Consider the following 112,674-nt stretch of genomic DNA (forward strand, 5'->3'; position numbering starts at 1 on the left):
CGTATCCATCGCCGGAATGAACAGGGCGGCTGGCTCATGATCCGGGGCCGGCACCCGGCTGAAGGGGCGCGTGCGCAGAGACAGCCACAGGCCTGAGGCGAGCAGATTCTCTTTGACCTGCGCCGCGTTCAGCCCCGCCAACTCCTCGCGCTTGTAACTGTTGAAGGTCTCGTGCTCGTCGCCTTCGAGCCGGATCACGACCGACTCCAGCAGCCGGCGCGGACCGCGATGCACGGCCTCGATCACCCCGGCACCGGGAGACGCACACAGTACCTGCGGATAGGCCTTGCCGCGCGAAATGGGCTGCCCGAGCTTGACCCGGTCACCCGGTTGTACCAACACCTCCGGCATGCGTCGCGGGCGCAACACATCATAGCCGCTGATGGCAACATGACTGACCACCGGGGCCGGCGCGATCTGGCGTTGATCGGGAGTGCCAGCAACGGGCAGGGACAGGCCGCGCTTGATGCGAATCTGCTTAACGCTCATGGTCTCGGCCATCCCGGAGGATGAATCTCTGTGATTCGGCTAACGCTCATGGTCCCAGCCATCCCGGAGGATGAATCCCTGTGATTCGGCTAACGCACATGGTCCCAGCCACCCCTGAGGATCGAGTCCTTTGGTTAGGCTACTGTTGCCGTTGCTAATGTCGCCGTTCGGCATGATTTCGAGAATACTCCAGCTCGCTTAAGTGGCGTTTGCGGTTAGTATCGCGGAATCACGACCCGAGTCGCAAATGGTCTTGGCCAAATGGCCGGCATTTTCGTTACCTTAATCCCTCCGAGACTCGGGGCCAGGGCGTCTCCGCCGGGCTCGACGCACATCCGATTCTGGCCTCGGCATTTCGGTGCTCGCCCGATTCAAGCCATAATGGGGCGGTCATATCGCCATCACCCTCTGCCACGAGCCAAAACCCATGTCCGTGCCTTTTCGCGATCATCCGCTGCGCTATGCGCTGACCGAGGAGCTGCACGCGCGCACCTTCGAGCCGTTGCGCGCCCCAGCGCGGGTGGCCCATTTGGCGGTGGTCTGCGGCGAGCGCGGCAGCGGGCGCAATGATCGGCATCTCAAACGCCTGCTCGAGCATTTCGACGCCCCGGTGCCGGAGCGGCCCGGACAATATCATTACGCCCGGCTGTGCAATCTGCAGCTGCGCTGGGAGCGGCACACGGAATTTGTCACCTACAGCTTCGCCAGCGAGGAAGACGTCAGCGACCCCTTCGCGCGCAACCCGCTTGAGGACCTGCCGCCAGACTGGCTGCGTGAGTTGCCAGGGGAGGTGATCAGCTCGGTGCTGCTGGTGCTCGAGCCGCGCGACGCGCCCGAGCGCGACAACCAGGGGCTGGTGGCCCTGTTCGGCGGCAATCCGGTGATGGGCTCCCAGGTCGTGGGTGGTGCAGGGCTCGCGTATTCTGACATGCGCATCCACGATGACGGCCATGGACGCATCCTGCTGCGCGACATCGCCTTGTCTGAGGACCAGGCCGGGCGCCTGGTCAAGCGGGTGATGGAGATCAACGCCTACCGCGCGATGGCGCTGCTCGGCCTGCCACTGGCGCGTCGGGCCACGGCCCTGCTAAGCGATGCCGATCAGCGCCTGACCGAGGTCGCCAAGACCATCGCCCGATCCAGCGCTCAGCGCGATGCGGGCGCGCGCTCATCCGATGCCGTGGCGGCCAAGGTGCCGCTCGAGCGCGAGCTGTTGGCCGATTTGACCGCGCTGGCCACCGAGATCGAATCGGTCGCGGCCCAGACCACCTATCGCTTTGAGGCCTCGAGTGCCTACTACCGCATTGTCGAGCAGCGTCTGGTGCAGCTGCGCCAGCAGCGCATCGAGGGGCTGCAGACTTTGAATGAGTTTCTCGAAGCGCGCCTGGCTCCTGCGGTCGCCACCTGTGTCTCCACCGGCGAACGCCAGCAACGCCTGGCCGAACGTGCCGGGCGTCTGATCGGGCTGCTGCGCGCGCGGGTGGAAGTCAGCCTGCAGGAACAAAATCGCGGCCTGCTCGACTCCATGGACAGGCGCGCGCGCATTCAGCTGCGCTTGCAGGAAACGGTCGAAGGGCTGTCGGTCATCGCCATCAGCTACTACGGTGCGGGGCTGGTGGGCTATTTGCTCAAAGGGCTGGCTGAGACCGGATATCCGGTTAACGCCACGCTGGGCTTGGCCGCGGCGGTGCCGATTATTGCGCTGCTAACCTGGTTCGCGCTGCATCGCACCAAGCGTCATCTGCGGCGCCAGTCCGAGTCTGGCATGGACGGGGACAGTGGCAAGCCGGGCTGACCGCAGCCTGCTTGCTCTGATCACGACCCGATAGACCGATGCACTGGCGCGCAATCTTCCGGCTGTTTGGCATTTTGCTCATGCTCTATAGCTTGAGTTTTCTGCCCTCGCTTGGCGTTTCCTTCCTCTACGCGGACGGTCAGTGGCGGGTGTTTGCGCTGTCAATTTTAATCAGCACGGTCGTCGGTGCTTTGCTGTGGTTGCCCAATTTCAGTGTCAAAAGCGGGCTGTCGGTGCGTGAGGGGTTTTTGATCGTCACCCTGTTCTGGGTGGTGTTGGGTCTGGTGGGGGCGCTGCCGTTTCTGTTCGGGTTGCATCTCAGCTGGACTGACGCGGTGTTTGAGTCCATCTCCGGCTTTACCACCACCGGGGCGACGGTGATTATTGGCCTCGATGAGCTGCCCCAGTCGATTCTCTATCACCGCCAGCAGATCCAGTGGCTCGGCGGCATGGGCGTCATAGTCCTGGCCGTGGCCATTTTGCCCCTGATTGGCGTTGGCGGCATGCAGCTCTATCGCGCCGAGGCCTCGGGCGTGGCCAAGTACGAAAAACCCACGCCGCGCATGGCAGCGACCGCGCGAGCGCTGTGGCTGCTCTATGTGGGGCTGACCTTGATGTGCGCCTTCCTTTACTGGCTGGCTGGCATGAGCCAGTTTGATGCCATCGGCCATGCCTTCACCACGGTCGCCACGGGCGGGTTTTCTACCCATGACGCCAGCTACAGTTATTTCGATAGCGTCACGATCGAGCTCATCGCCACTGTGTTTATGCTGGCAGGTGGTGTGAACTTTGTCGTTCACTTTATCGCCTGGCGCAAGCATGATCCGGGAATTTACCTGAGCGACCCGGAAGTACGAGCGTACGGACTGATCTTTCTTGGTGGTGCTGGCCTGGTGGCGCTCAGTCTGTGGTGGACCGGGGAGTATAGCGACGTGTGGGAGGCGCTGCGGTTCTCCGCCTTTCAGTCCGCCTCGGTGCTGACCGGGACGGGCTACAGCACGGCTACCTTCGCAGCTTGGCCGCTGCATGTACCAATGATTCTGGTCATTCTGGCGTTTGTGGGCGGCTGTGGCGGCTCGACGGCCGGGGGATTGAAGGTGCTGCGGGTGATGTTGCTGGCCAAGCTCGGCCTGCGCCAGTTGTTCCAACTCGCGCACCCGCAGGCGATGGCGACGGTCAAGATTGGCAAACGCCCGGTGCGTGACGATGTGCTGTTTTCCGTCTGGGGATTTTATGTGCTCTACATCGTGACCGCGCTCTTGCTCACGGTGGCGATGATGGCAGCGGGGCTCGACCTGGAAACGGCTTTCGGTGCCGTGGTCTCCACCATCAATCTGCTCGGGCCTGGTCTCGGCGAGGTGGCCTCGACCTTTACCACCATGGACCCGGTGGTGAAATGGCTGGGCGTTTTCGGCATGCTCGCCGGGCGCCTGGAAATCTTCACACTGCTGATTCTGTTCCTGCCGGCCTACTGGCGGCACTGATGCTGCGCAGTGGCCAGTTTTGACCGTTCTGGGGTTTGACGGTTCTGGGGTTTAGCCGTCCTAGGGTTTTTGCGGGTCCTGTTCGGAGTCGAATAGATCGGCGAGTTCCTCGATTTCTTCCTGGGCATCCAGGAAGGTTACCTGCTCCTCGCCCCCATCTTCTCCCTCGTCTGCGTCGTCGGCATCGTCCGGTAGCGGGTCGATGGCGTCCAGGTTTTCTTCGGCCTCCGGAGGCTCAGAGGAGACGATGTCGAGGATCTGGTTTTCGAGACTTTCCTCTTCTTCCGGTTCCTGGGTTGCGTCTTCGCCCGCGGTGCCGTCTTCATCGTTGTGCTGAAACCTGTTGAAGGTCGCGTCGTATTCCTCGAGCAGGCGCTCAATGATTTCCTTGTTGTGCTGGAGCTGTTCGCTGAGCTCGGCATTCTCGGCGCGCAGATCGCCCAGGGCGGAAATGTCCTCGTTGGCGCTTTCCTGCAGCTCGGTCCAGGGGATGAGCACCTTGCGCAGCTCATCGGGGACGTCCGCCAGGGACTTGCCGTCCTTGTTGAGATAGATGTTTAGCATGGCGTCGTAGAACGCCTGCTCACGCGCGAGGAACAGATTGACTGTGGTGGTCAATTTGCGGCCCTTGAGCTGCGCGTTGGCTTGAAACAGCTTGGTCAGACTCTCGCGGCGTGATGGCAGCGCACCCTGCACCGAGCTGTGCAATTCCGCGCTTTGGCTATCCTGACTCTGCGCGACTTTGTGCTGGCGCCGACGCATGATAAACAGCATCACCACCGCGACGAGCGCGAACTCGGCGGACATGATCAAACTGGCAATCTCAAGCGTCGTCATTCCATGGCATCCTTGTTGATGTTGGCGGGTCGATCCGTTGCAGGATTATTCAGCGTCTTCTGCCGTGGCTTTGCCCGATTGCCGCGGCTTGGACTTATCTGGCTTTGATTTATCGGGCTTCGATTTTTTTGGTTTCTTGGTTTTTTTTGCGGCTTTGTCGGCTGGGTTGCGCGTTATCAGCAGCACCAGGGCGATGAGCACCGCGAAGATGGTTGTTCCGCCGCCGACCACGCTGGTGAGCAGGGTCCAGGAGATGGTGGTGTCTTTTTCCTCGGGCTCGCTTTGCTCCAGGCCGTCGTCGAAATCGAAAACAAAGGTTTCTTCCGGTGGCTCGAGCAGCAAGGGCTCGCCGGCCACCGTCTCTGCCTTCAGGCGTGCGGTGGCGGTGTAGGTGCCGGCGCGGGTAATCGGAATATCGTAGCTTGCGGAACTGTTTCTGAGTGCGTTGAACTCAAGCACGGCGTCTGCGCCCTGGGGGCCACTGAGGCGCAGGTAGCCGAACAGACTGCCTAGGCGGATCAGGTTGGATTCGAAATCCAGATGCACGTCCAGGCGCGCCTCGCCGGTCTCACCCGGTGGGGGCATGAGGGTTTCGTAGCTGAGCTTGAGCGGTGTCCCGGTCACGCGCAGGCGGCGTTTGAGCTGACGCTTGAAGGTGGCACTCTCAAGCAGAATCTGCACGCTGTAGGTGCCGGGCGGGAGGGTTCCGGCCTGGACCTCCATGCTATAGGTCATGGTGTCAGGCTTCAGCGGCAAAATCAGCGAGAGCGCGGGTATCGGAGCCGGCGGAAGAGGCTCGAGATCGCTGGCGCTCAGGGCCGCGGAGTCCTGCTCTTCCTCGCCGTCCTCCGGGGCGAGATCGAACACCACCTTGGCAGTGGCCAGCTCAAGGAAATCCTTGAGTTGCACGGGTTGGCCTTTTTCTGTAGGCCATACATCCAGAAGGAAGCTCGCCTGGGAAGGGATGGCGTTTGGCAGTGGCGCCATGTCCAGGTTGAGGTCGGTCAGCACGGCAACCCGGTTGTCCTGGTCCAGGCTGCCGAGTAGCTCCCAGTCACCGGGCTCCGGGGTGGTGATAGTGACAAGATCGTAGTCGCGCGCGGCGTTCCAGGAGACCTTTGTCTTGTCCCCGCTTGGCATGCGCCCGGAGGTAATGGTCTCGCCTGCGGGCGTAATCAGGGATATTGGCGTGTCGGGTGCATGAAAGGCCAGCAGAGTGAATTCACGCACGCCCGCGTCGATGCTGAAGCGGTTGCCCTCAATCGGGACCGTTGTCGGCGGGGCGGATTGCTCGAGCATGCGCAGAAAGGCGCGCTGGAGGTCCGCGGCGTTGTTGGCCACCTCGAGCCAGCCACCGGTTTGCTGGGTTAGCGCATCGACCAATGCGGCATCCACCTGATCAGACAGGGCCACGACGTGGGTTTTGACCTTCAGCTCCTGCAGGCGGGGGATGGATGAGTCCAAAATGCGCCGGCGTGAGGCGGCATCGCTGTCCTCGCCAGCGGCGTTTGGCTCGGCATCGGGCACGTCGACCAGGCCGTCGGTCAGCAGGACCAGATGGCGCTGCTCATCGGGCGCGGGTGGTTCGCTCCAATCCTTTAGCGCGGCATTAATGGCTGCTTCGATATCGGTGAAATTGCCATTGGAGTGAATGCGACCGAGGCGCTTGCGGATTTGCGTCTTCCAGGCATCGTCAACGATGCCGGGAGCGATCAGCGCCTCGGGAGCATCCGCGAACAGCCACACGCCAGACTGGTTGCCCCCAGGCAGCAGCTCGCTGACCAGGCGCATCGCGGGTACGCGCAGGTTTTGTGGGTCGTTTTCGCGCATGCTGCCCGAGACGTCGATCAGGATGCGCAGATCGCTGCTAGCGCGGGCGGGCAAGGAGCCGGTCAGCAGCGCGAGGCCGAGGAGAAGTAATAGAACGGCGGGGTTAGTGAAACGCGGAGCGGACATAGGGTTAACGAAGGCTTTTGCTCAGGGTTGACCCGGACACTGGATCAATCGGGCGCACCTCAGGGCAGCCAAAGCTCGAAGCAACCACCGGGTAGACTGCAGCCATTCTTGACCTCAATGTGGCCCTTACGTTCACCGGAACGGTGCAGGCCGCTGATTTTCTCGGCGAACAGCAGGCCAAGGCGGGTGCGGCCCGAGGCGCGTGGATTGGTGACCTGGAGCTGGTCGTTGGTATCACTGCGCAGGAGTAGCTCGGGCGGGAAGCCCTGGCCGTCGTCCTCAATGCGAATGACGAGATAGCCGTCCTCCTCAAGCGCGGAGAGCTGTATGCGCTTGTCGGCGTAGCGGCGGGCATTGCCGATGGTGCTGTCAACCACGCTGCGAACCATTTCCAGGTCGAAATAACCGCACAGCATCGGGTCGCAGTCGTAGCTGAGATCGACGCCAAGCGCCTGGCAGACGGTCTGGTTGTTGGCTAGGCATTCGATGAAGAGATCCTCGATATTGTGCTCATCGATATCGACGGTCAGGCCTTCATCGCCGAGTTTGTACAGCGAGAGTAACTGTACCAGATTGTGATTGACGCGCTGAACCTCGTGCTGCAGCAGATTGGCCTGGCGTGGATCGGCAAAGGTATTCTCAGCGCTGCCAATCATCTCGGCGAGCGTGGTCGAGATAAGGCTCAAGGAATTTTTGATGTCATGAATGGACGACGCCAGCATGTCAGAGAAATCCATCGCCATGATCAGGCCTCTTTTTGTTTTGTCACGAGCCGTTGCAGGCGAGCCGAGATGTCGGCTAGGCGCCAGTCCTCCGGGGCGGCCGAGCGGACATGCTCGACATAGCCGCGCACCAGTTGCACCTCTTCCTTGGTTGATCCTTTCTGCTCCATTTTCATGATGATTGCCTTGGCGGCATTGAGGTTCACCGTTTTGTTGCCGGGCATTTCATCGGCAGCTTTGCGCAGCAGCTTGATCGCGGCGTCGAACTCGCCCTGTTTGATCAGACGCACGCCCGCATTATTGACCTTAATGATCTCCTGCTGAACTCTCTGGATTTTCTTGTCGCCTTCATCTCCCATGCCGGCGCTTTGGCACACTTGCTTGACCTCGGCGATAAAGGCGTCGTCATCATGATTGTTGGCGATGGCCTGGCGCAGCATGGCCTCGGCCTTGTCATGCTGGCCAAGCTTGGCATACGCCTTGACCATCTCCAGCCCGAGCTCCGCCGCCTGGTCGCCACTGGACTCTCCCAGGGCATGCTCGGCGATGGCCAGCGCGGCGGCGGCCTCCTTCAGGTTGCCCTGGTTGGCCTTGATCATCGCATCGGCCGTGGCCTTGTGAAACTCGACCTCCTCATGACCGGAGAAGGCGCGCCCCAGCTCGCTGACAACCTTGGTGGCTTCGGTATGCTTGCCGTTGGCGGTCAGCGACTTGGCCAGGCTGCTGTGGATCGATGGGTGGTTGTAGCGGGAGTACTTGGCTAAGTTGACCGCGCGGCCGAATGCCTTCTCCGCGGTTTGCGTGTTGCCGCTGTTCAAGGCCACCCGGCCCAGCTCAATCTGGCGCTTCAGGCCGCGGGGGGAGAGCTCGGCGGCCTGCTGCAGCACTTTCTCGGCGTCCTCAGTGCGCCCCTGTGCCATGAGTGTCTTGGCCAGCACGTCGTAGGCCTGGATCATGTAGCGGTCGGCACTGATCAGCGCCTTGAGCGTCTCTTCCGCCTGAGTGTAATCTTTCCTGAGCAGCTGGACTTTTCCCGCGCCCAATCGTGCCCAGCGAACATCCCGGTCCTTGAGAATGCTCTGGTAGACCTTTTGCGCCGCATCGAGCTGGTTGCTGCTGATCAGCGCCTCGGCCTTGATCTTCAGCAATTCGAGCGGATTTTTCGGGCCGCTGGTCAGCAGGGTGTTGAGCTCGGTGATGGCGCCAGCGTAGTCCTTTGCCACCAAAGCCTCGTTGACGCCTGACAGCTGCGCCTTCTGTTGGACCAGCTTTTCGAGCCGCGTCTTTAGCAACTCGGCGGTGAAGGGCTTGGTCAGGTAGCTGTCAGGCACATACTCGACCGCGGCCATGACCATTTCGCGGGTATTTTCCGCCGTCAGCATCACATAGATGGTATCTACCCCAATTAACTGGCGCTCGCGCGCCTCTTCCAGCACCTGCTGGCCGTCCTTGCCTTCACCCAGGTTGTAGTCGCACAAAACAATGTCAGGCCGGCGTTTCTGCAGGATGGCGAGCGCCTCGCTTGCGGTTGCGGCGAGGTCAAAGTTGTTAATCGACAGGGAGCGCAAGATGCCGCGAAGCACCGAGCGCATGTCGGCGAAATCATCGACGACGAGAACCTGCTTTTTCGAGAGGATGGATGCCATGTTCACTTTTGTTCGATGCCCGGGGGGCTTTCATGCCCCAGTGCTCTAAAGACAAGTGCTCCAAATACCAGTGTGCCGCAAGACAGGAACTCAACTGGTTGGCGTGAAACCAAGCGATGGAAGTTCGATCAAACTCTCGCCCTCGTTATCCGTTTTGCGCGGTCAATATGACTCCTTTAAGAATAAACCCTAAGTTATCGCAGCGCGAGCCAGAATCCGCACTAATGACGATGCCTGGGGTAAGGGTTTCTACTCGAGTTTGCGATACCAATGAAAACTGCGGGGTTGTTGCCGGGAGTCATTTGCCACAATCCTAGGTCCGCTGATCAGGTGTTGTGCCTTGCGCGCTGGACCAAGATCGCCAAAGGCACCAAATCGCTGCCGCTAGGAGCTGTCGAAACGCGCCGAATGTCCTAATTTTGATCGATTTATGTCATTTTAACCGCAGGAGTGAAAGCCGCACCATGAACACTTGCTCGCACGGGGAGGCAGTCACATGTCGCACAAGATCCGCTTTGTTGGCTTGGATCGGGTCTCGATTCGGGTGGGGGTGCCTGGGTGCCCTGTTGTTTGCTTCAGCGCCGCTGGCGATGAGTGCCACGCAGCCGGAATCGGTTGGGGCAGATGCCACGGACCAGATCGTTCTCGGCATGGGCTGCTTTTGGGGGGCGGAAAAGCGCATGTCGGAGCTGCCAGGGGTGCTGGATGTGGTCAGCGGCTATGCTGGCGGTGAGCGTGCCGATCCGAGCTACCGCAAGGTACTCGCCGACGAGCGAACCGGGCGCCTGAAGAACCATGCGGAAGTCGTTCAAGTGACGTTCGATCCGCAGCAGATCAGTCTGGAGCAGGTGCTGGCGGGTTTTTGGGAAAATCATGATCCGACCCAGGGCGACCGGCAGGGCAACGATGTCGGCTCCAATTACCGTAGCGCGATCTACTACCAGAATGATGCCCAGGCAGCCGTCGCGCGGCGCACCAAAGAACGCTATCAGCAAGCGCTCAGCGACGCAGGCTACGGCGCCATTACCACGGAAATCGCGCCCTTGGAGGCGTTCTATCCGGCAGAGAGTGATCACCAGGATTATCTGAAGAAGAATCCGAACGGTTACTGCGGCCTTGGCGGCACCGGGGTCGATTACCCCGGTAGCGGTGAGCGGGCGCAATCCCCGGCGAAGCAGTCGCCGGCGCAGCCGCCCCTGGTAGGCAGTGAACTATCCCCGGAGCGCCAGTTGGTCGTCTTCGAGGCGGAAGGCTGCGGCTATTGCGCGCTGTTTGAGGATCAGGTGCTGAGTGACTGGGCCTCTCCGGTGCCAGTGCGAGCGACCCTGTCCTCCCAGCCGCCGAGCGGCTGGACTCTGGCGGAGCCGCTGTGGGCGACGCCGACCATTGTGCTGTTTGAGCAGGGGCGCGAGAGCGCCCGCCACACCGGCTACAACGGCGACCCCGCCGCCTTCTGGCGCTGGCTCGCGCAACAGACGCTGAGCCCGGAAGCGTTCGAGATTGCCTACGGGAAAGGCACGGAGGCGCCATTTAGCGGATCGCTACTCGACAATCGACGCCCTGGCACCTATGTCGATCCGGTAACGGGTGCGCCCTTGTTTCGCAGTGATTCCAAGTTCAAGAGCGGTACGGGCTGGCCGAGCTTTTTTCAGCCGATCGAAGGGGCCGTGAGCATGCACGATGACCGCAGCCATGGCATGCGTCGCACCGAAGTGCGCAGCGCAAGCTCTGGTATCCACTTAGGCCATGTCTTCAATGACGGCCCGCCGCCAACTGGCAAGCGCTTCTGCATCAACAGTGGCGTACTCAGGTTCGTCCCCGACCAGCCGCTGTGAGCCTGGTTCGCCAGCGCGCGCTAAAGCCCTGATCCCGTCGCTGGGCCGAATCTGCTATCGTCTTGTATAAGGCGCCAGTTGGTGCAGCGCCAACGCAGCAGAGAGGTTTCCACAGTGCCCAAACACCGCATAGGCTGCAAGAGCATGCAAGACGCCGTCGTGGTCGGTAGCGTCTTCATGGCCGCCGGCGTCATCATGATGGTCATCGGCAAAACATTGGTTCCGCCGGTGGCCTTCCTCAATCTTATCGTCCAGGCCCTCGGTGGGCTTTTGTTGCTGTTCGTGCCCTTTATCCTGATCGCGACCTTTTTGCGGCAGTCGGCCGAGCAGGACGAGCAAGACAAGCAGCGCTCCTCCGAGTGAGCCGACCCTGACCGTGATCACACGGATTTTATTCTCAGGGGTGGTCGGGACGATGCGCCTCAGGCCGCCGCTCCCTGGCGGCCAGATCGACTTGCAGCGGCTTAGAAGTAGTAGCCGAAGTTGATGTTGAAGCGATAGTTCCAGTCGTTGTTGGCGTCAGCACCAAAGTCGCCCGCGCCAAGCGTGGGTGAATAGATATTGCTGAAGCCTTCGGCGGTGCCGTCCTTCGTCTCGTTACCGACGAAGTAATTGCCGTCGGAGAAGGCCAAATCGGTGTAGATGTACCAGCCGCCGCTCGCCCAGGCGGCACCCAGAGTAACCAGTTGGCTGTCGTTGAAGGCGTTGTCTTCCTTCACGATGCTGCTGTATTCGATGTAAGGGCGCACAGAGTCGAGCCAGGGGATGTTGCCCGTGGTGTGCTTGTAGCTCAGTGAGACTGCCGGAATCCAGGCGTCGGTCGCCGCCGGCCAGGCGAAGTTATAGGCGCCCATGGGGACGAGTTGGTCGGTACCGAGCAGATTATTGTCATCGATGCTGATCTTATAGCGGGTGATCTGGGTGGCCAGCAGCCAGTTGTCCCAGGCGTTGGTCATGTGCGCCGAGACCGCCCAGTGGTGGCCGTCGTCGGCACGGCGGCCCTTGAGCTGGCCGTATTGGAGCGAGACGCCGACGTGGGTATCGACCGCGCCCTCAATGCCATAGATGGCGCGGATGTTGAACTGGTTGCGCTCTGTATAACCATTGGTGGCGGCGGCGATGACGTCGCCGTTGGCAGCGATGCCCGAGTCCCAGGTCACGATGTCGTAGCTATAGCGCGCGCTGTCCTGACTGGTGCCATTGCCGTTCCACTCGCTGCGCGCGTAGTAGGCGAAGTCCAGATCCCAGTTATCGATGCTGGTGCTGTACTTGATGCCTAAGTCCATGTCATCGGACAGGCCAACATAGTAGTGCTGATCGAAGAACCAGCTCTGTGAGACGCCGTAGGCGCCCGGGCCAAAGGGCACGCGATTGACGCCAACCTGGAGCTGGCTGCCGTCGTCGAAGTCCCAGCCCAACCAACCGGTGTGAAGGAAGTTGTAGCCGTCGTACCAGCGGTATTCGAACTTGCCGACCAGCTGGTTGTATTTCAGGTCCATGTTAAGGCGGAAGGTATCGAGCGCGAAATTTCCCCCATTGCCGCCGCGCGACGGCCCATCGCCGCCACCGGGATAGCTACCAAGGATGTAGTTGGCGCGGATGGCGCCGCCAATGGTCACTGGACCCAGAGTGATTTTCTGCTTGGGTGCAGGCTCGCTGATGGTGGTGAGTTTGGCTTCGGCCGCAGCGGCCTTGGCATTGGCGGTTTCGGCCTCGGTCTGCGCGGCCTGAAGGGCTTGTTCGGCCTCGGCGAGCTGCCGCTGTAGTTCGGCAACCCGGCGTTCGAGGTCGGCGGTGGACGCACTGGCGAGGGCGCCAGTGGTAAAAAGCAGCAGCGCCATGCCGGCACTGACCAATGCCAGACGCTGCCCGGAGCGGCGAGATGCCGAAGGGACAGGAGGATGTAGGGAAGAAGTCATAAGCAAACAAGGAGTGTTGATGGTGGGCCATTATCGTCGCAGAAGTGCAACGAGATTGACCAAACTACTACGCCTTGTTGCTTGTATGCAACTGGTCAGCGCTGATCTAATTCGCATTTTCGCGTAAAATCTTCACCTGAAACAGTGTGTTGCGTTCTTCTTCTTCAAGAGTGGATTGAATGAAATGCAAGGTGCGCCGGTACAGTGGAATGATGTTGTACTTAAGTGCGTTAACCCGCTTTTGTGCTTTTCGCTGCTCTTCCATCAGGCGATAAAGCGCGATTTCTACTTCGGCCAGATTGGCTAGCACCGCAGCAGCCTCGGCGAGTTGGCGGCAAGTGGCGTCGAAGCTGGCATCCGTGCCGAGCAAGCCGGCCGGCTTCGGCGGCAGGGGCTCGGCATGCACCGAGGGGTACTCCACCCCCAGGCTGCGCCGCGGCAGGATATTAATGTCTAATGCCGGGCTGGCACCGAGCGCAGCCTGATGCATGGCGCGGTTGCCCATGCGCAGGTGGGTGATACCGAGCGAACGATAGGCCTCCTTGAGCTTGGCCTCCGCCTGTTCGCGCAATTGGCGATACTCACCGATGCGCTCATAGACCAGGCGGGTCAGCAGCTCGCGCTTGCGCTCGAGCAGGTCATGGCCGTCTTCCAGAAATTTCGTCTGCTTCTTGAGCGACAGCAGCGTATTTTTGGTCGGCGGAACCCTGAGGATTTGTTGAGCCATTGATTGACAACTAAGCTCAGGCTGAGCCCTGGTAGTACTTGGCGACCTCGGTCTCGGACATACGCGTGAGCATGTCGCGCGGGAATTTGCTCATCAGCTCCCAGGCCAGGTTGAGCGTGGCCTCGATCGAACGGTCTTCGGATTCACCCTGACCGACGAATTGCTTGTCGAAGTCATCGGCGAATTTCAAATAGCGCCGGTCGCGTTCGGACAGCTCATCGGCACCGATAATGGAGGCCAGGTTGCGCGTCTCCAGCGCCCGGGCATAGAGGGCATAGAGCTGGGCGGCGACATGCGGGTGATCCTCGCGGGTGTCGTCCTTGCCGATGCCGTCTTTCATCAGGCGCGACAGGCTCGGCGAAATATGCACCGGTGGATAGACGCCCTGGTTGTGCAACTCGCGCGAGAGCACGATCTGGCCCTCGGTGATGTAGCCGGTCAGGTCAGGGATCGGGTGGGTGATGTCATCCGAGGGCATGGACACCACAGGCACCATGGTGATGGAGCCGTGGCGGTTATGGATACGCCCGCAGCGCTCGTAGATCTCGGCCAGGTCGGAATACAGATAACCCGGATAGCCTTTACGTGCCGGTACGTCGCCCTTGGCGGTTGCGACCTCGCGCAGTGCCTCGGCGTAGTAGGTCATGTCGGTCATCACCACCAGCACATGGCGGTCGAGTTCGTAGGCCAGATACTCAGCCGCGGTCAGCGCGGTGCGCGGCAGGGTCAGGCGCTCAACCGGTGGATCATCGGCGAGGTTGACGAACATCACCACATTGCGCAGCACGCCGGAGCTGGCGAATTCGTCGCGAAAGAACTTGGCATCGGCATAGGACACGCCCATGGCCGCAAAGACGATTGAGAAGCTGGAGTCCTGATCCTTCAGCTTGGCCTGGCGCACGATCTGGGCAGCGAGCCGGTTATGCGGCAGGCCAGAGCCGGAGAAGATCGGCAGCTTCTGACCGCGCACCAGGGAGTTCAGCCCGTCGATGGTGGAAATGCCGGTCTGGATGAATTCACGTGGATAGGTGCGCGCTGCCGGGTTGATGGCCGAGCCACCGACCGCGCGGCGCAGGTTCGACAGCACTGGCGGGCGCCCGTCGCGCGGCTCGCCTAGGCCGTTAAACTCGCGCCCGAGCAGCTCCGGCGACAGGGCGATCTCCACCGGCTGGTCGAGAAAGCGCACCCAGATGCCAGACAGGTCCAGATCATCGGTGCCCTCGAACACCAGAATCAACACTTCGTCATCCGCCGCGCGAATCACCTGGCCGTCGCGCGTCTCGCCGCGCTCGTCGGTGATGCGCACACGATCACCAAAGGCAATCCCAGGGGTCTCGCGCACAACGATCAGGCCGCCGCTCGCTTGGCTGGCAGTGCGGTATTCCTTGATACTCATGAGTGTTCCGCCTGTTTGGCGTATTCCAGTCGGATGGTTTCAAACGCCTGCTCGGCCTCACGCCCAAGGGCGCGAATGCTATCGACCTGGTCGCTGTTGTACATGGATTTGCAGCGGCGCACCTTGGCCAGTTGTGGCATGTTCTGCAACTCACTGACCGGAACGCCGAGCGCGATCAAGTCAGCGCCCTTGTCATAAATCGACAGCACCAGATCAAGCAGGGCAAATTGCTTTTGTGGTGAGCAGAAGGTATCAATCTCATCGAGCGCACTCTGCTGCAGGACGCCTTCCTTCACCAGGGAGGCGCCTTCGAGCTCCCAGCGCTGGGTGTCGGACAAGGCCTCGGGGCCGACCAGGTTGACGATGCGCGAGAGCTCGGCATCGCGGGCCAATAACCCCAATGCTTGCGCGCGGCGCTGTTCCCAGGCTGGATCGACTTCTTTGTGCCACCACTCGGCGGCGGTATGCACATGGGCCGAGAAGCTGGTCACCCAATCGATGCTCGGATAGTGGCGCGCGTCGGCCAGTTCCTTTGACAATGCCCAGAAGGTTTCGATGATGTCCTTGGTATGGCTGGTGACCGGCTCGGAGAAGTCGCCGCCCGGCGGCGAGACGGCGCCGATCAGCGTGACCGACCCGGAGCCGGCGTCATAGGTCTCGACCCGTCCGGCGCGCTCATACACCGCCGCCAGGCGCGAGGCCAGATAGGCCGGGTAGCCTTCCTCAACCGGCATCTGCCCCAGGCGCCCGGACACTTCGCGCAGCGCCTCGGCCCAGCGGCTGGTGGAGTCGGCGAGCATGACCACGTCATAGCCCATGTCACGATAGTACTCGGCCATGGTCAGGCCGATGTAGATGGACGCCTCGCGCGCCACCACCGGCATGTTGGAGGTGTTGGCGACCAGCAGGGTCTTTTCCATCAGCTTGCGACCGGTGTAGGGGTCCTCAAGCTGAGGGAAGGTTTCGAGCACATCGACCAGCTCATTGCCGCGCTCGCCGCAGCCGACATAAACCACGATGTCGGCATTCGACCAGCGCGCCACCTGCTGCTGCACCACCGTCTTGCCGGCGCCGAAGGGCCCGGGCACCGCACCCTTGCCACCTTTAAGCTGCGGGAAGAAGCTGTCGATGACGCGTTGACCGGTGATCAGCGGGGAGATGCCATCGTCGCGTTTGCTGTAGGGGCGCGGGCGGCGCACTGGCCAGCGGTGATAGAGGCTCAGGCGATGGCTGCGTCCGGGCTGGCCTGGCCCGACCCCGGACCCGCGCACCTGCGCAACCGTGGATTCGATGTCATAGGCGCCTGCCGGGGCCAGCTCGGTCAGCTCGCCGTGAATGCCGGGTGGCACCAGTATCTTGTGGGTGATGGTCTCGGTTTCCTGGACCGTGCCGAGCACGGTGCCGGGGCCGATCTGGCTGCCAAGCTCCAGAGTGGTGTTGGGCTCGAACTCCCAAAGTTTCGCGCGATCTAGCGCCGGCAGCGCCAGGCCGCGGCGGATGTAGTCGCCAGATTCCAGCGCGATCTTCTCAAGCGGGCGCTGCACGCCGTCGAAGATGCCGCCGAGCAGCCCGGGCCCCAGCTCCGCCGACAGCGGCCAGCCAAGGCCAGTGGCTGGCTCGCCGGGGCGCACGCCATCGGTGCTTTCGTAAGTCTGCACCACGGCTTGCTGGCCACTTAAGGAAATGACCTCGCCGATCAGGCCCAGCTCGCCGATCTTGACCTGCTCGCCGCTGCGCACGCCCGGCAGGTCGATGGTGACAATGGGGCCGTTGATTTCGCGCACCGTGCCGGTGCGTTGGGTGTCAGTCATGGTATCAGCCACCGAAGATGTTGCCGGTATCGAAGCCGCTCGGGAGCAGGCGCTCGAGAATGGTCTGCTGAATGCGGGAGCCGAGCCGGGCGAGGCGGCCCTCGAAGGTGTTGTCGACCCGAATGCGCCCGTCGGCGCTGACCACCAGCACGCCAAACAGCGTGTCGATCGGATCGTTCGCCAGCTCCAGCCGGGTGCCGGCAGGGGCGGCGGCGGTAATTTGCTCCCAGTTGGACTCCAGCAGCTTGTGGTCGCGGGCATTGGCATGCACCCGCAACTCGCTTTTCTCGATGGTCTCGGCTGCCGCGGCGATGAAGCCGCTGAGAGTCGTCAGGCAGGCGTTGCTGTCCTCGGCATGCGCGAGCATGCGCTCGTTCAGCTGAGCCTCCACGTTGCGCACCAGGTTCCAGCGCGTGCGGTCGAGGTCGCTCTGCATTTTGAGCTCCTGCGCCTGCACCCGCTGGCGGAAGCTGCGCTCACCAAGCGCCTTGGCGATGCTGTCCTCGCGCTCCTCGCGCAGCCGCAGCTTATCGGCGGCTTCGCGCAGAATGGTATCGCGGCTGCGTTGACCGCGGTTGTGGTATTCCTGCGCCAGGCGCTCGGCCCGGGCGAGAATGGCCTGTTCCAGATCTTGTGCTTGGGTCACGGTCGAGCCTGTATGAGTCGGGGGCCTGGTTGTGCGGACTGAGTCATGCGTGCTGAGTCAAATGAAGGCTAATGAAGCTGGGAGCTGCCAAACATCGCGCTCAAGCGCTCAGCGACATCGCTTTGCAGCCGCGGGTCGGCTTGCAGCCGCGGCACCGCAATGACCACGATCCGCCCGCCCTCGCGGCGGACCTGACGCAGAGCCGGAATCTCCGCCTGCATCAGGTCCTCATCGACGATCACAAATGCCCGGGCGCGCTCGCGTTGAAGCGCGCGCAGGCGCTGATCGACCTCGTCCGGAGAGGGATCGGGATGGGTCTCGAATCCGATCAGCCGAAAACCATCGGCCAGCGCTTGCTCGCCGAGAAACAGCATCTGGGTTTGTGGACTGACCGATGGAGCTTCGCTCATGGGCGCATGGTTCCGGGTGCTGATGGCTCTTGGGCGCTGAGGGGCAGAGCGGCTGATGATCGCGGTCGCGAACGCCTTTGCTGGTTGGCAGTATCAGATGCGGTTCAGCAACAGGATACTCATGACCAGACCATAGATGGCAATACCCTCGGCCAGGCCGAGAAAGATCAGGCTGCGCCCGAGTGCTTCCGGGCGCTCCATCACCGCGGCCAGGGAGGCGGCGCCAATCGGGCCGACGGCGATTCCCGCGCCAATGGTGGACAGGCCGGTCGGGATGCCGACACCGAGAATAGCCAGACCCATGCCGGTGGAAATCTCAACCGCGGCGGTGGTAGCCCCTGCCGTCTCCGCCATGGCGTCCCCGATACCCAGTACCAGAATGCCGATCAGGGCGCCGAAGAAGCTTAACAGTTGGGTGCTCAGCGCCGGCTTGAACCATGTGCGCATGCGAGCCGCCTGTGCCGGTCGGAATTCCAGATACAAACCGCTGGCCACCAACGAGAAGATGGCAAGCGACATGAGAACAACGAGCCAATACATGAGGACGACTCCTGTAGGATAGAGAGAAAAAGTAAAAACAAAGCAGAAGCTAAGAAGGAACCATCAGGTAAGGAACCATCAGGCCCCATTACGCACGTCGGCTAGCCGGTCGCCGCTGGGGAGATTGTACCTGTTCCCGTCCGCGCCTCCGCGCCAATGCGGTCTTGCATTATGACTTTCCCGGAGTTCCGCCGAGCCTCAGCCGCAGGGGCGCGAACTCATGGCCATCGCCAGAGAAGTAGCGCGAGAAGCCTTCGTAATACTGCAAACGCATCACCTGAATCATCACAATGCCGCCTTCGAGCACCAGGATGAACAGGTTGCCGAGAATTAACGTGAGTATGGTACCAAAGGTGCCGAGCATGTCAGCCAGCGTGAAGATGGCAATCGCCAGCGCGGCATGGTTGAGGCTGAAGGCCGAGACACGCAGGAACGAGAGGGTATTGGACAGATAGACGATGACGGTGTCGAGCGTCTCGATGGCGACGACCAGGATCTTCTCGCCGGTCGGACCGCTGAGATGCCGCCATTGGTGCACCGCCAGGGTCGCGAGCGAGCCGAGCACGATCAGCCCGGGCCAGAGACCGAAGCCGCCGGCGGTCGCGAGATTCCAGCCGCCGGCCAGAAAGCCGAGGTAGAACAATAAATTGACCAGCCCATGTGGTGCGAGTAGCGCGCCCTCAAGGTTGCCGACCGCGAAACGGTTGTAAATGCCGAGCGAACAGGCGGCGATGATGAACACAATACCCCAGACTAGCGCGACCTCAAGCATGACGATCGGGTCCTCAAGCGGCGCCATCCACAGCGCCGGCAGCCAGTGCTCGACGCCGAAGATGCTGCCGAAAACAAAGCCGAACAGCATTGAGGACACGCCGGCCGCGATGCCGAATGCGGCGAAGTTTTTGAGCTTGTCGCGCGCCAGGTAGGCAGCCAGCGCGATCACTGCGCCATGGCCGACATCGCCGAACATCATGCCGAACATCAGCAGGAAGGTCAGCGCAAACAGTGGCGTGGGGTCGATCTCACCGTACTGCGGCACGCCGTATTGTTTGACCAGGGTCGAGAAGGGCGCGAGCACGCGGTTGTGGGTCGGCACCGTTGGCACCAGCGGGCGCTCCTTGGCGGTCGGGTTGCGCTCCTCGAGGGCAAAGGGCAGTTGCAGATGATGTTGCAGGCCATCGCGCAGCGCCTCAAGCGCGCGCGCCGGTACCCAGCCGCATAGCACCGCGAGACTTTTCACCCCATGGATGGACGGATCGAGTGTCACCAGGGGCTCGGCCAGCAGCAGTGCCCGCTGCGCGTCCAGCAACGGCGTGCGATGGGCGGTGCGCCAGTCGGCCAGTTCTTGTTGCAGCTTGGCTCGCTGCTCCTCCAGGCTGAGGTGGCGGGTACGGAAGTCGGCCTCCAACTCCTCCGGGGCCTTGTCGGTGATGCCCTCCGGAATTGGCAGCGCCTGAAAGCCAGCCGAGCCCAGCACCGAGCCCAGCTGGTTCTCGCGCTCGCCGCTGGGGCCGATGATGATCACATGGGCGTGGTTGTCGCGCTGCATGTAATTGAGCAGCAGGTGCCCGGCCAGGGCGACCGAGCCTTCGAGCCGGCTCACATTCACCCGCGGGACCAGGCCGATGTAGAAATCGAGAAAGCGCGTCTTGCGCTTGAGCGCGCCGAGATCGACCTGGAGGTTGGCGAAGTTGGCGAGCGCGGCTTCCTGCTCGCGCAGCACCCGCTCCTGCTCATCGATGCCGCGGAAGGATTCTTCGAAATGCGACGCCTCTTCCCACAGCGCGCCGAGCTTTTGGTTGAGTGCCTCGAGCTCGTCATGGTCGATGACGCGCAGGTTCTCAAGCGCCGGGTTTTCGTTAAGCTCCACCACGCGGGCGATCTTGTCCAGGCGCGAGCGCGCCTGGGCAAAGGTTTCGCGGTAGTCGCGCCCAGGCAGGTTGGCCAGCGCCTGCTCCTCGGGCGGGCGGCTGTCGGGATGGAACTGCTCGGTCTGCGCCAGTGCCAGCGAGGCGCGCGGCAGATCTTCCGTCATCAGCATCAGGCGCACATGCTTCATCGGCAGTGGCAGCAGGCGCGGGCGGGTGTCATCCTCGACCCGGCCTTTGATGAGTTGCCACAGCCAGGACAGCCCCGTGCGCAGCTGGGTCGCAGATGTGCGGGCGGCGCGGGTGATGGATTGGGACTTGATCATAGGGTTAATGACTGGGATGGGCGCTCACGCGGCTGCCGCCAGGGGGCTACTGCCGGTCGCGGCATTGGCCGCGGCGCCGAAGGCATGGGGGTCGACCGCGCTTTTGATGACATCCCGCGGCAATCCGAGTAGCCCGCCTTGCAGCAGCGCGAAGAGTAACATGAGGTCCATTTCACGCAGCATCAGGTAGGCCAGGGCGCGCGCTACGCCGGAGGCGCTCTGGGTCAGGATATGGCGCGTCTCCTCGGCCTGATGAGCAACAACGCGGCGCTGGACCTCAATCAGATCCTCTGCGTCAGCCATGCGCGTTGCCAGCGGCTCGGGCAGCGCATCAAGCAGCTGGCGCAGATTCTCGCGGTTGACCAGATCGAGCAGGCGTTCGCGATGGAGCAGACGCGGCGAGGGCACCAGCTGATAGAAGGTCTCGCTCGGGGAGAAGCTATAGGCAAAGCGAAAGCGCAGCATCCACAAAAGATCCACGCGGTCGAGTAGCGCGCCGATCAGCCGTCGTAGCGGCTGCAGGCTGTCGCCCTGAAAGCGCATGGTCTGGCGCGCCAGGTCGCTGTAGTACTGCTGGTCGATCGCGGCCTCAAGCGCGAAGGGCTCGCGCTTTTGCTCATAGACCTCGCGCGCCTGGCGGGCCAAAAGGCTGAAGGGGCCTTGCTCGAGCACGCGCAACAGCTCCAGCACGTTCTCGGTGCGGAACAGCTCATCGCGGCGCAAGCGCAATCCAGGCGGCAGGTCGTAGAGATCGCGGCGAATGGCCTCGGGGTCAAGGTCATAGAGCTTGCCGCGGATCAATGTCTTGAGGTTGAACAACGCATAACGCCGCGCCCAACTCAGCACCAGGGCGCGTTCGGCCGGGTTCATCGGGCGGATCAGCACAGAGACGTCGGCAAGCAGGGTCTGGATCAGTGCCTGCTCGAGCGCGCGCACCTTGGCATGCGCGGAGAGCTGGTCCTCGATCACCGCTTGCAACTCCAGGCGCTCGGTCAGCTCCGGCAGTTCAAGCCCAAGCAGATTGTTGGCCCGCTCGGGAGTGAGCAGTCGGGTGCTCATGACCGAGACTCGGGTATTGAGGTAAGCGTGCGCGGCAGCGCTCATGATGCTCCCAGCGGGTGATCCAACAGCGGGTGATCCAATTTCTGGGCGGCTAGAGCCGGGTGTCGGTCAGCAGCGCGAATGCAGCATCCAGCGCCTCGGCCTCGCGCTGCTCGGCCATGTCGCGCAGCTGAATGTGGCGCTCGTCGTAGCGGCGGTGCAGCTCAGCAATCGTCTGCTCGGCGCGCTCGTCAGCCTTGTCGATTTGGCCCCGGTGCAGCTCAGGAATGGACGCGCGGAAGCGTTCCTCGGTGGCGCGCGCGTCCTGCATGGCCTGCTGGATCACACGCTCCTGCTCGCGCTCGGCATCCTGGGCGATCTGCTCGGCGCGGACCTCGGCGTCAAGCAGGCGTTTTAGGGTGTCATCCATTGCGTTGTCGCTCTCAGTGGGTTCAGCAACACTAGCCTACGCGAAGCCGCGAAAATTGGCGAGAACCAGATGTGCGCCGCGGCAGGTCATCACTCAACGACACCAAGATCCCAAATATCCTGGTCGATCGCGTCATCGCTCGGATCGCCATCCTTCACCTCGTTGGCGCGTTGCTGCAGGTAAGCATCACGCACGAAGCTGTAGCGATCGATCGCCGCTTGATCGAATATCTCGCTCGCGGTCAGCAAGCCGGCACGTTTGTCGATGACCCGTAATCCGACAAAGCCCCAGTAAATTTCTTCTTTGTTGACGCTGAAGAAGGGGTCGATGACCACATCGCCGGCAAAGCCGAAGGTGTCGCGCACCGTGCTGGGGCCGATGATGGGCATGATGAAGTAAGGGCCGTTGGCAAAGCCCCAGTAGCCGAGCGTTTGACCGAAATCCTCCTTGTAGCTCGGGATGCCCATGTTGGTGGCCACATCGAAGAGCCCGAGTACGCCGACGGTGGTGTTCACCAGCACCCGCCCGACATCGCTGCCGGTGCGTGAGAGCTTGAACTGCAGCAGGTTGTTCACTGCTGAGGTCGCATCGGCAACATTGTCGAAGAAGTTGGTGACGCTGCGGTTCACCGGCTCCGGCATGATCAGTTGGTATGCCTGGGCCGTGGGCTTGATAAAGGCGTTGTCGAAGTCGGTGTTGAACTTGAACATGGCCCGATTGTAGGGCTGCCAGGGGTCGCGCGGGTCGCGGTACTCCTCTGGCACGGACGCGCAGCCGATGGTGATCGATACAATCAAGAGGAGGCCGGGCAGCAGGCTCAGCCTTGCCCAGGTCAGTTGGAATTTGGATTGCCTCATGCCCTTACTCCCGGGTCCATCGCGCGCGACCGGGGGTGTCGCGGCGAGCATTATGCGTTCGCCATGTTAGCACAGCGTGGGCTCGCGCCAAGGAGATCACCCAATGCGGTGCTCGCGCCGGCTTGAGTGGCAGGTCACCAGCTCACAGCCTGTTCGGAAATGTTCTTGAGCATGGCCGCCACCTCGCCCATCACCTCGCTGCCTGATACCTCGTCGGCACCGAAGCGGCGGTGTGCAACAAAGGTCTTGTCCGGCTCATCCGGCAGGGTGTAGACCGCAATGATGAACGGGCAGTTGACCACGCGCGACGGGTCTTCGGCAATCATGCGTCGCGACAGAACCGCACTGCAGAACTCTACCGAATGCGCTTGCCCGAAGAGCGGGCGATCAGCACCAAGATCGGCCCCGGTGCGCTCGAGCATCTCGCTCATGTGCATGATGTTGTTGATGAACAGTCCGCGCTCTTCGATGGCGAGGCGCAGTCCGTCCATCACGTCGTCAAAACTGCTGTCACTCTCATAGACCGCGGCCGAGCCGCCCTCCGCTGCCGCGACCGGCATCGCGCAAAGCGCTAGCAGTGAGACCGGGAGCAGCCAGGCGGGGAACCAGGTTCGTAGCCGGACCAAAACCCGAAAGCGCAGCCCGATCAGGGATAGCAGCGGGAGCTGGGTTTTGGAAGCTGCACCGACACCCGTAGCGGAACCGGAAGCAAACCCGGAACCCGAACCAGAACCCGAGTGAGAACCCGAACAGAGAGAAATGGTATCAATCATGGTGAGAGTGGCCATGTGCATGATGAGGACCATGATGGTGCGCATGATGATGGGTGTGCTGGTGGCCATGCCCGTGATCATGGTGGTGAGCGTGCGGAACATGCTGCGCTTGGAGCTCCATGTCGGCCCGTGCTGCGGACAGCTGTGCGCGCAGCCAGTCCAGCCAGGGCGCGATGTCCGGCGCTTTGCCGCGTGACGCGACCTGCAAAAAGGGCACCTCGGTGGCGAGCTGGCGCAGATAGGTCTCCGCGCGATCCGGGGAGAAATCCTCCAGCACCGGCAGCAGATCGGTTTTGGTCAGCAGGACCAGGTCGGCGGTGCGGAACATCACCGGATATTTGGCCGGCTTGTCATCGCCCTCCGGCACCGACAGCAATGCCACATGACGATGCTGGCCGAGATCGAAGCTGGCCGGGCAGACCAGATTGCCGACATTCTCAATGAACAGCAGGTCGATCTGCTCCAGATCGAGATGATGCAGCGCGTCATGCACAAGATGCGCATCAAGATGGCAGGCGCTGCCGGTGGCGATCTGAATGGCCGGAACGCCGCGGGCACGAATGCGCTCGGCGTCATTTTCGGTCTCAAGATCGCCCTCAATGACCGCGATGCGCGTCTCCCCGGCCAGGGCATCGATCGTGGCCTCAAGCAGGCTAGTCTTACCCGCTCCTGGTGAGGACATCAGATTGATCGCCAACACACCATGCGCCGCAAAATGCTGGCGGTTATGCGCGGCTTGATGATTGTTCTCACCAAGCAAATTGCTCAGCACCTCGACGCTGGCCTGACCATCCGCGGTGCGCGCATGGCGGCCGTCGCCGGTCACCAGATGCGCGTTGCCGGGCGTGACATTACAACCGCAGGTATCGCACATTGCTTAGATTCTCCCTGATCGATAAATAGCCGAGCGTAAACACCACCAAGACTAGCTGGATCGACCGGCATGGACAACCCCAGCGTGGCTGAATTCGTGGCCAAAAAAATCACGTCAGCCAGTTAAACCCCCAGCCGACCAGGGTGAAAGACAGCGCCAGCACCCCGGCATAGAGCGCCAGTGCCGGCCAGCGGATGACTTTGCGCAGGATGATCAGCTCCGGCAGCGAAAGCGCGGCGATGCTCATCATCAGCGCCAGCACGGTGCCGATGGCTACGCCCTTGCCGAGCAGCGCCTCGGCGACTGGGATCACGCCAGTGGCATTGGAGTAGAGCGGTACGCCGAGAATGACGGCGGCTGGCACGCTGTACCAGGCCGATTCATTCAGATGGGCCGCCACCCAGTCCTCGGGCACATAGCCGTGAAAGAGTGCGCCGAGGCCAATGCCAATCAGCACCCATTTCCACAGCCGGCGCAGAATCTCGCGCACCTCGCCCACGGCGTAACGGTGGCGACCGGCGAGCGAGGTGTCCGGTGTTTGCGTCTGCGCCTCGCCGACCTGAATTTTCCACACATAATCCTCCACCCAGCGCTCGGGGCGGAAGCGCTCCATTGCCAGGCCGCCAAACCAGGCGACCAGCAATCCGGCGCCGACATAGAGCAGGGTCAGCTTCCAGCCGAGCAGGCCGATCAGGATGACCACCGCGACCTCGTTGATCATGGGGCTGGCGATCAGGAAGGAAAAAGTCACGCCGAGCGGAATCCCTGCCTCAACAAAGCCGATGAACAACGGCACCGAGGAGCAGGAGCAGAAAGGCGTGATGGCGCCGAGACCAATGGCACTCGCACGCGCCGCCCACACCGGCTTGCCGCGCACATAGGCGCGCACCTTCTCCGGCGACATGAGCGCACGCAGCAGGCCCATCAGATAGATCACCAGCACCAGCATGGCGAAGATCTTGGCGGTGTCCATGACGAAAAACTGCACCGCCGCGCCCAAGTGAGACTCGGGCGCCAAGCCAAGGAGGTCATAGGCGATGACATTGCCCAGGGTGACGAAAGGTCCTTCAGCCATCTGTGTGGGCCTCTGCTGTTGATGTGGCTCCAGTCACGGCGGGCAAAGGCAAGGAGAGCGCAAAGGCCGCGAGCACAAAACTCGCCGACCACCACAGGCAGCCCGTCAACCCCTGTGTTTGATAGATGAGTCCCGAGAGTACTGTCCCGATCAGCCGTCCGCCGGCATTGGCCATGTAGTAGAAACCGACATTCATCGAGACTTTTTGGAAATCCGAGTAGGCCAGAATCAGATAGGAGTGCAGTGCCGAGTTGATGGCGAAGACAATACCAAAAAGCACCAGGCCGACAATCAGGATATCCCCCTGAAGTTGACCCGTGGTGAGTGTTGCGAACCAGCTCAAATCCAGCCCCGAACGCGCGGCGAACGACTCAGCCAGCTTGGGGAATCTGTCCGGCCCATGGATCATCGCCAATGCCATGGCGGCCGGGATCAGCGCCAGCACCAGCGCCCAGCCGCGCGCCGAGGCGCCACCCGGCCCCGCGCGCGACACTTGGCCTTCGGCATCCGTCAACGCCCGCCCGCGCAGCAGCACCGGCGCGCCGGCCTGCACAAAGCCATAGCCGATCACCCAGAGCGCCAGAAAGGCACCGACCTGGGTGGAGGACCAGCCGAGCACTTCATACAGAAATACCGGCAAGGCCACCACAAACCAGACATCGCGCGCGCCGAACAGAAAAAAGCGCGCGGCCGACAGCCAGTTGACCGCCGGGGTGTTGGAGAAAACCTGGGTGAATTTGGCCTTCTCCTTGAGCTTGCCGATGCCCGAGGGCAGTAACAGCGCGGTAATCACCAGCACCAGAAACAGCAGGCCCGCCAGCACCAAGAGCGCGCCACGAAAGCCAATCCATTGCAGCAACGCTGCGCCGACGAAAAAGCCCGCGCCTTTGAGCGCATTCTTTGAGCCGGTCAGCACCGCAACATAGTTAAACAGCTTGGACTCGGCTCCCGCGCCCTGTCCGGTCAGGCTCTTGACCGAGGCTTTGGCCGACATCTTGTTCAGATCCTTCGCAATGCCAGAGAGCGCCTGAGCGGCCATCACATAGACCACCGCCAGCCAGGCATCTGGCACTGTCAGCATCAGTAGCGCCGCCACCTGCAACGCCATGCCGATGTGCATGGTCAGATTCAGCCCGATGCGCGCCCCCAGCCAACCGCCGACCAGGTTGGTGAGGATGCCGAAGACCTCATAGAAGAGGAACAGCATCGCGACCTCGAAAGGCGAATAGCCGAGCTGATGAAAATACAGCACCACCAGCATGCGGATGGCGCCATCGGTGATGGTGAAGGCCCAGTACCCGGCCGTCACCGTCAGATAATTGCGGGTGGCGCTGTTCATGGGTTAGAGCGCGCGGGCGATAAGATGCGCAATATCGACCATCCGATTCGCATAGCCCCATTCGTTGTCGTACCAGGCATAGATCTTCACCTGGGTGTCGTTCACCACCAGGGTGGATAATGCATCGACGATGGAGGAGCGCGGGTCGTTCAGGTAATCGACCGACACCAGCGGGCGTTCTTCATAGCCCAAAATGCCGGCCAGCTCGCCTTCGGCGGCGGTTTTGAGAAGCGCATTGATCTCCTCGGCCGTGACGGAACGCTCGGCCTCGAAGACAAAATCGGTCAGCGAGGCATTGAGCAGCGGCACCCGCACCGCATGGCCATTCAGCTTGCCGGTCAGCTCCGGGAAGATCTTGGTGATTGCCCGCGCGCTGCCGGTGGTGGTCGGGATGAGCGACTGACCGCAAGCGCGTGCTCGGCGCAGATCCTTATGGCCCAGATCGACGATGCGCTGGGTGTTGGTGATGTTATGCAGGGTGGTCATGCTGCCGTGACGGATGCCAACCTGCTCGTGCATGACCTTGACCACAGGCGCCAGGCAATTGGTGGTGCAGGAAGCGGCGGTGACCAACGGATGCCGCTCTGGATCATAGCGGTCGTGATTCACACCATAGACGATATCCAGCGCGCCTTTGGTCGGCGCCGCGACCAGCACTTTCTTCACCCCTTGGGCGAAGTAACCGTCGAGCAATTCCGGCTGCTTGTGATGCTTGCCGGTGGCCTCAATGACGATGTCGCAGTTCGACCAGTCGCCCTCGGCGATGGTCTTGGCCGAGCTGTAGTGCAAAGACTGGTCGTCGATGGTCAGTCGGTCGTCTTCTCCCGCGCAGGGATAAGGCCAGCGCCCATGAACCGAGTCGAATTCCAGCAGATGGGCGCTGCCAGCCGCATCGCAGGCGATCTCGTTGATGCGGGTGATACCCTGCGCCCGTTCTCCCTCACTCAGCCGCCCCCAGGCCGCGCGCAACGCGAGCCGCCCCATGCGACCGAAACCGTTGATGCCAATGCTGACGGTCATGTGTTTTCCCCCTGATTCGCAGAACACTGGTCGCGATAATATACGACATTTGTTATATTGCAAAAAACAGATTTAACGGAGCCGAAAAAAGCCGGCCTACCGGACCGGGGAGCCCTCGGTGATAGCCGGCCCCTCGTCAACTAAGGAGCTTGCTGATCCAAAACCCCGCCACAACGCGGCGCGCCGGGTCGATTGGCCATGGCCGCCAGCGCCTTGGCATCCTCGCGAAAAGGTGTGGCATCTGCGAGACCTGCGGCTGTTTCGCGCAGGACAGCGCACGCCCAAGCCGGCAGATCGGGGTGAATTCGATAGTAAATCCAGGTGCCAGCGCGCCGATCGGCCACCAGCGACAACTCGCGCAGTTGCGCCAGATGGCGCGAGACATGGGGTTGGGAAACGCCAATCGCCTGCGTCAGCTCGCAGACGCACAGCTCGCCCTCGCGCAGCAGCAGCATCAGCATGCGCAAACGGGTATCGTTGGCCAGCGCGGAGAAGAAAGCGGTGGGGGCGATGGACACGGATGTCTTATTGGAGTGTGAAGGTTGAAGTGGGAAGTCTGAAGCTCGCAGCGGACCCAGGGTTAGCCGTGAAACCACGATCTGCGAGAGTGCCGCCACCCCAGCGGCCTGTCAACCGCAAGCGCAGCAGACCTGATGATGCCAGCGCTCGCCCAATCCGCCGTGGTGGCGATACGCATCCCCTGCGCAAATCGTGCCGCAGTGCAATCACTGATCTATTCGGTCATGCCGATAGCTTTTTTAAGCGCAGCCGGACAGTCAGGCTGCCAGATGAAGACCTTTTCTCTCTGCTTGGAAAAGAATCTGAGCCTGGACGTTTTTCTCACTCGATTGCGCTATGCTTCGGTCGTGCAAATATTGAGGAGAACGCGACCCTGTCCTGGCTGATTCGTCCCGCTGAAATCGCCGATCTCGATGCCCTGCTGGCGCTTGAACAGGCCGCCTTTTCCGGTGACCGCCTGACGCGCCGACAATTGCGTCATCTGATCACTCGGGCGCAGGCGGAGTTTTTGGTCGCGCTCAGGGATGATTCGGAGACGCCGCCAACCCTGCTTGGTGACGTGCTGGTGCTCTTTAACCGCGCGACTTCGGTGGCGCGGCTGTATTCCATTGCCGTCGCCGAAGCCGCGCGCGGGCAAGGCGTTGGCCGTGCTCTGGTCGAGGCGGCCGAGCGCGCGACCTGGGTCCGCCAGCGCGCCTATCTGCGCCTTGAAATCCGCCGTGACAACCTCGCCTCGCAACGCCTATTTGAGCGTCTGGGCTACCGCCGTTTCGGCATGCGCCCCGCCTATTACCAGGACAAGATGGAGGCGCTGCGCTACGAAAAGGCGCTGATGCCCGCGCTGGGGCCGGTCGCGACCGGGCCAGGCGTGCCCTTCTACGAGCAGACGCTGGACTTCACCTGCGGTGCCTCCTGTCTGATGATGGCGCTCAAAGCGCTAGATGGGCGCATTAGCCTCGACCGCACCCTGGAACTTCGCATCTGGCGCGAGGCGACCACCATTTTCATGACCTCCGGCCACGGCGGCTGCGGTCCCTTTGGGTTGGCACTTGCGGCGCATCGACGGGGATTTCTGGCGGAGGTGTTCGTCAACGATCGCGGCGTGCCGCTGATCGACTCTGTCCGTAGCCCGGAGAAGAAAGAAGTCATGCGCCTGGTGCACGAGGACATGCTGTCTGAGATCGAACGCCTCGGCATCCCTGTGACCTACGCCAATTTGGATGTGGAAACCATGCAGGCGCGCTTTGTTGCGGGAGCGGTGCCTCTGGTGCTGATCAGCTCCTACCGCATCTATGCGGAGAAGTTTCCCCACTGGGTGGTGGTGACCGGCTGCGATGACAGCTTCATCTATGTCCATGATCCCTATGTCGATATCAACAATGGCGAGACTGCGCTCGATTCGATGAACATGCCAATTCAACCCAGTGAATTCCGCCGCATGGCCCGTTATGGGCGCGCCGGGCTTCAGGCCGTGGTGTTGATTTCCCGTCCAGAGCCGAGCGCCCATGGCTGAGCATCTGTTGCTGGTCGAGCAGGCGGGCGACTGGAAGACCCATTTTCCAACACTTCCGGTGGTAACGGCGCGCGAGTATCTGAGTCAGGGTGTTTCTCATGGTCCAGCGGCGCGGCGACGGGTGCGCATCATTAATCTCTGTCGGAGCTATCGGTATCTGAGCCTGGGGTACTATTGTTCCCTGCTTGCCGAGGCGCGCGGTCACAAGGCGATTCCAGCGGTCGGCACCATGCAGGAGGTGTCCAGCCGCGATCTTTATGGGCTGATGACCGACGGACTCAATGCCAGCGTGCCGCGGGCACTCACAGCGGCGACCGCTAATGGGGCCACCGCAAGCCGCACCCTGACGCTCATGTTCGGTCAGTGTGCCGAGCCGGAGCTGCAACCCTTCGCGCGCCGAGTGTTCGAGACCTTCCGCTGTCCCATCCTGCGGGTCGAACTCAAAGCGCAACCGCAATGGCGCATCAGCAGCTTGCGCGCGCTGTCGCTGCACAGCCTGGATGCCGAACAAGAGAGCGCTTTTTTTGCCGCGCTTGAACACTACCTGTCGCGCCCCTGGCGGCAGCCGCGCGCGCGTCCCGAATACCGCTACGATCTGGCCTTGCTGCACGATCCGCAGGAAGATCTGCCACCTTCGAATCCCAGAGCCTTGCAAAAATTCCAGCGCGTCGGGCGCCAGCTCGGTCTGAATGTCGAGCTGATCCAGCCGCGCGACTTTGCGCGCCTAGCGGAATACGACGCCCTGTTGATTCGCGAGACCACCCGCATCGGCCACCACAGCTTTCGCTTCGCCAAGAAGGCGGCCAGCGAGGGTATGGTGGTGATTGATGATCCGGACTCCATTCTGCGCTGCACCAACAAGGTATTTCTGGCTGAACTGCTGGAGGCCAACCGGGTGCCGCGCCCGCGCACGCTGATTCTGCGCCGGGAGACGCTGCTCGATGTGGAAGCCGCCATCGGCTACCCCGTGGTGCTGAAAATTCCCGAGGGGTCTTTTTCGCGCGGCGTATTTAAGGCCAGCAACCGCAACGAATTGCTCGACATGGCAGCGCGGTTGTTGCGCGAGTCCGATCTCATTTTAGCGCAGGAATTTCTTTACACCGAGTTTGACTGGCGCATTGGCTTGCTCGCCCGGCGTCCACTTTATGCCTGCAAATATTTTATGAGTAAGGCCCACTGGCAGATTGTCCATCACCACAGCGACGGTCGCCACAACGAGGGCCGCTTTGAGACCATGGCCGTCGAGGATGTACCAGCCGATGTGGTTGACGTCGCGCTCAAGGCCGCCAATCTGATCGGCGACGGTCTCTACGGCGTCGATGTCAAAGCGACCCCGCATGGCGCGGTGATTATTGAGGTCAACGACAACCCTAATCTTGATAGCGGCATTGAAGACCGGGTGCTCGGCGATGACCTCTATCGCCGCATTCTGGGGGAAATGATCACGCGGCTTGAACGCCGGCGTGGTGCCCTGCCATGAGTGTCAGGTATTGTTCGCCAAGCTTCTAGTAAGCACGTTTCTGCATCGGGCGCATACCAAATTTTTCCTGGTTCGACGGATGCGCTCCCTCAATCACGTCGGTCTGCGCGAGAGTGCTTGCCCGATTCTCCAGCTGAAGCAACTTGCCATATATTACGACAAGCTGATGGCCGAGATCTGATGTATGTCCAATGATGCGATCCTGATCCTGGGTGAAACCGAATATCGATTTCCTGTCATCGAAGGGGCTGAGGGCGAGCGCGCCATCGATATCCAAAATCTACGAGCGCGTACCGGGCACATTACGCTCGATCCGGGTTACGGCAATACCGGGAGCTGCGAGAGCGCCATCACCTTCATCGATGGCGAGCGGGGGATTCTCCGCTATCGCGGCATTCCCATCGAGCAGTTCGAGCAGGCGCCGAATTTCGTCGAGGTCGCCTGGCTGCTCATCTTTGGACGCCTGCCGAGCGCGGACGAGTACAAGGCCTTCTCTGACAACCTGACGGCCAGTGCCAACCTCGATGAGAGCATGAAGCACCACTTCGAGGGCTTCCCGCGCTCGGCGCCGCCCATGGCCATCCTGTCGGCCATGATCAACGCCTTGTCCTGCTTCCACCCCGAGCTCTTCGAGTTGGAGGATGCCGATCGCTTCCGGGTCGCGGCGGCCGGGCTCATCAGCAAGATCCGCACAATCGCGGCCTATGCCTATCGCCACTCAGTGGGCCAGCCCTACATCTATCCCAACCCAGAATTGCGCTATGTGCCGAACTTCCTGCACATGATGTTCTCGCAGCCCTATGCGGAGCACCTGTGCGATCCGATCGTGCGTGATGCCATCAACCTGGTCCTGCTGCTGCACGCGGACCACGAGCAAAACTGCTCGACCTCGACGGTTCGGATGGTCGGATCGAGTCAAGCGAATCTCTTCGCCTCCTGCGCCGCAGGTGTCTGTGCCCTCTGGGGGCCGCTGCATGGCGGCGCCAATGCCGCAGTGCTGGACATGCTTGAGCAGATCCATCAGGGCCAGCTCAGCCCGGAAGCGTACGTGCGACTCGCGAAGGACAAGGACAGCAAGGTGCGGCTGATGGGCTTCGGGCATCGGGTCTACAAGAACTTCGACCCCCGCGCCAAGATGCTGGGCAAGGTGGCCGAGCGGCTTCTGCCCACGCTCGGGTACAAGGATCCCCTGCTCGACATCGCGCGCAAGCTCGAAGAGATCGCGCTGGAGGATCCTTACTTCGTCGAGCGCAAGCTCTACCCGAATGTCGATTTCTATAGCGGCATCATCATGCGCGCCATCGGCATCCCGACCAATATGTTCACCGTCATGTTTGCCATCGGTCGACTGCCGGGCTGGATCGCCCATTGGTGGGAGCAGGCTCAAACGCCGGGAAGCCGGATCGCGCGTCCGCGCCAGGTCTACGTCGGGCCTGGCGTGACCGATCACGTTCCGAGGGACGCTCGATCCTGAAGACGAGCGTCTTGATGTCGAATCCTACGCCCGTACCACGCTTTCGACTGGATTCTACGTCGATCAGCTGGATGGGCTGGCCGTTGAACCGCACCGCCATGTCCAGCCGATCCTTGTTGCTGGCAACTTCCACGGTCACGCTCAGGCCCAGCGCCGCAGAGTAGGCGAAGAAAACGCTGGTTTAATCGCCTTCGATGGCGCGATGGTGTTATTGCGGATCGAGCTGGCTTGGGTATTTGGCCTACAGAACAACAGCTCGGCAGCGATCAACCAACTGCGACGTATGGATTCGAGACGTGATGAGATTAGACTGAAAACGTGGCGTATCGAGAAACGACTCGGCGCCTTGTTCGAGTCCCGTGGCAGGGAGTCATCAGTCAACCTTCGCCAGTTCGGCCTCAGCCGCGAGCCAGTCTTCCATCTCGTGGCCGGCCTCGAATCCTCGCCCTTGGGCCTTGAGGTAGGCGAGCTCGGCGATTTTTTCGTCTTGCGCAGGGCGGTCGTCGCCTGGCGGGTCGAAGTTGTCGGCCCATGCGTTGGCCGTTGCTTGCATGCTTTTGCGCTTTCTCGGAGTGGTCGTTGTCGTCGTCATATAAGTTACCTCTGTCGGATGGATTTGCGGGCGCACATTACCTCACTCGAAAGTGTCCCAGCACTCCGACCCGCGCCAGGCGGCCCCTAACACGAGATGTACAGTGGGTGAGATAGATCGGTTTTTTTAGATGGCTGGCGTGCAGGTTGAGCAGCAGCAACAGGCCCAGGCCGGAGTCGAAGTTTTTTGGGTGGCCTTCATGTCCACGACCAGCGTCTCCATGGCGGCGCTGCGCAGGTAGTCGATGGCATGCTGAACTTGCTCGATCATGGTCAAGTCCAAGTGCGCAGCGGCGCGCAGAACCAGTGTGCTGGACTTTCCGTTCCATGACAGGCTGGCTGCTCGCGGGACGAGCGCGCTTCGCAGCAGGCCGGTTGGGTGGCGCGCCGTCTCGGTGGGCTTGATACTCATGACCCCTTCTATGAGGGCTGCAGGAACCAACGACCGCTCTACGAACAACTGGAGGTCTTACCAGAAGGCTTAACCGGCGAGATTCTCAATGGGCAGTTGCATACTCAGCCCAGGCCCTCAGGACCCCATGCCTACACGGAGAGCATGCTGGCCGGCGATCTGATCCCAGCCTACGGTCAAGGTGGGCGTGATGGCTCCGGCGGTTGGTGGATTTTGATTGAACCGGAGATCCACTTCGTCCGCGACCGAGAGGTTGCGGTGCCGGACCTGGCCGGTTGGCGGCGCAAGCGAATGCCCAAGATTCCGGACGGCCATTGTTTCGGAGTGGTGCCGGACTGGATTTGCGAGATTCTCTCACCGTCCACCGCCAGCAAGGACCGCGAGATCAAGCTGCCGCTTTATGCCCATTACGGCGTTGCCTGCTGGTGGACCCGAAACTCCGCACCCTAGAGGCCTATGGGCTAGAGCAGGGCCGCTGGGCTTGCTGCTCAAGGCCGCTGCCGATGCGGTCGTTCATGCGCCGGCCTTCAGCGAATTGGAGCTGAGACTCGCCACGCTCTGGGTCTAGGTGATGTTGTCAGGAACCTGCCGTACCTGTTTGCTTGTCGCGAAAAGGCTTATAGAACGGGTGTTGAGCGATCTCCAGCATCTCCCGGTCACCGTCCGAATCGCCGTAAGCGTAAATTTCCAGTTCGGATAAGTCCCCAAGCAGCCCTTCTAAACGTTTGACTTTCTCCGGACCGCGACAATTGCCGCCTGCCATGCGCCCGTCGAAACAAGCGCCCTCCTCCCCCAGTTGCGTGCAGAGAAGGTCATCGAACCTCAGATACGCGGCAACATAGCGAAGATAAAGCTCCAAAGAAGCACTGACCATCACCAGCCGATGCCCTTGCGCGCGATGCCATTCGATGCGTTCAAGCGCCTGAGGCCGCAGTATCCGCCGGACCGCCTCGGCATGGCCTTGTCCATAGGGAGTGATCGCGCTAACGGGCGCGCCGGTAAAGAGTCGCTCAATCAGCCGCGCCTTGAAGGCATCGCGACTGGCGCGCCCGAGAAGAACCCGCAACCCATCGCCCGCTAGCGGAATCAGGACACGCAGCACCCGACTCCAGCCAAAGGCGCGGAACAAAAAGGGAAGGAAGGTATCGCGAGTGGAAATGGTTCCGTCGAAATCAAAAGCGGCGACGATTTTTCGGACTCTAGGATGCGTCAATCGAATAAACCCCTGCGCGGCATGTTACTTGGAATTCTGATTTGCTCCCCTGAGACGGGTGGCTAAAATCTTTGCCTATCGGCCTTCTGGGAGCGTCTTGTGCAGAGTGGCCAACGACTGAAATTTTATCATGAGCTGGAGCGGTGCTCGAATGATGCGCCGATATTCGGGCACGAAAAGGCTGAGCGCAAACGGGATGGGAAACCTTTACCAATCAGGACGAGGCTCGACTCGTGTCTTTTCCGGATGAGACCCACGTTTTCAAACGTCTTAATCTATACTAACCGCCGCCGTGCGCTGGCGTTAGGCGCATCCTCCTATTGGCCCTTGGTATGACGTGCACCGAGGGCGGATAGGTCGAACCTTATGTCATCGCTGCACTGGACAGGAAAGGACAAGGCGGTTGTCGCCGCCCGAGAAGTCTCCTATCGCCCACTCTTTGCTGTTCCAACGCTGGACTACGGCGACCCCGTTAGCAGCCCCGACCTAATTTTTTCAGGGAATTGGGCAATTTCAACAATTGAATGGCAACTACTCAACACCAAGAAGCTGGTCTTTAACTGCCCAAGCGTCTCTGATGGTCGGAGACGATGATCGGAACCCAACCGGAAGGCGGGTATCGGCCACTATGTGTGGCTTCGAACTATGTGAAGTTCGGTGAAATTTTTTACCCAGCCATTGCGCCGTTGCTGGCTTTGAGGCGCGGCGTGCGACACGAGAACTTCACATAGTCTGCCGGTTTTCTGAAGTGTTGTGAGTAACTTCAACGACATTGCACTCTACCTCGGGCATGAAACACCGACCACGACGGATCAGTATGTTGAGGCGAATATCGCCATGAAGGAACAAGCGCTCGCGCGCCTGCAAGAGCCAACCGCCGTCGTTCCTTCCCGTTTCCAGCCAACTGACGCGCTACGCCAGTTCCTGGAGAACCTGTAACTATGCGAAGAACGGGCTGGCTCCAACGCAGGTCAGCCCAGCAATCAGCATCCGAACGTCACATAGTTTGTAGCTCCTGTAGATGGCGCTCAAAAAGCGCTTATAGCCGGTGAATAGCGCAGTCAACCGCCAACGAGGCTGGTGACAAACCCCAGTCTCAGGTTGGTGTGGAAAGGCAGATCCAGGGGCCGAGGAGCGCACACCGGGAAGGAGCCCGGAGGGCGACTGGACGGTGTGCGCTCCTCGGCGCAGCGCCCGCGCGCGGCGGCTTGGTGTTGCGGGAGGGTCGCGTCATCGCCCTCGTCGGGGGTGACAACCGCGGAAAAAGCAGGTAGAGGCTTGGGGCCGTTGAGACAGGCGCGACCGCGGCTTCGACCACCACAGTCTCTCCGCGACCGCGCCCCCAACCGTGCATGGCACGGCCCGCCGGCAGTATCGGCCTGGCGGGAGAATACATCCACCCTCATCGGCGGGAGCCGCCGATGTGCGCCCATTGCGCCCCATGCCTCAGTGCCCGTCTGTTCCTCTGTGCCCGTTGCCGTCAGCAGGTCGTACTCTGCAGTCGCTGTGATCGCGGCAACCGCTATTGCGGCCCCACCTGCGCACAACGTGCCCGGCACGACGCCCAGCGTGCCGCCGCCCGACGCTACCAATCCAGCCGTCGCGGGCGCCATACCCATGCCGCCCGCCAAGCGCGCTACCGCCGTCGCCAGCGCGAAAAAGTGACGCATCAGGGTTCACCCCCGCGCCCATCCGATCAATGCTCCTGTGAGAACACCCCCACGCCGATTGCCGTGGCAGAGCCGGTCGCCGTTCTCAATCCCGCGGCGGTTGCCGATGATGCCCAGGTCCCCGAGGTGCCCTGTCATCGCTGCGGGTGTGAGTGCTCGCCTCTTCTGCGCCAAGGTTTTCTCCGCCGCCCGCAGTCAGGCGTTGCTGGCCGCGACCCCTGAAGCCAACAGGAGCCATCATGACCATCCCTTCCGAGCTCGAAGCCAAGATCCTGCGCTACTTCCTTGCTGAGCACTGGCGCGTCGGCACCATCGCCCAGCAGCTCGGCGTGCATCACGCCACCGTCGATCGGGTGCTGTCCCAGTCCGGACTGCCCAAAGTCGAGCGCGCCGCGCGTCCCTCGCTCATCGACCCCTATCTGCCCTTTGTCGTGGAGACGCTCAAGACCTATCCGCGTCTCACCGCCAGCCGGCTCTATGCCATGGTGCGCGAGCGCGGCTATCGCGGCGGGCCGGATCATTTCCGCCATTTGATTGCCCATGTGCGCCCACGCCCGCAGCCCGAGGCCTTTCTGCGCTTAAAGACCCTGCCCGGTGAGCAGGCCCAAGTCGACTGGGGCCACTTTGGCAAGCTCACCATTGGCCGGGCCACCCGCACCCTGATGGCCTTTGTGATGGTGCTGAGCTTCTCGCGGGCGGTGTTTCTGCGCTTCTTTCTCGATGCCCAGATGGCCAACTTCCTGCGCGGGCATGTCGGCGCCTTCGCGGCCTGGGGCGGCGTGCCGCGGGTGCTGCTGTATGACAACCTCAAAAGCGCGGTGCTTGAGCGCCAGGGCGAGGCAATACGCTTTCATCCAACGCTGTTGGAACTGGCCGGTCATTATCGCTTCGAGCCACGTCCGGTCGCGGTGGCGCGAGGGAATGAAAAAGGCCGCGTGGAGCGGGCGATTCGCTACATTCGCGACAGTTTCTTTGCTGCGCGCACCTTCAGTGATCTGGCGGATTTGAATGCCCAGGCTGATACCTGGTGTCAGGGCCAGGCGGCGGATCGGCCGTGCCCGGAGGACCGCGCGCAGTCAGTGCGCGCGGTTTTTGAACAAGAACGCCCGCATCTGCTGGCCTTGCCGCCGGTTCCCTTTCCTACCGAAGAGCAGGTGGCGGTGTCGGTCGGGAAGACGCCCTATGTGCGCTTTGACCGCAACGACTATTCCATTCCCCACACTCATGTGCGCCGCACGCTCACGGTGGTGGCGTCGCTCGGGCAGGTGCGGGTGCTCGATGGGGCCGCGGTGATCGCCACTCATGCGCGCTCCTTCGATGCCGGGGCGCAGGTGGAGGACCCGGCGCATGTGGCCGAGCTGGTGGCGCGCAAGCGCGCCGCGCGTCAGCACCGGGGGCAGGATCGGTTGATCCAGGCGGTACCGATCAGTCAGACCCTGCTGACCCAGGCCGCTGAACGCGGGGAGCCCTTGGGCAGCATGACGGCGGCTTTGCTGCGCCTGCTCGATTCCTATGGGGCGGCGGAGCTGACAGCGGCAATCGAGGAGGCGCTGGCGCGCGAGGTGCCGCATCCCAATGCGGTGCGCCTGGCGCTGGAGCGCCGCCGCGAGGCGCGCGGACAGCCGCCGCCGATTCCGGTCACCCTGCCGGCGGATGCGCGGGTGCGCGAGGTGGTGGTGCGCACCCCGGCGCTGGGGGATTACGACCAGTTGCATGATGAACCGCCACGGGAGGACTGAGCATGAGTGAACAGGATCCGCAGATGCTGAAACAACGCGCCCAGGCGCTGAAGCTCTATGGGGTGCTGGCGCATTGGGCGGAGGTGGTGGACGCGCCTTGGCTGGTGAGCGTGTTGCAGTGGGAGGAAGAGGCCCGGGCGCAGCGCTCGCTGGAGCGACGCATGAAGCAGGCGCACTTGGGGCGGTTCACACCACTGGCGGATTTCGATTGGAATTGGCCCAAGCGCTGTGATCGCGCGGCGATTGAGGAGTTGATGGGCCTTGGCTTTGTCGCCGAGGCGCTGAATGTGGTGCTGATCGGCCCCAACGGGGTGGGCAAGACGACGATTGCGCGCAATCTGGCGCGGCAGGCGGTGCTGGCCGGGCGCACGGTGCTGTGCACGTCGGCGGCGGCGATGCTCAATGCGCTGCTGGAAGCCGACGGGGAGCGGGCGCTGCGCGCGCGCCTGAATGCCTATGCCCGCGTGCAGCTGTTGCTGATCGATGAGATCGGGTATCTGTCGTATTCCAACCGCCACGCGGATTTGCTCTTTGAGGTGGTGTCACGCCGCTATGAGAGGCATCCGACCCTGGTGACAACGAACCGCCCCTTTGCCGAGTGGGGGGAGGTGTTTCCCAATGCCGCCTGTGTGGTGTCGCTGATCGATCGCTTGGTCCATCACGCGGAGATCATTCAGATCGATGGGGAGTCCTATCGGCTCAAGGAGGCGAAGGAGTCCGCGACGCGGCGGCGTGAGCAGCGCGCGGCACGGACCAAGCCGGCGTCAAAGACGCCTCCAGCACAGCCAGGAGAGGAGCATGTATCCACCCCCGATGATTCCCTATGATTGGTCGCCCGAGCAGGCGCTGGCGGTCGTTGACTGGTTGGAGATGCTCTGCGAGGGAATTTATGAGATCCATGGCCTCGCTATCGCCGAGGCCCGCGAACAGGCCTATCAGGAGCAACTGCGCGATGAACGTCAGCTGCCCTTGCCGTTGTTTCCTTCCTACAACGATGATCCGTTCTGAGTGACCTTCACCGGCCACCGGGCGCGGCTCGCTGTTCGGTGGCTCACCCTTCGCCTTCAGCGAGGGCGTCGCTTTGTCGGGCGGCTGGACTTCACCGTTTATCCGCAGGTTTGTTCAGCCGCTAACAGCTCCACATAGTGGCCGTTAGATATTTTCTTCACGACACGTATAACAGTCCGGATTCTGCTTAGCCCAGTTAGGATAGATCCCGACTTAATGGTCAGAACCCGACTGTCCTGCGGCTGCGGCGGGCTTTCCAAGCCCCTGTCTTGGCACCAGCTATCCGATCCAACGCCGAATATTTTAGGCTGGATACAATTCCACGCTCGGCTATGTCAGGCGCGCGCATATTGAGTATACTTCAAGGGCATTCTACGGGGAAACTCTTACACGATTCTCGGAAGAGCGCGCTGTTTTGCGCGATTCTGAGGCGATCAGATCTTGTGCTGCAGTCTTCAGGTCGATCTCATGGGTGCAGTACCGCTCTTTAAGTCAAGCTGCGCAACTGCCACTCCGTGTTACGCTCCTTTTCGAGCAAACCACGCCGCATCCTCGAACGGATAAAACAACGGAAAAGCGCGCAGCCACTCGGTACAATGACCGCTTTCTGGCCGCGGGCTTCTACACAGGGCCGCACGGCTGCTCAGCAACGGACATTGTGATCACATGACGGAAGAAACCAGTTTCGCGGCAATGCTCGAGGAGAGCGAGCCTCAGACCAAAGCCTCCCGCAAGGAGCCAAAGATCGGCGATCGGGTGACGGGCGAAATCGTCGCCATCGACGCCGACCAGGTGTTCGTCGCCATTGGCGGCAAAACCGAGGCGCTGATGGACATCGCTAACCTCACCGCCGAGGACGGCAGCCTGAAGGCGCAGGTCGGCGACACCATCTCGAATCAGGTCACCGGCATCGACGCCGACTCCGGCGCGCTGCGGCTCGGCCAGCGCCATGGCCACGCCCTGCATGGCGTGGAGGAGCTCGAAGCCGCCTACCGCGATGGCCAGCCGGTCGAAGGGCAAATCACCGCCGCGGTCAAGGGCGGCGTGGAGGTGCAGGTCTCCGGACATCGCGCCTTCTGCCCCGCCTCGCAGGTCGATCTGCGCTTTATCGAAGACCTCTCGACCCTGATCGGGGAGCGCTATGCGTTTCGCATCACCAAATTCTCCGGTGGACGGCGGCTCGATCTGGTGGTCTCGCGCCGCGCGCTGCTCGAAGAAGCCCAGGCCGCCACGGCGGCAGAGACCCGCGCCAAGCTCGACGTCGGCAGCGTGCTAAACGGCACCGTCACCCAGCTCAAGGATTTCGGCGCTTTCGTCGACCTCGGCGGCATCGAAGGCATGGTGCATATCAGCGAGCTCGCCTACGGCCATGTGCGTCATCCGGAAGAAATGCTGCAACCGGGCCAGCAGATCGAGGTGCAGGTGCTGCGCATCGAGCAGACCAATAATCCCAAACGCCCGGAAAAAATCGCGCTGTCGATTCGCGCGCTCGCCAAAGACCCCTGGTCCGATGCCGCCAGCCGTTTTCCTGTCGGCACCTTGCTCGCCGGCAAGGTAACTCGCCTGCAACCCTTCGGCGCCTTCGTCGATCTTGGACAAGGCCTTGAGGGCCTGATTCACATCAGCGAGCTCGGCGCCGGGCGGCGTATCGCTCATCCGCAGGAAGTGATTGCGAGCGACCAGGCTGTTGAAGTGCGGGTGCTCGGTGTCGATCCAGAGCGGCGGCGTATCTCGCTTGCACTGGCAAGCGCGGATGGCGAGGTATCCAGCGCGGCCAGCACAGACGCATCATCCAGCGCAATGAGCGCTGGTGCATCGCCGGGCAAGGCCGGCGAGAACGCCGCAGCAAAGACCGGCCAGAGCTCGGGGATCGGCACCCTAGGCGAGCTGCTGCGCGAGCAACTCGACAACAAGTAAACCCTTAGCCACCCTTCAGCGCTGCTATTTGCGGCTCGGCATCTTGCCGCGCGCTGCACACATGCTGGGCAAAACCGGACCCGGCTTCGGCGTAAAGATTGAACACCTGCCCGACGCCCGCCGCGCGCAGCGCGGGCTCGTCGTCCGGGAACTTGGCGATAGCACCGATCAGCCCGGTGTAGCCCTCCTTGCGCAGATGCTCGGCAGCGAAAATGTTCTCGGACACCCGCGGCATGGCCAGCAGCACCAGCTTCACATGGCCGTCATCAAGATGCAGCCGGTGCCAGAAGTCAGCGTCTGTCGCACTTCCCTGCACCACATTGCGGCCGCCGGCAGCATGGCGCGCGACCGAATCGGGGTCGGCATCAATGCCCACGGGGAGCATGCCACGATCCTGCGCCAGACTATCATAAGCGCCGGTACCGACTCGACCCATGCCGATAATCATGGCGTTGGCATTGCCCGGATCGATCTCCCGCTCCACCGGCAGACGCCGGGTGCGTTCCTGACGGCGCAAGCGCGCGCTGAACAATTCATACAGGTTGTGTGAGCGCGCATTGAGTACCGAGGCAATGATCAGCGAGGCGCCCAAGGTAATGGCGATAATGGCCAGCCAGTCATCGGACAGCCACCCGTTTTTTGCCGCCACCGCAGCGACGATCAAGCCGAACTCGCTGTAGCTCGACAGCGACAGCCCGCACAGCAGGGCGGTGCGCGCGCGCAGGCGAAAGGCAAGCAGCAGCTGCTCGAACAAAAACCCCTTGGCCACCAGCAACCCGAGCAGCACCAGCACCAGCGGTAGCATATCGGCACTGGGCGTGGCACTGAGCCCAATACTGAGAAAGAAACCCACCAGAAACAGATCCTTGAGACCCAGCAGCGCCTTGGCCAACTCGGTCGCTTTCGGGTGCGAGGCGATCAGTATCCCGAGCAGCAACGCACCGAGATCACCCTTCACATGCGTCAGCTCGAATACCTGCGCGCCGCCAAGCGCCAGACTGATGCCGAACAGCAGCAACAGTTCGCCATGACCGGCACGCTCAAGCAGCCAGAGCAGCGCCGGGCGCAGGGGCAACAGCAGAAATAGCGCCAGCGCCCAGACCGTCGGCGTCTTACCGAGCGATGCCGCGAGAAAGAGCACCGCCGCCAAGTCCTGTACCACCAGAATGCCAATGGCGATGGTGCCGTAGAGCGCGCCCATCTCGCCTTTGTCTTCCAGCACCTTGACGGTAAAGACGGTACTCGAAAAACTGAGCGCGAAAGCCACCAACAAAGCACCGGCGGGCGTGGTGCCTCCGACATGCGGCCATCCGAGCCAACCCAGCAAGAACAACAGCGGCAAAGCCAAAGCCATAAACACCAGCATGTGCACTGCCGCAACACCCCAGACATGCGGCGACACCAGGCTGCTCAAACGCAGCTTGAGACCAATGGTGAACAGCAGCAGCGTCACGCCAAGATCGGAGAAACGCCCGATCATGTCGGTGGATTCGGCCCCGGAGGCCTGCAGCCCGAAGCCGGCCAGCAAATAACCCACCAAGGGCGGCAAACCGACCTGCCGCGCGATCAGGCCAAACAAAAAAGCACTCGCCAACCAGGCCATGGTTCCCGTCATATCGCCCCCAACTTCACCGCTGCTAGTCGTTATCTGGTGGTCGCCTGCGCTGCTGCTTGCGCCGGCTCTGAACCTGCTTGGCCTGGAGCCGGCGTTCGCGCGCAGCCCGGGTTGGCTTGGTGGCGATGCGGCGCTTGGGACGATGGAGCGCCTGGCGGATCAAGCCGGCTAGACGCTCGCGCGCGTCCTCGCGATTGCGCTCGCGGGTGCGGAAGCGATGCGCCTCAATGGTGATCACGCCATTCTGATCCGCGCGCCTGCCCGCCAGTTGCAACAGACGGCGCCGAACATCCTCGGGCAACGCCGAGGAGTGCGCAGCATCGAAGCGCAACTGCACAGCGCTCTCGAGTTTGTTGACGTTCTGCCCGCCCGGACCTGGCGCGCGCAGAAAGCGCTCGGACAACTCGCCATCGGGGATCAACAGTCTGGACGTGATTTCAAGCATCAATCAGGACACCCTTGGGGCTGACAACGCCCCTTTGCATCGCGACAGTATCGGAGGCCGCGCAAAGACTCAAGACGCGAGCAGCGCTGCCACCAGACAAAAATTGTTAGCACTCCCCTTGACAGAGTGCTAAATCGGTACTAGTTTACATAACGCAGTCGCCGAATAGGGGCTGCGGCGTCCCAGATACTGAATCAGGTTGCTGAATCAAACAGCGCGCCTAGGGGCGTCAAGACGGCGGTTCCTTGCGAACGCCACCTTTGTAACGTATTGCTCATTTGGAGAATATGTCATGACTACGATTGATTTCTCACCTCTGTTCCGCTCCATGATCGGCTTCGATCGGCTGGCTTCGTCGCTTGAGAACGCCTACCGCAGCGAGCCGGGTGGCTACCCCCCCTACAATGTGGAGCTCGAGAGCGAGAACAACTACCGCATCACCCTGGCCGTCGCCGGCTTCGGCGAGGACGAACTGGGGCTTGAGGTAAAAGAGAACGTGCTGAGCGTAACCGGTCAGCGCCGTGAGGAGACTAAGGACCGTCAGTTCCTCTATCGCGGCATCGCCAATCGCAGCTTCGAGCGCAAGTTCCAGCTCGCCGACTACGTGAAAGTGGTCGATGCTCGTCTGGAGAACGGCCTGCTGCACGTCGACCTCGAGCGCGAGGTGCCTGAAGCCATGAAGACCCGCAAGATCGAGATCCGTCGCGATCAACCCGCTCAGCAGGGCTTCATCGAAAGCGAGCACGCGAAGGCAGCTTGAGCGAAGCGGTACATCGCCGCAAAGCGAATCGGCTCAGCGCTTCATAGGCTGAGCTAAACGATAGACCGGGGCCAAAGCCCCGGTCTTTTCATGTGCGTGGGAAATGGAACCCCGGCCCCGGGTCACAAGGCCCGACTCACCAGCCAGCGCTGAATGGTCTCTCGGAGCGAGGCAATCTCGATTGGCTTGGTCAGGAAGTCATCCATGCCCGCCTCAAGCGCCGACTCGCGCTCGCCCGTCACTGCCTCGGCTGTCAGTGCAATGATGGGCACACGCGGATTGAGCGCGGTGGAATCCGCCGCGCGAATGGCTTGCGTGGCCTGATGGCCGTTCATTTCCGGCATGCGCACATCCATCAGCACCAGATCGCAGGGCTGTTGCGCCAGCAGCTCGATCGCCTCGCGTCCATTGGAGGCCAGGATCACGCGATGGCCGAGCTTTTCAAGCACCTTCCTGAGCACGACCTGATTAGTCGGCTCGTCATCGGCAACCAGAATGCAGGCGTTGTTCATAGGCGCGTCCTCGTTGCTGGTCCTGTTCTCTGTTGTGTCTCTGCCAGCGACTGTCGCCTTAGTGTGCTCCACACCAAGCTCAAAGACCTCGGCAAGCGCCCGTTGCAATGTATCGCGGCGCACCGGCTTGCTGGTCACCACTCTAGCCAAGCCAGACACGCTCAGCCTAACGGCTTGACCATAGAGGCTACCCGGCGCGATCACAAGGGTGCGCGGAAACGCCGGCCCACACTGCTCGCGCAGTCTTGCGATGGTCTCGGCGGTAGCAGACTGCACCACGCTGTAGTCGATCACCATGAGTTCCGGGGGGCTTTCGCCTGCCAGCAGCGCGCGAGCGCCGGCAACATCTACCGCCACCTCCACCTGCATGCCGAGCGCCACCAGCTGCCGAGACAGCAGCTCAGCGAGCTTTTCGTGCTCGACCAGAAGCAGCGCGCGCCGGTCGCGCAAGGCATCAGGTGGCAATGGCGCCGGCGCCTCGGGCACATTGGGCACCTCCAACGGCAGGGAAAAGAAAAACCTGCTGCCCGCGTCCGCGCCGGATTCTACCCGCAGCGTCCCGCCCATTAGAGCAACCAGCTGAGAGGCGATGCTGAGCCCCAGGCCAGTACCGCCGAATTTGCGCGTGGTGGAACTGTCCGCCTGGGTAAAGGCTTCAAACAGCGAGGCCTGACGTTCCTGATCAATCCCGATGCCGGTATCGGACACCGAAAACTCCAACGCTTGTGCCGCCGCATGATCGCCATCCATCGTGCCGGTTGCAACCGTTGCGACCCTCAGGGTGACATCCCCCCCAGCGGTGAACTTGACCGCGTTGCCGAGCAGGTTGATAAGCACTTGCCGCAAGCGCAGCGGATCGCACAGCAGCCATGCCGGCGCGCGCTGATCCACATCCACCAGGAATTCGAGCCCCTTGGCGTCCGCCTGCACGGCGGCCACGGTGACGACTTCTTCGATCAGCGGGTCAAGCGGGAAGGCAACCCGCTCCAGCGTCAGGCGCCCTTTCTCGATCTTGGAGAAATCGAGAATATCGTTGATCAAGGCCAGCAGACTGCGGCTGGCGCCGCGCAGCGTATTGGCATACTGGTGCTGCTCGTCATCAAGCTGCGTTTCAGCCAGAAGATCAGTGATGCCGATAATGGCGTTGAGCGGGGTGCGAATCTCATGGCTCATGTTGGCCAAAAACTCGCTCTTGGCATGACTGGCCGCGGAGGCCTGCTCGGCCAGTTGGTTGGCGCGCGCGTTGGCGGTCTTGAGCTCGGCATTGAGCGACTCGAGCGTCTGGTTGTGATCCCGCAGGGCGTCCTCGGCCAGCTTGCGCTCGGTGATGTCAAACATCACGCCATACAGTTGCCTGGCTTTGCCGCGCTCGTTGCGCTCGACGAAAACGCGGTCCTCAATCCACTGCCAGCGCGAGCGATCGCAGCGCCAGGCGCGGTAATTCAGCGCGCCCACGCTGTCGTCTGATGCAACCAGTGCTTTCAAAGCAGCGAGCACTCCGGCGCGATCCTCATCGTGAATCGACTTGACGAAAAAATCGGGCAATGACTGAAAGGCGTCCGGCTTGCAGCCGAGCAGATGATAAATGCCGTCGCTGATAAAGAGCGTATTGAACGAACCGGAACTGGCATCCGCCACATAGAGCGCCCCCGGCATCGCCGCAGCCGCCGCGCTCAGCACCTGATTACGCCGCGCCGCCTCGCGCTCCAACTGGGCGCGCCGCCAACTGATCAGGGTTACAGCCGTGAGGAGATAAAACAGCAGTAAGGCCAAGCCGATGGTGACCTGCCGCTTGATGCAAGGCCCGCAAACCGCCATGCGCTCGCTCGTGGACATCACCACCCACGGGCTATCGGGGACACCCTCAAAATGGACGAACCGCTCAACGCCGCTATCATCGACAAAGATCCGCGAGGCCTCTTGGGGAGACTCGCGCCAGGCGGCGAGCGCGGCCGCCACCGCCGGCGGCACCTCGCGCAAGCGCCAGTCGCCTGGCTCTGACCCCTCGGTGTTTTCAGGCTGCTCGAGCGTGGCAAACGCGGGCTGAGAGGCAAACCAGAGCAAGTCTCCGTCGACATCTTGCAGCAGCATCGCATGGGTGCCGTCGGGCGTAATCGAATCGGCACCAAGCTGCCGCGCCAGAAACGCCTGCGGCTCGATCAGGAAGCTCAGGCGCCCTTCCTGAGCGCCCTGATACCAGAGCGGCACGCTAAGGATCATGCTCGCCTTGCGTCCTTCGACAAGGCTCAGCGGTGTCAGGACTGACTCCTCGCCTTTGAAGGTGATGGTATCGAGCCGATCGAGCGCCTGCAGCGCAACCCCGGGCGCCACCAGACTGATCATTGCCCGCCCGCTGGAATCAAACAGGCGCACACCCGAGTAGTTGTAGGCCGCCAGCGTCGTCTGCAGGCGCGCAGACAGTGCCGAAGCCTCGGGCATCGCGGGAAAGCTCTGCACGCGCCAGCTTGCCAGTCGCTCCGGCAAACCGGAGGAAAATGTCTTGCCATCGGCGAGACGCTCGCCACGCCATTGGACCAAGGCCTCGGCATCGCCCGCACTCATGGCGGCAAGCTGTTTGGTGGCACCCTCACGAGTTTCCGCCAACTCGGAGTTGGCAAAAAACAAAAACCCAACAGAAAGACCAATACCTATCAGAACAAGGACAAAGCCAATCCCCGGAGAGCGCATTAACACATTACCCTATAAGCAATTGCTGATAAAGCGAAAAAGAGCATCACCGCATCATAGCACCATCCGTGCGGCTGCTTGCGCCTGCGCGGTTTCGACATTGGCGGCATCGTTCCACTATGCTTAGGGCTCTGGCGCGGCACCGACCTACAGCCAGAAATGGTGAAAAGCGCGGACGCTCCAGGCATGAAGAATCGGTTGAGCACAAGAGGTTTAACACAAGAGCCGTCGATGATGAGAAAACAATGCATTTCTTTCGCCGGTGGCAGTATGACACTGCGCGCCAACATTCTGCTGGGCTTCGGCACCGTGCTGGCACTCGTGGTCCCGGCGGCGAGTGGCTCGGCAGGCAACCACGGCTAGCCGAATGAATCCAACCTCTACCATTAGCGACAGCGTTGCACCGGCTATCGGCGATGCCGGCCCATCCGCAATCGGCGACAGCATCTACGCCATCAGCCGCTGGGGCGAGGGCTATTTCGAGGTCGCCGCCAACGGCCACCTCGCCGTGCGCCCCGATCCGCAAGGCGCGACCCGCATCGATCTGCCCCTGCTGACCGAGCGCCTGCGCGAGCAGGGCCTGTCACTGCCGGTGCTGGTGCGCTTCGACGACATCCTGCGCGATCGCGTGCGCCGGCTGCACCAGGCCTTTGGCAGCGCGATCGAACGCCACGGCTACCACGGCCGTTACCGACCAGTGTATCCGATCAAGGTCAACCAGCAGCATGGCGTGGTGCGCGCGCTGCTCGCCGCCGGCGGCATCGGGCTTGAGGCCGGCAGCAAGCCGGAGCTGCTGGCGGTGCTGGCGCTCACACCGGATGATGAGACCATCGTCTGCAACGGCTACAAGGACCGCGAGTATGTGCGCCTGGCACTGCTCGGACGGCGCATCGGGCGGCGCATTTTCATTGTGATCGAAAAGCCCTCCGAGCTGGATCTGGTGCTTGAAGAAGCCAGCCGGCTTGCGGTTGAGCCGCTGCTCGGTGTGCGCGTGCGCCTGGCCGCCGCCGCCGCCGGCAACTGGCAGAACAGCGGCGGCGAGAAAGCGAAATTCGGCCTCTCGGCGAGCCAGATTCTGACGCTTTTGGAGCGGCTGCGCGCGCACGACGCCATGTCCTGGCTGCGCCTGCTGCATGCGCATCTGGGCTCGCAGATTCCCAACCTACGCGACATCGGCGAGGGCGTGCGCGAGCTGGCGCAGTTCTACGCCGAGCTGCGCGCCGGCGGCGCCGCGCTCGACACGCTCGATGTCGGCGGCGGACTCGGCGTCGATTACGAAGGTACCCGCACCCGCGCCTATTGCTCGGTCAACTACAGCCCGGACCAATATGCCGAGGTCATCGTCAGCGCCGTCGCCGCGAGTTGCCAAGCGCGCGCCCTGCCCGAGCCGGACCTGATCACCGAGGCCGGCCGCGCCCTGAGCGCCCACCACGCGGTGCTGATCACCGACGTGGTCGATCGCGAGCAGGCCCCCGGGCGCGACTGCCCCGCGAGCGACCCGCTCGACCGCGAGCACCTGAGCCTGGCCGAGCTGGCCGCCAATCTGGATGCCGCAAGCCGCGAGCCGCCGCGCGAGGTTTATGAGCGCTCGCAAGAACTGCGCGCCCAGGTGCAGGACAGCTTCGCGCGCGGCGAGCTGCCCTTAGCCGCCCGCGCGCGCGCCGAGGAACTCCATGCCGCCACCAGCCGCGCGCTGCTACCGCGCCTGTCGCACGGCAACCGGCGTCAGCGCGAGTTGCTCGATGCCCTCAACGCCGCGCTGGCGGACAAGGTGTTCTGCAATTTCTCCCTGTTCCAGTCTCTACCGGACATCTGGGCCATCGACCAGATTTTTCCCATCCTGCCGCTGCAACGGCTCGATGAAGCACCCACCGCGCGCGCCATCCTGCAAGATCTGACCTGCGACTCCGACGGCTGCATCGGCCACTATGTCGACCAGGACGGCATCGAGGCCAGCCTGCCGCTGCATGATTTCGACCCCAAACAGGACCGCTACCTGATCGGCTTTTTCATGGTCGGCGCCTACCAGGAAATCCTCGGCGACATCCATAATCTGTTCGGCGACACCGACGCGGTCAACATCGAGCTCGATCCCAACGCCCCCGACGGCTATCGCCTCGGTGACCTCGAACGCGGCGACTCCACTGAAGAGTTGCTCAGGTACGTTCACTTCGAGCCGCGCGCGCTGCTGTCGCGCTACCGCCAGCTATTGCAGCAGGCCAACCTCGACACCGCCACTCGCGAAGCCTTTTACCTCGAACTCAAAGTTGGCCTCTATGGCTATACCTATTTAGGTAGCCTGTAACCTTACGGTGAAACAATGGGCTCTCCCCCGGGTGGCCGTGAGCGTTAGACATGATGTTTTGACCTGCCCATCCTCAACGCATGTAGGTTATGTTGAGGATGGAGAACCACCGACACAGAGCCACCTTGAGGAGAGCAGGTCATGAAGCAGTTTAACCCAGCAACCGATCGCATCGAGAGCGCATCGTCCCTATCCGCCTTGCTGCACGGGAGTAACCAGCCGGAACACAAGCACGGCGCCTATATTGGCCTGGATGTGCACAAAGACACCATCGCCGTGGCGGTGGCTGAGCCGGGACGTCAGGAGCCGATTTATCGTGGCGAGATTGCTAACAAGCCCAAGAAGATCGAGCAACTCATCGCCCGTCTGAGCGAAGCCTATGATGGAGCGGTGCTGTTGTTCTGCTACGAAGCCGGTCCCTGCGGGTATGGACTCTATCGCCAGCTTCTCGCCAGCGGCCATGATTGCCAAGTCGTTGCCCCATCGCTGATTCCCAAGAAAGCCGCCGAGCGCATCAAGACCGACCGGCGCGATGCGCTGAAGCTCGCGCGACTGCTGCGCAGCGGCGATCTCACCGCGGTTTGGGTTCCCGACCAAGAGCAGGAGCGCATGCGCGATCTCAGCCGCGCGCGCGATGATATTAAAGCCCAGGAACGCAAAGCCCGTCAGCAGCTCAACGCCTTTTTGCTGCGTCACGGTCACCACTGGCCCACCGGCAAGACGCGCTGGGGTGCGGCGCATGAGAACTGGCTGGCCGGACTGAAAATGGCCGATCCTTGGCAGCAGGTGGTGCTACAGAACTACATCGACGCTGAGCGGGCCGCCGGTGAGCGCGTCGCTCAGCTCACCGATCAGCTCATGCGCGCATTGCCGGAGTGGTCACTTGCCCCCGTGGTTGACTCCCTGGTGGCGCTGCGCGGTATCGACAAGCTCGCCGCGATCGTGCTGCTCGCTGAACTGGGCGATATCAGTCGTTTCGACTCCCCGCGCCAACTGATGGCCTTCCTCGGACTGGTCCCCAGCGAGCACTCCAGTGGCGGACGGCGGCGCCAAGGGGCGATTACGCTCACCGGCAACAGCCACGCCCGGCGCATGTTGATCGAATCGGCCTGGAGCTATCGCTTCCCGGCACGCCAGACCAAGCATCTCCGAGGCAAGGCCGTGAACGCCTCAGCCGGGGCCAGACGCATCGCCTGGAAGGCGCAGGTGCGCCTGTGCGGGCGCTACCGCACGCTCACCGGTGCCGGCAAAAACACCAAGCTGGTGTGCGTGGCCATTGCCCGGGAGCTGGCCGGTTTTCTCTGGGACATCGTGCGCCAGGAGATGCCTCAAGTGAACGCCCAAGCGGTCTGATCAGTGGCCGCATGTTGAGCCAATGCTGACAACCCGCTGACGCAACCCCAATCGATTCAACCATGGAGAACCCAACAGACACCTTGATTCAGGGCATCCGCGGCCGGTGTGGAGAACCCTTGTTTGGGCTATACCGGTGGTGCGCGGGAGAATCCCATCATGGGCATCCCACGTGCCGATCCCTGCTCTTAGAGAAAGGCCAGCTCCGCGACGCAGTGAAGTCCGGTGGTACCCAATCCACGTATATCAGCATGATCCACCGTCGCAGTCTGCCGCTGGGTGCCCTGAGCCAAGGTGTTTGCCATCACCGGCCCGAGAACAACGTTTTCGAAAAAAGACAAAGAAGAAGAGGTGGTTAAACAATAGTTACTACCAAACATTGACAGGTCAAAACATATCAGCCCATATTTAACAACTGGTCACAGAATTATCTTGATTTTCAGCAGGATAAGTGTACACAGATATCCGTTATGGCACTACATTTGCGATTTTGCCGCCGGTGCTGCTCATTCAGATCAAAGTCAGCTGTTGTCCACCCGGGCGATCACTCACGCCCAAGGCATCGTAAATGGCTTGCTGGCGCGGCTCCGCCCTTGTGGCTTTGCGAATATGCAGGGTGCGCCCATCGTCGCGCTTGAGCTCAACCGTGACGCGATCTTGCCCATCGAGCTCACGGCGGATGCCCTCCCAGCTCAGATGAATGCCAGCGGCTTTCAGCTGCAAGCGCAGGGTATGAACCAGATGGTAGGCTAGTACCGAGATGAACAGGTGCGCGCTAACCCGGTCGGTTTTATGGTGATAGACTGGGCGCAGGCCGAGTTCCGACTTCAGGGAGCGAAACACCGCTTCCAGATCGGTGAGCATGACAAAGGTGTGCCATAGGCGCGCTTCATCCCATTCGGTTTGATTCGTGCGTAGGCAATAGACACCGGGCAAGGTGTCATCGACCGGGGTGATCCGCGACCATCGGATGGCCTTGGCCTTTTTCCCTTTCTCATCGGGGTCGACGCTGATCTCGTAGTAGCGCGCGGCACGCGGATATTTCTGCTTCAGCCGCCCGATGCGCTCGATGACTTTCTCAAAGCGCTTGACGGTGCCTGGCTTGTGCAACCCATCGGCGAGTTGCTGCAGGGCCTGCTCGAAGCGTTGCGCGAAGCGATCGGCAATGCCGCGATCTTTGAGCTCACGTTGGCTGGAGTGACAATACAGCTCGACTTCGTTGGTTTCTTTCTTGACTACCCGCTGGGCGCGGATGGTCAGTGGGCCGTCTTCTTTGATCAAACAGGCCGCCTCGGGATCGAACTGCAGATGTCGCTTTCGGCTGACCACGACATAGCGGTAGCCCTGCGCCACCAGCCAGGCGATGTTCTCCTCGGTGGCAATGCCGGCATCGAGCACCACCGTCGGTGGGGTGCGTTGTTGCTCGGGCGTCAAGGCACGCAGCATTTTTGCCAGCGTCTCGGCTTCCACGGCGTTCCCAGCGAACACCTCGCTGCGTTTGGGAAAGCCACTGGCATCGAGCGTCAGCGCCAGGGTGACCAGCGGGCAGTCGCTGCGCTTTTCTTTCGAACGGCCAAAGGCGGCGTTGGCGTTATGCTTGGCGCTGCCCTCGAAATAGGTATTGGTCAGGTCGTAGAGCGTAATCACTTCATCAAGTTCGAACAGATCGCGCTCGCGGGCATACAGGAAGGACTCCAATGCCGGTTTGTGGGCGAGCAGCCGATCGGTGATGCGGTAGAGCGCCATCAGATCCAGGTCGGCGAAATCAACGTCGATCAACTCGCCCAGGGCGCTGCGCTGTTGCAACCACTGATGGGTCGCCAACTCGCTACCCGGCACCACCATGCGACCGATCACATTGCCGATGGCCGCCGCGCGTTGCGGGCCGCTGAAGCCCAAAGCCGTGAGTTTTTCATCCAAGCCCATCTGCCCCCAGGCGGCCAAGGCGACATGCTCGACCGCGACACTGCGCGGGCGCACCACATCGACTGTCTCGACATCGACCCGTTGGAAGTTGGGCGCGCTCCCCTCGGAGGGATCCTCCCCCGCGCGGGCGCGAATCACCTGCGCCGCCAACTGTTGCGCCAGCGGCTCCCAACGGGCATCGAGGTCAATGAACAGCTCCGACTGCCCGCCCACCAAGGCCTCAATGCGCCGTGCCAAGGCCGGCCATTGCCCGCGCGGGACCTCGAAGTGACGGCCGAGATTCAGCACCGTGCGCTGGCGCACCCGCCCGGCTTCGCGCACCGACTCCACCAGCCGATAGGTGAAGTACGGCTGACCAGTGCGTCGGCTCTTGATGGTGGTGCGGCGAATGTACATGCACGCATGTTCCGCTGCGCGGGCGCGCGCGTCAATGGGGCTCCGTAATATTATGGCACTACATTTGGGTCGCCAGTTTCAAGTCACTGATCCGGCGGGATATTATTTTCTCTCCAGAGAAAACTTCAATGACTTACGCCGATTTTCGGCGTGGAAATGTTAAATATGGGTTAGGTAGCCTGTAACCGCTGAACCGCGACCGCGATCGCCCCCCCGGCCAGAAACCTGCCAAAGCCGGTGAAGTTCTGGTATACAAGACCCCCATGCACGAACTCTCCATCTGCCTATCTCTGCTCGATCAGGTCAAAGCCATCGCCGCCGAGCATGAAGCCCGCGGCGTCGCGCTAATTCGCCTGCGCATCGGCCCCCTATCCGGCGTCGAGCCACAACTGCTCGCTAATGCCTACCCACTCGCCGCCGCCGGCACCATCGCCGAGCACGCCCGCCTGGAGATCGACTCCGCCGCCATCCGCGTGCGCTGTCGCGCCTGCGGCGCCGAAAGCGAAGCCAGCCCTAACCGCCTCCTTTGCGCAGACTGCGGCAGTTACCAGACCGAACTGATCAGCGGCGACGAAATGTTGCTCGCCAGCCTTGAACTGGACATCGACGACGCAAAGGCCAGTGCCAGCGGCGCCTGATCGGCGCATTCCTGGAAAGTGTTTGCAGCGTCCCGACCCCGATGTAAAGTTGCTCACTATGTAAAGCAAGGAGAAGCTCGCACCTCAAGTATCTGAAACTTAAGGTATTGTTAGAGAGGGGCGGCATGGAGCTTTACATATTTGTGCGTTTTCATGAAAAAGGCGTGAGTCACTTCGGTAGCTCCGAAACCTGAGATGATCATTTGCGCAGATCAGCTAAGAAGAGCTGTTTTCGGCGCGCCGCTGCAGCCAGCGGCCAAGCAGATAGCTTAGGCTGGCCACCATTGTGCACAGCGCCATGCCCCAGAGGGTATCGATCAGTACCAGGTTGAGCGGCCAATCCGGCAGGGTGGCCATGTTGGTGAGCTCATAGGTGGCGTAAGTGAACAAGCCGAACGCTGGGGCCATGGCGAGCGTGTGGACCAGGGACTGGCGCCTGAGCCCTGGTACCACGGCAAACATCAGGATGCCGACGATGTAGAGCAGGTAAAACGCCAGTGCGGCTGCCCAGTTGACTTGCTCCGAGAGCAAATGGCCGATTTGCTGCTGATAGAAATCCGCCGCGAGCCACCCAAGCCAGACCATGTCGACGGCGAAGAACACCGGCACGGTCAGCAGGTAGAGCTTGATCAAAAAAACCGGGCTCATGCATCCCCCCGATGAGTAATCGCTCTCGCCGTTGCCGAGGCGCAATTTGAGTCAGACACAGAAACTGGTGGCTAAACGGTCTGGTTGGCTGACTGCTCCTGAGGCAGCTCCGGTGGCGGCAGGAACCAGGTCGCGGCGATTTCCTGGTGCAGATCGCCGATCCCGGCTTGCAGTTCATCAACGAAGTCGTGCAGTTCGGCGTGGCTCAGGCGTTGTAACTCGGCACTATCGAGGCTGCGTGCGAGGCGACCGAGAACGCGCAGAGCGGACTCGTGGCGGGGGAGGTGTTCGAGACCGGAACGCACCGCTTCCATGCAGTAGCGCACGGCGCGGGGGAAGCTGGCATGTTGAAAAATGAATCGCAGTACCGGAGCGCGTTGGACGCGAATCTGCTCGCTGCGGCGGTACATCTGGTAGGCGGTCAGGGACTTGAGCACGCTGACCCACTGGATGGTATCGAAGGGGCGCAGTTCCTCTGCGTCCGGCAACAGGGTGGCAGAGCGCACGTCGGCGATGCGCGAGGTCATGTCGGCGCGCTCTAAGTGGCGACCGAGGCGCAGGAACTCATAGCCCTGGTCGTGCAGCATGGTGCCGTCGAGCAGCCCGTTGAGCCCCTGGGCGGAGGCGATTAGCTCGCGCAGGTAGCGGTGGCGGCCGGTTTTGGTCGAGCCATGCTGCAATTCCTCGCTGGCGAACAGATAGAGGCCGTTTAGTTGCTCCCAGGCCTCGCGCGGCACGATGTCGCGGATGGTGCGGCAGTTCTCTCGTGCCGCGGCCAGGGCCGACATGATGGAGCCGCCGTGGCGCTGATCGGCGAGGAGGAAACGCACCACGTGTCGCTCCCCATAGTCTTGGTAATGCTCCTCGAACAGCGCATTGGCGCCGGTGATGTCGATCAGCGGCTTCCAGCCTGGGGCGATACCGCGCGGCAGGTCGAGCAGCAGGTTGGCGTTGACGCTGACCAGGCGGGCAGTGTCTTCAACCCGCTCGATGTAGCGGGCAAGCCAATAGATATGTTCGGCAACACGCGACAGCATGATGACAATCCTTAAAGAGCTGGCATTACCGTGGATCGCACGGATTCATTGTCAGGGGTGGCCGGGACCATGAGACTTCGTCTGGGTTTGCGCCGCATTGAGGCCGCATTCACTTCTGGGTCTGCCCGCGTGTGTCGGCAGCCTCCCGACTGACTGCCAGGGGCTCGTCGGGCACATCCTCGGAGACGATCCAGGTATCCTTGCTGCCGCCGCCCTGGGAGGAGTTCACCACTAGCGAGCCCTTGCGCAAGGCCACCCGGGTCAGCCCGCCGGTGGTGACCTGCTGGCGGTCGGCAGAGAGGATGAAGGGTCGCAGGTCAACATGACGCGGCTCGATGCTGTTTTTGACAACCGTTGGCACCGTCGACAGTTTCAGGGTCGGCTGAGCGATGTAATTGCGCGGATCTTTCTTGATGGCGGCGGCAAATTTCTCGCGCTCGGCCTGGGTCGAGGCCGGCCCGACCAGCATGCCGTAGCCGCCGGATTCGTTTGCTGGCTTGACCACCAGTTCAGCGAGGTGCTCAAGCACGTATTTGAGCGCCTCCGGTTCCATGCAGCGGTATGTCGGGACGTTGGGGATAATCGCGTCTTCGTCGAGGTAGTAGCGAATAATCTCGGGCACGAAGGCATAGACGACCTTGTCATCCGCCACGCCGGCGCCCGGCGCGTTGGCCAAGGCGACATTGCCGGCCTTCCATGCGCGCATCAACCCGGGCACACCCAGGGCTGAGTCAGGCAGGAAGGCCTCGGGATCGAGAAACAGATCATCGATGCGGCGATAGATCACGTCGACGCGCGCCGGCCCATCGACCGTGCGCATATAAACGCTGTCATCATCATCAACGAACAGATCCCGGCCCTCAACCAGCTCGGCGCCCATCTGCTGTGCTAGATAGGCATGCTCAAAGTAAGCCGAGTTATAAATGCCGGGCGTGAGCACCACGACTTCCGGGTAGTCGGCCGGGCGCGGCGACAGGGCGGCGAGGGTGTCGAACAGTTGCGACGGGTAATCGTCGACGGGCAGGGGTGCATAGTGCTCGAACAACTCCGGCAACACGCGCTTGGTCACCAAGCGGTTCTCAAGCATATAGGAGACGCCCGAAGGCACCCGCAGATTGTCCTCAAGCACATAGATGGTGCCGTCGGCATCGCGCACCAGATCCGAGCCGCAGATGTGGGCCCAAATGCCCAGCGGCGGATTGACCCCCATGCACTGCTCGCGGAAGTTGACGGATTTTGCCAGTACCTCCCGTGGAAAAACACCGTCGGCAATGATCTTCTGCTCATGGTAGAGGTCGTCGATGAACAGATTCAGTGCCCGCACCCGCTGCTTGAGCCCGGCCTCCACTTGCTGCCATTCCCGCTGTGGAATCACGCGCGGGACTACGTCGAAGGGCCAGGAACGGTCGATGGTGCCGCCTTCCTCGGAATAGACGGTGAAGCTGATGCCCATTTCCTTGATGGACACATCGGCGGCCTTCTGCCGCTCGGCGAGCTCTTCTGCGCCCAGCGCGGCCAGGTCCGCCAAGAGCGCGCGCACGACCTCGCGCGGCTGGCCGGGCGCAGCGACTAGCTCGTCATAGAAGCCGTTGCAGTCGTATTGTGTCCAATCGATTTCCGGGTTCATGACTCAGGGCGTCTGCTTGGATAACAGGGAACTGGCTTCTGTTTTACCCGAGCTGCACGAAAAGTTCAAACCTCAGGGCTGTTCGGGCAGGCGCAGGCGCAACATAATCGGGTGATGGTCGGACAGCGGCGCACGCGAATTGGGGTAGTCGAGAACCTGATAACTGCCCGATTGAATCCAGGAGCCCGCTGCGGCGTCCAGCACTAGGTGGTCGATGGCATAGGGGAATTTTTTGTTGTACGGATACGGAAAGGGCTTGCCGGCATTGGCCAGCACCAAGCGCGCGTCCCGCGCGGGCTGACTGGAGCCGGCGATGCAGCGCCTTCCCAAGTCGTCATCCGGCTGCCAGCGGCAGATCTCGCCATCGGCGATATCAGCCCAGAAGTGATCGCCGGGCTGGTCGAGCTGGCGGTTGAAATCACCCAGCACCGCAAAGGGCTCGCCGCGCGCGACGCGGGTGTCGATCCATTCCTCGAGCATGCCCCGCTGCCGCCGCAGCGTCAGACACTGGTTGCGGCGAATCGGCTGGCGTCCCTCGAGCGCCCCCCAGGCGCAGCCGGATTTAAGATGCACCGACAGCAGCTGCAGCAGCGGTGGCCCTGCGGCGGCGCGCACGAGACTGATCCAGACGCCATGGCGGCGCCCGTCGACGCCCAGAGTGCGCAGATCCGGCTCGCGCTGGTAGTCCAGACCGAGTGCCGCCAGGCGCCCGCGATGAATGGCGAAACCGGTGCGCTGCCCGGTCAGGGTCTGGCCCTCTTGGCCGCGACATTTGCGCGCCCGGCCATCTGAGCGGCCATCCGCCCGGCCATCCGCCCGGCCATCCGCGCGGCGCGAGATGATCAGGTCGTAGTCCGCCGGGTCGAATACCCGCGCCAGAGCAACTGAGCTCTCGACTTCCTGCACCGCGATCACAGTTGCTTCCAGCCGCGCAGCCAGCTCGCTCAGGGCGCGGTAGTCCGCCGGCACCCGCGGCCGGCAACCCGCGCCATCGTCGTCGGCAAGATGCTCGAGGTTCCAGGTCGCAAGCACCAGATCCCGGCTCGCATCGGCTGGTGCCGAACAGCCACTGACGGCCAGCAGCGCCAGTAGCCCCAGGACCCGCAGCGGCCAGCTCAGGAGCCATGCAAGCGACCCGGGGAGACAGTGCGGCTGGTCCAGACTGCTCGGATGAGCTGGCATGCGCTGCCGCGCTGCAGGGGCCGACGCGGTGGCGACGGATGGCTGAGTTTTGCGGTATGCTTTGCCGTTCAATGCGGTTTCCTGATCTCGGGCTCGTCGTCCAGGCCACTGCGGACAGTGATTTCCACGACAGTGAAGCCCCGGGCAGTGAATCCCGGACAGAAAACCCACCGGATCAACGGGCAGGTTGTCAGCACTCTCGCGATGCGCGTCATTCTAATCCTCATCGCCACACTCTGGGGCCTGGGTGCGCTGCTGGCCTTCGCCCTGACTGGGAAGAAAAGCGCTGAGGCCAAGGCCACCGCTGCTTACTTTAGCCTTTGGCCGGTCGCTGCATTTCTGGTCTACGTGAGTCAGCCAGTGCCCTTGTGGATCGCAGTGCCCGTGGTCTTTGGCTTCATACCCTGGTTCCTGTCTGGCCCGCATCTGTGGATGGTGCTCTATCATCCGCAAAGCGCCAAGCCGGATGAAATTGCTGGCATTCCAAAGGCGTACTGGAAGTGGGGCGGGCTCGCCGCACTGGTGCTCGGCATCCTTGGTGATGTGCTCTTGCGCCCCTGACGCCCATGGTCCCGGCCACCCCACACATTCATTGAGCTGCCCAGCGCATGACCGACACCGCCAAGCTAACCGCCATCGACCCGCGTCTCGCTGACCGCCGCCAGCTCTCGGCCCTGCTCGCCATTGTTGCGCGCCTGCGCGACCCGGAGCACGGTTGCCCCTGGGATCTCAAGCAGACCTTCGCCTCCATCCTGCCCTATACGCTCGAGGAAGCCTATGAGGTCGCCGAATCCATTGAGCTCGACGACATGGCCGAGCTGCGCGAGGAGCTGGGGGATTTGCTGTTCCAGGTTGCCGTCTATGCGCGCATGGCCGAGGAGGAGGGCCATTTCGAGTTTGCCGATGTAGTCGAGTCCATCACCGAGAAGATGATCCGCCGCCATCCCCACGTCTTCGGCGAGGCGGACTTTTCCTCAGAGGCAGAAGCCCGCGCCAGTTGGGAGGCGATCAAGGCCGCGGAGCGCCGCGCCAAGGGTGAGCGCGAGCATATCAGCGTGCTTGAGGGTGTCGCCCAGGCGCTGCCGGCGCTGGTGCGGGCGGAGAAGCTGCAAAAGCGCGCCGCCCATGTGGGCTTCGACTGGGATGAGCTCGACGGCGTGGTTGAGAAGGTTCGCGAGGAGCTGCGCGAGTGCGAAGAGGCCATCGCCGAAGGCGACAACTTCAACGCCCGCGTGCATGAGGTGGGCGACCTGCTGTTCTCCTGCGTCAATCTCGCCCGCCACCTGGATGTGGATGCCGAGCAGGCCTTGCGCGCGGCCAACCATCGCTTCGAGCGGCGCTTCCATCGCGTCGAGGTCTGTCTGCGCGCCGCAGGCTTAAGCCCTAGCCGCGATCAGCGGGAGCGCATGGAGCGCCTGTGGGAGACCGTCAAGCACGAGGAACGCTGATGCGCCGCGCCATCACCCTGAGCACCAACGCACGCGAGACCCTCGTTGACATCACCCCCCAGGTGCGCGAGTGCGTCCTAGCCTGCTCCAGGTCCAATGGCCCAATCCGCAGCGGCCTGGTCAGCGTCTACGCCCAAGGCGCCACCGCCGCCATCATGATTCAGGAAAACTGGGACGACAGCGTACAAACCGATGTGGTCGAGCTGCTGCGCAAGCTGATCCCGCGCGGCGTCTGGCGCCACGACGCCCAGGACGGCAATGGCGATTCGCACCTTAAAGCCGGCCTGGTCGGCCCGTCCGAAACCATCCCGCTGATCGATGGCGAGCTGGGCCTCTCGACCTGGCAGAATATCTTTCTGTGCGAGTTTGACGGTCCGCGCCGGGAGCGCCGGGTGATCTGTACCATTCTCGGCGACGCATGAGCTATCTCGACCACATCGACGCATGCAATCGCTGGACCAAGGCGGACTTCCTACCCTGGGGCATCGCCGGTGAGATTCTTGGCTGGATGCGCCAGGACTTTGCCGAGAAGCTGGTCGACGTTGCCGCGCTGGCTTTCCCGGGTCAGTACCGCTTTGCATTAGAAGGCGCCGGTCCGGGGTTGGAGATGCTTGACTGGCAGCTCGAGGATGGCGACCCCAGCGCCCGCGACGCGCGGCTGACCCGCCTGTGCGCGGCACTGCAGGCGGAAGGCATGCTGCCCGCGCCCCAGGGCGAGCGCTACCCCGTGACATCGGGGCGGCGCGATCAGGCCAAATTCACAATTGACCGCGCCCACGCGCCCTATTTTGGCACTCGGGCCTTCGGGCAGCACCTCAACGGCTTCGTCCGTGGCCCGGATGGGCTTGAACTCTGGGTGGCTCGGCGCGCGGCGGATCGACGTCATTATCCCAACCGGCTTGACAACATGGTCGCCGGTGGCCTGCCGCACGGGGTGGATCTGCGCGAGAATCTGCGCAAGGAGTGCTACGAGGAAGCGGGACTGCGCGCCGAAATCGCCGACCAGGCCCATCCAGTCGGCGCCATCAGCTATTGCCGCGAGAACCGCGCCGGGCTCAAGCCGGATCTGATGTACTGCTATGATCTTGAGCTGCCGCTCGAGCTAACCCCAGTCTGCACCGACGGCGAGGTCGCCGCCTTCGAGCGCTGGCCAATCGAGCGGGTGATGGAGACCGTGCGCGACACCGAGGACTTCAAGCTGAACTGCAATCTGGTGATCATCGATTTTTTCATCCGCCATGGCTTGATCACACCCGATGATCCCGACTATTTCGAGCTCGTTCAGCGCCTGCGCTCGCCTTTGCCCTAAAAGTTTTGAGGGGTGTAAGGGTAAAATTTGAAAAGAGTTATTACTGGTAACGAACAACGAACCATGAGCAAAATTCACCGCCGCCACAGTGTTTCCGTGCGCATTGGCGACATCGTCGTTGGTGGCGATGCGCCCATCCGCGTGCAGTCGATGACCAATACCGACACCGCCGACCTCGACACCACGGTTGCGCAGGTGGCCGAGCTGGCCCGCGCCGGCTCCGAACTGGTGCGTCTGACGGTTAACAACGAGTCCGCCGCCGCTGCGGTGCCGAAGATTCGCGATGCCCTGGCCGCCCAGGGAATCGAGGTGCCCCTGATCGGCGACTTTCATTTCAACGGCCATCGGCTGCTGAGCGACTACCCCGACTGCGCCGAGGCCTTGGCGAAATATCGCATCAATCCCGGCAATGTCGGGCGTGGCGAGAAAAAGGACAGCCAGTTTGCCACCATGGTCGAGATCGCCTGCCGTTATGATCGGCCCGTGCGCATCGGGGTGAACTGGGGCAGTCTCGACCCAGAACTGGTTACGCGCATGATGGATGAGAACGCCAAGTCGCCCGCGCCCAAGCCGGCCGAGGAGATGATGATCGAGGCCATGGTCGAGTCCGCTCTTGGCAGCGCGCTGCGGGCTGAGGAACTTGGCCTCCCGCGCGACCACATCATCCTGTCGTGCAAGATGAGCGGCGTGCAGGACCTGATCCGCGTCTATCGCGCGCTGGCCCCGCGGTCCGATCACGCGCTGCATCTCGGCCTGACCGAGGCCGGCATGGGCTCCAAGGGCATTGTCGCCTCGACCGCCGCGTTGTCGCTGCTGCTGCAGGACGGCATTGGCGACACCATTCGGGTCTCCTTAACGCCCGAGCCCGGCGAATCGCGTACGCGCGAGGTGGTGGTCGCGCAAGAAATCCTGCAAACCATGGGCCTGCGCCCCTTCGTACCCATGGTCGCCGCCTGCCCTGGCTGCGGACGCACCACCAGCACGGTGTTCCAGGAGCTTGCGCGCGACATCCAGGCCTATCTGCGCGAGCAGATGCCCTCCTGGCGTGAGTGCTATCCGGGCGTCGAGCAAATGCAAGTAGCGGTGATGGGCTGCGTGGTCAATGGCCCGGGCGAGAGCAAACATGCCAACATCGGCATCAGCCTGCCAGGCACCGGCGAACAGCCCTCGGCACCGGTGTTCATCGATGGCCAGAAAGCCGCCACTTTAAAGGGCGCCGATATCGCCGGTCAGTTCAAGCAGATGGTGGATGACTACGTCATTCGGCATTACAGCGCCGCGAACTGAGATTGCCCAGCGCAGATCACTGATAAATCCAAAGGAACAAGCGGCCGTGAATGCAAGACCCGAGTCCTCCGCGCACCCCCGCCGGCAGGGCGGCTTCTGGCTGATCAATCAATTCCAGGGCGGCCTCAGCCTGGCCAACTTGCTCAAAGCGCTTGCCGATATCCGCAATGGATTTCTGCGCGTGGAGCTCTGGACCACCATGGGCATGCAAGAGATCCTCGACCGCTATCGGCGCTCCGTCCTTGGCCCTTTCTGGCTGACCATTTCCCTTGGAGTGATGGTCATCGGGCTTGGAATTCTCTACGCTGGAATTTTCCGCCAGCCGGTTGGTGACTACCTGCCCTATGTGGCTGCCGGCTTTACCATCTGGGGCTTGATCTCGGGGATCGTGCTTGATGGTAGCCGCTGCTTCATTGATGGCGAACCGATGATTCGCCAGCTTCCCGGGCCCCTATCAACCTATGTTTTCCGGGCGATCTGGACAAACTTCATGGTGTTTAGCCATAACATCTGGGTGTTTGTCATTGCTGCGGTCATTTTCCAGGTCAATCCGGGGTGGGATGTCTTTTTGGCTATTCCAGGGCTCTTGCTTGTGCTTTTCAATGGTGTGTGGATCGGCATTTTACTGGGACTCATCAGTGCTCGATTTCGCGATGTCCCGCAAATCATCGCCAGCGTGACCCAGCTTGCGTTTTTCATGACGCCAATCATCTGGAAGCCGGACATGTTAAGCGACCGCGCATTTATTCTGGATGCCAATCCCTTCTACCATCTGGTCGAGATCATTCGTGGCCCCTTGCTTGGGCAGGCACCGGCGCTGAGTCAATGGCTAACGGTTGGGGTTATTACGATTCTTGGCTGGACGGTCACGCTCCTGTTCTACACCGTCTACCGCTGGCGCATCGCTTATTGGGTTTAATCTTCAAGATTGACCTGATCGCCTCAATTTTTCGTTCGCGCGACATTATCAAGGCGGGCGCTTTGATAGGGCGCAAAAACAGATTGCTTTTAACATGGCCCACATCAGACTCAACAATGTCCATGTCAGCTTCCCGCTCTACGAGGTTGCCGAGCGCTCGCTAAAAAAGCGCCTGATGAGCAGCACCACCGGCGGGCGCATCGGCAGCCGGACGGAAGGCGGGAACGGAACTGAGGTCCAGGCGCTCGAAGACATCACCGCGCATTTTGAGCACGGGGATCGAGTCGCCCTCGTCGGTCATAATGGGGCCGGAAAGACCACGCTGCTGCGGGTCCTTGCGGGTATCTATGAGCCGGCGCGGGGCACCATCGAAGTGGAAGGGAGAATCGCCCCGTTGTTCGATGTCGGGCTCGGCATGCAAATGGAGGCCACCGGCTACGACAACATCATCCTGCGTGGCCTCTACCTCGGGTTTAGCCGGCGGGAAATGCAGGAACGCGCTCCGGCCATTGCCGAGTTCAGCGAGCTAGGGGAATTCCTCGATCTCCCCCTGCGCACCTATTCGCTTGGCATGCGCATGCGCCTGGGCTTCTCTGTCTGTACCGAGATCGAGCCCGACATCCTGTTGCTTGACGAGGGGCTGAGTACCGGTGACGCGGCCTTTGTCAAAAAGGCCGACGCACGCCTGCACGAATTCTGGGACAAGGCGGCAATTATTGTCCTTGCCTCGCATTCTGAAGACATGATCCGCAGCCTGTGCAGCAAGGCGATATTGATCGAGCACGGACGCGTATTGCTAACCGGTGATGTTGATGCCGTGCTCGAGCGATACCAGCAGAAAACCGACGCAGCCTGAGCGAGCGACGAAACAACTGCAGGACGGCAGACTTTCTCTGCGCGACTAGCGGGACCAATCAGATCACAGGATGTACTGCGACAAATCCTCGTCGGCCGCCAGTTCACCGAGATTTTGCTCGACATAAGCGGCAGTCACCTCGATGGTGACCCGGTCGAGCTCCGAGGCGTTGAAGGAAACGTCCTCCAGCAGTCGCTCCATCACGGTCGCAAGGCGGCGGGCGCCGATGTTCTCCGAGCGTTCGTTGACTTGCCACGCAATCTCCGCAAGGCGGCGGATGCCGTCTTCCTGAAACTGCAGCGTCACGCCCTCGGTACCCAGCAGTGCCTGATACTGATCCGTCAGGGATTCATTCGGTTCGGTCAGGATGCGGATGAAATCATCGGTGCTAAGCGCCTGGAGCTCAACCCGGATCGGCAGACGTCCCTGCAACTCAGGGATAAGGTCCGACGGCCGCGCGAGGTGGAAGGCACCTGACGCGATAAACAAGACATGATCCGTCTTGATCATTCCGTATTTAGTTGACACCGTGCAGCCTTCCACCAGCGGCAGCAGGTCGCGTTGCACCCCTTCGCGCGAGACATCTGCACCGCCTTGACCCTCGGAGCGCTTAGTGACCTTGTCGATCTCATCAAGAAAGACGATGCCGTTCTGCTCCACATTCTGCACCGCGCGCAGCTTCATCTCCTCTTCATTGACGAGCTTGGCCGCTTCTTCGTCCTGCAGCGCCTTGCGCGCGTCGCGAATGCGCATCTTCCGGCGCTTGGTGCGATTGGAGCCGAGATTCTGAAACAACCCCTGCAGCTGGCTGGTCATTTCCTCCATACCCGGCGGAGCGACAATCTCCACACCCATGGGTGAGAGATTGACCTGCACCTCGATCTCACGCTCGTCGAGTTCGCCAGCGCGCAGCTTGGTGCGGAATTTCTCCCGCGTGGCGGAGCTGGCACCGCTGCTGCGACTTTCCTGATCGAAGTCCGACGGCGGCGGCAGCAGGGCATCGAGGACGCGCTCCTCGGCCGCGGCCTCGGCGCGCTCGCGATTACGCTCCATCTCCTGCTCGCGCTCCATCTTGACCGCGATGTCGGCAAGATCGCGCACGATGGACTCGACATCCCGCCCAACATAGCCGACCTCAGTGAACTTGGTTGCCTCCACCTTGAGGAAGGGCGCATTGGCGAGCTTGGCCAGCCGGCGCGCAATCTCGGTCTTGCCAACGCCAGTGGGGCCGATCATCAGGATGTTCTTGGGCGTGATCTCCGAGCGCATGGGCTCTTCGATCTGCGCCCGGCGCCAGCGATTGCGCAGCGCGATGGCGACCGCGCGCTTGGCCTGATGCTGGCCGATAATGTGCTTATCGAGCTCTTCGACGATGCGTTGGGGAGTAATGTCAGACATGTAGATGCTTGGCTGTCGGTAGTCGATTGTCAGTCTGATGCCCTTGACTGGTGACCTTGACTGATGCAGTTGGTCCGGGGGCAGCGCTGGATCAGGTCAAGTCAGGTCAGTCTTCGGGGGTGAGTTCTTCAAGCACAAGGTTGTGGTTGGTATAGATGCAGATATCGGCGGCAATGGACAAGGCCCGCTCGACAATCTCGCGCGCGCCAAGCTCGGTATTCTCGAGCAGGGCGCGCGCGGCGGACTGCGCGAAGGCACCACCAGAGCCGATCGCCATCAGGTCCTGCTCGGGCTCGATCACATCGCCGGTGCCTGAGATGATCAGCGAGGCCTTGTCATCGGCCACGCACAGCATGGCCTCGAGTCGGCGCAGCATGCGGTCAGTACGCCAGTCCTTGGCCAGCTCCACCGCCGAGCGCACCAGATGTCCCTGATGCTTTTCGAGCTTACCCTCAAAGCGCTCGAACAGGGTGAAGGCATCGGCCGTGGCGCCGGCGAATCCGGCCAGCACCTTGTTCTTGTAGAGCCGACGCACCTTGCGCGCGTTGCCCTTCATGACCATCTGCCCGAGCGACACCTGCCCGTCGCCACCAATGACGACATGCCCGTTGCGTCGAACCGATAAAATGGTAGTACCTTGTAACTGCTGCATGGCGTTGCTTGTCTGCCTGTCGCTCGTCATGACCAGCCCAAACCCGAATGACAGCGACGATCACCCGATGACTTGTTAAATCTGGGTGATTTTGCCGAATCTGGGCGATTTGCTGAGTATGGCTGGCGAAATCAAATTTTGCTGGATCAAATTCTGCTGGCCGCGTGCCGGCAAAAACCTGCATTCTACCTGTCTTGACCGCGGCTCGCCGCGCCGATTACCACACCCGGATGTCCAATCAGCACCCAACTGTCATCTTTTTCGGCACTTGCCTGATCAATACTCTGGCCCCTCGGGCCGGGCTTGCGGCGATGCGGCTGCTGCGACGCGCGGGTGCCCAGGTGCGCTTCCCGCGCGATCAAAGCTGCTGCGGCCAGCCGGCCTACAACGCGGGGTTTGACGACCAGGCGCGACGGGTCGCCCGCGCGCAGCTCAAGGCGCTGGAGGGCGAGGAGCCGATCATTGTGCCCTCGGCCTCCTGTGCCGGAATGTTCCGTCACGAGTATCCGCGCCTGTTCGCTGGCACGCCGGAACAAGCCCCCGCCCAGCACCTGGCGGAGCGCATTGTCGAACTGTGCGACTATCTGCAGCGGATTCTGGGCGTCAATTGGCCGGATCTTGGGCCGCCGGTGCGTGTGGCGCTGCATCAGTCCTGCTCGGCGCGCCGCGAGATGCAGGTGGCGGCACCCGCTCGCGCACTGCTTGAGGGTCTCGCCCAGGTCGAGGTGCTCGAGCCCGCGCGCGCGAGCGATTGCTGCGGCTTCGGCGGTACCTTTGCGGTCAAGCAGCCGGACATCTCCGAAGCCATGACTGCTGACAAGGCCGGAGCCCTGCTAGCAACCGATGCCTCGGTGCTGGTCAGCCAGGATCTCGGTTGCCTGACCAGTCTCGAGGGCTATCTGCGCCGCCAGGGCGCGATGATGCAAGTGCAGCACATCGCCGAATTTCTGTGGGAGCGTATTGCCTCACCCGAGGCTGAGGCACTAAAGACCGGAGACGCGCGATGAGCAGCCCACTGAGGACTCGCCTGCGCGAAGCCCTCGCGCGCGCACCGGCGCGGCGCAATATTGGCCGCGCCATGGCCGGGCTGGTCGACAAACGCCGCGCCGCCTTTCCCGACGCGCAAGCCCTCGAGCAACTGCGCGATCAGGGCCAGGCAATTCGCGACCAGGCACTCGCCAATCTGCCCGCGCTGCTGCGCGAGCTTGAGGCGAACTGCCGCGCCAATGGCATCGAAGTCCATTGGGCGCGCACCGCCGCGGAGGCCAATGAGAAGGTGCGCGAGCTTGTCCAAGCCGCCGGCACCACGAGCGTGCTCAAGGGCAAGTCCATGGTGTCGGAAGAAATCGGCCTGAATGCGGCCCTGGCCGAGGCCGGGATCGAGGCGCTGGAAACCGATCTCGGTGAATGGATCATCCAGCTCGCCGGCGAAGCGCCGTCCCATATCGTCGCACCGGCTGTGCATCTGGACCGCCGCGAAGTCGCCGCGCGCTTTCGCGAGCATTTTCCGGAACTTGAGGTGGGGGAGGAGATCGCCGACCTGACGGCATTGGCCCGCCGGCTCTTGCGTGAGCGCTTCGCGCAACTGCGCGTGGGTATCAGCGGGGTCAATTTCCTGATCGCCGAGACCGGCACCCTGTGCCTGATCGAGAACGAAGGCAACGGCCGGTTGTGCACCACCCTGCCCGAGGTGCATATCGCCATTACCGGCATCGAGAAAGTGATCGCCCGGCTCGATCAACTCCCGCCACTGCTGCGGCTGCTGACCCGCAGCGCCACCGGCCAGCCGATCACCACCTATGTCAATCTCATCAGCGGCCCGCGTGGCACTGATGAGCGCGACGGACCGCGCGCGGTGCATCTGATCCTGCTCGACAACGGCCGCGCGCGCCTGCAGGCGGACCCCGAGCTGCGCGCAACCCTGCGTTGCATCCGCTGCGGTGCCTGCATGAATCACTGCCCGGTCTATACCCGCGTGGGTGGCCATGGCTATGGCACCGTCTATCCCGGCCCCCTGGGCGCCGTGCTCGAGCCGCGCCTGCACGGGCTCGCCGCCCCAGGCGAGCTGGCCGAGGCCTCCAGCCTGTGCGGCGCCTGCGCCGAGGTCTGCCCGGTGCGGATTCCGCTGCCCCAGCTCATTCGCCGGGTGCGACGCGACCGCGCGCGGGTCTCGCCGGGCACTACTGGCAGGCAGGCGCGCCTGTGGTCGCTGTGGGCGGCGATCATGGCGCATCCTGCGCGCGCCCGCGCCGTCACGCGCACGCTGGCGTTGCTCGCACCTGTGATCAACCCCGCACTGCACTGGCTGCCAAGCCCCTGGACCCGTCATCGCCAGCCGCCACAGCTGGCACGGGAAACCCTGGCCAAGCTGGCCAGCGAGGAGGGATTTGGCGATGAGTGAGGCGCGCGAGGGGATTCTTGGTCGCTTGCTTGCCACTGCGGATGCATCCGGCCCCGCATCGCCGGGACAGGCAGCTGCAGATGGCCGGACCGCGACTCATGGCGGCAAGGCCAATGACGATAGCAATCTGGATGAATTCCTCAAGGCGCTGGAGGCCGTGCATGGCGAAGTCCATCGCGTCGGCACCGATTGGCCGGAGGTCATCGCCGAGATGCTGGCGGCTGCCAGGGTCGATCAGCTGTGGTATGGCGCGAACAGCCCGCACGGGGCGCAGTTGCAAGCTCGCTGGCCGTCGCCAAGCGCGGGCAGCGAACTTGCCGGAGCGGTCCCCCGACTCAAGCCCTTTGACAAATCCATCGAGCGCTGCCGCGAGGCGCTCTTCGCCGACCGCAGTGCCGGCTTCACCAGCGCCCAGGCAGCCATCGCCGAGACCGGCACCCTGATCCTCTGGCCCGGCCCGGCCGAGCCACGCACCCTGTCACTGGTGCCCGAGGTCCATTGCGTGCTGCTCGAGCAATCCCGCATCGTTCCAACCCTGGAAGACTGGATGGCGGATTACTGTCAGCAAGCCGATCGCCCGCCCCTGCCGACTAATCTTCTGTTGATCACCGGCCCGTCGAAATCCGCCGACATCGAACAGACTCTGACGTTCGGCGTCCATGGTCCAAAGCGACTGATAGTCTTTCTGAAGAATGGAAACTGACAGTGATCCTCGCAAAATTAAAAGCGCTCTTTTCATTTTGCAAGGACGATTCCTCGCAACATCCATCCTCTCGTGAACATGAGGGTTAAGGTAGACCCCGAAGCGCTTCAGGACTCCCGCCCACTGCACGGCGATACCCCGTCGGTGTGAGACCCGTGAAGCGGCGGAAGGCGCGCGTAAAATGTTGTTGGCTGTCGTAGCCTGCCGTCATGGCGACATCAATGATTTTGGCGCCCGGGTCGCCGAGCAGACCGCGCGCGAGATCGAAGCGCGCCTCCTGTAGAACCTGGGAATAGCAGCTACCGCTCTGCTGAAGGCGGCGCTGCAAAGTACGGGGGCTCATGCCCACAATCTCGGCGACAAGGAGAAGATCCGGGCGCCCGCCGTTCAGATAGGGTTGCAGGATCATGCGCAGGAGATGCAAGAAGCCCCAGGCCTCGGCCTGGTCGCTCGACCCGTTTGCCTGCCCAAGAGACAGGGGCTCGGTGTCCGGCGGGGTCGCCGTACCACCACAAGGTCGCGCCAGATATGCGCTTTCGATCAGGATGGACGGGCAAGCTTGGCCGACAAGCATGCGGGTGTTGGGGAAGGCCTCGCGCGCAAGGGCGGGTGGGGCATAGCGCGACACAAAGGTCAGCTCACGCGGACACCAGTTCGGGCCGGCGAGGTCGCTCATGATAGACATGACGCCTTGCAGATTCAGCCACTCGGCAAAGCAGATGAAGGGGTGGCGAGCCAAGTGAACCATGTCACAGATGACGCGAGTCTGATCGCCTTCCTGCCGCAAGCTCACCCGCAGACCATTGTCCTCCCGACAGGCGATGCGGATGAAGGCCTCCAGACGCTTGTAGCCAGTCTGAGCCGCGAGCATCTCCGCCAGATGGGCGGGCTTGATGGATGCCCGCGACGCTTGCCGAGCACCCAAATAGCCAAGCTCCATGGGCCCCAGGTCACGGCCACATTGCGCGATACACTCGATCGCAACGGGAACACTGACGTAGAGGTCCGGTGCCTCTTCAAGTTGGGGCGGCAACCGCGACCGCGCGAGTTCACGATCAACCGGCATCCCGATCCGGCGCATGACCACCAGATAATCGCGCAAATGTGCCGCCCTGACGATCGCAAGCCTGGCGCTCAACCGTCGTTTCTCCCCCGTGCTCCCCATCTCGCCCCGTGCCGCGCCCCTAAACGTTGGCGCGAAATGGGCAAAACCGGCACCGGACAACAGGTAGCATCGCAAGAGAACATAAAACTCTCAGAGGTGGACTGACAATGACGCAAATAATGACCTCCGCCAGTGCTTGCGCGCTCGTCCTAGCGCTTGGACCGGCTTTCGCTCAGGTCTCTCCCGAAACCCTGGACTCCATCTCAATCCCCGACAAGGCCGAAACCTCGATCGGCACCTTGGAGTTCTTCGACGGCGTACCGAAAGACGCAACCGTTGCCGTCGTCTACGACAACCTCGACCGGATGCGAGGAACGACCGTATTCCTCGACAACATCGGCGCCGTTTCGATGTACGCGGTTCGCACCGGTCTTGCCGATGCCGGGGCAAAGGGCGCGCACAAGATCGCCCTGTTCGAAGAGTTGTTGGATTCCCAAACCCTTGTCGTCACCGCGAACACCTCGACCCTTTACGCCTACACCTACACCGATCTCGCCCAGGACGGCCCGACCGTGATCGAGGTGCCGCCCGGCATGCTGGGATTTCTTGACGACGCCTGGCAGCGCTTTGTCGGCAACATGGGCGTCACCGGCCCGGACAAGGGCAAGGGCGGCAACTACCTGGTGATTCCTCCTGGCTATACCGGCGAAATCCCCGATGGCTACTTTCTGCTCAAGCCGCCGACAAATCGGAATTTTCTGTTCCTGCGCGGCTCGATCAAGGACGGGCTGAAGCCCGCAGTTGAGAATATTACCTCCAATCTGAAGGTCTATCCGCTGAAAGAGGCCGCAAACCCGGTGGCGACCGAATTCGTCAACCTGTCGAACAAGGCTTTCAACACGGTATTCCGAAGCGATGTCAGCTACTTCGAGGCGCTGAATCAGGTCATCCAGGATGAGCCCATCGATGCCATCAGTCCCGAGGTGCGCGGCACCATCGCCGCCATCGGCATTGTCAAGGGCCAGCCCTTCGTGCCCGATGAGCGGATGAAAAAGCTGCTGACCGAAGCCGCCACGCTCGCCGACGCGACCGCCCGCGCCATCACCTACCACCCGCGCTTTGACGGTGTGCGGATCTATCCGGATGACCCCAACAGCGTCTGGTCCACGGCATTCGCCAACCGCAACACCAGTTTCGAGGCCGACGGAACCATGGACCTCGGCGCGCGGGTGCTCTACTACTTCAACGCCGGCGGCGTGACCCCGGCCATGGCCACCAGCCATGCGGGGCAAGGGTCGGACTACGCGCTCGCGCTGCTCGACGCTGACAAGCAGGCATTCGACGGCTCCAAGACCTACAGGCTGCATCTGCCCAAGGATGTGCCGGTCAACGACTTCTGGGCGGTGACCGTCTACGACACCCAGACCCGGTCGCAGCTCCAGACCAGCCAGAACTTCCCGACCGTCGGCAGCCAGTCGAAGGGCATGACCCAGATTCGGACGGTTCCTGGGACCTCTACTTCGCGCCCGAAGCGGCTGCGGGCAAAGAAGGCAACTGGCTGCAGACCGTCCCCGGCAAGAGCTGGTTCACCATCCTGCGCCTCTACGGTCCGCTGGAGCCCTGGATCAACAAGACCTGGCGGCCAGGCGAAATCGAATTGGTTGAATAAAGGGCTTCGAAGGAGCACGTGACAATGACATACAGATTTCTCATTACAACAGTTGCCATCACGACAACAGTTGCCATCACGCTCGCGCTGTCACCGGTAGCGCGGGCGGAGGTCTCGGCGGATACCCTGAAAGCCATTTCGATCCCTGACAAGGTCGAGACGCCCATCGGCACTCTGGAATTCTTCGACGGCGTGCCGACCGACGCCACGGTCGCCACGGTCTACGACAACCTCGACCGCATGCGCGGCGTCCAGGTGTTTCTCGACAATCAGGGTGCTGCGTCGATTTACGCCATGCGAACCGGCAATGCGAGCATCGGCGCGGACGCCTCGAACAAGTTCACCATCACCGCGCAGATGCTGCAGCCGGAATCCCTGTACCTGACCGGCAATACATCGACGCTCTATTCGCTGGGCTATATCGACCTGAAGAAGGAAGGCCCGCTGGTCCTCGAACTTCCCCCCGGCATGTTGGGGTTTGTCGATGACGCCTGGTTCAGGTTCGTCGAAAACCTTGGCCTGATCGGGCCGGACAAGGGCAAGGGCGGGAAATATCTGCTCCTGCCACCGGATCATGAGGGCGACGTCCCGGACGGGTACTTCGTGATAAAGCCAGATACCTACAGCAACCTGGTGTTTCTGCGCGCCTCCATCGCGAAAGGCCTCGCGCCCGCAGTCGAGAACATCAAGACGCACCTGAAGGTCTACCCTCTGGGGCAGGCGGCAAATCCGCCCGAAACGGAGTTCGTCGACCTCTCGGGCGTGAGTTACAACACCATTTCGGCGAATGACTTCAGCTTCTTCGAGGGTCTCAACGAGGTGGTTCAGGAAGAACCCATCGATGCCATCGGTCCGGAAGCGAGGGGGCTTCTGGCGTCCATCGGCATCGTCAAGGGTGAACCCTTCAATCCCGATGCCCGAATGAAGAAGCTCCTGAATCAGGCCGCAACCATCGGCAACGCGACGGCCCGGGCAATCACCTATCAGCCCCGCATTGGCGGCGTCTACATCTACCCCGACACGAACAGCGCCTGGATAACTGCCTACGCCAACAAGAACACCTCCTTCGAGTCGGATGGCACGATGAACCTGGACGCGCGCGTTCTGTTCTATTTCAACTACACCGGCGTGACCCCGGCGATGGCAACCACTCGGGCCGGAGAAGGGTCTGACTACGCTATGGCCTATCTGGATGCCGAAAAGAAGGCTTTTGACGGATCAAAAACCTACAAGCTGACCCTTCCCAAAGATGTGCCAGTCAACAACTTCTGGGCCGTGACACTCTATAACACCCAGACACGTTCGCTGCTGCAGACCGGACAGAAATTCCCGACCGTGGGCAGCCAGAGCGACGGCATGTCGAAGAATGCCGATGGCTCATATGACGTGTATTTTGCCCCGGAAGCCCCCGACGGCAAGGAAGGCAACTGGGTCCAGACCCTGCCCGGTAAGAGTTGGTTCACCATCCTGCGCATGTACGGTCCGCTGGAGCCCTGGATCAACAAGACCTGGCGGCCGGGCGAGATTGAGATTGTGAAGTAGCGCGGTCATTTCCCGCACGTTTCCAACCTGGTTAGATAAGCACAACTGGTACAACTGGAGTTTTTCTATGATCCTGAAACATCTGGCCTCAAAGCTGATGGTGGCTGCTGCCGCTCTCTGCCTTGCCCTACCCGCGCAGGCGGAGCAGAGCGCCGAGGCGCCAAAACTCGAGGAGATTGCCGCGCGGGCCTATCTTTACGGGCTGCAACAGGCGATTTACTACGGCCAGCGCTGGACTTACACCCAGAATGACGCCAAGGACAACATCGTATACGCGGGCCTGAACCAGTTTTCCTGGGTGCGCAAGCAGATTACCCCCGATTATCCGGTGGTGACGCCAAATGCGACGACGCTCTATGGTGCCGGCTTTCTTGACCTGCGCGCAGGGCCGGTTGTCATCGAAGTGCCAGAGATCACGGACCGCTATTTCAGTGTGCAGGTTATGGATCAGTACGGCATTTTCCGCATGATCGTCGGGTCGCCGTTCAATGGCACAAGGGCGCGAAAATATATCCTGGTGCCGCCGGGGTTCACCGGCGATGTTCCGGCGGATTTTCCGACCACCGAAATCGTGCAATGGCCGGCCCTGACCGCTTACGGCGTCGTGCGAATGGCCGTCGAAACCGGATCCGAGGCCGAGATCAAGGAGATCAACGGCTATCAAGATGAAACCACCATTACGCCCCTGGCCGACTGGCTGGCCAATGGCCACAAGGGCATCCCCCAAGCCGACAGAAAAATCGTGAAAGGCGATTTCCTCATCCCAGATGGTCTGCCCGAATATCAGTTCGGTCAGGTCGACAAACAGACTGCCGAGCAGTACTTCACCCTGCTCAGCGTGATCCTGAACGATCCGACCATGCCAACCATGAAGGATTCCATCATGGAAGCCGACATGCTCAAGCAACTTGAGATGTTCAACATCGGCAAGGGCCTGGCCTTTGACTGGGCCAAACTGACAGACGAGCAGCAAACGGCACTCGAGACCGGGTTCAAGGCCGGGTTCGACAACGTGCGCAAGACGCTGAAGACCAACATGATAAACATGAATGGCTGGGGCGTCGTGCGAAATGACGGCGGATTCGAAACCCGCTGGATGGATCGTGCAATCATAGCCGACGCAGCCTGGGCAGCACCGGACAAGAACATCTCGCATGGTGGCGCCTTCCTGTTCACAGATTCCGAAGGCAAGCCCTTCGATGGCAAGAATAGCTACACCCTGACCTTCGACATGAACGATCTGCCGCCGGTCACCCAATTCTGGTCCATCCCGATCTACAGCGCGGAAGGCTATTTTGTGGCCAATGAGATCAACCGCTATACCGTCAACAGCTTCATGCTGGCGGCCGGTGAGTTGGTGGCCAAGGACGGCAAGCTGGTGATCTATATCCAGCACGAAAAGCCTTCTGACCCGGATCGGGCCAAGAACTGGCTTCCGGCGCCGGCCAAAGGGTTTCGCTTCACCGCACGCTTTTACGGCCCCTACGCTCCGCTCGTGAACGGAACCTACGACATGCCCAAAGTGATTAAGGCGCAATAAGCCATTATCGGTGCATGCGAATGGGGCGATGGGTTGGAGAACTGCCAGCGCTCTAAATGGAAATCTGGTTCTGCCGTGGGCTCGAACGCGACCCTGTGTCGCAGGGAACGGCTGCCGCACACGGGCAGCTGCCGCCCCGTCCACGGGCGATTGCCAGGCAACGCGCTGGAAGAACTCGAAGTCCGGCTCGGGCCCAGGTTTTCAGCGGCGTTAAGCGGCCGCGTCTGGGCTGAGACCCCGGAGTCGGCAACTAGTAGTCACTGCCAATCTCAGGGCGGAGTCTGCGAAATAGTTCTGCCATTTTCGCGAGCAACAACTCGCCCGCCGCGTGCAACTCGTCGGCTGGCATCGGACGCGCGATGCCTAAGCCCTGACCGCGCCGGCAGCCAAGCCAAGTCAGCACTGCGGTGTGCTCCAGGGTCTCGATTCCTTCGGCAATCACCGTGCGATTGAAGGCTTGCGAGAGTCGCACCACGCTTTCGACGATCGCCATATCGCCGTGATCCTCCAACATGTCGCGCACGAAGCACTGGTCGATCTTGAGCAGGTCGACGGGCAGGCAGCGGTAACCCTCTGAAACGGCTTCTTCAGTGGACACCTCATCGCTCAAGTTGGAGTAGAATCGCGTTGACTGGCCCCGCCAGTTCCACTACAAAATCACCTCTCCTTATAGGTTTCCGAACCCTTAATAATCGCGTAAGGAAAGTTTCATTAAAGACTTAAACATCTTTCCTCAGAAAGATTTCTTACAAGAGCTGTATCCTCTTGAAAAAATGGCCGTCCGATGCGAGCATTCGTTTCGTTGGTGGAATCTTTTCAGGAGCGGCTATCATGAACGAATTTCCCGGTTACGGTCCAGCACATGAACAGCTGATGCGTCGCTACAGTCGCTCGCTACCGGAAGATCATCGACGCCGGTACGCGGCAGTTGAAGCGGAAAAGATCGGCTATGGCGGCGTCGCTTATGTCGCCCGGGTGCTGGGGATGAGTCGCGCCACCGTTCATAGCGGTTTGCGCGAGCTTGAGGAGTTTGATAGCGACCACCCGCAACGCCCGAGTGGTGACCCGCAGCGCGTGCGTCGCCCGGGAGCGGGGCGCCCGCCGCGGCTGGAAACCGACCCGGGGGCTGAAGAGACCTTCAAAGAGGTTATGGAGGCCCACAGTGCCGGCAGCCCCACCGATGAGCGGGTGCGTTGGAGCGATCTCAATCCCGGGCGCCTGGCGCAGGAACTGCTTGAGCGCGGCATCGCCATCAGCCGCAACACCGCCGCGGCCTGGCTGGAGCAAGCGGGCTTTCGCCCGCGCGCATTGCGCAAGGAGTTGGTCACCGGCGTGGTTGACCCCCAAGAGCGCGACACACAGTTTCGTTACATTGCCGAGTTGCGCCGCCAGGCATACCAACAAGACATCCCGGTGTTCAGTGTCGATACCAAAAAGAAAGAACTGCTCAGCGCGCTGCATCGCCGTGGGACCTGCTACAGCAGCGAGGAGCAATATGTCTATGACCATGATTTTCGCCATTTGGCCGATGGGGTGTTAGTGCCGCACGGGGTCTACGACTGCGCGCGCAACCTCGCCTTCATGACGCTGGGTACCTCGCGCGAGACCAGCGCCTTCGTCTGTGACGCCATCGCGCTGGCTTGGCTCACGTGCTTCCAAACCCTCTACCCCAGCGCGCGCGAAGCGCTGCTGTTGTTCGATTGCGGCGGCGCCAATGCCGCTCGCTCCTTGCGCTTCAAAGAAGATCTGATCGACCTGTCCGCGCGGCTCGGCCTGCGCTTGCGCATTGCCCACTATCCGCCCTACACCTCCAAATGGAACCCCATCGAGCATCGTCTGTTCAGCCAGATCGAACGACGCTGGCGCGGCGTCATCCTCGACACCCCGCAGAAGGCGCTCTCGACCCTGGAGCAGACCCGAACGAAAACCGGTCTGCACGTGGTCGGCCAGATCCTTGATCAATGCTATGAGATCGGCCGCACTTGTTCTGAGACTTTCCGCAGCATTAAAGACAATTTTATTCGCCATGATACGGTTCTTGGCGGATGGAATTACGTTGTTGATGCGAATGGTTTCGATGCATACAGTTGTTTAGCTAATTATTGACTCGTTACTAAATGCATTTTTCAGCAGCAGATTTTCATTGCTAACTCACCAGCCTTCTCTAATGCCATGCAAGAAATTCAAGTCAGCGACATTAATGTTATCGAAACAGCCGTTCTTCCCGCGCCTGAGTACCTCTGCCGGGAGATCAAGCGGACTGAAAGTCAAGCGGATTTCGTCGTCCAATCGAGAAGCGAAATTAATAACATTGTTTTTGGAGGCGACAAACGGCTTCTACTTATCGTAGGCCCGTGTTCAATCCACGATAAAGATGCTGGAATTGAATATGCGAAAAGGTTGGTCGCTTTATCAAGAGAGGTCGATGATCGGATATTGATCGTCATGCGAGTTTATTTTGAAAAACCGCGAACGAGGACCGGATGGAAGGGGCTGATCATGGATCCGCAATTGGACGGATCGGGGGACCTCTTTCTTGGACTCAAACTCGCTCGTCAAGTACTTCGAAGTATCGTCGATCTGAAATTGCCGACTGCCACCGAATTGCTTGATCCAATAACTCCCCAGTATGTTGCCGATCTTATCTCCTGGTCGGCAATAGGCGCGCGAACAACCGAGTCTCAGACTCACAGACAAATGGCATCCGGCTTGTCTATGCCGCTTGGTTTCAAGAATTTGACCAGCGGCGATGTGCAGCCAGCCATCAACGCAATAAAGGCGGCGAGGCAGCCCCAGACCTTTCTCGGGATCAGCCATCAAGGCCTGGCTTCTGCCGTAACAACGCGAGGAAACCCGAATTGCCACGTCATCCTCCGAGGTGGAGACCATGGTCCAAACTTTTCGGCTGAGTCCATTTCGAATGCCCGGGATTTGTTAAAACAAGCGGATTTGCTCCCGTCCGTGATGATCGACTGCAGTCACGGAAACAGCGCAAAGGATCATAGGAGACAGCCGGATGTATTAAGATCCGTGGTTACGGAACTTATTTCTGGAAACGATTCGATTATCGGAGCAATGTTGGAAAGTAATCTCGAAGAAGGCAGCCAATGTTTTCCGCAGCCGAAAGAGAATCTAAAATATGGCCAATCAATTACAGATGCCTGTATTAACTGGGCTACAACCGAATCCCTCATACGCGAAATACACGGCCTTCTTTCGTCGCGGCTTCCTTGACAGGTAGTCGTATGACTTCTGGATTGTTTCCCTACAGCAGGATGAGACAGACCTGCGATGCGGAGACCCGTCCCGCTGCGGGCAGAAGACCTTAATGAGACACGCCCCCTGGCTGAGCCCTCGCGACGCAACGCTCTCATCCACGAGCGTCACCACGCGCGCTTAATCCAGCGGTTGTTCACGATGGTTGCCCATCCCCCGCCTCGGGCGATGGCTCAGACGCCTTGGGCAGCCACCGGTCTAGCATTGCCTTCAATGCGTCGACCATGACCGGCTTGGTGAGAACATCGTCCATGCCGACGTTGAGACAGCGCTGGCGATCTTCCTTGTAGGCGGCCGCAGTCAAGGCGATGATCGGCAGGCGCGGTCGGGCCGTCTCACGCTCCCAATTTCGAATCCGCTCCGTGGCGGCATAGCCGTTCACCACCGGCATCTGACAATCCATGAGCACGAGATCCGGCGCACCCCCCCCCCCCGCATGATCGCCTCAATGGCTTGTTGGCCATCCTCTGCGAGCAGAACGGCCGCGCCAAGCTTGGTCAGCAGGCCCTTGATGACGATGCGGTTGGTCGGTTCGTCGTCGACCGCAAGCACCCGACCAGCGAGCGGAGCCGGACTTGACGGGTCTTGGGGGAGTCGCGCCCCATGGCGGCGTTCCATACCCTCGGCCACGCGCTCAACGCGGATACGGAACCAAAAACGCGACCCACGCCCAACCTGACTGTCCACGCCGGCATCTCCACCCATCAAACGGGCCAGCTCGCGAACAATCGAAAGACCGAGGCCGGTGCCGCCATACAGCCGGGTTGTCGAACTGCTAGTCTGCGAGAACGGCTGAAACAAGTGCGCCTGCTGATCGTCCGGGATACCGATCCCAGTATCGGAGACGGCAAATTCGAGCACAGACATGGAATCCTCGCGCTCCACTTCCCGCGCCTCGATGTCGATACCACCCCGCTCCGTGAATTTGACGGCGTTGTTCACGAGGTTGGAGAGCAGTTGTCGCAGACGCTGGGCGTCGCCCCGATAGACTTGCCCATCCGCGCCGCTCCAGTGCGATTCAAGCCGCAACTGGTCGTTTTTGGACAACTCGGCGAACAGTGCCTGGGTTTCGCGAATGATCTGAGCGGGTTCGAACAGAGTTGCCTCGAGCTGCATCTTGCCCGCCTCGATTTTCGAGAAATCGAGGATGTCGTTGAGCAGGGTCAGCATGGTTTTCCCTGAGTTGAGGATGGTCCTGGCGTAGTCGCGCCGCTCGGTCTCGGCGAGTTCAGGCATCAACAGAAGTTGCGCCATGCCGAGGATGCCATTCATCGGTGTGCGGATCTCGTGGCTCATGGTGGCCAGAAAGCGGCTCTTGGCGCCATTTGCCCGGTCCGCCGCGATCTTGGCGCTTTCGAGTTCGCTATTCGCTTGCTTCAGCGCCGCTTCGGTTCGCTTTTCTGCGGTGATGTCCGTTAGGATGCCGTTCCACAGGACGCTTCCGTCCGATTGCGGAAATGGCGTGGCCCGGTCGCGCAACCATTTGATGTTGTCCGATTGACCGCTGGGGCGGATGCGAGGTTCATGGAACCAGGGTGCGAGGGTCTTGAGCGCCTGTTCCCCCGCAGCCTGATACGCGGGCTGATCCTCGGGAAGGATGCAACGGACAAGCGCATCCGGATTGGCATAGGCGGCTTCCGCCGGGATGCCATACAGGGTTTCGATCCCTGGACTGAGATAGAGAAATCGCCGGGTACCATCGCGATGGACCTGGAATTGATACACCACCCCTGGGATCATCATCATGAGCGCGTTCAGCGCATCCAGCTCGGCTTGTTTGCTGGTCGAAATGTCGCTGATCGCGAGGCGACAGACGGGCGATCCATCGGCATTGGTGGCGGTGGCGGCGTCGAGCTGCACCCAGAGGATCGCTCCGTCCGGTTTCGCCATGCGCAGCTTGCACATCCGTGGCTTGCCGACAGGCTCTGCGTGATCCTGTTCTAGGCCTTGTCGAGCCGCCGAAGGCGCCTTAAACAATGATTTTCGAAACAGGTAGAAGACATCCTGGTCCTCTCTGACAATGAACTGGGAGAGTGGCTGCCTGGTCAGTGCGCTGCGGACCTGACCTAGCAGGGTAGCGGCGGTAAGATTCGCCTCCAGGATCAGTCCCGGTTCCGAGAGAGTGCAATAGCCGACCGGCGCCAGTTCGTAGAGGTCGAAATAACGGGCGTGCGCGGCCTCGATCTCGGCCTGCGCGCGGCGCAGTTCATCGTTTTGCATCTCCAGCTCAATCTGATGCACGTGCAGTTCATGGACGGTTCGCTGGAGGTCTTCTGGGGACAGCGCGGCGATGGCTGCCGGTGATTGGGCCGCCGTGTCGCGTGCGACCTGCTCGGCCCGCTGCCGCAGGGTTTGGTCCGGACCCGGTTCTGAGCCCCCTCGCCGGTCTGTCGGCGGGACTCTTGGTGAGGGTCGGTCATCTGTGCTTGTCATGCATCTCCCCTAATGTTTTCCTTTGACTGGCGCCTCGTAAACGTCGTCCATGGTTGCATGCGAAGTGTCGAGCCGACAGCGTTGCCAAGTCCCATAAAGCGGCTGCGAGGTTAACTGAATCTGGAGCGCCGACTGAGCGATTGGCATGAGTCTATAGCCAACGCACGTTGGAGTGTGGCTCGTGACCGCCATCCCTCAAGAATCGAGCCAAATCAGGCTCGCCATGCGCCCGGTGCGTCCTTCCCGGCGGTATGAATAGAACCGCGCCTGGTCGCTGAAGGTACAGAATTCACCCCCGCTGATGGCGCTGACGCCAACTTGTTCAAGCCGCTGGCGCGCAAGACGATACAGATCGGCGAGCCAGCGACCGCCGAGCGAAGGTTCGAAGGCGCTGGCGGCGGCCGGATCAGTGGTCACGAAAGCCTCGCGCACTTCCGGGCCGACCTCGAAGGCGCGCGGGCCGATGGCGGGTCCAAGCCAGGCGGCGATGCGCTCCGGTGCCTGTCCCAGTCGACCGACCGTGCGCTCGATGACACCAGCCAAGAGCCCACGCCAGCCGGCATGCACCGCCGCCACCGCGCCACCGTGGCGCTCGCACAGCAGCACCGCCAGGCAGTCGGCGGTCAGAACCGCGCAGACCCTGCCGGGCTCGTGCGTCAGGCTGGCGTCGGCGCAGGGCGCTCCAACCACGCCAGCCGGGTCCGGTTGATCAGCAGTAATTGCCATGACGCGACCATCGCGCTGATGTCTGATCGACTCGGAGGATGAAGACGGGCAGGATGAAGACATCTGTGTTCTGGCCATGGTCTGACCGTCGATTTCAAACACATCGGTGCCATGCACCTGCTCGAGCCAGACGGGCTCGGCGGACAGCTTCAAGGCCGCGACCAGCTGTCGGCGGTTGGCCGCGACCCTGGCCGGATCATCGCCAACATGGGTGGCCAGGTTCAGGCCGGCATAGGGGCCGGTGCTGTTGCCGACAGCACGGGTGGTGGTGCAGGCATGTACGCGGGGCGAGACCGACCATTGCGGATAGATGAATTCGATTCTTTCAGGCTCATGCGTTCCATTGACTCCGTTCATGATGCTTTACCGCCCTCCAAAAGCAATTGGTGGTGTGACCGACAACGCCGGCCCGACAACCGCTAATTGGGTGATCATTGAGGGGTGATCATTCAGAACCTGGCTGTGGTGCTTGCTCAAGCTCCCCCAGCAAGGCGGCGAGATCGGCCGCCATGGCAATCTCCCAGCTCAGAGTTTCGCCGCTTGCTGGATGCTCCAGCGCCAGACCGATGGCGTGCAGCGCCTGGCGCGGAAAAGCGCGCAGCGCGTCAGCCGCTGGTGCCTTGGCGGGGAAGGGTGCGCGCGCGCGGGCGTAAACCGGATCACCGACGAGCGGATGTTTTAAGTGGGCCATATGCACGCGAATCTGATGGGTTCGCCCGGTCTCAAGGCGCACGCCCAGCAGGGTGCAATGACCGAAACGCCGCAGCACCCGATAATGACTGACCGCCACGCGACCTGAGGCGACCACGGCCATTTTGGTGCGCGCCTGCGGGTGTCGGCCGATGGGCTGGTCTACAGTGCCGCCGCCGATCAGGTCCCCGCGCACCAGCGCGCGATAATCTCTATGTACGCAGCGTGCTTGCAGCTGGGAGACCAGGGATTGGTGCGCGAGCAAGGTCTTGGCAACCACCATGAGACCGCTGGTGTCCTTGTCCAGCCGATGCACGATGCCTCCACGCGGCAGGGCCGCTAGATCCGGATGCCGATGCAGTAGGGCGTTCAACAAGGTTCCGTCGGGCTGGCCGGCGCCTGGATGCACCACCAGACCCGCTGGCTTGTCGATGATTAGCAGATGCTCGTCTTCGAAAACAACCGGAAAAGCGATCTCCTGCGCTCGGGCCTGGGTGTGAACTTCCAGGCTTGGATCGCCCTGCAGGCACACCCGCTCGCCACCGCGCACCTTGTCGCGTCGGCGGCGAGGCTCGCCATCGACCTGCAACTGCCCGGTATCGAGCCAGTGCTGAATGCGCCCGCGCGAGACCTCCGGCATCAGCTCGGCTAACACCTGGTCGAGCCGGCGGCCAGCGGCGCTGGAAGGCAGCATCAGTTCGGGCAGGGCGTTCATGGGGCTGACATGATAAAGCTGGCTTGCTTGCGAACTTGCCTGGGTTCTTGGCCGGGTACTTGCTCGAGAGCTTGCTCTGGTCTGGCAAGGCGCAGGTGCGCGAGTTGCAAAGCAGAGTTCTGTGGTAATAACTCAGTTCCGTTATACTGCGCCCACAGGTTCGAGGCTGCGCATTATTGCCTCGACCACAGCGGAAGATTCATCTGCAATTAGGTTAAATCCTGGATTCGACACGCCATGCGGGCAAAGCTCTTCGCACTTATCTTACTGACTGGCCTGCTGCCGTTGCTGGTGGCCGGCTGCGGCATCTTTAACAAGGAGTTCGATCAAACCCGCGACTGGAGCGCCTCCAAGCTCTACAACGAGGCGGCTCAGCAGCTGGACGCGGCGAACTATGGGCGCGCCATTGAGTACTATGAAAAACTCGATGCGCGTTTCCCCTTCGGCCGGTATGCGATGCAGGGGCAGCTTGATCTCGCCTACGCCTACTACAGGGACGATCAGCCCGAGGCGGCGATCGCGGCGGCGGATCGGTTCATCAAGCTCTATCCGCAAAATCCTTTCGTTGACTATGCCTATTATCTGAAGGGCATCGTCAACTACAACCGCAGCGTCAGCTTTATCGACCGCTTCATCCCGACCGACGCCTCCCAGCGCGATCCTGGCTCCGCGCTCGACGCCTTTCAGGACTTCTCCGAGCTAGCGCGGCTCTATCCGGACAGCAAGTACGCCGCCGACGCGCGCCAGCGCATGCTCTACCTGCGCAACAATCTGGCCGAGAACGAGGTCAATGTGGCGCGCTACTACATGAAGCGCGGCGCCTATGTCGCGGCAGCCAATCGCGCCCAGTATGTGGTCGAGCGCTATCAGCGCACCACGGCGGTGGAGGCTGCGCTTGAGCTCTTGGTCGCCGCCTACCAGAAACTTGGCGAAAAACAACTTGCTGCCGATGCCCAGCGGGTGCTGACAATGAACCAAGAGGCCGGTCGCTTCATCAGCGACGAGCCTGCGCCCGGAGAGGTCAGTCTCGGGCGCAAGGTCTGGGACTATATAGGGCTAGACGAAAACTGAGAAGCTGGAGAAGCTGGCGGTTTGATCGCCGCTTCGTCTGGCCAATCAGATCGCCGCTTCGTCTAACTGATCAGATCGCCGCTTCGTCCTCTTCGCCGGTGCGGATGCGCACCACGCGCGTGACATCGGTGACGAAAATTTTACCGTCGCCAATTTTGCCGGTGCGGGCGGCCTTGGTGATGGCCTCAACGCTTGCCTCGAGTTGATCGTTCGCCACGACCAGCTCAATCTTCACCTTGGGTAGAAAGTCCACTACGTACTCTGCGCCACGGTAGAGCTCAGTATGGCCCTTTTGGCGGCCGAAGCCTTTGACCTCAATCGCGGTCATGCCGGTAATCCCGGCGGCGGACAGGGCCTCGCGCACGTCGTCGAGCTTGAAGGGTTTAATGATGGCTTCGACCTTCTTCATCGGGAGCTCCGTTATTCCGTCTTTATCTGGCTAGTGTCGCTTGGAGTATAAAAGCCAGGCGGCTGCTTGGCTATGTTTTCAAAGAATTCATGGTTTGCAAAGCAATCAGGCCGCGCAACCACTGAGGCGTTTGAGTCCCAGCAAGCCGGTTTGCGCACGGGGGTTCGCGCACGGCCCCCATCAGACGGCGCATCAGCCCGCTGAGCGCTCGAGCAGCTCGAGCATGCCCGCGCCCATTTCTGCCGGCGAGCGAAAGGTCGCCGCGCCCGCTTGCTCAAGCGCGCGGTATTTGGCCTCCGCGGTGCCGGCACCGCCCTGAGCACCACCCTGGATGATGGCACCGGCATGGCCCATGCGCTTTCCGGGTGGCGCGGTCAAGCCGGCGATATAGGCACCGACCGGTTTGGACATGGACGAGTGGATGAATTCCGCCGCTTCCTCCTCCGCGGTGCCGCCAATCTCTCCAACCATCAGCACCGCTTCGGTCTGGGGATCGGCCTCGAACAGGCGCAGACAGTCGATGAAATCCATCCCCTGAATCGGGTCCCCGCCGATGCCGACACAGGTGCTCTGGCCCAGCCCGACGCGGCTGGTCTGGAAGACAGCCTCATAGGTCAAGGTGCCTGAGCGCGAGACGATGCCGATGCAGCCGCGCTGGTGAATGGAGCCTGGCATGATGCCGATTTTGCAAGCCTCCGGCGTGATCACGCCGGGACAGTTCGGACCAATCAGCGCTACGTCCCTTGATGCCAGCGCCGCCTTGACCGCCAGCATGTCCAGCACCGGAATGCCCTCGGTGATGCAGACGATGACCTGAATGCCGGCATCGGCGGCCTCGAGAATGGCATCGGCCGCGAAAGCCGCTGGCACATAGATCATGGTGGCGTTGGCGCCGGTCTCTGCCACCGCGTCGGCGACAGTATCGAAGACTGGCAGATCGAGGTGGCGCTGCCCGCCCTTGCCCGGTGTCACACCACCGACCAGGCGGGTGCCGTAGGCGAGCGCCTGCTGGCTGTGAAAGGTGCCTTGCTTGCCGGTAAAACCCTGGCAGATGAGGCGGGTATCGGCGTCGACCAGAATGCTCATTGTGTAAATGCCAGGTAAGCGGTTATCGGTTGGCGGCGGCAACGACGCAGTCGGCGGCCTCGGCGAGATCGCTGGCGGTCTCGAGCGCCAGTCCGCTCTGTGCCAGCATGGCCAGGCCCTGCTCGGCATTGGTGCCGGCCAGACGCACGACCAGCGGCACCCGCAGTCCAGTTTGCGCCACAGCTTTTATGATGCCCTCGGCGATTAGATCGCAGCGCACGATACCGCCGAAAATGTTGACCAGAATGGCACGGACCTTGTTGTCGGACAGGATCAGCTGAAAGGCCTCGGCGACCCGCTCGGCGGTGGTGTTGCCACCGACATCGAGAAAATTCGCCGGCGTACCGCCATGGCGCTGCACCAGATCCATGGTCGCCATCGCCAGCCCGGCGCCATTGACCATGCAGCCGATGTTGCCGTCGAGGCTGACATAGCTCAACCCTTGTTGATCGGCGCGCGCCTCGCGCTCATCCTCCTGGCTGCGGTCACGCAGCGCCTGCAGATCCGGGTGGCGATAGAGCGCATTGGCGTCGAGCACCACCTTGGCGTCGAGCGCCAGCAGTTGGCCGTCTGGCCCGAGCGCGAGGGGATTGATCTCGACCAGGCTCGCGTCCGTGTCAATGAACATCCGGTAGAGCGACTGGGTGATGGCATGCAGTTGCTTAAGCGCCGGTGCTGGCAGACCGAGGCGATAGCCAAGATGCCGGCTCTGCCAGGCACGCAGGCCGGTCGCCGGATGAACCCAGACACGCTCAAAGGCCGCCGGCTGGGCACCGGCAGCGGCTTCGACATCGCCGCCGCCGGCCCTGGATGCGATCACCATGACCCGTTCGGCGGCACGATCGACCAGCATGGCGAGATAGAACTCCTCGGGGGCGCTGGCGGGCACCTCAATCATCACCCGCTCCACCGGCAGCGCGCGCCCGCCGCTCTGGGGCGTGACCAGGCGCTGACCGAGTAGCCGCCCGGCAGCATCGCGCACATCATCAAGGCTGGCGCAACCAATCACACCGCCCACCTTGCCACGCCCACCGGCATGCACCTGGGCCTTGATCATCCACTGAACCGGACCTTTTTCCGCATCCGAATGCGCGGCCTGGTGCGAATACTGCTCCGCTGGGTGGCTCGAACTGAGGGATACCGCAGCGGCGACGGCGGAGTCGACGCTGTCGGCCACGCGGCTTTCCGGTACCGGGATGCCATAATCGCGAAACAGCGCTTTGGCTTGATATTCGTGCAGGTTCATTGGTGATTGGCTAACGGGGGATGACGGCGACGGCTGGGGTTTGGTGGAACCGATGGGTTTGGTATAAGGGATGGTAACCGGCCAGTTGCCAGGAGTCAGTAACTCTCGATGGATTCAGTCCCACACCCGCAACGCGAACATTCGCTGCAGGCCCTGAGCTGGCTGCTGGTCTATCGGCTAAGCCTCGCGCTGGTGCTGATTCTGATCTTTTTCTATCCGCAGACACCGACCTGGCTCAGCGCCCATGGCGACCCGAGCATGGCACGGCTGCTGCTAAAGTTGCAAACCCTCTCGGTCCTGGTAAGCGGCGTGATGATGCTGCTTGGCCAGCCCAAACCGGCACGCCAGATCGAGCTGGCGATTTTTCTCGATATCGTTTTCTACACCGGGCTGATGCATGCCAGCGGCGGCACCAGCACCGGCCTCGGGCTGATTCTGGCCATTGTGGTCGCCGCTGGTGCCATCACGCTTGAGGGTCGCCTGTCGTTGCTGTTCGCGGCCCTGGCCACCTTGGCGGTTATTTTCCAGCAATTCTACACCCAGCTCTACGGCGACATACCCAGCGGCAGCTATACCCAGGCCGGACTCCTGGGGGTGACCTACTTTGCCGTGGCGCTTCTGGCCCATGTGCTTGCGCGGCGCTTGCACGAAACCGAACATCTGGCCGAGCGGCGCCAGGTCGACATTGCCGATCTTTCCAAGCTGAACGAATTCATCATCCAGAGCATGTCGACGGGTGTTCTCGCGGTGACTGGGGATCGCACCCTGCTGGCGATCAATAATGCCGCCAAGCGCCTCCTCGGTGTCAGCGAGCCGCATCCCGGGGAGCGCCTCGCGCGTTTGTCACCCGCGCTGGATCAGTGGTTTGGCCAAGCCATCGCCAAGAATCAAACGAGTGACGATGTGCTCGCGCTGGGCGAGCATGAGGTGCGACCGAGAATCGAGCGGCTCGACGGTTTCCGCACCGGCGGCGCGCTCGTTTTTCTGGACGACAACCGCCAACTGGTGCGCGAGGCGCAGGAGATCAAGCTCGCCTCTCTCGGGCGCCTGACCGCCAGCATTGCGCACAACATTCGCAACCCGCTGTCATCCATCAGCCACGCCGGGCAATTGCTATCGGAAGTGGAATACTTCGGCCCGGAAGAGCAGCATCTGCTCAATATCGTGCGCCGCAACGCCCTGCGCATCGACGAAACCGTCACCAGCATCCTGGAGTTCTCCCGGCGCGACCAGCCACAGCCGCGGACCATCGACCTCGGAGCCTGGCTGCGGGAGTTTCGCGAGGAATTCATCGCCGGCAACCGTCTGAGACCGGAGGCAATGCAATTACAGCTGCCCGAGGACAGCATTCAGGTCAGCGTCGATCCACGCCACTTCGGTCAGGTGCTGCGCAACCTGTGCGAAAATGCCTATACCCACGGACATTCCGAGCTCGAGCCCACCCGGGTGGATATCAGCCTGACCCATGCCGCAGAGAGTGACACCATTCATCTAACGGTCGCCGACAATGGCCCCGGCGTGCCGTCGCAGCATGTACGAAATCTGTTCGACCCATTTTTCACCACCGCCAATACCGGCACGGGTCTCGGCCTCTACGCCGCGCGCGAGTTATGCGAAGCGAACAGCTTGCGCTTGGAGTATATTGCTGATCAGCTTCCAGGCGCCCGTTTCCGCGTAATTTTGAACAGATATACCTGAACCAAATGGGATTTCGGCCGCCTTCATTTTAGGAATCAAGCGAGGGAACGCTAGTTCTACTTTTGTTACAGTCATAAGCGCACTGACCGTCCGGTTGCCCAATTCCGTCCACCAAACCAAACCCGCGTGAAGAGCGAATCAATGCCTGCTATCTGTCTGGCCGAGCGCGCGGGGGTCACGCAGGCGCAAATTGCGCGCTTCGAGGCCGGCAAAGGCATCCTGCGCGCCGATACACTGTTGCGCCTTTCCAACGCAATGGGCGTGAAGGCGGATGTGCTGTGAGACGAGAACGATGTCGGCTAACCAAGATCAGCGTGCTAGCAAGGACAGTCGTGTCTTCAGCTAAGGCTTAACAGCGCTCTGATTTTTGCTTTAATTTCAGCCAGTTCCTCCGAGCTCGCTGTGCCCTTGCGTTCCGGCTGCCGACTTTGCCAGTCGAGACTGTTAACCTGGTCGGCGAGCGCAACGCCTGTTGCCTCGCTGCCTTTTAACGCGACCTCAAACGGGTAGCCCTTGATTTGATTGGTGACAGGCACACAGACAAGCAGGCCAGATCGACTGTTGTACATCTTGGGGCTCAATACGACAGCGGGGCGGCGGCCGGCTTGTTCATGCCCGCTTTGCGGTGTAAAGCTCAACCAAATAATATCGCCCTCGTTGGGCACATAGGCCGTTGCCATCAAAGCACTTCCTTGCCTTTCGGGGCGCCGAAGTCTTGCTCCCGGTGGCGGTTCTGCGGGGAGATGCCCGCCAGCAAGTCATCAAGGGCATAATTTGGAGCGGCGGGCTCGATAATCACCCGGCCATTTTCCGCGCGGATTGCGACGGCCTGATCGACCGCTAGATGGGCCGCTTCCATGATGGCTGCGGGTAAACGGACAGCCGGACTGTTGCCCCATTTTTTTACTATCTGAACGCCCATTCGCCACATTCTCTTGGTAGAAACAAATGTTGATACATTGAGAGTGTAGGTCAGGCGGCTAGCGGTAGCAAACAGTTTTGCGCGGGCGCAGCAGCATCAGGTCCGGCTCGGGCTCCGAACGGGGTGCCAGCGTGAGGGGGTTCTGCACGGAAACCAGCGCACCTGCCCCAACCCGCAGGGTTAGCAGTCGGCTCAGACGATTGTTCTTCCCTGCATGATCGGCATTGATGGGCGTCATTGCACGAAGCTCTCCTTCGATCAGTTCAACACGGTCGTCTTCATCGAAGATGCCAGCGTGAATCATTTGATGGTAAGTATCCACGTCCAAGCGAAAGATCGGACGTGCCTCATCAAAGGTGGGCTCGGCTTCGACAACTGAGGTGGACCCCATTGGCTGGGCAGCCAGAGGGGTCCACCTCAACCATCGACGCCAATGGTTTGGATGTGTGGCTCCCTTAGCGTAAACTTACAGTACAAACATTAACGGGCAAGAAAAAGCCTTCTTGGGCGGACCCATGGGGGCAGGAAGGCACTCCCAATGCATCATATCGCCATCAACGTTCAAAACGATCAACTAGCGGAGAAGGTGCTGCGGGCACTCGAACTCTTCAAGGGCGATGATATCGAAATCGTCTCCATTGAGGATCTGGAAGACTTAAAGGTACTCCAAGCAACACGTGATGAGTCATCGATCCCTTTCGAGGACTACTTGGCCCATGCGGATTGAACTGCGAAAGAGTGCGATCAAGGATCTGCAACGGATCGACAAGCAGCAAAAAGAACGCCTGCATGTAGCAATCGGAAGTCTTGCCGATTTCCCGAGTGTGCCAAATCTGAAAAAGCTGACGAGTTTCGAACCAGCGTATCGCCTCAAAGCTGGTGATTATCGGGTCTTATTTGATGTTGCTGGCGATACGATCATGATTGGCCGGGTGCTGCATCGGCGAGAGAGCTACAGATGACCATCGACGAACGCATCCATTCGGCTCACGCACTTTCGCACGCTGGCACATGCTGCATGGACTATGCTGACGGTGTGACTAAAGTAACGCCATAGTCTTGGCACCATTTAGATTCATCCCAAGTGATCATATCGCATAGTGTAGATACATTTGCATATGCAAGCAACCACAACCAATGTAGAGATTTTCCACACCCAACGCCCAGCGCACCGGCCATGTCCTCTGCAGCGCCGTGCGCACGCGCGTCAATTCATCATTTCGTCAAACCCATGTGCTTTAGTAGGCTGTCCCAGCCACTCACGGATCGCATTCGTTACGTTCAGCTCCTGCCATTGGATCACCTTCCAGCTGAGCAGGCCAGTGCGACAGATGGCATCCGGAGAAGCGCGCGGCAGTTCCCGAGCTGGACTTTCGGAGTTCCGGGGAGGCAAGCCTGGCAGAGAGGCTCAGTGGGTACTCTTTGTCCTGCGGCCGCGCTGAAGCTGGAGGTCTGGGCGGAGCGTGGCGCTGGTGCGGACAAGTCTCCATTCTTCCGAGACCGCGCAGACCATTTATTTGATTCTAATTCGATTGAGGCAAACTAAATCGAACCTGGACCCTTTAATTGCACTGGTCCGCTGTTGCTTTCGGTGGCGAAGAAGCGGACGGTGAGTATGGGTTCGGACATGCGCGTATTGTATCAATTTTGGTCCGCATCAACAATGCCACCCCGCCAGAGCAAAAACCCCGCCCCGATGACTCGGGAGCGGGGTTGTCTGGGGCGGTGGGCGTCCGTGCCCGAGGGGTCAGCCGCGCCGGGTTGGGGCGAGGATGTCAAAATACATGTGAATTAAGCCAATCGCGCAATGCGATATTCATCCGCACCTGCCAGCCTTCGCCGCTCGCCTTGAATGCTTCAATCACATCAATATCGTAACGGATCGTTAATGCCTGTGTCTTGTTTTTTGTCTGGAAGCGACCTCGATGAATCAGCTTATCACCGACATACTCATCGGCTTGAGTAAAAAAATCGTCCGTCAACTCAGGTGCGTCATCTGGATCAATCCATCCGCTCGCTATAGCGTTTTCTTTCGCGTTCATTTGCTTTCCTCATACTGATAATGCGCCGAGTCTTTCCACGAGGTGTCCAGGCTATGATAACCATTCGGTCATTCAATTTGCCGGCTGTGATGTAGCGCAACTCACCGTAATTCTCGCGGGCATCTTCAGCGGTGAAATGCCGTCCAGCAAAGATCTCATTGGCATGAGCGAAATTCAAACCTCGCTCCATGAGGGTTTTAGCGCGTTTTCCCGCATCAAATTCGATGTCCATGGAGTGAGATTAGCCGCCTCCGTTTTGGGAATCTAGCCAGTGAGCGTCGGCCACGTCAAGAAAACACGAAAAACCCCCGCCCCGATGACTTGGGAGCGGGGTTGTCTGGGGCGGTGGGCATCCGTGCCCGAGGGGGTCAGCCGTGCCGGGTTGGGCTTAGGCTGCGCCCGGCTGGGATGGCTTAGAAATTAATCCGAACCTGACCGTTCGCAGTAACAACAGTAAGTCTAGCGGGTTAAAGTCCCGTCCGAGGGTTTGTCCGTACGCCTCGGTAGCATGGGGAAGCGGCGTCTTGGTAACAAGGGGTCGTAAGTTTCCACACAGCAAGAGAGCAGGCCGTAACGCAAGTGAACCTAGATGCAGCCTCGTGAACAAAGGTTGGAGACGCCGACCCTGTGGTCAGAAGGGGAAGGCCGTTGGGTGGCCACTTGAAGAACGGAAGTGGTGGTCATCGTCTCTCGGGGTAGCAGGGGCGGCATGTTCTTGAAGACTTATCTGTCCAGTGCTGGAGATCCATGACGGGAGGTGGGCAAGACCACCAACGCCAGCGTATAAGGTAACGAAGTCGCTGTCGCCTATCATGGAAGTCAGAGGGGTGCAGAGTACCGTTTGAGACTGAGGGACAACATAACCCCGGTCGAGGGAAGGGACCCTACTTTGTGCACGCCACCAAAGAGCGGAGGATCAGGAGATTGCGTTCATCGCTAGCCACTCCAGATACGATCAGGACGCTACAGAGGTCGCTCTACTGCCAGGCCAAGCAACGAACGTTGTGCATGCCTCGTTGTGAAGCACATCGGAAAGCCTGTGCGGGAAAATCGCATGCACGGTTTGATGAGGGAGGGCTGGTTGTCAGCGCCATGCCTCGGCTATTTAGGCACCGCCAAACGAAAGGGGCGGAAACAGATAAGCCGCGACTAAAGTGTTGGCAACCTGCTCTCTACTCTATCCATATTAGCTCCCAAACACTGGCGTACCATTGAAGACGCCCCCATTGACCAACCCGTCCGCCCCATCATGCCAAACCCACCCGCCACCTTCGCCCTGATCGGCGCCGCCGGCTTCGTCGCGCCGCGCCACATGCGCGCCATCCAGGACACCGGGCAGACCCTGCTCGCGGCGCTCGACCCCAATGACAGCGTCGGCATCATCGACAGCTACTTCCCGCAGGCGGATTTCTTCACCGAATTCGAGCGCTTCGACCGCCACGTCGACAAACTGCGCCGCAAGGGCCGACCCGTCGATTACGTCAGCATCTGCTCGCCCAACTACCTGCACGACGCCCATATTCGCTTCGCCCTGCGCAATCGCGCTCATGCCATTTGCGAAAAGCCGCTGGTACTCAACCCCTGGAATATCGACGGCCTGCATGAAATTGAGACCGAAACTGGCGCACGCATCTACAACATTCTGCAACTGCGCCTACACCCCAGCATCATCGCGCTGCGCGAACGCATCCACAGGGACGACACAAGCATCCGAGACGTCGATATCACCTACATCACCTCACGCGGCAACTGGTATCAGCGCAGTTGGAAAGGCAACCTAGAGAAATCCGGCGGCATTGCCACCAACATCGGCGTGCATTTTTTCGACATGCTGAGCTGGGTCTTCGGCCCTGTCCGCGATAGCCAGGTCCATCTCAGTCGCCCGGACTGTGCCGCTGGCTATCTGGAGCTCGCACAAGCACGGGTACGCTGGTTCCTCTCCATCAATGCCGATCATCTGCCCGCGAGCGCGCGCGAGCAAAACCAGCGCACCTATCGCTCCATCACCGTCGATGCAGAGGAGATCGAATTCTCCGGTGGCTTCACCGATCTTCACACCGAAAGCTATCGCCACATTCTCAGCGGACAAGGCTTCGGTCTGGATGAAGCGCGCACCGCTGTCGAAACCGTTTATCAAATCCGTAACGCCAGCCCGCAGGGTCTGCGCGGCGACTATCATCCCTTCTGCGCCCAAGTGCGGGAATAAACTTAGCCATGAGCCACGCCTACCGCGCGCATCCCACCGCCATCATCGACGAGGGTGCCGAGATCGGCCCCGACACCCGCATCTGGCACTGGGTTCACATCTGCGGCGGCGCCCGCATCGGTCGCGACTGCTCGCTCGGTCAGAACGTCTTTGTCGGCAACCGGGTCGTTATCGGAAACAACGTCAAGATTCAGAACAACGTCTCAGTCTACGATGGCGTCACCCTGGAAGACGAGGTCTTCTGCGGCCCCAGCATGGTTTTCACCAACGTCTACAATCCCCGCTCGGCAGTGTCGCGTAAGGACGAATACCGTCCGACCCTGGTCAAAAAGGGCGCCACCCTCGGCGCCAACTGCACTCTCGTCTGCGGAGTCACCATCGGCGAATACGCCTTCATCGGCGCCGGCTCGGTTATCACCCGAGACGTCAAGCCCTATGCCCTCATGGTCGGCGTTCCGGCGCGGCAGATCGGCTGGATGAGCGCGCATGGCGAGCGCCTTGACTTGCCGCTGCAGGGAGAGGGACAAGCCCAGTGCCCCGCGACCGGGCAGCGCTATGGGCTGATCGCTGGGCGCATGGCCGAAGAAGCGCCATGAAAACCGACATTTCCATCTATGATTTTCTCGCCCTCGGTTCCGAAGCCTTTCGCATCCTCGCCGGAGGGCGGGGACTCCAAGGCCCCATCGCTTTCGCTCCGAGACGCTCAAAAATATCGAGCGGCGCATTGATGGCCTGTACGACCCCATCGAGCACGACGGCCCCGTTTGGATTGTCGAATTTCAAATCGAGCGTCAGCCCGCCGCGCTCAAGCCAATCCCTTCCTCGCCGTGCTCGCACCGCAACTGTTCACCGACACCGAATTGACCGCCCAAGCGCCCACCCTCTGGCGTACCATTACAGATGCCAAGATCGAGCCACACCACCGCGAACGCCTGGGCGCGCTACTCGAATTTTGGTTCATGGAGCGCTTCCGTACGCTATCGCTTGAGGAAATTCGCACAATGTTTCAGACGCTCACACCATTACAAGAACCCCGCGCCTATCAAGAAATCTTTGCCCAAGGAGAAATCGAAGGAGAGATCAAAGGTAAGGTTCGGAGCCTGAAGCGCCTGCTCGCCCGCCACTTCGGCACCATCCCGGATTGGGCCGAGGAACGTCTCAACAAGGCGGATGGTGAGCAACTTGACCTGTGGCTTGATGCGGTGCTCGATTCCAGCAGTCTGGAAGCCTTATTTGGCTGAGTCATTTGGTTTTCCCGGAAATTAATTCCATCCTGCTAAATTCATTTAGCTAATACCCATTTAGTTAGATGACTTGATATTCGCCAAATCAGGCGGAGACCGCCATGCAAATAGCGATTGAACTACCCAATGATTTCGTAAACTTTCAAGGAGCCGCTGAAATTCGTCAGGAGGTTGCAACTTCATATGCGCTATGGCTCTATCAGCAAGGCCGTGTGACCCTCTCGAAAGCGGCCGAATTGGCAGGTGTGGATTTGTATGATTTCATGATGACCTGCAAGCGGAACAGGGTGCCTATCATCGACATCAGTCGCGATGACCTTATTGCGGAACTCTCGGGGTTTGACGGGGGATGATCCTCGTTGCCGACTCGTCCGCACTGGTCGCTCTGGCGGCCTGCGATAGCCTGATCCTGTTGGATGAAATTTTTGGTCAGGTCATGGTGCCGGAAGCAGTGTACAGAGAAGTCGCTCAACCAGACAAGTTCCAATCGAATCGGTTGAAAGAGTACCTGCATGGCAAGGTCCGTCAGGTCGATATGCAGGGATTTGTTTCTCTCGATGCCTGTGCAGATGTCGGCGAGACCGAGGCGATGCTCCTCTATAAAGCGATTGCAGCTGACTATCTGCTGATCGATGACAAGCGTGGACGTAAGATTGCAAGCCTCAACCGGATCAAAACCATCGGGTCACTCGGTGTCTTGCTGCAAGCCAAACGCATGGGTCTGGTCAATCACATCGGTCCGCTAATTGAAAACATTATTGATAGCCCAGTCTTCATCAGTGAGAGTCTGGTGACGACAGTCCTTGAACTTGCCGGCGAACTCGTGCAACAGCCGTGATTGTGCTAAAATCCGCTGTTCGTCGGCTGTTGTGCCGCAATCTCTATGCGCGTGGGATGATTGGATCTAATTCCATCCTAACCCCATTTCTCCATTTCTGACGCAGTCTCTTGCTCTGTTGGAAGACATTGGAGCGACTTGATGGCAGCGAATGTTGATTATCCTTTTGAACTGCGTCCTCTGGAAAATAACGAGGGTGGTGGCTGGTTAATTGTTTATCCGGATTTGCCCGGCTGCATGTCCGACGGCGAAACGCCAGAAGAGGCAATTGCCAATGGTCGGGATGCGGCTGCGGCCTGGATGAGGGCCACTACCGATGCGGGCCGAGAAATTCCTCGCCCCGGAGAGTTGCCCAACGGTCGGTTTATCGCACGCATTCCGCGCAGCTTAAACACAAGACTCACTGCGCGCGCCAAGCAGGAAGGCGTGAGTATGAGTGCGCTGGTTTCTGCCATTCTCGCCGAGAACCTCGGCCGCAGAGAAAGCGCGGGGCTGTGAGTTGAAGACCCATCGGCAGCGCGGCCCAGTGCAGACCACCAAGACCAGCGTGCATGGTGCCATTAACATGCTCAGACCTTATTGGGAAGTCATCGATACACAACATTGATTCAACGGGGGAGAGGACGTTGGAACATATGAAAGCCCATACCATTACCCATATCTCCCCGCCCCAGCGTCGTCCGGGGCTGGACACAGCTCCCGAGTTCTGCTGAGATGCCCTTTCATCTTCAGCAAGGGGACGGGAGACCATGGACCAAGCGATTCCAAGCCGTTTATGTGGGCGCCCTTTCAACGAGACCGACTTAGCGCGCATTCGCCAGGAGATCGCGCTGGCGCAGCCGCCGCTGCGCGCGGAGATCGCTCGGCGGGTGTGCCGCGCGCTGGAGTGGACCGATATCCAAGGCCGCCCCAAGCTCATGAGTGCCCGGGTGGGACTGCTGCGGTTGCATCGTGCCGGGCTCATTGTGCTGCCGCCACCGACCTGCGGCAATGGCAATGGGCGGCGCTTCGTCCCGCGCCCCGAGTCCCGGCCCGAACCGATCCCAGTGTCCGTCCCGCTGCGCGCGCTCAGCGGCTTGCGCCTGGCGCGCGTTGATGATCGAAGGGCCTCGCAATTATGGAACGGCCTGATCGAGCGCTACCACTACCTCGGCTACAGTCCCCTGCCTGGTGCGCAGCTGCGCTACCTGATCCAGTGGGATGGCGGTCTGCTCGGCGCCATCGGCTTTGGCGCGGCGGCCTGGAAAGTCGCTGCCCGCGACCGCTGGATTGGCTGGACGCCCGCGCAGCGCCAAGCACACCTGGGACGGGTGCTCAACAACGCCCGCTTCCTCATCCTGCCCTGGGTGCAGGTCAAACACCTCGCCTCCAAGGTGCTGTCCTTGGCCGCGCGGCAAGTCAGTGTCGACTTTCCCGCCCGCTATGGCGAGCGTCTGGTGCTGCTGGAGACCTTTGTCGAGACCCCACGCTTTGCCGGGACCTGTTACCGTGCCGCCAACTGGCACGACTTGGGCGAAACCACCGGGCGCGGCAAGTGCGACCGCACCCATCGGGCCGCGCTGCCGCGCAAGGCGATCTATGTCTACCCGCTGGCGGCGGACTTCCGCGCCGCCCTGGGGGTGGTGGCATGATCGCGCTGGCCTCTGAACTGCAGGACATCTCTCTGGGCGACAAGCGCCTGAATCATCGCGCCCAACAGGTGCTTGAAACCCTCGGCGCCAAGCCGACACAAAGTATTCCCGGGGCTTGCAACGGTTGGTATGAGACCCGGGCCGCCTATCGCTTTTTCGATCATCCCACGGTCACCGCCGAGCAGATCCTCGCACCCCATTTTGCTTGTACCGAAGAACGTCTGCGCGAGCATCCGCGGGTGCTGTGTATCCAAGATACCAGCGAGCTGGACTATACAACCAAAAAAGGCATTGTCGGTCTTGGGCCACTGAACTTTGAGAGCCGCTATGGGATGTACATCCATCCCACCTTGGCGGTCACGCCCGAGCGCCTCGCGCTGGGGCTGCTGGATTTGCACACTTTTGTGCGCGAGCCCGGTAGCCTGGGCCAGGACAAAGACTCGCGCCGCCCACTGGAGGAGAAAGAAAGCGTGCGCTGGGTCGATGGCTACGCGCGCGTCAATGCGCTGGCCGAGGAACTGAGCGACACGCGCTTGACCTATGTTGCCGATCGCGAGGGCGACATCTACGACCTGTTTGTTGAAGCGCCCATCCCCGAGAACAGCGCCGATTGGCTGGTACGGGTGCAGCATCGCGACCGCTGCTTGGCCGATGGCAGAAAGCTCAATGAGGCCCTGGACGCCGCTGCGGTGCTCACCGAGATCACCTTCGAGCGTCCCGCCACCAAGGGGGCCAAAGCACGCCAGGTCAAGCAGGAGATCAAGGTGGTGCGCGTGACCCTGAAGGCACCCTGGCGCCCGGATCGCACCTTGCCCGATGTCACGGTCACGGCCTTGCTCGCCACCGAGGTCAATCCACCCGCCGGCGAGGAGCCACTCAACTGGCTGTTGCTGACCAATCTGGCGGTGCAGAGCGCCGAGGAGGCCATCGAGACGCTCTCCTGGTATCTTTGCAGGTGGCAAGTGGAGATTTTTTTCCGGATCTTAAAAAGTGGCTGCCGCATCGAGGAGCTGCAGCTCGAGACGCGCGAGCGCCTGGAGCCGGCGCTCGCTTTGTACATGATCATCGCGTGGCGGGTGCTGTACCTGACCATGCTCGGGCGCGAGTGCCCGGAGTTGCCTTGCGATGCGGTCTTTGCCGAGGAGGAATGGAAGGCGGTCTATCTGGTCACCCAGAAACAAGCGCCACCCGAGCAGCCGCCCTCGCTCGATACCATGGTGCGCATGGTCGCCTCCCTGGGCGGCTTTCTCAACCGCAAATCCGATGGGTTCCCGGGACCGAAGACGCTCTGGATTGGGTTGCAGCGCATCCCCGATTTTGTCATGGCGCTGGAGGCTTACCGCAGCGTCAGGGATAGTTATGGGTAATGGTATGATGAAAGCCGTCATCCTAGCCGGCGGCCTCGGCACCCGTTTTGCCGAGGAGACCGACCTCAAACCCAAACCCATGATCGAGATCGGCGGCAAACCGATTCTTTGGCATATCATGAAGCTCTACGCCCATCATGGCATCACTGACTTCATCGTCTGCTGCGGCTACAAGGGCTACATGATCAAGGAGTATTTCGCCAATTACTTTCTGCACATGTCCGATGTCACCTTCAATCTGCGCACCCACAGCATGGAAGTCCACGAACATCATGCCGAGCCCTGGCGCGTCACCCTCGTCGACACGGGCGAGCTGACCATGACCGGCGGGCGGCTCAAGCGGATCAAGCCTTATCTCAACGGCGAAGACTTTTGCTTTACCTACGGCGACGGCGTCAGTGACATCGATATCGGTACCCTGATCGCCTTTCACCAGACACACGGCAAGCTCGCCACCCTCACCGCCGTTCAGCCGCCAGGGCGTTTCGGTGCGCTCAATCTCGACGGCGACAATGTTGTTAGCTTCCAGGAAAAGCCCAGTGGCGACGGAGCCTGGATCAACGGCGGCTTTTTCGTGCTCTCGCCCCAGGTCATCGACTACATTGACGGCGATGCCACCGTCTGGGAGCGCGAGCCGATGGAGCGGCTGGCGCGGGAGGATCAGTTCACCGCCTTTCGCCACTCCGGCTTCTGGCAGCCCATGGATACCCTGCGCGACAAACTGCACCTTGAGCAGTTGTGGCGCGCGGGGGGCGCTCCCTGGAAGGTTTGGGACTGATGCCCCCCGTTCGCGCTCCCCATCCATTCTGGTCCGCCAAGCGGGTCGTCCTCACCGGCCACACCGGTTTCAAAGGCGGTTGGTTGGCCCTCTGGCTGCAACAGCTCGGCGCCGAGGTCACCGGCTATGCCCTAGAGCCGCCGACCGCCCCTAATCTGTTCGACGTGGCCCAGGTCTGCGCCGGCATGACCTCCGTCATCGCCGACATCCGCGATCTGCCAAGGCTGCAACAGACGCTGAGCGAGGCCCGCCCGGAGATTGTCTTCCACCTAGCCGCACAACCGCTGGTGCGCTATGGCTACCGCAACCCGGTCGAAACCTACGCCACCAACGTCATGGGCACAGTGCATCTGCTGGAAGCCGTTCGCCAGACGTCGGGCGTGCGCGCCGTGGTCATCGTCACCAGCGACAAATGCTACGAGAACCGCGAATGGGTCTGGGGCTACCGCGAAGATGAACCCATGGGCGGTCAAGATCCCTACAGCAACAGCAAGGGGTGCGCCGAGCTGATCGCCCGCGCCTATCGCGACTCCTATTTCAATGCCGTTAGCCATGCGGAGCGTGGTGTGGCCATCGCCAGCGCTCGCGCCGGTAACGTCATCGGCGGCGGCGACTGGGCCGCGGACCGTCTCATCCCCGACCTGCTGCGCGCCATCCGCGCCAGCGAGCCGGCCGTCATCCGTGCGCCTCATGCCATTCGCCCCTGGCAACATGTTCTCGAGCCGCTCTCCGGCTACCTGCGGCTGGCCGAACGGCTCTATTGCGAAGGTTCGGCCTATGCCGAGCCATGGAACTTCGGCCCCAACGACGAAGACACCAAGCCTGTCCAATGGGTTGTCGAGCGTTTAACCCGTATCTGGGGCCAAGGTGCACGCTGGCAGCTCGATCCCAATTCCCAGCCACACGAGGCCCACCACCTCAAGCTGGACTGTGCCAAGGCTAGGGCGCGTCTGGACTGGAGTCCCTGCTGGCCGCTCGCCGAAGCCATCCGCCGGGTCGTGGCCTGGCAGCAAGCGTTGGATGCTGGCGCCGACATGCGTGCCTGGTCGCTTGCGGAGATCGCTGACTACATGCAAGCTCAGGCCACGTCTCATGCCGATTAAAGCCCTTGTAGATTAGGAGCGAACCCCCCATGCAAATCATCGAACAGACCGTGACAGTGGGCGAAGGCGGCCGGGTCGCCTTACAGGTCTCCCGACCGGTCGGAGTGCGGGTCCGGGTGATCGTGCTCGATGAGACTGACAAGGCGCTAGACGAGTCTGCAGCGCTGACCCGTTGGCAGGAAGACAGCGGCTTCGCCCGTCAGGTCTTGGCAAATCCTGCCGAGGACGTGTGGAATGACCTTTGAGATTCAGCCGGGCGGCATCTATAAGCTGCCGTTTCCGTTCACCGATCTCTCAGGACGCAAGGCGCGCCCGGCGCTGGCCCTGAATCCACCGGATGCGCATGGCGACGTCCGCTTTCTGTTCATCACCACCACGCCGGTCAAGGATCCGGCGCAAGGTTACGCCTTGGCCGCGACCGATTACGCCGGATTGCCGCTGCCTTTTTCCAGTTTCCTGCGACTCGACAAGCCGTTTCTGCTGCATCAGAGCGTGGCGCTAAAGCCCTTGGCGCGGTTGACCAACGCCGCCTTTGCTACCCTATTGCGGCGATTGATCGTCGCGGAGATCCCCCGCTTCGCCGCGCTGGAATATGTCCGCCGTCCGTTCGAGCCGGGCGTGACAGCCATCCCCGCCGCCGGCAAGGTTCTCGATGCCGCCGAACCGAGCTTGATGGTCGAGGCCGCGCTCGATGGCTGGCTCACCACTGGCCGCTTCAATGACGCATTCGAAGAGCGCATGGCCCGCTTCCTCGGCGTCAAACATCTGATCACCGTCAATTCTGGCTCCTCGGCCAACCTGGTCGCCTTCAGTACCCTGACCTCCCCGAAATTGGGCGAGCGCGCTATCCAGCCCGGCGACGAGGTCATCGGGGTTGCCGCCGGCTTCCCGACCACGGTCAATCCCATCCTGCAATTCGGAGCGGTTCCGGTCTTCGTCGATGTCGAGCTGGGCACCTACAACATCGACGCCAGCCGGATCGAAGAAGCCATCGGCCCGCGTACGAAGGCGATCATGCTCGCCCACACCCTGGGCAATCCCTTTAATCTTGCGGTCGTCACTCGCTTGTGCAGAGAGTACAACCTCTGGCTCATTGAGGACTGCTGCGATGCCTTGGGAAGTACCTACAACGGCCAGATGGTCGGCACCTTCGGTGACATTTGTACGCTCAGTTTCTACCCCGCCCACCACATTACCATGGGCGAGGGCGGTGCCGTTTTTACCAACAGCGGCATCCTGAAACCCATCATCGAATCCTTCCGCGATTGGGGCCGCGATTGCTTCTGCGCGCCGGGACACGACAACACCTGCAAGAAGCGCTTTGCCTGGCAGCTTGGCACCCTGCCCCCAGGCTACGATCACAAATACACCTATTCGCATGCCGGCTATAATCTCAAGATCACCGATATGCAGGCCGCCTGCGGGCTGGCCCAGCTCGATAAGGCCCCCGGCTTTATTGCCCAACGCAAGGCGAATTTCGCGTTCCTCAATGAGCGTCTGAGGGATTGCGAGGAATTCCTCGTCTTGCCCCAGGCTACGCCCAACACCGATCCATCCTGGTTTGGTTTTCCGATTACGCTGCGCGACCAGGCCCCGGTCACGCGACTGGATCTCTTGACCCACCTCGATCGGAACAAGATCGGCACCCGCCTGCTGTTCGGTGGCAACCTCATCCGCCAGCCCTATATGGCCGGGCGCCAGTATCTGGTCAGCGGTGATCTCGCTAACACCGATATCGTGATGAACAACACCTTCTGGATTGGCGTGCAACCTGCGCTGACACGGGAGATGTTGGCGTTTGCCGCAAGCAGTATCGAACATTTTCTGAAAGAATGAACATTCTCCTGACTCGTGCGACCATCTTTCCCGGCAGTCATCTGTCTGCAAGGCAATATGCCTGTGGTACCTCTTAATATTTATGTCGACCGGATCCCATTTTATGAAACTGATCGAAACTATGCTCCCTGACTGCTACGAGTTGCAACCTCGGGTATTGTCAGATGTGCGCGGTTGCTTCGTGAAAACCTTTCAGCAGAATTGGTTCGAAGATTTAGGGTTATCGACACACTGGGCCGAGCAGTACTACTCGGTGTCGCAACATGGTGTGTTGAGGGGGCTGCATTTCCAGCTGCCCCCTCATGATCACGCCAAGCTAGTATATTGCGCAGCTGGCGAAGTGATGGACGTGGCACTCGATCTGCGCAAAGGGTCACCGACTCTCGGGCAGCATATATGTCTTACGCTTAACGCAGCCAAAGGCAACATGATATATCTCGCGCCCGGCCTCGCACATGGTTTCTTTACATTAAGTGAAAGCGCGACCTTGATATATAACGTTACGTCGGTTTACGTCCCAAGCCATGATACTGGCATACGCTGGGACTCGTTCGGAGTGCCTTGGCCAGAGCAGGACCCTCAGATGTCTGACCGTGACCGGGGTTTTGTCTCACTGAACTGCTTTGACAGCCCGTTCTATTTCCCGTCCACAGCTACCCAATCAACGAAATGACGCAGAAAAGAGCGCTTATTACAGGGGCGACAGGTTTTGTCGGTTCGCATCTGGTTAAACACCTTCTAACAAAAGGCTGGGATGTCTGTGTCATCGCTCGACCGACTTCCAGTTTGGATCAGCTTTTATCCGTACAAGAGAGGCTAGTTGTTCATAAGTTCGATGGAAACATCGCGACGATGCACAACATCATGCGACAATCAAACCCAGATGTCGTATTTCATCTCGCGTCGCTTTACCTGTCCAAGCATCAACCGTGCGATATTCCGCAACTTATCGACAGCAATTTGCTGTTTGGTACTCAACTGATCGAGGCAATGAGCATTGAAGGTGTGCGATATCTCGTAAATACAGGTACGAGCTGGCAGCACTTTGAAAATCGAGAATATAGCCCGGTGAATCTCTATGCAGCGACCAAAGAGGCGTTCGAGGCAATATTACGCTATTACATCGAAGCTCGTGGAATGTGCGCGATTACCCTCAAACTATTCGATACTTACGGACCGGATGATCCTCGCCCTAAATTGATCAATTATATCAACTCACTCGCGACTGGCAACCAACGATTGGCGATGAGTCTGGGGAAGCAAATAATCGACATGGTTCATGTGGATGATGTAGCTAATGCTTTTCTGATATCTGGCGAGCGGTTGTTGGGTGGCAGCGTCATTGATCATGAACGATATGCAGTGTCTTCCGGCCAACCAATGTCTCTGCGGGAGGTAACCGCGCTTTTTGAGCAACTTCTAGGGCATAGTTTACCCATAGATTGGGGTGAGCGACCGTATCGGAAAAGAGAAGTCATGATGCCTTGGTCTAGTGGAGACACCTTACCTAATTGGACGCCAAGTATTTCCTTGTTGAAAGGTCTTGCTGCATTAGTAGAGACGACTGCCCACCATGCGCACACTGAGAACGCATCTGCAGCCACTTCGTCGAAAACTAATGTCTGTACATAATCGTTCAATTTCGACATGGATAAAATACAATCTATTCGAAAAAGGATTGACTTCGCTAGCTTTTAAGTTGCTTATCGTTCGTGCGCCAAGCGGAGCTTGGCGCTTCTTGCCGGGTGAAAGTCCTGGTCGGGTAAGGGCTAGCCACCCACCCGTATCGCGTGTTGCGCCTCTGGCGGATAGCGACGCACTGGTCAGGAGACTGGTGCTATCGTGAACAAAAGAGGTGAAGCGTACATAGAGAAACTTGTAGGCCAGAGGGGTGTACGCACCACCCTGAAGCGATTTCGGCCTCGTTAAAAGCATTAAAGCAGACGGCGACAGGGTTAACGACCTGGAAGCCAACACAGAGGACTCAATAGAACGACGATGGGCAAGATATTGTGGCACTGCCGGGAAACCAGGCAGCAAACAGAGAAAACAAACATTGCCCTAAGGTCGTTCACGGCGAGAGTCCCGAGGGTCTGTCGGGGTCCGAGCGCCTGGCATGCAAGCACAGAAGCGTCGAGAACTTGGGAGACCCCATCAGCTCCCGGCGGGAGAGGTAAGGCATGCGGTTATTGAGACACACAGGGGGAAACCCCGAAACGGAATTAGACCGAAGCCTAGAGCCGACCGACCGGGGAAGCGCTACTGACCGAGAAGGGAGGTTCGCCGGAAGTCGATGGGGAGTCAGACCGGCTCATAGAACTCCGAGCGCGGGAAAGCCGCAAACATGGGGAAGGGGTCGGCGAAGTGATGTAGCCAACAAAGGACACTTCACCCAGACACGACGGGCTGGACCATGAAGCAAACCTCCCTGTTGGGAATAGCGAAAAAGGCGGCATCGGACAAGGCCCATCGATTCCGCAACCTCTTTGGCCTGCTCAACGTCAGCTATCTTCTGGCCTGTTGGCGGCTGATTAACAAAGGTGCGGCCAGCGGTGTCGACCGACTGGATGCTCGCGCCTATGAAGCCAACCTTCAGGACAATGTAGAAGCACTGGTGGCGGCGGTCAAAGGGGGATGGTATCGGGCCAAGCTGGTACTGAGAAGATACATCCCCAAGCTCAACGGAAAGTTGAGGCCATTGGGGATTCCGGCCATCGCGGACAAAGTGCTCCAGATGGGGGTCACCAAGATACTGGAAGAGATTTATGAGCAGGACTTTCTGGACTGTAGCTATGGTTACCGACCTCGAGTTGGTGCCCTGGATGCCGTGCGAGACCTGAGCGCCGAGCTGCGAAGCGGGCGTTATCACTTCCTGGTCGAGGCGGATATTCGCGCATTCTTTGATCGAATCGATCATGGCAAACTGATCGAGCTGTTGCAGCGACGGATAGACGATGAATCCTTTCTGCGGCTGATTCGCAAGTGGTTAAAGGCCGGTGTTTTGGAGCCAGATGGCGCGGTTCAGCATCCCGAGACAGGCTCGCCCCAAGGCGGGATCATCTCCCCGATGCTTGCGAATATCTATCTCCACTACGCGCTAGATGAGTGGTTTGAGAACACGGTCAAGACACATTGCAAAGGGAAAGCGTACCTCTGTCGGTATGCCGACGATTTCGTGTGCGCGTTTGAATGTGAGTTCGACGCCCAGCGCTTTTATCGGGTGCTTGGGGTGCGGATGGCGCGGTTCGGGCTGGAAGTCGCGCAAGAGAAAACGCAGTTGCTGCGGTTTTCGCGTCAGGACTGGACGCGTAACGGCACCTTTGAGTTTCTCGGATTCGAGTTTCGCTGGGGACGAGGGCGTTGGGGAACACCCGCGCTCAAACGGCGCACGGCACGGAAGAAATACCGCGCCTCCCTGGCCAGTTTTCGAGACTGGTGTCGGGCACACTGCCGGATGCACAAGGACAAGTTCTTCGCGGCTCTCAATGCGAAGCTGCGCGGGTACTACAATTACTACGGTATCCGAGGCAACTCCGAAAGCCTGGATGACTTTTTCTACCATGTCACTCGCATACTTTACCGGGAGCTGAATCGTCGCAGCCAGCGGCGCAGTTACAATTGGAAGGGCTTCGTCGAACTGATCAAGGTGTTCAAGCTTGAGCGACCACGTATCTGCCACAGTTTCTGAGTACGCTAAAGATGCTGCAATGTGCGAAGCGAATCACTTCGAGGAGCCCGGTGCGGTAGTTCCGCACGCCGGGATCTGTACGGGGGCGGCCGGGTAACTGGCCGTCCTACCGTGATGAGAGTCTCGTTGCAGTATTTGATGGGTTAAAAAGAATTTATAATTTCAGTCATTTAGGTTAGGGGGTTGAGTTGAAAAGAATCGGAATAGCCATTCCTACATACAATAGAAATGATTTGCTTGAGCGTCTTCTTAGGACTATACCAAGTGATATTTCTGTTTTTGTAAGCGATAATGGTGGATATGTAACATCTGAAATGAAGAGGGGGTTCACTAATCTAAGCATTACAAAGCAAAGCAAAGTAATCAGTATCTTTAGAAACTGGAATAGTGCCTTGAATTCAGTTTCTGCTTGTGATTATGTAGCTATACCATCTGATGATGATTTATATATCAAAGATAAATTTAGTACAATATTCGAAATTATTCAAAATAATGACGCAGATGTAATTATTTTTGGCAATAATTGTATAGATGAAAACGATAAATTCATTAGCAGGTTCTGCCCAAAAAACCTAGAATGTTTCGAAGCGCCCTATGGTTTCCAAAAATTCATATACGGTGTTGATGTTAGAATGCCAAGTGTTTTTTTTAAAAAAAAATTTTTAGATAAACTTGGTTATTTTGATGAGCATCTATTTACGTTAACTGCGGCGGACAGCGAACTTGTACAACGAGCGATGTTGTTAGGGAACGTAATATTTGTTCCCGAAATTGTTTCATCTTACCGTATTTGGTCGGGTAGTTTAACAGATCAAAAGATTGCTACTCAACATTGGATGGCTGAAGTTGATGCGTGGACAACAAAAATAAGGGGTCTTGCAAAGGAGCGATTAGGGGATAAAGCAAATTTTTATAACTGGGAACAATATCAAGATGAAATTTATGCTAGAAACCTCCTTAGTGGTATTTCAAATTTATTTAAATCAAAGAACTTTAAAAATGCTATCACGCACTATAGGGCAATGCGTTATCCAAAATATGCTCTGTATAAAACAAAATTGAGGATTGTTGGCTATTTAATACTGTCGTTTTTGAACCAAAAGCTATGCTAGCTAAGAATATATTTTATTCATTTATTTGCAAAGTTTTGGGAATGGGATTGTGGCTAATGATGGTTCCGTTGCTTTTAAAGGCTTTAGGTATAAATGAATATGGAGTTTGGGCGGCATTAACTTCATTAATTGTATGGATGAATTTGTTTGATTTTGGAATGGGTCATGCACTCAAAAATACAGTGTCAAAATCTATTGCCACTAAAAGAATTGTTGATGCCAAGGAAGAGTTTTTACAAGTTTTTAAAATATCTTTCATAAGTTCGGTAGTGATTGCAGTTATTTTTTTAGCATCACTGACCTTTGTTGATTTATTAAATAAAAATTTGGTTGTTTCCTTGATACTTTTTTTGCCAATTATTCTTTTTTTTCCACTACGTGTCGCAAGCTTTGTGCTTCAAGGGGCTAGGAGAATTGCTTTAGATGCATGCCTGATGTTTTTAAATACACTTTTATTCTTTGTCATTGTTGCGGAGTTGTGCTTTTTTGATATTTCGGTAAGCTTAATTGTACTTGCTATTGCGTTTGTTGGCAGTTATTTATTCTCAATCATCATCGGGGCGATTGAAGCGATTAAGATTCTTGAATTAAAATCGGGTGATTTTAAGAGACTGTTTGGAGTCAAATTGGACTTAATTCGAATTATTCTTGGACTTAAGTTTTTTGGCTTACAGCTATCATCATTGGTCTTGTACTCCTTTGGTACGGTCATTGTTTTTTCTTTTTTATCTAGTGCTCAAGCCGCACAGTTTGATGTTGTTAGTAAGATTTTTGTTTTTGGACTGAGTTTTTTTACTATTGTTATAGGTGCTTTTTGGCCTGAAATAGTGACGCATATTGCCAACGATAACATTACAATGATCAGGCGCCTGTATTTTAGGATGACTGTTTTGGCCGTCATATTTTCGTTCGCTGCTTTATGTGTAGCCTACTTTTCACCATTGATTATTCAAATTTGGACGGACACAAAAATAGAAGTAACAAGTTCTGAAACAATATTTTTTGCAATCCTCGTTTCGTTTCAATCCTTTGCATACTCTGGTGCGGTAGTATTAAATGCATTTGAAAAAATTGATATTCAACTGGCCCTTTCTTTGGCTGCGTCATTTTTAATGATTCCTTTATCCCGATATTTTATAAACATGGGCTATGGAATTGAGGCAATCCCCATTGTTTCTTCAATATTTACCTTCTTTGCGATGGTCTATTGCAATGTCCATGCTTGCAAGATATTAAAAATGGGCCATGATTTATGATCCGGCGGAGAATGTAAATGTTGAGTTTAGCATTTAGTACTATTAAGTCATTATTTTACAACCCTACTAGGCACGCAAAAAGTCTGCCCTTTTTATCTATTGGAGATGAGACACGGATTCTGCCATCATGTCGATTTGTTTTTCGCCTTGGAGAAGATCGGCATCGTGGAAAAATTAGGATTGGAGGCCGCGCAATGATTGGTGGGGAATTTGTTTTTGAGTCTGACAGAGGCGATGTTGAGGTGGGTGACCGTTCCTTTATCAACAGGGGAACCCGAATTATTTGCAGGCATCAAATTTCCATCGGGGCTGATGTGACTTTGGCCTGGGGGTGTACGCTATATGATCACAACTCCCATTCACTTGCATGGCAGGATCGTGCTGCCGATATTCATCAGCAACTTTTAGATGTGCAGGCGGGGCGAAACTTCATCGAAAATAAAAACTGGTCAACGGTGACGTCGCGTCCCATCGTGATCGAAGACAAGGCGTGGGTCGGCTTCGGCGTCACAATTCTTAATGGCGTGACCGTCGGTGAGGGCGCCATCATCGGCGCTGGCAGTGTTGTTCGTGACGATGTACCTCCCTGGACCATTGCCTTTGGCAATCCGGCCGTGGTGGTCAAAACAGTTCGTAAATAGCGGGTATTGGTATCGATGGAACTGCCACAGTCACTGCCTAGGCCTGATGTACTGATCCTTGGCGCAGCCGGATTCATCGGCACCCACCTTACGACTCGACTGCATGACAGGCATGCCTTTGGTTCATTGACAGTCGCAGGCCAGAGTGTAGGTCAGAGATACTCAGAAGCGGACATCCATGTCCTAGATGGCATGATTGACCGGGACCTGCTTGATCGATGCTCGCCCCCAAAGGTGATCTTCTTCCTGATCGGCGGCAGTTCCGTCGGCGCATCGCTGCAAAACCCTCGCAGGGATTTCGCGATCAGCCTCCCTCCCTTGGCTGACTTACTCGACAAAATGAGGAACGATTGGCCAAAGGCGCGCCTGATCTTTCTTTCCAGCGCTGCCGTCTATGGCAATGCTGGCTCCTATGTCACCAGTATTCACGCCTCGCCCAAACCAATTTCGCCTTATGGCCTTCATAAACGACTGTCGGAAGAGATGCTTTTTTTCGAGCAGGAGCGCATCGGACTGGCCGTGAATGTGTTACGCCCCTTCTCAATCTACGGACCAGGGTTGCGAAAGCAGTTGTTGTGGGATGCCCTGCGTAAAGCCGATGCAGGCGCACCCTCCTTCTTCGGGAACGGCAGCGAGACCCGCGACTGGGTCTACATTGACGACCTCGTCGAACTGCTGCTCGATGTTGCACTGTACCCTGAGGGCTTTCCCTTGCTCTTCAATGTGGGTTCGGGCATGGGTGTTTCCGTGGCCGAGATGCTCGGTCGACTGTTCGCAATGAGCAGATATGCACTGACGCCGTCCTTCCTGGGACAAGCAAAGAGCGGTGACCCCAACGACTTGGTGGCGGATCCGGACGAGCAGGCACTCTTTAAGCGCTACTGGCGTACCCCGCCGGATGAGGGGCTTAGACGTTTTGTTGAGTGGTATCAGGGGTTGCCGAAATGAAGCGTATCCTCATTACATTCCGTTCCCACGGCGAAGGCTGGATGGGCGGGATCAACTATTTTCGCACCCTGGCGCGTGCGCTTTGCCGCTATCCGTCGATAGAGTTCAGTGTATCGATTCTGACCAATCAACCACATTGGTTTGATGGGTACGAGTGCGGCGGCGTGGAGATCATTCACGCGCCCTGGCTGGACCCTACCGCCAGGCTGGACTATTATTTGAACGCTGCGATCAAGACGATCGGGCTGATCAACCCTTACCTCCAACACCACGCACGCAAGACCGATGCCGTGCTGATCACGCATGCCATGGCAAGCCGCATCACGCCCTGCCCGACCGTGTTCTGGATGCAGGACTTTCAGCATTGCCATCTTCCGGAGTTCTTTTCCCGCTACGAACTTGTTCGCCGTAGCCGCAATGTAAGGAATGCTGCCCGGCACGGTCATCTACTATTCAGCAGCCACAGCGCTGTGGCAGATTTCCGGCATTTCTTTCCAGATATCTCCTGGGCCCGGCCCCACGTGCTGCAATTTGCGCCTCTCCTGGATACCGTGGAGACGGCCACCGCAAAGGATGAGTTGAACTCCAAATACGGCATTCCGGAACGCTTCTTCTTCTTGCCTAACCAATTTTGGTTGCACAAGAATCACTGCTTGGTGCTGGAGGCACTAAGCGTGCTGCCAGATTCGATGTCGGTCGTCTGCACCGGCGCGCTGTCGGATAATCGCGGCGCCGGCCACATCAATCGCCTTAAAGAGATGATCGAGCACGGGCGACTTGGCACGCGTTTCCTCATACTGGGTATGGTGCCGAGGGCTGATTTTCTCGGCTTGATGAAATTCTCATCCTGCGTCCTCAATCCATCGCTATTCGAAGGGTGGAGTTCCACCGTCGAAGAGGCTCGGTTTTTCGGCAAGCGCATGATTCTTTCCGATCTTCCGGTCCATCGGGAACAAGCTGGCGACACTGCGTTGTTTTTTCCGCCGACGGATGCGCAGGCCCTGGCCCAGGCAATGCTGCGGGTCGAGGGCGAAGCCCCGGCATCGGAGACGGCTGTGTTTCAGTCGGAGCTGTATGAGCGGGCAGTGGAGAATTTTGCCAGGCAATACTGGGCGATCGCCAAGGACATCCTGTCTCGGACGGGCTGCTGATGCAGCTCCTCTGCCTGTGCAAACGTTGCCCCCAAGCCCGCGATCTCTTCACCCAACCCTATGGCCGCTTTTACCATATCCCTCGCCTTTTGGCTGCGCGGGGTTATGCGGTGCATTTACTGCTACTGAGTTACCAAAACGAACCAAACGCTTTCCATCAAGAGGTCAACCTGCATTCGCATTCTGTGTCAGCTTTACCTTGGGGCCTCCTTCCCTACATGATCAAGGCCAAGCATTTGATGATCGAGGTGCAGCCGGATTGGGTTATCGGGTTTTCCGATTCCTGGTATGGGATTCTGGCGCAACGCTTGGCTGGGCGTTTTGGCGCCCGTTGTCTTATCGATGCCTATGATAACTACGAGAGCTATATCCCTTGGCTTGTGCCTTTGCATAGCCAGTGGCGGAAGGCGTTGCGTCAAGCCGATGTGGTGACGGCCGCCGGACCTCAACTGGCAGACTGGATGAGTCAATCTGCCGGGGATCGGCCGGTTGATGTAGTGCCCATGGCGGCTGATCCGCTCTTTTTTCCCCGTGACAAGATCATGTGCCGGAATTCGTTGGGCCTTCCGGTTGATGCGCGCTTGATGGGCTACAGCGGTTCGCTGCATCCCAACCGGGGCATTGAGCTACTTTTTCAGGTTTTTGAGCGTTTGAGGAAACATCTGCCAGATCTGGAGTTGGTGCTTTCCGGCCGACTCTCCAAAGGCATTAACATACCCTTTGGCGTGCATTGGCTTGGCTACCGGCCAGCCGAGGAGGTTCCGCTAATTCTCAATAGCCTTGACCTGCTTTTTGTGATGAACAAGCCCAGCGCATTCGGCAATTTCAGTTACCCGGTAAAGCTGTATGAGGCCATGGCTTGCGGTGTGCCCGTGGTGGCATCGGATGTACCTGGTACGGCCTGGATTCTGAGGGATCGGCCGAAATCCTTGGCGCGGGCAGAGGATGCTGAGGATTTCGTAAAAAAGGCACTCGCCATTCTTGAGCGTGGAGAACGAGGCGACATTCTGCCTTCTGGTTGGGAGGGATCAGCAGCGACTTTTGCGCGATTGTGCGAGATTAACTGAGAGGTGAGAGAGCGTTGTACGAGCCCTCTGTGGCCCGGCACAACGAATAAGGTTAGATCGTCTGAGCGAAGCGAACGGCGATCTGAACCGTTCGTTGGACGAGCCCGTGTTTGAGGTAGAGAGGGGGGCTTAGAAAATAGCTTTTCCGCGGCGGGGGATCGCGGAGGCGGGTTGGCCGGGG

Annotated in this window: 109 protein-coding genes and 1 pseudogene (1 of these 110 cut by a window edge); 61 read left to right on the top strand and 49 right to left on the bottom strand. The window is 60.3% G+C overall.

Annotation, left to right across the window (positions count from 1 at the left end):
- A protein-coding gene (locus Thiosp_RS00255; RefSeq protein WP_201066439.1) for a Na(+)-translocating NADH-quinone reductase subunit A crosses the window boundary here: on the bottom strand, positions 1-489 show its 5' portion. The gene continues 894 nt to the left of window position 1, outside the view; 489 of the gene's 1,383 nt are visible here — the first part of the coding sequence; its start codon is at positions 487-489; its stop codon lies off the left edge, out of view.
- A 427-nt stretch (positions 490-916) separates the two neighbouring features.
- On the opposite strand from Thiosp_RS00255, the gene Thiosp_RS00260 reads away from it, so the two are divergent.
- Both Thiosp_RS00260 and Thiosp_RS00265 read left to right on the top strand, forming a co-directional pair.
- Positions 917-2,284, top strand: coding sequence for a DUF3422 family protein (locus Thiosp_RS00260; RefSeq protein ID WP_201066437.1), 1,368 nt, complete (start codon positions 917-919; stop codon positions 2,282-2,284).
- 38 nt (positions 2,285-2,322) lie between these two features.
- Positions 2,323-3,768, top strand: a complete 1,446-nt coding sequence (locus Thiosp_RS00265) for a TrkH family potassium uptake protein (RefSeq protein WP_201066435.1) — start codon at positions 2,323-2,325, stop codon at positions 3,766-3,768.
- 60 nt (positions 3,769-3,828) lie between these two features.
- Here Thiosp_RS00265 and Thiosp_RS00270 read toward each other — a convergent pair whose 3' ends face one another.
- Genes Thiosp_RS00270 through Thiosp_RS00285 form a run of 4 tightly spaced genes read right to left on the bottom strand, consistent with a single transcriptional unit; the run spans position 3,829 to position 8,929 of the window.
- Positions 3,829-4,605, bottom strand: a complete 777-nt coding sequence (locus tag Thiosp_RS00270; RefSeq protein ID WP_201066433.1) for a hypothetical protein — start codon at positions 4,603-4,605, stop codon at positions 3,829-3,831.
- Positions 4,606-4,650: 45 nt separating this feature from the next.
- Positions 4,651-6,561, bottom strand: coding sequence for a VWA domain-containing protein (locus Thiosp_RS00275; RefSeq protein WP_201066431.1), 1,911 nt, complete (start codon positions 6,559-6,561; stop codon positions 4,651-4,653).
- 59 nt (positions 6,562-6,620) lie between these two features.
- On the bottom strand, positions 6,621-7,304 hold the full coding sequence (locus Thiosp_RS00280; protein ID WP_201066429.1) for a sensor histidine kinase: 684 nt from the start codon (positions 7,302-7,304) through the stop codon (positions 6,621-6,623).
- 2 nt (positions 7,305-7,306) lie between these two features.
- On the bottom strand, positions 7,307-8,929 hold the full coding sequence (locus Thiosp_RS00285; RefSeq protein WP_201066427.1) for a tetratricopeptide repeat-containing response regulator: 1,623 nt from the start codon (positions 8,927-8,929) through the stop codon (positions 7,307-7,309).
- 680 nt (positions 8,930-9,609) lie between these two features.
- Here Thiosp_RS00285 and msrA point away from each other — a divergent pair.
- Positions 9,610-10,764, top strand: coding sequence for a peptide-methionine (S)-S-oxide reductase MsrA (msrA, locus tag Thiosp_RS00290; RefSeq protein ID WP_242518534.1), 1,155 nt, complete (start codon positions 9,610-9,612; stop codon positions 10,762-10,764).
- Positions 10,765-10,908: 144 nt separating this feature from the next.
- Positions 10,909-11,127 carry a hypothetical protein gene (locus Thiosp_RS00295; RefSeq protein ID WP_201066423.1) on the top strand — a complete coding sequence of 73 codons (219 nt, stop codon included), beginning with the start codon at positions 10,909-10,911 and terminating at the stop codon, positions 11,125-11,127.
- A gap of 101 nt (positions 11,128-11,228) precedes the next feature.
- Here the strand turns inward: Thiosp_RS00295 and Thiosp_RS00300 are convergent, their stop codons facing one another.
- The 17 genes from Thiosp_RS00300 to Thiosp_RS00380 form a co-directional block, all read right to left on the bottom strand.
- Entirely contained in the window at positions 11,229-12,605 is a 1,377-nt protein-coding gene (locus Thiosp_RS00300) for a hypothetical protein (protein ID WP_201066421.1), read from the bottom strand.
- Positions 12,606-12,789: 184 nt separating this feature from the next.
- Positions 12,790-13,410, bottom strand: a complete 621-nt coding sequence (locus Thiosp_RS00305; RefSeq protein WP_201066419.1) for a V-type ATP synthase subunit D — start codon at positions 13,408-13,410, stop codon at positions 12,790-12,792.
- A gap of 16 nt (positions 13,411-13,426) precedes the next feature.
- Positions 13,427-14,806, bottom strand: a complete 1,380-nt coding sequence (locus tag Thiosp_RS00310; protein ID WP_201066417.1) for a V-type ATP synthase subunit B — start codon at positions 14,804-14,806, stop codon at positions 13,427-13,429.
- Positions 14,803-16,617 carry a V-type ATP synthase subunit A gene (locus Thiosp_RS00315; protein ID WP_201066415.1) on the bottom strand — a complete coding sequence of 605 codons (1,815 nt, stop codon included), beginning with the start codon at positions 16,615-16,617 and terminating at the stop codon, positions 14,803-14,805. The genes Thiosp_RS00310 and Thiosp_RS00315 overlap by 4 nt, the downstream gene beginning before the upstream one ends.
- Before the next feature lie 4 nt (positions 16,618-16,621).
- Positions 16,622-17,263, bottom strand: coding sequence for a V-type ATP synthase subunit E (locus tag Thiosp_RS00320; protein WP_201066413.1), 642 nt, complete (start codon positions 17,261-17,263; stop codon positions 16,622-16,624).
- 68 nt (positions 17,264-17,331) lie between these two features.
- The gene (locus tag Thiosp_RS00325; RefSeq protein WP_201066411.1) at positions 17,332-17,673 is read right to left on the bottom strand and encodes a V-type ATP synthase subunit F; all 342 of its coding nucleotides are present in this window, start codon (positions 17,671-17,673) and stop codon (positions 17,332-17,334) included.
- A gap of 93 nt (positions 17,674-17,766) precedes the next feature.
- Positions 17,767-18,213: an ATP synthase subunit C gene (locus tag Thiosp_RS00330; protein WP_201066409.1), complete on the bottom strand. Its 447-nt coding sequence runs from the start codon at positions 18,211-18,213 to the stop codon at positions 17,767-17,769.
- A gap of 169 nt (positions 18,214-18,382) precedes the next feature.
- Positions 18,383-20,272, bottom strand: a complete 1,890-nt coding sequence (locus Thiosp_RS00335; RefSeq protein WP_201066646.1) for a V-type ATP synthase subunit I — start codon at positions 20,270-20,272, stop codon at positions 18,383-18,385.
- Positions 20,273-20,431: 159 nt separating this feature from the next.
- Complete coding sequence (locus Thiosp_RS00340; protein ID WP_201066407.1) at positions 20,432-21,511, bottom strand: V0D/AC39 family V-type ATPase subunit; 1,080 nt, start codon at positions 21,509-21,511, stop codon at positions 20,432-20,434.
- A 49-nt stretch (positions 21,512-21,560) separates the two neighbouring features.
- Positions 21,561-21,878: an ATPase gene (locus tag Thiosp_RS00345; protein ID WP_201066406.1), complete on the bottom strand. Its 318-nt coding sequence runs from the start codon at positions 21,876-21,878 to the stop codon at positions 21,561-21,563.
- Between the two features lie 89 nt (positions 21,879-21,967).
- Positions 21,968-22,735: an MlaA family lipoprotein gene (locus tag Thiosp_RS00350; RefSeq protein ID WP_201066404.1), complete on the bottom strand. Its 768-nt coding sequence runs from the start codon at positions 22,733-22,735 to the stop codon at positions 21,968-21,970.
- 134 nt (positions 22,736-22,869) lie between these two features.
- Positions 22,870-23,295 carry a DUF302 domain-containing protein gene (locus Thiosp_RS00355; protein WP_201066403.1) on the bottom strand — a complete coding sequence of 142 codons (426 nt, stop codon included), beginning with the start codon at positions 23,293-23,295 and terminating at the stop codon, positions 22,870-22,872.
- Positions 23,296-23,500: 205 nt separating this feature from the next.
- Complete coding sequence (gene hypB / locus Thiosp_RS00360) at positions 23,501-24,382, bottom strand: hydrogenase nickel incorporation protein HypB (protein WP_201066402.1); 882 nt, start codon at positions 24,380-24,382, stop codon at positions 23,501-23,503.
- A 109-nt stretch (positions 24,383-24,491) separates the two neighbouring features.
- Positions 24,492-25,457 (bottom strand): permease, encoded by a 966-nt coding sequence (locus Thiosp_RS00365; protein ID WP_201066401.1) that lies wholly within the window; start codon positions 25,455-25,457, stop codon positions 24,492-24,494.
- Positions 25,450-26,796, bottom strand: a complete 1,347-nt coding sequence (gene arsJ / locus Thiosp_RS00370) for an organoarsenical effux MFS transporter ArsJ (protein ID WP_201066400.1) — start codon at positions 26,794-26,796, stop codon at positions 25,450-25,452. Before arsJ ends, Thiosp_RS00365 begins: the two co-directional genes overlap by 8 nt.
- Positions 26,797-26,799: 3 nt before the next feature.
- Positions 26,800-27,816, bottom strand: a complete 1,017-nt coding sequence (locus Thiosp_RS00375) for an ArsJ-associated glyceraldehyde-3-phosphate dehydrogenase (protein WP_201066399.1) — start codon at positions 27,814-27,816, stop codon at positions 26,800-26,802.
- Between the two features lie 140 nt (positions 27,817-27,956).
- Positions 27,957-28,334, bottom strand: coding sequence for a metalloregulator ArsR/SmtB family transcription factor (locus tag Thiosp_RS00380; protein ID WP_201066398.1), 378 nt, complete (start codon positions 28,332-28,334; stop codon positions 27,957-27,959).
- Between the two features lie 383 nt (positions 28,335-28,717).
- Here Thiosp_RS00380 and Thiosp_RS00385 point away from each other — a divergent pair, with 383 nt between their 5' ends.
- The 3 genes from Thiosp_RS00385 to Thiosp_RS00395 all read left to right on the top strand — a co-directional run bounded on the left by Thiosp_RS00385 (position 28,718) and on the right by Thiosp_RS00395 (position 32,802).
- A complete protein-coding gene (locus Thiosp_RS00385; RefSeq protein WP_201066644.1) occupies positions 28,718-29,848 on the top strand; it encodes a GNAT family N-acetyltransferase/peptidase C39 family protein in 1,131 nt (376 codons plus the stop codon).
- Positions 29,841-31,328, top strand: coding sequence for a RimK family protein (locus tag Thiosp_RS00390; protein ID WP_201066396.1), 1,488 nt, complete (start codon positions 29,841-29,843; stop codon positions 31,326-31,328). Before Thiosp_RS00385 ends, Thiosp_RS00390 begins: the two co-directional genes overlap by 8 nt.
- Positions 31,329-31,512: 184 nt before the next feature.
- Complete coding sequence (locus Thiosp_RS00395; protein WP_201066395.1) at positions 31,513-32,802, top strand: citrate synthase; 1,290 nt, start codon at positions 31,513-31,515, stop codon at positions 32,800-32,802.
- A gap of 373 nt (positions 32,803-33,175) precedes the next feature.
- Here the strand turns inward: Thiosp_RS00395 and Thiosp_RS00400 are convergent, their stop codons facing one another.
- Both Thiosp_RS00400 and Thiosp_RS00405 read right to left on the bottom strand, forming a co-directional pair.
- Positions 33,176-33,394 carry a DUF2934 domain-containing protein gene (locus Thiosp_RS00400; RefSeq protein WP_201066394.1) on the bottom strand — a complete coding sequence of 73 codons (219 nt, stop codon included), beginning with the start codon at positions 33,392-33,394 and terminating at the stop codon, positions 33,176-33,178.
- A gap of 126 nt (positions 33,395-33,520) precedes the next feature.
- Complete coding sequence (locus tag Thiosp_RS00405; RefSeq protein WP_323697145.1) at positions 33,521-33,805, bottom strand: hypothetical protein; 285 nt, start codon at positions 33,803-33,805, stop codon at positions 33,521-33,523.
- Positions 33,806-33,853: 48 nt separating this feature from the next.
- Between Thiosp_RS00405 and Thiosp_RS00410 the strand changes: the two are divergent.
- A pseudogene (locus Thiosp_RS00410) lies at positions 33,854-34,373 on the top strand (Uma2 family endonuclease).
- Positions 34,374-34,382: 9 nt separating this feature from the next.
- Here the strand turns inward: Thiosp_RS00410 and Thiosp_RS00415 are convergent.
- Positions 34,383-35,018 (bottom strand): HAD-IB family hydrolase, encoded by a 636-nt coding sequence (locus Thiosp_RS00415; RefSeq protein ID WP_201066392.1) that lies wholly within the window; start codon positions 35,016-35,018, stop codon positions 34,383-34,385.
- Positions 35,019-35,771: 753 nt separating this feature from the next.
- Between Thiosp_RS00415 and Thiosp_RS00420 the strand changes: the two genes are divergently transcribed.
- The 6 genes from Thiosp_RS00420 to Thiosp_RS00445 all read left to right on the top strand — a co-directional run bounded on the left by Thiosp_RS00420 (position 35,772) and on the right by Thiosp_RS00445 (position 41,352).
- Positions 35,772-35,957 carry an integrase gene (locus tag Thiosp_RS00420; protein WP_201066391.1) on the top strand — a complete coding sequence of 62 codons (186 nt, stop codon included), beginning with the start codon at positions 35,772-35,774 and terminating at the stop codon, positions 35,955-35,957.
- Positions 35,958-36,370: 413 nt separating this feature from the next.
- Complete coding sequence (locus Thiosp_RS00425) at positions 36,371-36,910, top strand: hypothetical protein (RefSeq protein WP_201062934.1); 540 nt, start codon at positions 36,371-36,373, stop codon at positions 36,908-36,910.
- Positions 36,911-36,927: 17 nt separating this feature from the next.
- Positions 36,928-38,427 carry an IS21 family transposase gene (gene istA / locus Thiosp_RS00430; protein ID WP_323696454.1) on the top strand — a complete coding sequence of 500 codons (1,500 nt, stop codon included), beginning with the start codon at positions 36,928-36,930 and terminating at the stop codon, positions 38,425-38,427.
- Positions 38,428-38,429: 2 nt separating this feature from the next.
- Positions 38,430-39,254: an IS21-like element helper ATPase IstB gene (istB, locus tag Thiosp_RS00435; protein ID WP_201062932.1), complete on the top strand. Its 825-nt coding sequence runs from the start codon at positions 38,430-38,432 to the stop codon at positions 39,252-39,254.
- On the top strand, positions 39,226-39,435 hold the full coding sequence (locus Thiosp_RS00440; protein WP_201062931.1) for a hypothetical protein: 210 nt from the start codon (positions 39,226-39,228) through the stop codon (positions 39,433-39,435). The genes istB and Thiosp_RS00440 overlap by 29 nt, the downstream gene beginning before the upstream one ends.
- A 666-nt stretch (positions 39,436-40,101) precedes the next feature.
- Positions 40,102-41,352, top strand: a complete 1,251-nt coding sequence (locus Thiosp_RS00445; protein WP_201064384.1) for a 30S ribosomal protein S1 — start codon at positions 40,102-40,104, stop codon at positions 41,350-41,352.
- A 4-nt stretch (positions 41,353-41,356) separates the two neighbouring features.
- Here the strand turns inward: Thiosp_RS00445 and Thiosp_RS00450 are convergent, their stop codons facing one another.
- Positions 41,357-42,967: a cation:proton antiporter family protein gene (locus tag Thiosp_RS00450; protein WP_201064382.1), complete on the bottom strand. Its 1,611-nt coding sequence runs from the start codon at positions 42,965-42,967 to the stop codon at positions 41,357-41,359.
- A 22-nt stretch (positions 42,968-42,989) separates the two neighbouring features.
- On the bottom strand, positions 42,990-43,412 hold the full coding sequence (arfB, locus tag Thiosp_RS00455) for an alternative ribosome rescue aminoacyl-tRNA hydrolase ArfB (protein WP_201064380.1): 423 nt from the start codon (positions 43,410-43,412) through the stop codon (positions 42,990-42,992).
- Positions 43,413-43,704: 292 nt separating this feature from the next.
- Between arfB and Thiosp_RS00460 the strand changes: the two genes are divergently transcribed.
- Positions 43,705-44,172, top strand: a complete 468-nt coding sequence (locus tag Thiosp_RS00460; RefSeq protein ID WP_201064378.1) for an Hsp20 family protein — start codon at positions 43,705-43,707, stop codon at positions 44,170-44,172.
- A gap of 122 nt (positions 44,173-44,294) precedes the next feature.
- On the opposite strand, the gene Thiosp_RS00465 is transcribed toward Thiosp_RS00460, so the two are convergent.
- Entirely contained in the window at positions 44,295-47,288 is a 2,994-nt protein-coding gene (locus tag Thiosp_RS00465) for a PAS domain-containing hybrid sensor histidine kinase/response regulator (RefSeq protein WP_201064376.1), read from the bottom strand.
- 315 nt (positions 47,289-47,603) lie between these two features.
- On the opposite strand from Thiosp_RS00465, the gene Thiosp_RS00470 reads away from it, so the two are divergent.
- The 3 genes from Thiosp_RS00470 (at position 47,604) to Thiosp_RS00480 (ending at position 51,030) form a co-directional block, all read left to right on the top strand.
- A complete protein-coding gene (locus tag Thiosp_RS00470; protein ID WP_274607889.1) occupies positions 47,604-47,735 on the top strand; it encodes a hypothetical protein in 132 nt (43 codons plus the stop codon).
- A 4-nt stretch (positions 47,736-47,739) separates the two neighbouring features.
- A complete protein-coding gene (gene speA, locus Thiosp_RS00475) occupies positions 47,740-49,677 on the top strand; it encodes a biosynthetic arginine decarboxylase (RefSeq protein WP_201064374.1) in 1,938 nt (645 codons plus the stop codon).
- 141 nt (positions 49,678-49,818) lie between these two features.
- Positions 49,819-51,030, top strand: coding sequence for an IS110 family RNA-guided transposase (locus Thiosp_RS00480; protein ID WP_323696718.1), 1,212 nt, complete (start codon positions 49,819-49,821; stop codon positions 51,028-51,030).
- Between the two features lie 510 nt (positions 51,031-51,540).
- On the opposite strand, the gene Thiosp_RS00485 is transcribed toward Thiosp_RS00480, so the two are convergent.
- Positions 51,541-53,352: an IS1634 family transposase gene (locus Thiosp_RS00485; protein WP_323696449.1), complete on the bottom strand. Its 1,812-nt coding sequence runs from the start codon at positions 53,350-53,352 to the stop codon at positions 51,541-51,543.
- Between the two features lie 263 nt (positions 53,353-53,615).
- Between Thiosp_RS00485 and Thiosp_RS00490 the strand changes: the two genes are divergently transcribed.
- The gene (locus Thiosp_RS00490) at positions 53,616-53,990 is read left to right on the top strand and encodes a hydrogenase maturation nickel metallochaperone HypA/HybF (RefSeq protein WP_201063122.1); all 375 of its coding nucleotides are present in this window, start codon (positions 53,616-53,618) and stop codon (positions 53,988-53,990) included.
- A gap of 216 nt (positions 53,991-54,206) precedes the next feature.
- Here the strand turns inward: Thiosp_RS00490 and Thiosp_RS00495 are convergent, their stop codons facing one another.
- The 4 genes from Thiosp_RS00495 to Thiosp_RS00510 all read right to left on the bottom strand — a co-directional run bounded on the left by Thiosp_RS00495 (position 54,207) and on the right by Thiosp_RS00510 (position 58,484).
- Positions 54,207-54,638, bottom strand: coding sequence for a DUF2177 family protein (locus Thiosp_RS00495; protein ID WP_201063121.1), 432 nt, complete (start codon positions 54,636-54,638; stop codon positions 54,207-54,209).
- Between the two features lie 71 nt (positions 54,639-54,709).
- Positions 54,710-55,675 carry an alpha-E domain-containing protein gene (locus tag Thiosp_RS00500; protein ID WP_201063120.1) on the bottom strand — a complete coding sequence of 322 codons (966 nt, stop codon included), beginning with the start codon at positions 55,673-55,675 and terminating at the stop codon, positions 54,710-54,712.
- A 109-nt stretch (positions 55,676-55,784) separates the two neighbouring features.
- Positions 55,785-57,302: a circularly permuted type 2 ATP-grasp protein gene (locus Thiosp_RS00505; RefSeq protein WP_201063119.1), complete on the bottom strand. Its 1,518-nt coding sequence runs from the start codon at positions 57,300-57,302 to the stop codon at positions 55,785-55,787.
- A gap of 72 nt (positions 57,303-57,374) precedes the next feature.
- Positions 57,375-58,484, bottom strand: coding sequence for an endonuclease/exonuclease/phosphatase family protein (locus Thiosp_RS00510; protein ID WP_201063118.1), 1,110 nt, complete (start codon positions 58,482-58,484; stop codon positions 57,375-57,377).
- 204 nt (positions 58,485-58,688) lie between these two features.
- Between Thiosp_RS00510 and Thiosp_RS00515 the strand changes: the two genes are divergently transcribed.
- The 7 genes from Thiosp_RS00515 (at position 58,689) to Thiosp_RS00545 (ending at position 64,303) form a co-directional block, all read left to right on the top strand.
- The gene (locus Thiosp_RS00515; protein WP_201063117.1) at positions 58,689-59,045 is read left to right on the top strand and encodes a hypothetical protein; all 357 of its coding nucleotides are present in this window, start codon (positions 58,689-58,691) and stop codon (positions 59,043-59,045) included.
- A 47-nt stretch (positions 59,046-59,092) separates the two neighbouring features.
- Positions 59,093-59,932, top strand: coding sequence for a nucleoside triphosphate pyrophosphohydrolase (mazG, locus tag Thiosp_RS00520; protein ID WP_201063116.1), 840 nt, complete (start codon positions 59,093-59,095; stop codon positions 59,930-59,932).
- Positions 59,932-60,354 carry a secondary thiamine-phosphate synthase enzyme YjbQ gene (locus Thiosp_RS00525; RefSeq protein ID WP_201063115.1) on the top strand — a complete coding sequence of 141 codons (423 nt, stop codon included), beginning with the start codon at positions 59,932-59,934 and terminating at the stop codon, positions 60,352-60,354. The genes mazG and Thiosp_RS00525 overlap by 1 nt, the downstream gene beginning before the upstream one ends.
- Positions 60,351-61,241 (top strand): DUF4743 domain-containing protein, encoded by an 891-nt coding sequence (locus tag Thiosp_RS00530; RefSeq protein ID WP_201063114.1) that lies wholly within the window; start codon positions 60,351-60,353, stop codon positions 61,239-61,241. The genes Thiosp_RS00525 and Thiosp_RS00530 overlap by 4 nt, the downstream gene beginning before the upstream one ends.
- A gap of 63 nt (positions 61,242-61,304) precedes the next feature.
- Complete coding sequence (gene ispG / locus Thiosp_RS00535; protein ID WP_201063113.1) at positions 61,305-62,528, top strand: flavodoxin-dependent (E)-4-hydroxy-3-methylbut-2-enyl-diphosphate synthase; 1,224 nt, start codon at positions 61,305-61,307, stop codon at positions 62,526-62,528.
- Positions 62,529-62,733: 205 nt separating this feature from the next.
- The gene (locus tag Thiosp_RS00540) at positions 62,734-63,447 is read left to right on the top strand and encodes an ABC transporter permease (protein ID WP_242518176.1); all 714 of its coding nucleotides are present in this window, start codon (positions 62,734-62,736) and stop codon (positions 63,445-63,447) included.
- Between the two features lie 94 nt (positions 63,448-63,541).
- A complete protein-coding gene (locus tag Thiosp_RS00545; RefSeq protein WP_201063111.1) occupies positions 63,542-64,303 on the top strand; it encodes an ABC transporter ATP-binding protein in 762 nt (253 codons plus the stop codon).
- A gap of 63 nt (positions 64,304-64,366) precedes the next feature.
- Here Thiosp_RS00545 and hslU read toward each other — a convergent pair whose 3' ends face one another.
- Entirely contained in the window at positions 64,367-65,701 is a 1,335-nt protein-coding gene (gene hslU / locus Thiosp_RS00550) for an ATP-dependent protease ATPase subunit HslU (RefSeq protein ID WP_201063110.1), read from the bottom strand.
- 106 nt (positions 65,702-65,807) lie between these two features.
- A complete protein-coding gene (gene hslV, locus Thiosp_RS00555; protein WP_201063109.1) occupies positions 65,808-66,353 on the bottom strand; it encodes an ATP-dependent protease subunit HslV in 546 nt (181 codons plus the stop codon).
- 230 nt (positions 66,354-66,583) lie between these two features.
- Here hslV and Thiosp_RS00560 point away from each other — a divergent pair, with 230 nt between their 5' ends.
- Genes Thiosp_RS00560 through Thiosp_RS00570 form a run of 3 tightly spaced genes read left to right on the top strand, consistent with a single transcriptional unit; the run spans position 66,584 to position 69,457 of the window.
- Complete coding sequence (locus Thiosp_RS00560; protein ID WP_201063123.1) at positions 66,584-67,360, top strand: (Fe-S)-binding protein; 777 nt, start codon at positions 66,584-66,586, stop codon at positions 67,358-67,360.
- Positions 67,357-68,754 carry a lactate utilization protein B gene (locus Thiosp_RS00565; protein WP_201063108.1) on the top strand — a complete coding sequence of 466 codons (1,398 nt, stop codon included), beginning with the start codon at positions 67,357-67,359 and terminating at the stop codon, positions 68,752-68,754. Before Thiosp_RS00560 ends, Thiosp_RS00565 begins: the two co-directional genes overlap by 4 nt.
- Positions 68,747-69,457 carry a LutC/YkgG family protein gene (locus Thiosp_RS00570; RefSeq protein ID WP_201063107.1) on the top strand — a complete coding sequence of 237 codons (711 nt, stop codon included), beginning with the start codon at positions 68,747-68,749 and terminating at the stop codon, positions 69,455-69,457. The genes Thiosp_RS00565 and Thiosp_RS00570 overlap by 8 nt, the downstream gene beginning before the upstream one ends.
- 85 nt (positions 69,458-69,542) lie before the next feature.
- Here the strand turns inward: Thiosp_RS00570 and Thiosp_RS00575 are convergent, their stop codons facing one another.
- Positions 69,543-70,595: an AraC family transcriptional regulator gene (locus Thiosp_RS00575; protein WP_201063106.1), complete on the bottom strand. Its 1,053-nt coding sequence runs from the start codon at positions 70,593-70,595 to the stop codon at positions 69,543-69,545.
- A 146-nt stretch (positions 70,596-70,741) separates the two neighbouring features.
- Between Thiosp_RS00575 and Thiosp_RS00580 the strand changes: the two genes are divergently transcribed.
- From Thiosp_RS00580 to Thiosp_RS00590, 3 genes are all read left to right on the top strand, one after another.
- Complete coding sequence (locus Thiosp_RS00580) at positions 70,742-72,253, top strand: DUF1254 domain-containing protein (protein WP_201063105.1); 1,512 nt, start codon at positions 70,742-70,744, stop codon at positions 72,251-72,253.
- A 335-nt stretch (positions 72,254-72,588) separates the two neighbouring features.
- Entirely contained in the window at positions 72,589-73,773 is a 1,185-nt protein-coding gene (locus Thiosp_RS00585) for a DUF1254 domain-containing protein (protein WP_407702811.1), read from the top strand.
- Positions 73,774-73,840: 67 nt separating this feature from the next.
- Entirely contained in the window at positions 73,841-75,313 is a 1,473-nt protein-coding gene (locus Thiosp_RS00590) for a DUF1254 domain-containing protein (protein WP_201063103.1), read from the top strand.
- Between the two features lie 250 nt (positions 75,314-75,563).
- Here the strand turns inward: Thiosp_RS00590 and Thiosp_RS00595 are convergent, their stop codons facing one another.
- Positions 75,564-75,911 (bottom strand): EAL domain-containing protein, encoded by a 348-nt coding sequence (locus tag Thiosp_RS00595; protein ID WP_323696769.1) that lies wholly within the window; start codon positions 75,909-75,911, stop codon positions 75,564-75,566.
- Between the two features lie 233 nt (positions 75,912-76,144).
- Here Thiosp_RS00595 and Thiosp_RS00600 point away from each other — a divergent pair, with 233 nt between their 5' ends.
- Positions 76,145-77,419 (top strand): ISAzo13 family transposase, encoded by a 1,275-nt coding sequence (locus tag Thiosp_RS00600; protein ID WP_323696770.1) that lies wholly within the window; start codon positions 76,145-76,147, stop codon positions 77,417-77,419.
- 66 nt (positions 77,420-77,485) lie between these two features.
- Entirely contained in the window at positions 77,486-78,547 is a 1,062-nt protein-coding gene (locus Thiosp_RS00605) for a 3-deoxy-7-phosphoheptulonate synthase (protein WP_201068400.1), read from the top strand.
- 178 nt (positions 78,548-78,725) lie between these two features.
- Here the strand turns inward: Thiosp_RS00605 and Thiosp_RS00610 are convergent, their stop codons facing one another.
- From Thiosp_RS00610 to rluD, 4 genes are all read right to left on the bottom strand, one after another.
- Positions 78,726-78,992 carry a response regulator gene (locus tag Thiosp_RS00610; protein WP_323696771.1) on the bottom strand — a complete coding sequence of 89 codons (267 nt, stop codon included), beginning with the start codon at positions 78,990-78,992 and terminating at the stop codon, positions 78,726-78,728.
- Entirely contained in the window at positions 78,968-81,022 is a 2,055-nt protein-coding gene (locus tag Thiosp_RS00615; protein WP_323696773.1) for an ATP-binding protein, read from the bottom strand. Before Thiosp_RS00615 ends, Thiosp_RS00610 begins: the two co-directional genes overlap by 25 nt.
- Before the next feature lie 195 nt (positions 81,023-81,217).
- A complete protein-coding gene (gene pgeF, locus Thiosp_RS00620; RefSeq protein WP_201068397.1) occupies positions 81,218-82,105 on the bottom strand; it encodes a peptidoglycan editing factor PgeF in 888 nt (295 codons plus the stop codon).
- A gap of 88 nt (positions 82,106-82,193) precedes the next feature.
- The gene (gene rluD / locus Thiosp_RS00625) at positions 82,194-83,153 is read right to left on the bottom strand and encodes a 23S rRNA pseudouridine(1911/1915/1917) synthase RluD (RefSeq protein ID WP_201068396.1); all 960 of its coding nucleotides are present in this window, start codon (positions 83,151-83,153) and stop codon (positions 82,194-82,196) included.
- A gap of 237 nt (positions 83,154-83,390) precedes the next feature.
- On the opposite strand from rluD, the gene Thiosp_RS00630 reads away from it, so the two are divergent.
- Entirely contained in the window at positions 83,391-84,224 is an 834-nt protein-coding gene (locus Thiosp_RS00630; protein WP_201068395.1) for an outer membrane protein assembly factor BamD, read from the top strand.
- Positions 84,225-84,294: 70 nt separating this feature from the next.
- On the opposite strand, the gene Thiosp_RS00635 is transcribed toward Thiosp_RS00630, so the two are convergent.
- The 3 genes from Thiosp_RS00635 to sucC form a co-directional block, all read right to left on the bottom strand.
- Positions 84,295-84,633 carry a P-II family nitrogen regulator gene (locus Thiosp_RS00635; RefSeq protein WP_201068394.1) on the bottom strand — a complete coding sequence of 113 codons (339 nt, stop codon included), beginning with the start codon at positions 84,631-84,633 and terminating at the stop codon, positions 84,295-84,297.
- A gap of 192 nt (positions 84,634-84,825) precedes the next feature.
- A complete protein-coding gene (gene sucD / locus Thiosp_RS00640; protein WP_201068393.1) occupies positions 84,826-85,719 on the bottom strand; it encodes a succinate--CoA ligase subunit alpha in 894 nt (297 codons plus the stop codon).
- Between the two features lie 22 nt (positions 85,720-85,741).
- Positions 85,742-86,965 (bottom strand): ADP-forming succinate--CoA ligase subunit beta, encoded by a 1,224-nt coding sequence (gene sucC, locus Thiosp_RS00645; protein ID WP_201068392.1) that lies wholly within the window; start codon positions 86,963-86,965, stop codon positions 85,742-85,744.
- 108 nt (positions 86,966-87,073) lie between these two features.
- On the opposite strand from sucC, the gene Thiosp_RS00650 reads away from it, so the two are divergent.
- On the top strand, positions 87,074-88,663 hold the full coding sequence (locus Thiosp_RS00650) for a sensor histidine kinase (RefSeq protein ID WP_201068391.1): 1,590 nt from the start codon (positions 87,074-87,076) through the stop codon (positions 88,661-88,663).
- Positions 88,664-88,804: 141 nt separating this feature from the next.
- Positions 88,805-88,945, top strand: coding sequence for a helix-turn-helix domain-containing protein (locus Thiosp_RS00655; RefSeq protein ID WP_201068390.1), 141 nt, complete (start codon positions 88,805-88,807; stop codon positions 88,943-88,945).
- Positions 88,946-89,001: 56 nt separating this feature from the next.
- Here Thiosp_RS00655 and mazF read toward each other — a convergent pair whose 3' ends face one another.
- The 3 genes from mazF to Thiosp_RS00670 all read right to left on the bottom strand — a co-directional run bounded on the left by mazF (position 89,002) and on the right by Thiosp_RS00670 (position 89,976).
- Entirely contained in the window at positions 89,002-89,343 is a 342-nt protein-coding gene (gene mazF / locus Thiosp_RS00660) for an endoribonuclease MazF (RefSeq protein WP_201068389.1), read from the bottom strand.
- Positions 89,343-89,522: an AbrB/MazE/SpoVT family DNA-binding domain-containing protein gene (locus Thiosp_RS00665; protein ID WP_242518839.1), complete on the bottom strand. Its 180-nt coding sequence runs from the start codon at positions 89,520-89,522 to the stop codon at positions 89,343-89,345. Before Thiosp_RS00665 ends, mazF begins: the two co-directional genes overlap by 1 nt.
- Positions 89,523-89,643: 121 nt before the next feature.
- Positions 89,644-89,976: a Uma2 family endonuclease gene (locus tag Thiosp_RS00670; protein WP_242518838.1), complete on the bottom strand. Its 333-nt coding sequence runs from the start codon at positions 89,974-89,976 to the stop codon at positions 89,644-89,646.
- 147 nt (positions 89,977-90,123) lie between these two features.
- On the opposite strand from Thiosp_RS00670, the gene Thiosp_RS00675 reads away from it, so the two are divergent.
- The gene (locus Thiosp_RS00675) at positions 90,124-90,312 is read left to right on the top strand and encodes a hypothetical protein (RefSeq protein ID WP_201068387.1); all 189 of its coding nucleotides are present in this window, start codon (positions 90,124-90,126) and stop codon (positions 90,310-90,312) included.
- Complete coding sequence (locus Thiosp_RS00680; protein WP_201068386.1) at positions 90,302-90,547, top strand: type II toxin-antitoxin system RelE family toxin; 246 nt, start codon at positions 90,302-90,304, stop codon at positions 90,545-90,547. The genes Thiosp_RS00675 and Thiosp_RS00680 overlap by 11 nt, the downstream gene beginning before the upstream one ends.
- Positions 90,548-91,360: 813 nt before the next feature.
- Here the strand turns inward: Thiosp_RS00680 and Thiosp_RS00685 are convergent.
- Together Thiosp_RS00685 and Thiosp_RS00690 are read right to left on the bottom strand one after the other, a co-directional pair.
- Positions 91,361-91,627: a BrnA antitoxin family protein gene (locus Thiosp_RS00685; RefSeq protein WP_201068385.1), complete on the bottom strand. Its 267-nt coding sequence runs from the start codon at positions 91,625-91,627 to the stop codon at positions 91,361-91,363.
- Positions 91,587-91,859, bottom strand: a complete 273-nt coding sequence (locus tag Thiosp_RS00690) for a BrnT family toxin (RefSeq protein WP_201068384.1) — start codon at positions 91,857-91,859, stop codon at positions 91,587-91,589. The genes Thiosp_RS00685 and Thiosp_RS00690 overlap by 41 nt, the downstream gene beginning before the upstream one ends.
- Positions 91,860-92,876: 1,017 nt before the next feature.
- Between Thiosp_RS00690 and Thiosp_RS00695 the strand changes: the two genes are divergently transcribed.
- From Thiosp_RS00695 to Thiosp_RS00800, 22 genes are all read left to right on the top strand, one after another.
- Complete coding sequence (locus Thiosp_RS00695) at positions 92,877-93,833, top strand: Gfo/Idh/MocA family protein (RefSeq protein ID WP_323696687.1); 957 nt, start codon at positions 92,877-92,879, stop codon at positions 93,831-93,833.
- 8 nt (positions 93,834-93,841) lie between these two features.
- Positions 93,842-94,429: an acyltransferase gene (locus tag Thiosp_RS00700; protein ID WP_323696774.1), complete on the top strand. Its 588-nt coding sequence runs from the start codon at positions 93,842-93,844 to the stop codon at positions 94,427-94,429.
- Positions 94,430-94,565: 136 nt separating this feature from the next.
- Complete coding sequence (locus Thiosp_RS00705) at positions 94,566-94,697, top strand: hypothetical protein (RefSeq protein WP_323697141.1); 132 nt, start codon at positions 94,566-94,568, stop codon at positions 94,695-94,697.
- Entirely contained in the window at positions 94,661-95,074 is a 414-nt protein-coding gene (locus Thiosp_RS00710) for a DUF2887 domain-containing protein (protein ID WP_323696775.1), read from the top strand. Before Thiosp_RS00705 ends, Thiosp_RS00710 begins: the two co-directional genes overlap by 37 nt.
- A gap of 104 nt (positions 95,075-95,178) precedes the next feature.
- Entirely contained in the window at positions 95,179-95,430 is a 252-nt protein-coding gene (locus Thiosp_RS00715; RefSeq protein ID WP_323696776.1) for a UPF0175 family protein, read from the top strand.
- Positions 95,427-95,915, top strand: coding sequence for a DUF3368 domain-containing protein (locus tag Thiosp_RS00720; RefSeq protein WP_323696777.1), 489 nt, complete (start codon positions 95,427-95,429; stop codon positions 95,913-95,915). Before Thiosp_RS00715 ends, Thiosp_RS00720 begins: the two co-directional genes overlap by 4 nt.
- 141 nt (positions 95,916-96,056) lie before the next feature.
- Positions 96,057-96,413, top strand: coding sequence for a type II toxin-antitoxin system HicB family antitoxin (locus tag Thiosp_RS00725; RefSeq protein WP_323696778.1), 357 nt, complete (start codon positions 96,057-96,059; stop codon positions 96,411-96,413).
- A gap of 251 nt (positions 96,414-96,664) precedes the next feature.
- Positions 96,665-97,546, top strand: a complete 882-nt coding sequence (locus tag Thiosp_RS00730) for a DUF4338 domain-containing protein (protein WP_323696489.1) — start codon at positions 96,665-96,667, stop codon at positions 97,544-97,546.
- Positions 97,543-98,913, top strand: coding sequence for an IS4 family transposase (locus tag Thiosp_RS00735; protein ID WP_323696602.1), 1,371 nt, complete (start codon positions 97,543-97,545; stop codon positions 98,911-98,913). The genes Thiosp_RS00730 and Thiosp_RS00735 overlap by 4 nt, the downstream gene beginning before the upstream one ends.
- 7 nt (positions 98,914-98,920) lie before the next feature.
- Positions 98,921-99,691 carry a glucose-1-phosphate cytidylyltransferase gene (rfbF, locus tag Thiosp_RS00740; RefSeq protein WP_323697142.1) on the top strand — a complete coding sequence of 257 codons (771 nt, stop codon included), beginning with the start codon at positions 98,921-98,923 and terminating at the stop codon, positions 99,689-99,691.
- Complete coding sequence (gene rfbG / locus Thiosp_RS00745; RefSeq protein WP_323696779.1) at positions 99,691-100,794, top strand: CDP-glucose 4,6-dehydratase; 1,104 nt, start codon at positions 99,691-99,693, stop codon at positions 100,792-100,794. The genes rfbF and rfbG overlap by 1 nt, the downstream gene beginning before the upstream one ends.
- A 29-nt stretch (positions 100,795-100,823) precedes the next feature.
- Positions 100,824-101,039 (top strand): hypothetical protein, encoded by a 216-nt coding sequence (locus Thiosp_RS00750; RefSeq protein WP_323696780.1) that lies wholly within the window; start codon positions 100,824-100,826, stop codon positions 101,037-101,039.
- On the top strand, positions 101,029-102,630 hold the full coding sequence (gene rfbH, locus Thiosp_RS00755) for a lipopolysaccharide biosynthesis protein RfbH (protein ID WP_323696781.1): 1,602 nt from the start codon (positions 101,029-101,031) through the stop codon (positions 102,628-102,630). Before Thiosp_RS00750 ends, rfbH begins: the two co-directional genes overlap by 11 nt.
- Before the next feature lie 103 nt (positions 102,631-102,733).
- Complete coding sequence (gene rfbC / locus Thiosp_RS00760; RefSeq protein WP_323696782.1) at positions 102,734-103,303, top strand: dTDP-4-dehydrorhamnose 3,5-epimerase; 570 nt, start codon at positions 102,734-102,736, stop codon at positions 103,301-103,303.
- Positions 103,300-104,262, top strand: a complete 963-nt coding sequence (locus tag Thiosp_RS00765) for an NAD-dependent epimerase/dehydratase family protein (protein ID WP_323696783.1) — start codon at positions 103,300-103,302, stop codon at positions 104,260-104,262. The genes rfbC and Thiosp_RS00765 overlap by 4 nt, the downstream gene beginning before the upstream one ends.
- Before the next feature lie 781 nt (positions 104,263-105,043).
- The gene (gene ltrA, locus Thiosp_RS00770; protein WP_323696784.1) at positions 105,044-106,318 is read left to right on the top strand and encodes a group II intron reverse transcriptase/maturase; all 1,275 of its coding nucleotides are present in this window, start codon (positions 105,044-105,046) and stop codon (positions 106,316-106,318) included.
- Between the two features lie 188 nt (positions 106,319-106,506).
- Positions 106,507-107,430 (top strand): glycosyltransferase family 2 protein, encoded by a 924-nt coding sequence (locus tag Thiosp_RS00775; RefSeq protein WP_323696785.1) that lies wholly within the window; start codon positions 106,507-106,509, stop codon positions 107,428-107,430.
- Complete coding sequence (locus Thiosp_RS00780; RefSeq protein ID WP_323696786.1) at positions 107,424-108,686, top strand: lipopolysaccharide biosynthesis protein; 1,263 nt, start codon at positions 107,424-107,426, stop codon at positions 108,684-108,686. The genes Thiosp_RS00775 and Thiosp_RS00780 overlap by 7 nt, the downstream gene beginning before the upstream one ends.
- Positions 108,687-108,880: 194 nt before the next feature.
- Complete coding sequence (locus tag Thiosp_RS00785) at positions 108,881-109,327, top strand: acyltransferase (protein ID WP_323696787.1); 447 nt, start codon at positions 108,881-108,883, stop codon at positions 109,325-109,327.
- A 15-nt stretch (positions 109,328-109,342) separates the two neighbouring features.
- Complete coding sequence (locus Thiosp_RS00790; protein WP_323696788.1) at positions 109,343-110,275, top strand: NAD-dependent epimerase/dehydratase family protein; 933 nt, start codon at positions 109,343-109,345, stop codon at positions 110,273-110,275.
- Entirely contained in the window at positions 110,272-111,426 is a 1,155-nt protein-coding gene (locus Thiosp_RS00795; protein ID WP_323696789.1) for a glycosyltransferase family 4 protein, read from the top strand. Before Thiosp_RS00790 ends, Thiosp_RS00795 begins: the two co-directional genes overlap by 4 nt.
- Positions 111,426-112,493: a glycosyltransferase family 4 protein gene (locus Thiosp_RS00800; RefSeq protein ID WP_323696790.1), complete on the top strand. Its 1,068-nt coding sequence runs from the start codon at positions 111,426-111,428 to the stop codon at positions 112,491-112,493. Before Thiosp_RS00795 ends, Thiosp_RS00800 begins: the two co-directional genes overlap by 1 nt.
- Positions 112,494-112,674: the final 181 nt, after the last annotated feature.

It is taken from the genome of Thiorhodovibrio litoralis (assembly GCF_033954455.1).
Taxonomy (GTDB): Bacteria; Pseudomonadota; Gammaproteobacteria; order Chromatiales; family Chromatiaceae; genus Thiorhodovibrio; species Thiorhodovibrio litoralis.

What these genes read in the sequence shown, in the direction of transcription:
- Thiosp_RS00700 (WP_323696774.1), top strand. Translation starts at nt 93,842, where the DNA reads ATGAGCCACGCCTACCGCGCGCATCCCACCGCCATCATCGACGAGGGT.
- Thiosp_RS00285 (WP_201066427.1), bottom strand. Translation starts at nt 8,929, where the DNA reads ATGGCATCCATCCTCTCGAAAAAGCAGGTTCTCGTCGTCGATGATTTC.
- Thiosp_RS00470 (WP_274607889.1), top strand. Translation starts at nt 47,604, where the DNA reads ATGATGAGAAAACAATGCATTTCTTTCGCCGGTGGCAGTATGACACTG.
- Thiosp_RS00275 (WP_201066431.1), bottom strand. Translation starts at nt 6,561, where the DNA reads ATGTCCGCTCCGCGTTTCACTAACCCCGCCGTTCTATTACTTCTCCTC.
- Thiosp_RS00310 (WP_201066417.1), bottom strand. Translation starts at nt 14,806, where the DNA reads ATGAGTATCAAGGAATACCGCACTGCCAGCCAAGCGAGCGGCGGCCTG.
- arfB (WP_201064380.1), bottom strand. Translation starts at nt 43,412, where the DNA reads ATGCTTGAAATCACGTCCAGACTGTTGATCCCCGATGGCGAGTTGTCC.
- Thiosp_RS00460 (WP_201064378.1), top strand. Translation starts at nt 43,705, where the DNA reads ATGACTACGATTGATTTCTCACCTCTGTTCCGCTCCATGATCGGCTTC.
- Thiosp_RS00405 (WP_323697145.1), bottom strand. Translation starts at nt 33,805, where the DNA reads ATGAGTATCAAGCCCACCGAGACGGCGCGCCACCCAACCGGCCTGCTG.
- Thiosp_RS00400 (WP_201066394.1), bottom strand. Translation starts at nt 33,394, where the DNA reads ATGACGACGACAACGACCACTCCGAGAAAGCGCAAAAGCATGCAAGCA.
- Thiosp_RS00530 (WP_201063114.1), top strand. Translation starts at nt 60,351, where the DNA reads ATGAGCTATCTCGACCACATCGACGCATGCAATCGCTGGACCAAGGCG.
- Thiosp_RS00610 (WP_323696771.1), bottom strand. Translation starts at nt 78,992, where the DNA reads ATGGATTGTCAGATGCCGGTGGTGAACGGCTATGCCGCCACGGAGCGG.
- mazG (WP_201063116.1), top strand. Translation starts at nt 59,093, where the DNA reads ATGACCGACACCGCCAAGCTAACCGCCATCGACCCGCGTCTCGCTGAC.
- istA (WP_323696454.1), top strand. Translation starts at nt 36,928, where the DNA reads ATGACCATCCCTTCCGAGCTCGAAGCCAAGATCCTGCGCTACTTCCTT.
- rfbH (WP_323696781.1), top strand. Translation starts at nt 101,029, where the DNA reads ATGACCTTTGAGATTCAGCCGGGCGGCATCTATAAGCTGCCGTTTCCG.
- Thiosp_RS00765 (WP_323696783.1), top strand. Translation starts at nt 103,300, where the DNA reads ATGACGCAGAAAAGAGCGCTTATTACAGGGGCGACAGGTTTTGTCGGT.
- Thiosp_RS00335 (WP_201066646.1), bottom strand. Translation starts at nt 20,272, where the DNA reads ATGAAGCATGTGCGCCTGATGCTGATGACGGAAGATCTGCCGCGCGCC.
- Thiosp_RS00325 (WP_201066411.1), bottom strand. Translation starts at nt 17,673, where the DNA reads ATGAGCGAAGCTCCATCGGTCAGTCCACAAACCCAGATGCTGTTTCTC.
- Thiosp_RS00450 (WP_201064382.1), bottom strand. Translation starts at nt 42,967, where the DNA reads ATGACGGGAACCATGGCCTGGTTGGCGAGTGCTTTTTTGTTTGGCCTG.
- Thiosp_RS00560 (WP_201063123.1), top strand. Translation starts at nt 66,584, where the DNA reads ATGTCCAATCAGCACCCAACTGTCATCTTTTTCGGCACTTGCCTGATC.
- Thiosp_RS00485 (WP_323696449.1), bottom strand. Translation starts at nt 53,352, where the DNA reads ATGTACATTCGCCGCACCACCATCAAGAGCCGACGCACTGGTCAGCCG.
- Thiosp_RS00730 (WP_323696489.1), top strand. Translation starts at nt 96,665, where the DNA reads ATGGACCAAGCGATTCCAAGCCGTTTATGTGGGCGCCCTTTCAACGAG.
- Thiosp_RS00340 (WP_201066407.1), bottom strand. Translation starts at nt 21,511, where the DNA reads ATGAGCGCTGCCGCGCACGCTTACCTCAATACCCGAGTCTCGGTCATG.
- Thiosp_RS00695 (WP_323696687.1), top strand. Translation starts at nt 92,877, where the DNA reads ATGCCAAACCCACCCGCCACCTTCGCCCTGATCGGCGCCGCCGGCTTC.
- Thiosp_RS00425 (WP_201062934.1), top strand. Translation starts at nt 36,371, where the DNA reads ATGGCACGGCCCGCCGGCAGTATCGGCCTGGCGGGAGAATACATCCAC.
- Thiosp_RS00495 (WP_201063121.1), bottom strand. Translation starts at nt 54,638, where the DNA reads ATGAGCCCGGTTTTTTTGATCAAGCTCTACCTGCTGACCGTGCCGGTG.
- Thiosp_RS00590 (WP_201063103.1), top strand. Translation starts at nt 73,841, where the DNA reads ATGATCCTGAAACATCTGGCCTCAAAGCTGATGGTGGCTGCTGCCGCT.
- istB (WP_201062932.1), top strand. Translation starts at nt 38,430, where the DNA reads ATGAGTGAACAGGATCCGCAGATGCTGAAACAACGCGCCCAGGCGCTG.
- rfbG (WP_323696779.1), top strand. Translation starts at nt 99,691, where the DNA reads ATGCCCCCCGTTCGCGCTCCCCATCCATTCTGGTCCGCCAAGCGGGTC.
- Thiosp_RS00395 (WP_201066395.1), top strand. Translation starts at nt 31,513, where the DNA reads ATGTCCAATGATGCGATCCTGATCCTGGGTGAAACCGAATATCGATTT.
- Thiosp_RS00630 (WP_201068395.1), top strand. Translation starts at nt 83,391, where the DNA reads ATGCGGGCAAAGCTCTTCGCACTTATCTTACTGACTGGCCTGCTGCCG.
- Thiosp_RS00350 (WP_201066404.1), bottom strand. Translation starts at nt 22,735, where the DNA reads ATGAGGCAATCCAAATTCCAACTGACCTGGGCAAGGCTGAGCCTGCTG.
- hypB (WP_201066402.1), bottom strand. Translation starts at nt 24,382, where the DNA reads ATGTGCGATACCTGCGGTTGTAATGTCACGCCCGGCAACGCGCATCTG.
- Thiosp_RS00345 (WP_201066406.1), bottom strand. Translation starts at nt 21,878, where the DNA reads ATGGATGACACCCTAAAACGCCTGCTTGACGCCGAGGTCCGCGCCGAG.
- Thiosp_RS00445 (WP_201064384.1), top strand. Translation starts at nt 40,102, where the DNA reads ATGACGGAAGAAACCAGTTTCGCGGCAATGCTCGAGGAGAGCGAGCCT.
- Thiosp_RS00480 (WP_323696718.1), top strand. Translation starts at nt 49,819, where the DNA reads ATGAAGCAGTTTAACCCAGCAACCGATCGCATCGAGAGCGCATCGTCC.
- Thiosp_RS00635 (WP_201068394.1), bottom strand. Translation starts at nt 84,633, where the DNA reads ATGAAGAAGGTCGAAGCCATCATTAAACCCTTCAAGCTCGACGACGTG.
- Thiosp_RS00300 (WP_201066421.1), bottom strand. Translation starts at nt 12,605, where the DNA reads ATGGCGCTGCTGCTTTTTACCACTGGCGCCCTCGCCAGTGCGTCCACC.
- arsJ (WP_201066400.1), bottom strand. Translation starts at nt 26,796, where the DNA reads ATGAACAGCGCCACCCGCAATTATCTGACGGTGACGGCCGGGTACTGG.
- Thiosp_RS00505 (WP_201063119.1), bottom strand. Translation starts at nt 57,302, where the DNA reads ATGAACCCGGAAATCGATTGGACACAATACGACTGCAACGGCTTCTAT.
- Thiosp_RS00500 (WP_201063120.1), bottom strand. Translation starts at nt 55,675, where the DNA reads ATGCTGTCGCGTGTTGCCGAACATATCTATTGGCTTGCCCGCTACATC.
- Thiosp_RS00390 (WP_201066396.1), top strand. Translation starts at nt 29,841, where the DNA reads ATGGCTGAGCATCTGTTGCTGGTCGAGCAGGCGGGCGACTGGAAGACC.
- Thiosp_RS00565 (WP_201063108.1), top strand. Translation starts at nt 67,357, where the DNA reads ATGAGCAGCCCACTGAGGACTCGCCTGCGCGAAGCCCTCGCGCGCGCA.
- Thiosp_RS00795 (WP_323696789.1), top strand. Translation starts at nt 110,272, where the DNA reads ATGAAGCGTATCCTCATTACATTCCGTTCCCACGGCGAAGGCTGGATG.
- Thiosp_RS00780 (WP_323696786.1), top strand. Translation starts at nt 107,424, where the DNA reads ATGCTAGCTAAGAATATATTTTATTCATTTATTTGCAAAGTTTTGGGA.
- Thiosp_RS00585 (WP_407702811.1), top strand. Translation starts at nt 72,589, where the DNA reads ATGCTGCAGCCGGAATCCCTGTACCTGACCGGCAATACATCGACGCTC.
- Thiosp_RS00315 (WP_201066415.1), bottom strand. Translation starts at nt 16,617, where the DNA reads ATGACTGACACCCAACGCACCGGCACGGTGCGCGAAATCAACGGCCCC.
- Thiosp_RS00580 (WP_201063105.1), top strand. Translation starts at nt 70,742, where the DNA reads ATGACCTCCGCCAGTGCTTGCGCGCTCGTCCTAGCGCTTGGACCGGCT.
- ispG (WP_201063113.1), top strand. Translation starts at nt 61,305, where the DNA reads ATGAGCAAAATTCACCGCCGCCACAGTGTTTCCGTGCGCATTGGCGAC.
- Thiosp_RS00665 (WP_242518839.1), bottom strand. Translation starts at nt 89,522, where the DNA reads ATGGAAGCGGCCCATCTAGCGGTCGATCAGGCCGTCGCAATCCGCGCG.
- Thiosp_RS00605 (WP_201068400.1), top strand. Translation starts at nt 77,486, where the DNA reads ATGCAAGAAATTCAAGTCAGCGACATTAATGTTATCGAAACAGCCGTT.
- Thiosp_RS00570 (WP_201063107.1), top strand. Translation starts at nt 68,747, where the DNA reads ATGAGTGAGGCGCGCGAGGGGATTCTTGGTCGCTTGCTTGCCACTGCG.
- Thiosp_RS00615 (WP_323696773.1), bottom strand. Translation starts at nt 81,022, where the DNA reads ATGACAAGCACAGATGACCGACCCTCACCAAGAGTCCCGCCGACAGAC.
- msrA (WP_242518534.1), top strand. Translation starts at nt 9,610, where the DNA reads ATGTCGGAGCTGCCAGGGGTGCTGGATGTGGTCAGCGGCTATGCTGGC.
- Thiosp_RS00735 (WP_323696602.1), top strand. Translation starts at nt 97,543, where the DNA reads ATGATCGCGCTGGCCTCTGAACTGCAGGACATCTCTCTGGGCGACAAG.
- Thiosp_RS00800 (WP_323696790.1), top strand. Translation starts at nt 111,426, where the DNA reads ATGCAGCTCCTCTGCCTGTGCAAACGTTGCCCCCAAGCCCGCGATCTC.
- Thiosp_RS00540 (WP_242518176.1), top strand. Translation starts at nt 62,734, where the DNA reads ATGCAAGAGATCCTCGACCGCTATCGGCGCTCCGTCCTTGGCCCTTTC.
- Thiosp_RS00750 (WP_323696780.1), top strand. Translation starts at nt 100,824, where the DNA reads ATGCAAATCATCGAACAGACCGTGACAGTGGGCGAAGGCGGCCGGGTC.
- sucC (WP_201068392.1), bottom strand. Translation starts at nt 86,965, where the DNA reads ATGAACCTGCACGAATATCAAGCCAAAGCGCTGTTTCGCGATTATGGC.
- rfbC (WP_323696782.1), top strand. Translation starts at nt 102,734, where the DNA reads ATGAAACTGATCGAAACTATGCTCCCTGACTGCTACGAGTTGCAACCT.
- rluD (WP_201068396.1), bottom strand. Translation starts at nt 83,153, where the DNA reads ATGAACGCCCTGCCCGAACTGATGCTGCCTTCCAGCGCCGCTGGCCGC.
- Thiosp_RS00440 (WP_201062931.1), top strand. Translation starts at nt 39,226, where the DNA reads ATGTATCCACCCCCGATGATTCCCTATGATTGGTCGCCCGAGCAGGCG.
- Thiosp_RS00490 (WP_201063122.1), top strand. Translation starts at nt 53,616, where the DNA reads ATGCACGAACTCTCCATCTGCCTATCTCTGCTCGATCAGGTCAAAGCC.
- Thiosp_RS00715 (WP_323696776.1), top strand. Translation starts at nt 95,179, where the DNA reads ATGCAAATAGCGATTGAACTACCCAATGATTTCGTAAACTTTCAAGGA.
- Thiosp_RS00515 (WP_201063117.1), top strand. Translation starts at nt 58,689, where the DNA reads ATGCGCGTCATTCTAATCCTCATCGCCACACTCTGGGGCCTGGGTGCG.
- Thiosp_RS00375 (WP_201066399.1), bottom strand. Translation starts at nt 27,816, where the DNA reads ATGACCGTCAGCATTGGCATCAACGGTTTCGGTCGCATGGGGCGGCTC.
- Thiosp_RS00685 (WP_201068385.1), bottom strand. Translation starts at nt 91,627, where the DNA reads ATGAACGCGAAAGAAAACGCTATAGCGAGCGGATGGATTGATCCAGAT.
- Thiosp_RS00365 (WP_201066401.1), bottom strand. Translation starts at nt 25,457, where the DNA reads ATGGCTGAAGGACCTTTCGTCACCCTGGGCAATGTCATCGCCTATGAC.
- pgeF (WP_201068397.1), bottom strand. Translation starts at nt 82,105, where the DNA reads ATGAACGGAGTCAATGGAACGCATGAGCCTGAAAGAATCGAATTCATC.
- Thiosp_RS00545 (WP_201063111.1), top strand. Translation starts at nt 63,542, where the DNA reads ATGGCCCACATCAGACTCAACAATGTCCATGTCAGCTTCCCGCTCTAC.
- Thiosp_RS00670 (WP_242518838.1), bottom strand. Translation starts at nt 89,976, where the DNA reads ATGGGGTCCACCTCAGTTGTCGAAGCCGAGCCCACCTTTGATGAGGCA.
- Thiosp_RS00785 (WP_323696787.1), top strand. Translation starts at nt 108,881, where the DNA reads ATGATTGGTGGGGAATTTGTTTTTGAGTCTGACAGAGGCGATGTTGAG.
- Thiosp_RS00330 (WP_201066409.1), bottom strand. Translation starts at nt 18,213, where the DNA reads ATGTATTGGCTCGTTGTTCTCATGTCGCTTGCCATCTTCTCGTTGGTG.
- Thiosp_RS00260 (WP_201066437.1), top strand. Translation starts at nt 917, where the DNA reads ATGTCCGTGCCTTTTCGCGATCATCCGCTGCGCTATGCGCTGACCGAG.
- Thiosp_RS00305 (WP_201066419.1), bottom strand. Translation starts at nt 13,410, where the DNA reads ATGGCTCAACAAATCCTCAGGGTTCCGCCGACCAAAAATACGCTGCTG.
- Thiosp_RS00295 (WP_201066423.1), top strand. Translation starts at nt 10,909, where the DNA reads ATGCAAGACGCCGTCGTGGTCGGTAGCGTCTTCATGGCCGCCGGCGTC.
- Thiosp_RS00720 (WP_323696777.1), top strand. Translation starts at nt 95,427, where the DNA reads ATGATCCTCGTTGCCGACTCGTCCGCACTGGTCGCTCTGGCGGCCTGC.
- Thiosp_RS00655 (WP_201068390.1), top strand. Translation starts at nt 88,805, where the DNA reads ATGCCTGCTATCTGTCTGGCCGAGCGCGCGGGGGTCACGCAGGCGCAA.
- Thiosp_RS00355 (WP_201066403.1), bottom strand. Translation starts at nt 23,295, where the DNA reads ATGCCGGTCGCGGCAGCGGAGGGCGGCTCGGCCGCGGTCTATGAGAGT.
- mazF (WP_201068389.1), bottom strand. Translation starts at nt 89,343, where the DNA reads ATGGCAACGGCCTATGTGCCCAACGAGGGCGATATTATTTGGTTGAGC.
- Thiosp_RS00265 (WP_201066435.1), top strand. Translation starts at nt 2,323, where the DNA reads ATGCACTGGCGCGCAATCTTCCGGCTGTTTGGCATTTTGCTCATGCTC.
- Thiosp_RS00280 (WP_201066429.1), bottom strand. Translation starts at nt 7,304, where the DNA reads ATGGCGATGGATTTCTCTGACATGCTGGCGTCGTCCATTCATGACATC.
- Thiosp_RS00680 (WP_201068386.1), top strand. Translation starts at nt 90,302, where the DNA reads ATGCGGATTGAACTGCGAAAGAGTGCGATCAAGGATCTGCAACGGATC.
- Thiosp_RS00690 (WP_201068384.1), bottom strand. Translation starts at nt 91,859, where the DNA reads ATGGACATCGAATTTGATGCGGGAAAACGCGCTAAAACCCTCATGGAG.
- Thiosp_RS00510 (WP_201063118.1), bottom strand. Translation starts at nt 58,484, where the DNA reads ATGCCAGCTCATCCGAGCAGTCTGGACCAGCCGCACTGTCTCCCCGGG.
- rfbF (WP_323697142.1), top strand. Translation starts at nt 98,921, where the DNA reads ATGAAAGCCGTCATCCTAGCCGGCGGCCTCGGCACCCGTTTTGCCGAG.
- hslV (WP_201063109.1), bottom strand. Translation starts at nt 66,353, where the DNA reads ATGCAGCAGTTACAAGGTACTACCATTTTATCGGTTCGACGCAACGGG.
- Thiosp_RS00725 (WP_323696778.1), top strand. Translation starts at nt 96,057, where the DNA reads ATGGCAGCGAATGTTGATTATCCTTTTGAACTGCGTCCTCTGGAAAAT.
- Thiosp_RS00790 (WP_323696788.1), top strand. Translation starts at nt 109,343, where the DNA reads ATGGAACTGCCACAGTCACTGCCTAGGCCTGATGTACTGATCCTTGGC.
- Thiosp_RS00600 (WP_323696770.1), top strand. Translation starts at nt 76,145, where the DNA reads ATGAACGAATTTCCCGGTTACGGTCCAGCACATGAACAGCTGATGCGT.
- sucD (WP_201068393.1), bottom strand. Translation starts at nt 85,719, where the DNA reads ATGAGCATTCTGGTCGACGCCGATACCCGCCTCATCTGCCAGGGTTTT.
- ltrA (WP_323696784.1), top strand. Translation starts at nt 105,044, where the DNA reads ATGAAGCAAACCTCCCTGTTGGGAATAGCGAAAAAGGCGGCATCGGAC.
- Thiosp_RS00270 (WP_201066433.1), bottom strand. Translation starts at nt 4,605, where the DNA reads ATGACGACGCTTGAGATTGCCAGTTTGATCATGTCCGCCGAGTTCGCG.
- Thiosp_RS00525 (WP_201063115.1), top strand. Translation starts at nt 59,932, where the DNA reads ATGCGCCGCGCCATCACCCTGAGCACCAACGCACGCGAGACCCTCGTT.
- hslU (WP_201063110.1), bottom strand. Translation starts at nt 65,701, where the DNA reads ATGTCTGACATTACTCCCCAACGCATCGTCGAAGAGCTCGATAAGCAC.
- Thiosp_RS00650 (WP_201068391.1), top strand. Translation starts at nt 87,074, where the DNA reads ATGGATTCAGTCCCACACCCGCAACGCGAACATTCGCTGCAGGCCCTG.
- speA (WP_201064374.1), top strand. Translation starts at nt 47,740, where the DNA reads ATGAATCCAACCTCTACCATTAGCGACAGCGTTGCACCGGCTATCGGC.
- Thiosp_RS00675 (WP_201068387.1), top strand. Translation starts at nt 90,124, where the DNA reads ATGCATCATATCGCCATCAACGTTCAAAACGATCAACTAGCGGAGAAG.